Source organism: Vibrio sinaloensis, assembly GCF_023195835.1.
Taxonomy (GTDB): domain Bacteria; phylum Pseudomonadota; class Gammaproteobacteria; order Enterobacterales; family Vibrionaceae; genus Vibrio; species Vibrio sinaloensis_C.
In genome coordinates this window covers 1,556,831-1,672,173 of sequence record NZ_CP096199.1, presented here as the reverse complement: position 1 = coordinate 1,672,173, position 115,343 = coordinate 1,556,831, and the positions used below count along the sequence as shown (strand labels likewise).

Here is a 115,343-nt window from a genome sequence, read left to right as displayed (position 1 = left end):
TTGGGCTAGGCTACGCGCCGCGCAGCCAAACAAATTTAAACAAAGTAAAATTCTTTCAAGCACTGGGTAATTGCCTCTTTACTCTCGGTAAAGGCTACCCCTTGGTCGGCGAGTTTGCTTGTGTCTAAACGTACATCACGTGTTTTGGGTGCATCCGCGGCTTCTAACAGTTCATTTAAGCGCTCTTGTTGGCCTAGCTCTGTGAGAATGTGCTCTGCAATCTCATAACGGCTTGCTGGGTTATGTGCACCTGTGTGGTAGGTACCGTAAGGAATCGTGAAGATCTTCGGGAACTGCTCGATAAGCTCGTGTACGTAAGTTAGACCACGGAATTCATTGCGACGTTCTTGCATCACCTGCCCGTTAATTAGCGCTTGTAGTGTGTTCCAAACCACGTTCGGGTTGATGGTTGTGTTACGTTCAGGAAGGCCAAATAGCCAGGTAAAGCGCAGTACCCACATCTCGTCGAGAATACTTGCTAGCTCCTTCTCTGCCTCTAGTTTGTTCTGACCGTACACGGTATCTGGCACTGGTTGGTCTAATTCGCTGTATGGACCTTTCTCGGGGTTACCGTTAAACACTTGCTCTGTAGAGATAAACACCAGTTTGGCACCGTGCTCTTTACACGCTTTTGCTACGTTGATCGCGCCTTGAACATTGACCTTGTGTGCGACATCAGGATGTTTGTTACAGAAGTCTGTCACCGCAATCGCCGCAGCGTGGATTACGTAATCTGGTTGGAAGTCAGCAAAAGTAGCGACAACCGCTTGGTTGTCTGTGATATCGAGCTGTTCAACGTCTAGGCCAAGGATTTCAAACTCGCCTTGGTAGCGGTTAATAAAACGAGTGCCGAAGAAGCCGTTTGCGCCAGTAATGAGTATTTTCTTAGTCATATTTATCCTCCAATGATGACGTGGTAGCCTTGTGCCGCAACGTGTTGGCGTATGCTTTCCACCTCTGTTTTACTCGGAACCGGAACGTCTTCGAGTAGATACTCCATCCCCAAGGTTTGGTATTTGTTTGCGCCATATTGATGAAATGGCAGCAAATGAATTTCGTTAAGATTGAACGGGCGTAAGAAGTTGAGCACCCGGTCAGTGTTAATGAGGTCTAGGGTGTAACCTGGGATAAGGGGTAGGCGAGGGACGACGTTCGTCCCTTGTTCTACCAATTGGCGGAAGTTGTTTAAAACCAGTTCCAGATTAATCCCAATCACGGTTTTGGCCCGTTGTGGGTCCATGATTTTAAAGTCGAACAGCACTTCATCACACGACTGACCAATTTTAAGCAGTTGCTTCGTGTTACCGTGTCCCGAGGTTTCAATAGCGGTTCTAAATCCCATAGCCTTCAATTTGCTGAGTAACTCAATAGCAAACTTAGGCTGAGTTAACACTTCGCCACCTGACAAAGTAATGCCGCCATTTGAAGTGTTGAAGAAAACGTCATCTTTGGTCACCTCAGCAATCACTTCATCCAAGGTCATATTTGTCCCGACTTGCTCCCAAGCGCCACTTGGACACTCATCGACATCCATGGCACAGGTTTCACAATCAATACACTTGGATGTTCGGCGCAGGTAAGTGGTCCGGTGCGAACGCGATTCTGGGTTAGCACACCATGGGCAGCTTAATGGGCAGCCTTTAAAGAACACGACGGTACGGATACCAGTGCCGTCGTGTAGCGAGTAGCGCTGGATATTGAATATCCGGCCGCTGCTCGCTTGATCGTTTGGTTCTGAATTACAGCTCATGTGCGGTTCGGCGAATGATGTCATCTTGAATCTCTTTCGATAATTCAACAAAGAATGCGCTGTAGCCCGCGACACGAACCACCAGGCCCGCGTAATCTTCAGGTTTTTGCTGCGCTGCTTTTAGCGTTTCCGCATTGAGCACGTTGAACTGAACGTGTTGAAGTTTTAGCTTCATAAACGCGCGCAAGAAGTCAGACAGTTTGCTTAGTCCCGTTTGACCTTCTAGGGTGGCAGGCGTGAACTTAACGTTGAGTAGGCTGCCGTTCGAAAGTAGGTAATTGTCTAGTTTGCTTACTGATTTCAGTACTGCCGTAGGGCCAAGTTGATCCTTACCCAGCATAGGTGACAGGCCGCCATCTGCGAGTTGTTCTCCAGCTAAACGGCCATCTGCAGTCGCGCCAACAACAGCACCTAGCGGTACGTGCGCTGAAACGGTGTAAGAGCCCGGAGTAAACTGACCACCGCGCGGGTTGTCATACTTCTCTACCTCTTTACAGAAAAGGCGTAGAAGCTCAGCACCTAGGTTGTCAACCTCATCAATATCGTTGCCATACTTCTCGTACTTGTTCATTAGGCGAGTGCGAATCTTGTCACCTTCAGGAACATCGAAGTTGGCGTTTAGCACGTCGATAAATTGAGCAAAACTCAGACGTTGCTCTTCAAAAACAAAGCGTTTTAATGCTTGTAGTGAATCTGATAGGTTGGCAATACCAATACCTTGCACACCAGAGAAGTTATAGCGCGCGCCGCCGTAAGTGATGTCTTTGCCGTTCTCGATACAGTCGCGAATGAATGATGATAGTAGAGGCACTGGAGCCCAGTCACGGTGGCCAACATCACAGATGTTTGAGCCTTCGACCATGAGTTTTACGTAGTGTTTGATGTCAGTGCGAATCTGCTCAACCAAGTTATCAAAGCTGATATCTGGATTATCCTGATTGCGCTGCATGGTGAGTTCCATCACTTTGAGCAGGTTGAACATCGCGATGTCATGCAGGCCGTAAGTCTTACCTGGGATAGATAATTCAACGCAACCAACAACTGAGTAATCACGCGAGTCTTCCAGTGAAACACCACGGTTCAAGAAGGCAGGAACGACGACTTCATCGTTGAAGATTTGCGGGATACCGGTACCTAAACGAATGGTTTCAGCAGTTTTCATTAAGAAGCCACGGTCAATGAACTCATTAACACGTACACCAAGGTTTGGTTGTGGTAGCTGTACGCTTTGATATGCGTCTAAACATAGGCTAGATAGTGGGTTAACCGCACTTTTACCTGTGTCAGTTAGTCCGCCAAGTAAGATGGTGTAACCGGTAGGGAAACCTGCGAAGAACTTAGCACTGCCAGAAGAGCGTAGCAGAACGATATCGTTGGTTTTAATCCATAGACTTTCTAATAGCTCTTTTAGGAATGCCGGAGATTCTCCTGCATCAATAGATGCTTGATAGAACGGCATCATGTACTGGTCAAAGCGACCTAAAGATAGAGAACTTGCATTAGATTCGTATTGCAGAACAATGTTCATGTACCAAAATAGCTGACAGGCCTCGTAGAAACCTTGCGGCTTCCTGGTAGCGATTTTCTGAGAAATATTAGCGATCTTAACGAGTTCTGCTTTGCGCTCCACATCATCACACGCTTCTGCCATGTTCTGCGCAAGATCAGCGTATCGATAGATATGACGAATAGAGGCTTCCAGCAATAGCACCACAGATTGATAGAACTCATTGTCTGGGTTACTTAACGCTAGGCCTTGCATCTCATCCAGCAGTGAACCTAAGCCGTGTTCTAGCAAACGATCAAAGTCTATGATGATATGGCCTTGGCCTTTATCTGTTTGGTTGACGCTAAAGATTTTTTGCGCCACGGCATCTTTAACTTCAGATGGGATTTGCGAGTTGATGAAATCTTTCATTGAACGTTCTGACCAGTAAGCCAGTAGCTCGTCACGGTAAACGGCTTTATCTTGTTCTGAGATAAAAAACTTATCTTGAGGGCGAGTAGCGAAGATATCGAGCTCTTTCTCAATCCAGTATGGGTCCATCTCTGGAGAGGCAATACCTGCACGTGCTTTCACTGTTCGGTTACCGGCAATCAACTCATCTTCACGGATAGAAATTTCGACATTATCGAGAACATAAGCGGTGGCTTTTGCACGACGAATAAGCGTGTGTTCACCTTCGGTTGTTTTATGACTTTGTGTGTAAAGCAATGCGCGCTCAAGTGAGATTTCACGTTGTGATTCAAACAGTGCTGACTTGAGGCGTTCAATTCTTGGGGTGCTCATTTGCGTGGCTCCTTGCATTACCAGTAATACGGTTGTTGAGCGTTTTGGTGTTTTGAATATTTATAACGAAGTCACCGTGTGCGGATGTCTCAGCGTCGGTCACTTTGGTATCATTACTCGTTGGTGTTAGACCTCCCCTCCAAGGAGGAGGGGAGTGAGCCTTTAGAGGAAAGTGCTTAATGTCCTATTAAGCCGTTACATTTGCTAGATGAGCTTCAATCTTATCCATTACTGCTGCAGCTCGCTTAACTGCGTCGCTAACACCGATACTCACCACTGTCTTACCTTCAAAGCGTTCGCTATTTTTGATGTCTATGTCTTTAGTTAAGATAACCACGTCAGCGGCTTCAATGGCTGCAGCAGTCAATTCGTTTTCGATACCGATAGAGCCTTGAGTTTCCACTTCACATGTCCAGCCTTTTGCTTTTGCTGCTGCGTCGATCGCTTCTGCTGCCATGTACGTATGTGCTACACCTGATGGGCACGCTGTTACTGCTACGATACTAGTCATAATTAATTTCCTTAAATTTCAGTCTGGAGGGCAAGGCGCTAAGTAAAAGAGAGCGCGCCTTGCAAGTTTTGTTTTGAGTTTTGATAGGATTGGGTAATTAACCGATTTTGATATCTAGGTCTAAGTCGTTAGATTCTTCTTTTGACTCTTCAAGCACCGGGCGACGTGCCTTTAGGAAGTTAACCAATAGCGCAGTGACGATTGAACCGACGGCTAGCGCTGCAATAAATCCGACGCGACCTTCAACAACGGGTAGAACAATTAGGCCACCCCAAGCTGCGTAGCTCTCCACACCGATTACTGCTGCCGTTACTGCACCTGCTGCGGTACCGATCATGATTGATGGGATAACACGTAGTGGGTCGCCGGCGGCGAATGGGATTGCACCTTCAGTGATACCCATAGTACCCATTAGGATTGATGCGCGACCTGCTTCTTGCTCACTTGAGTCGTAGAGTTTCTTGTTGATGAAGGTTGCTAAGCCCATACCGATAGAAGGAACCGCTACGGCTACTGAAGAGATACCCGCGACGTTGTAGATGCCTTCGCCGACACACAAGATAACGAATGCATAAGCGACTTTGTTGACCGGCCCACCCATATCGAAAGCGATCATACAACCCATGATGATAGCAAGTACCACGATGCTTTCATTCTGCATGCTCTTTAGGAAGTCAGTTAGCGAAGCTGTTGCTGCACCAATTGGCTCACCAATACCCCATACAATAGCGCCTGCTGTAATAAAGGTACCTATGATTGGAATAACAAAGATAGGCATGATGGAGCGAGCAAAAGCGGGTACTTTTATCTTCTTCAAGTAGAAGACGACGATACCACCAAGTAGACCTGCGAAGATCGCACCGAAGAAGCCAGTGTTGTACATGTTAGCGCCAATAAAAGCGGCGATGGCAGAAGGAGCTAGCGCTGAACGGTCTGCGATGGAGTAGCCGATATAAGCAGCTAGGATTGGCACCATGAGTTGGAAACCCGCCACACCGATGAAGAATAGATCGTGTAACCATGTCCCTTCTTCTGGAACGGCACCTTCACCATACATCATAACTGACGCAGCAAGTAGGATACCGCCAGCTACCACAAATGGGATCATATGAGATACACCAGTCATCAGATGTCTTCTGGTGTCCTTCAAAATTGTGATTAAATCATTCATAGACCTCTCCTTGGGTCAAATTGCATATATAGAATCTGTTTCACGTTGGTTTAGCTGCCCGGGCTTTGAATCTAATATAGTGAGCATTTGTGCTGTCTAGTTAGAGGATTTTTATGCTATTTACTGGATAATTGTTAGAGTGCAGGCAAAATTTGATCTCCATCTACATTTTTGTCCAGATTAGCGTTAAATGGTCTTCTCGTGGGTTATATTCTTATAAAACAAAAGCTTAAGTGTTGTCTTTTTTGTTTCTCTAGTACTTAAAGTGTACTGGCTCACAAAAGAGATAGTAAATTTGATTTCGTTCACACTTAATCTTTGATATTACAAAAATCCAGTATTTAGTATTTTTGTCCAATGGCTGGAGTGTGATGATTTGTTATTGTTGTTACATCAACTCGGGCCTATCGCCTAGCAGTACAAGGACAATATGTAATGAAAACTTTTTCTTTCTCTTGCGAGCTACCAAATGGTGTTCATGCTCGTCCAGCGAGTCATGTCGAAGCGCTTTGCAATCAATTTTCTTCTGACATTACTTGGCAAAATAAACGCACAGGTATGAGTGGTAACGCCAAAAGCGTTCTTTCCCTTATCGGTACGGATACGCTGCTTGGTGATGAGTGTTTAATTACCATTGATGGCCAAGATGAAGAGTCTGCCATTAACCAGCTTAAACAGTTCATCGTTAACGAGTTCCCACACTGTGACGCTCCGCTACAAAACAATGAGAGTGCTGACGATGCTGAACTAGCACCGCTACCGCGTAACTTCTCTAATCTAGAAGTGGCAAATGAGCGTGGCCGTGCAGTGAGTGAAGGTATTGGTCGCGGTGCCCTTACTATTATGGGGGCGGTTAACTTCGACAATCTAGACAATCTTCCACCTGCGTTAGCGCTCAGTGAAGAACAACTGCAAATGCAAAATGGGTTGGAGTCAGTAATTAAATCGATTTCAATTCAACTCAAAGCCGCTGAGCATACCGAAGGGGAAGTGCTAAAAGCTCACCTTTCAATCGCTAAAGACGAAGAGTTTCAGCAAACCACCAAAGGTAACTTGATCGAAGGTCAAAGCTGTGCGGATGCCATCATCGCGACAGCAAAACACTTTGGTGAGATGATGAAGAACTCGTCTAGCAGCTACATGCGTGAGCGTGAGTTAGACATTCGCGATGTTTGCTATCAATTACTGCAAAGCATTTATGGTGACGAGCGATTTGCTAGCCAAACTCAGCTTAATGAGCCAACAGTATGTTTAGCTGACGACCTAACGCCAAGTCAGTTCCTCGAGCTAGACAAATCCCTGCTTAAAGGCTTGATTCTATCTCACGGCGGCAGCACTTCGCACACTGTTATCTTGGCGCGCTCTTTTGCTATCCCAACGATTGTCGGTTTAGATGCGGCTAAGTTAGGTGAGTTTATGGGTAAACAGGTGATTGTGGATGGTCACTTAGGTGCGGTAGTGACAGATATTACTGAAGCGGTAGAGCGTTATTATGCTCAAGAGCAAAAAGTAAAAGAGATTGTGGCGACACGCCAAGCCAAATACCGCGACTTAGCAGCAACAACGGCCGATGGCAAAGTGTTAGAAGTAGCAGCGAACATAGCTCACTCAGTAGAGGCGCCACAAGCCTTTGCTCACGGGGCGGAAGCGGTAGGTCTGTTCCGTACAGAGATGCTCTACATGGACAGAACATCTGCACCAGATGAGAACGAACTGTACAACATCTTCTGTCAGGCTTGTGAGGCGGCGAATGGCAAATCTATCATTATCCGTACCATTGATATTGGTGGCGATAAGCCAGTGGATTACCTCAATATCCCAGCTGAAAATAACCCATTCTTAGGTTACCGTGCGGTTCGTATCTACCCTGAGTTTATTGAAATGTTCAAGACTCAGCTGCGTGCCATCTTACGCGCTTCGGCTCACGGCAACTTGAAGATTATGATTCCAATGATCTCGTCAATGGAAGAGATACTTTGGGTGAAAGATGTCCTAGCAGAAGTGCGCCAAGAGCTGCGCAAAGAAGACGTTCCTTTTGCCGAGCGCGTGCCACTGGGCATAATGCTTGAAGTTCCTTCCGTCGCTTTCATTATTGACCAGTGCTGTGAAGAGATCGATTTCTTCTCGATTGGTTCAAACGACCTGACTCAATACCTAATGGCGGTTGACCGTGACAACGCTAAAGTTGCCAAAAACTACAACAGCTTGAACCCTGCATTCTTGCGCACCCTTGACCATGTAGTACGTGAAGTACATCGTCATGGTAAGTGGATTGGCCTTTGTGGCGAGCTAGGTGCGAAAGGTTCCGTTCTGCCGCTATTGGTTGGCTTAGGCTTGGATGAAATCAGTATGAGTGCGCCAAGTATAGCAGCAACTAAAGAGCGAATTTCTAAGCTTGATAGTCGTGAATGTCGCCAACTGCTTAACCGCGCTATGGAGTGTCGCACTGTTCAGGAAGTTGAGCATGTTCTCGCCCAGTTCCGCATGACTCAAACCGAGGCGCCTATGGTGTCGAAAGACTGCATCAGCCTTGATCGAGATTTGCGTAGTAAAGAAGAAGTGATTAAGACGCTCGCAGACAACTTGTTTATTACTGGCCGTTGTCGTTATCCGAATAAATTGGCTGACGACTTATGGGCTCGTGAGGATGTGTTCTCTACTGGGTTAGGGTTTGGTTTTGCGATTCCTCACACCAAGAGTGAGCACATTGAGCAGTCTGCAATTAGCGTGTGTCGTTTAGCGAAACCAATTGCTTGGGGCGATGAAGAAGCACAGTTCATCATCATGCTGACTCTGAACAAACACGCTGCTGGTGACCAACATATGAAGATTTTCTCTAAACTTGCGCGCAAAATCATGCATGCAGACTTTAGGGAGCAGTTAATGACTGCAAGCAGTGATACTCAAGTTGAAGCACTGTTGAAACAAGAGCTTGAGCTCGCATAAGTTACCCCCGTTTATGCTTTGGCTGTGGCGCTCTCCGGAGTCACAGCCTTTTTTATAAGGATCATTTGATGGAAACAATTAAAGTCGGTTTAGTTGGCTTCGGTATATCGGGGCAGTGTTTTCAAGCGCCAATTATCAGCGATTGTCCACAGTACGACCTTAAGGCGGTTGTCTCTAGCGACGAACAAAAAGTAAAAGCCCAACTTCCGAATGCAGAGGTTTATCCGAACCTCGAAACTATGCTTGAACGCGCCGACATTGAACTTGTCGTGGTCTCGACACCTAATCATTTGCATGTGCCGCAGGCTATGGCATCACTGCAGGCGGGCAAGCATGTAGTGGTAGAAAAGCCGTTTTCCGTGTCATACCAAGAGGGTAAAGCGCTTTTGGATATTCAGACTACCTCGGGCAAGGTACTGACGGTTTATCAAAGTCGTCGTTTTGATGGCGACTTTATCACTATCAAAAAACTGATTAGTGAAGGCAAGCTCGAAGGTATTCATACTTTTTATTCCAGTTACAACCGATATCGCCCAGAGGTGAAAGTTCGTTGGCGAGAACAAGACGTTCCTGGTGCCGGCATTCTTTATGATTTAGGCGCGCACTTAATCGATCAATCCATCGCGCTGTTTGGCACCCCAGATGAAGTGACAGGCATATTGCGTAATCAGAGGACGGGAGCAGAGGCTGTCGACCACTTTCATTTAGTGCTCCACTATCCAGAGTGCGAAGTGATTGTCCATGGCAACTGTTTGAGCACGACAGAAGGGCCAAGATTCCAGATTTTTGCCCACAATGGCAGCTTGATTAAATATGGTATGGATAGCCAAGAGGACTTCCTGCGCGAGAAGAAAGGCCCCAGAACTCCAGGTTGGGGTAGCGAAAGCGAAGATCTTTATGGCCAGTATACAGATGTAAATGGCGTCCAGAGTCGTGTTACGACTGAGCTTGGTTGCTATCAAAACTTCTATCATCAATTGGCTAAGTCTATTCGCCACGGTCATCCTGAGCCCGTTCCTGCGCAAGAAGCTTTGAGTGTTATTGCAGTGATTGAAGCAGCTTATTTAAGTGCTAAAGAGAAGCGTCGAGTGAAATTACAGGAGCTACTATGATTACCGATCTAAACCAACTATTGGCGCAAGAAGCTGAACTGCAGTTCGAAGCGTTTAACAACCAAACGGCCTGGGAACTGGGCAGCTTGATCAAAAGGCGTGCTGAGACGAAACAGGTTAATGTGGCTATCGAGATCGTCCGTAACAGCCATCGCTTGTTTAGTTTTGCCATGCCTGACACGGCTCGTGACAATCAATGTTGGATTGAGCGCAAGCGCAATGTGGTCGACCGTTACGGGCATAGCTCATGGTATATGGGCCAGTACTACAAGGCAAAAGGTAAAACCATTGAACAAGCGTCCTTAGTGGATGGCAAAGAGTTTGCTCCCTACGGTGGTAGTTTTCCCTTGATTATTCGAGGCGTAGGTGTAGTTGGTTCTATCTCCGTGTCTGGCCTTCCTCAGTATGAAGATCACAAGTTGGTGGTAGATACCATTACTGAGTATCTCGCAGGTGAAAGGGTGTAACCATGGACATATTACAAAGGGCACGTGATGTAATCGCTCAAGAAGCGGCCGCCATTGCGAGTATCGAAGTCGATGACAACTACGAGAAGGTGGCAAAGCTAATCCTAGAGTGTGACAGTAAAGTCATTACCACAGGGATAGGTAAGGCGGGGTTGATTGCGAAAAAGATGGCCGCGACGTTAAGTTCCACGGGTAGTCCGGCTGTGTTCCTTCACGCAGCGGAAGCCGCTCATGGTGATCTTGGTATCGTAAACAGTAACGATATCCTAGTCGCCTGTTCAACTAGTGGTAAATCGCGAGAGGTGATTGAGATCTTAGAGCTCGCTCGCCACCTTGGCGTCCGACATATCGTTGGTATTACTTCGCATCCAGATTCAGAACTTAGAGAGCATTGTGAGTATGTGCTAAACATGGGCCAGCACAAAGAGGCGTGTCACCTAAACTTAGCACCAACAACCACAATCGCGGTAATGCTGGCGATTTGCGATGCGATTTCAGTGTCTATTTCACAAGTAAAAGGGTTCACCAAACAAGAGTACGGCCTCAGGCACCACGGCGGTTATTTAGGAAGAGCCTCGCGAACCAATAATAGTTGATTGCGTGATATCTCAATATTAGCAAAGACGCACATTATTCTAGTTTATCGAACATCTAGCCTACATATCGCAGTTGGTTGATAACTTAATCTATTAAAAATCCATAACCGTTCATGCTTTAGGGCGCTTGCCCCTTGAGGTTGAGATTCCGAAACCAAGTATATTGCATAAAAGGAGGGCGATGTGAATCCGATAAAATGGGTTAGCGTGACTCTAAATCCCGCGATAGATCTGTCAGCTGAAGCGGAAGATTTTGCGGTGAATCAAGTGAATATCGTCAAAGAGCAGTACCGCTACGCCGCCGGCAAAGGGATAAATGTTGCAAAGGTGATGTCAGATCTTGGCGCATCAGTCACTTTGACAGGGTTCCTTGGTCACAACAATCAAGAGTTGTTCGATGAGATGTTTGACGCTAGTGACCTAGATGCGCAGTTTGTCAGCGTGGATGGCACCAATCGTACCAATATCAAAGTCCACGCCAGTAACGGCGAAACAACCGACATTAATTTTGGTGGTTTTTCCGTATTGCCAGATGATATCGATCGGCTTCATCGCAAGCTTTTAGAGCTGGAAAAAGACCATGATGGTTATATTTTCGCCGGTAGTCTGCCTGAAAACATGGATGAAAGCGTTGTAACTAGTTGGATGCAAGAACTAAAACAGCTCGGCAAGAAGGTCGTTCTTGATAGCAGCAAAGCCATGCTGAAACAGGGGGTTTTTGCCCTACCTTGGTTGATTAAGCCCAACGAGAACGAGGCATCTGAGCTTCTTGGACGTCCTGTAGAATCAATCGAAGATGGTGTTACGGCGGCCAAGGAGTTGGTAGAGCTTGGTATTGATAATGTTTTAATTTCGATGGGTGAGAAAGGGCTAATTTGGGCGACTGAAACCGAAGTTTTAGTTGCGACTCCTCCAAAAGTCGAACTCGTCAGTACTGTTGGGGCTGGTGATTCAGTGGTCGCTGGATTCTGTTGGGCGAGTCAGTTTGACAACCCACACCGGCAGATTGTTAGTGCGACCGCGATAGGAACTTTGGCGGTTTCTCAAGTAGGGGTTGGTGTTGTCTCGATGAGTTTATTTGATCAAATGATCAAGCAAATTCTTGTGCGACCCTAAGTGTTGTAAATGACAGATGGGGCTGAGTATGAGATTAAGTGACCTCGCTAAGTTAGCTGGTGTGTCCAAAACGACGGTGAGTTACATATTGAGCGGCAAAGGTGACCAATATCGAATTAGTTTATCCACCCAGAACAAAGTATTGGCACTAGCCGAGCAGCATGACTACTCACCACACATGGCTGCTAAAGCACTGCGTGAAGGGAGCAGTCGATTGATTGGCGTTGTGTTACCAAACCTTCAAGAGTCCAATACGGTGCAGTTTCTGACAAAAATTGAGAAGCTTTGTCGCGAGATAGACTTTCGTTTGTTAATCAGTTGCAGTGACTCGTCAAAGGGACGCGCCCAAGCGTTGTTTAGCGAGATGCTAAGTCAAGTTGACATCGCAATCATGTATGGCCAATGCCAGGAAACGCTTGACCAATTCGACGCTGTTCATGTGCAGTATGCAAAAGTGGATAAACAAATCATGGCAAAGGTAGAAGCCGCTATCTATGGCGTCGAACAAGGAGGATAAGTAGCGACGCTAGTTTTCCTGTCATTATCAACTACCATTTAATCGAACGATTCAAAACGTAAACAAAAGAGGCTTCTTATGGTTGCCTTTTCCTACAACAATAAGCGGAGTTGGGTGTGTCTTAGTTGCCTACGACTCCACATAAGGGGCTAACATTGAATTTAACTGTCATTAGTCGCACCATATTGGGTTTTAGTATTGTTGTTGTCTTGATGACACTACTCGCGGGCATGGGATTTTATGCTCAGAAACAGTCTTCAAGTGCCTACAAGGATACCGCGGAAACGCTGATTCCTATTATGGAGCGCAGCTTCCAACTAGCAATCATCGCGCAAAACGTGAATAAGGCGGTGAGTCAGCACGCCAGTGCACTCGATACGTCGCAGAGACGTGCACTAGAGCAAGAATTTGATGCGGCCGTTAAACAATACACTGAACTGCGCACAGAACTAAGCAAATCACTTTCTGGGCGAGCAGAGTTAACAGGTCTTTTGCAGCGAGCTGATCAAACCTTTTCTCAAGCTTTTTTATTAGGTCAGCAGCAGATTGCCGCGCAAAATGAGTTGGTGAGAACTAAAGACGTTTCACGTGCTGAGATACAAAACTACACCGCAAGATGGATTACTTTTGCTGACGAGCGAGATGCTGCGGTATTGCTCGCAACCAAACTTGGTTTAGTCGAAAACTTTGCGGTTTCCGTTATTGCAGACAGCCTTACTCTGGCGCAAACCACGCTTGGTGGTGTCAGTAACATCGAAAACTTGGCGCTTTTAAACAACATTAAGCAAAAGCTATCTCAAAGTGCGCTCAAGACCGTATCACGTATCGACAAACTGGCGGGTATGGCACCTGATTCAGCAGAAAAGCTTAAGCCCTTCGTCGATTTTCTTAACTATTCGGTCAATGATGAACGTGGCTACCTATCGCTTCAAATCAAGCTTGTGTCACTAGGTGAACAGATTAACCGCAACCTTGCTGACATGGGTTCACTGGTGAATAGCGGTGCAGATACACTTGATGAGCTATCTCAGTCTATCGATGCACTTGTGGCAACGACGAACCAACAAGTCGAGAGCGCTGCAGAGTCGAATATCCTGATGACATCGATATTGTTTATTGTTGCGATTGTGGTCAGCGTACTGATTGTACTGACCCAAATCCGCAGCATTAGAACGCCGCTAAAAAGTATCACCAATGCTCTGTCTGCGCTCAGTGATGGCCATCTAGACCAGCATATTGATCTAAAGAAAAAGGACGAGTTTGGCGAGATCGCTGGTGGCATCAACGAGCTGGCCGACAAACTGGGTGGTGTGCTCTCTCAACTGAAGGAGAGCTCAAGTACCCTCTCTCATTCAACTCAAGGTGCACTCGACGTTACGGTGAAATCTGAAGAAATGTTGGAAAATCAAAAATTTCAAACTAGTTCAGTGGCGACAGCGGTCACCGAGATGGAATCGGCGGTGTATGAAGTGGCGAGAAACGCAGAATCTTCGCTTGGTCAAGTGTTAGCGATTCGAGAGCTGGCTTCGACGGGTAAGTCCAAGATGGACATGTCGATTAACTCGATCAATGAACTCGATTCAGACATCAAATCTGCGGCTGAAACCATTGGTAAGATGAAGCAAGAGTCAGAAAACATTGAGGGAATATTGGAGGTGATTACTGGTATCGCCGAACAAACCAATCTACTCGCACTGAATGCGGCGATTGAAGCGGCTCGCGCAGGAGAACAAGGTCGAGGGTTTGCAGTGGTCGCGGATGAGGTAAGGAACCTCGCCAGTAAGACGCAAAACTCCACCGAAGAAATCTATCGTATGATTCAATCGTTACAGAAAATTTCTGTATCGTCGGTTGATATTATGCACAAAAACAGCGAAACCGCTAAGCAGGTGGTGGATAACTCACAGCAAGCCGCGAGTTCGTTATTTGAAATCTCAACGGCGATCGATTCTGTTGCCAATATGAGTGAACAAATCGCTTCAGCAGCGCAAGAGCAGTCGCATGTTTCCAAAGAGATCACAGAAAATGTGGTTTCGATTTCAGATGCAGCAGAGGAGATACACCAGCTATCGCGAGGTAATCGACAAACCTTTGCAGACTTAATGTCGCTTTCAGATCAGCAAGCGAAAATCACAGAACAGTTCAAGATGTAGGGGAAAGACAATGAAGAAACTCGCACTCACATTATGTCTATGTTCTGGATTTGCATACGCTAACTCTTCTGTTGAAGTACTGCATGGTTGGTCTTCTGGCGGTGAAGCTGCGGCAGTAGAAGTGTTGAAGGACAACCTGCTTGAACAGGGTATTGAATGGAATGACCTAAAAATTGCTGGGGCTGCTGGGGCCAACGCTCAGAACTATCTCAGGGTGAGAGCGGCATTTGGCAATCCACCAACCGCGGTGCAAATGGGCGGAACCAAGCTGACGGAGTGGGCCTCTGAAGGGGTTATGGCTAACATCAACAGAGTCGCGCAGCAGGGTAACTGGGATCAAATTGTGCCTCCGGCGCTGCAAAGATTCTCTAAGTATGAGGGACAATGGGTCGCATCCCCCGTTGGTGTGCACAGAACCAACTGGATTTGGGCCAACAAGCAGATATTTGATGAGCTAGATATTGAGGTTCCAAAAACCTTCGAAGAGTTGATGGCGGCCGCCAGACTAATTGATGCCTTTGGCTATGTTGCCTTCGCAGGTGGTGGTCAAACTTGGCAAGAGGTGACGATTTTCGACAGTGCGGTCGTCAGTGCTGGTGGCTTAAATTTCTATCGCAAAGCTTTTGGTGATCTTGATTACAACAGCTTAAATAGCGCCACAATGGCACGCGCTTTTGAACAACTGCGTGAATATCGAGCATACGTAGACGCTGATTACCCAGGGCGAGATTGGAATAAAGCCACTGCTATGGTGATGAATGGTGATGCCGCGATGCAAATCATGGGCGATTGGGCTAAAGGCGAGTTCATTAATAATGGCAAAGTGCCGAACCAAGATTTCTTGTGTTTCCAGTATCCAGGTACGGAAGGGACGTTCGTGTTCAACTCAGACCAATTTGGCATGTTTGACGTCTCTTCAGAAAAGAAAAGCGCTCAAGACAGTATGGCAAAAGCGGTGATGGACCCAGGGTTTCAAGCCAAGTTCAATCAAGTAAAAGGCTCTGTACCACCGAACTTAGAAGTGAGTGATGAAGGGTTTGACGCGTGTGCGAAAAAGTCGATGGCAGACTTAAAACAAGCGGTCAGACAAGACTCTATGGTAGGTAGCATCGCCCATGGTCACATGGTATCGAGTGAAGTTCAAAGTGCCATTTACTTGGTGGTCGGTGAGTTTATGGACTCTAATATGAGCGCTCAAGAGGCATCTAGGGTACTTGCGGACTCCATTGCTTTCTTAAAGTAACGTGTGAGTCATTACTCAATAAAAAAGGCATCCTCGGATGCCTTTTGGGTGAGTGTTAGACTTTTCTCGTTCAGAGAAGCTCTAAGCCTAGATCGCTAAGTCGTCAATAACTTGATCGTCAACCAGATTCGCTAGGGTGACTTTTAGCTTAGGTGTGCGCTCCATTTCTCGCTTGATGGCGAAGTTAGCCTCTTCATTGCGAGCCCAGCTACGTCTGGCGATGCCGTTGTTGACATCGAATAGCAGCATGGATTGAAGTTTGCGCTCGGCATCACTGCTGCCATCGAGCAGCATACCGAAGCCACCGTTGATGACTTCGCCCCAGCCTACGCCACCACCATTATGGATGGATACCCAAGTCGCACCGCGGAAGCTGTCACCAATCACATTGTGAATCGCCATGTCAGCAGTAAAGCGACTGCCGTCATAGATATTTGACGTCTCTCTAAATGGAGAGTCGGTGCCACTGACATCATGGTGATCGCGTCCTAACACAACAGGGCCAATTTCTCCGCGTTGAATCGCGTCGTTAAAGGCTTTGGCGATCTCCATTCTACCTTGTGCATCGGCGTACAGTATTCTTGCTTGAGAGCCTACGACCAACTTGTTGGCTTTCGCATCATTGATCCAAGTAATGTTGTCTTGCATCTGTTGCTGAATCTCAGCAGGGGAGCTTTGCATGATCTTGTTTAAGACTTGCGCAGCAATTTCATCTGTTTTGTCGAGGTCTTCCGGTTTACCCGAAGTACAAACCCAGCGGAATGGACCAAAACCATAGTCAAAGCACATCGGCCCCAAGATATCCTGCACGTATGAAGGGTATTTAAAATCAATGCCGTTTTCTGCCATAACATCCGCGCCTGCACGTGAGGCTTCTAATAGGAAGGCATTACCATAGTCAAAGAAGTAGGTTCCTTTCTCACTATGCTTGTTGACGGCAGCAGCATGGCGTCTTAATGTCGCTTGCACTTTTTCTTTGAATACGTCCGGCGCTTCTCGAATCAATCGATTAGACTCTTCGTAGCTGATATCGACAGGGTAGTAGCCGCCAGACCAAGGGTTATGCAGTGACGTTTGGTCTGAGCCTAAATGAACAAAAATCTCTTCTTCTAAGAACGACTCCCAAACCTCAACCACATTACCAATGTAGGCAATAGAGACCACCTCTTCATTGGCTTGTGCGACTTTCACGCGCTCAATCAGCTCCGGCATATTGTCTATCAGCTCATCCACCCAACCTTGCTGATGACGCTTAGTCGCGGCATTAGGGTTAACTTCGGCGCAGACGGTAATACAATTGGCAATGTTACCTGCTTTGGGTTGGGCGCCGCTCATGCCCCCTAAACCAGCGGTCAAGAAGATTTTGCCTTTGGCTTGTTCGCCCGGTTTAAGCACCTTACGGAAGGCGTTCATCACGGTGATCGTGGTGCCATGCACAATGCCTTGTGGGCCGATGTACATAAATGAACCTGCGGTCATTTGACCATATTGAGTCACGCCTAACGCATTGAATTTTTCCCAATCGTCTGGCTTAGAATAGTTCGGGATCATCATGCCATTGGTCACCACAACCCGAGGCGCTTCTGGCGAAGAAGGGAAAAGCCCCATCGGATGCCCTGAGTAGAGGTGCAAGGTTTGATCGCTCTCCATCTCACTGAGGTATTTCATTGCCAACAGGTATTGTGCCCAGTTTTGAAAAACCGCGCCATTGCCACCATAAGTGATCAGTTCTTCAGGGTGCTGGGCAACGGCTGGATCAAGGTTGTTGTCAATCATCAACATAATAGCGGCAGCTTGCTGGCACTTTGCTGGATAGTCGGTGATTGCGCGTGCTTTCATTAAGTAATTCGGCTTAAAGCGATACATGTATATGCGGCCAAAGTCATTAAGCTCTTGCGCAAATTCCTGTGCCAGCTCTTGATGCCAGGCTTTTGGAAAGTATCTAAGGGCATTGCGAATCGCGAGTTGCTTCTCTTCTTTACTGAGAATATCTTTACGCTTTGGCGCACGGTTAACGTTCACTGGGTAAGGTTTTGCCGGTGGCAGTTGATCAGGAATGCCCTGTCTAATTTGTTCTTGAAAGTTAAGTTCAACAGTCATCGTTTTCTCCAAAATTAAGCGTCAAAACTCACAGTGAAAGCTTGGGATTTCACTAGTTCCACCATCGCGTCGATATCTGGTTTTAGTAATCTATCTTCTTCGAGTTTGGCGACTTTAGAGCGGATCAATTCGAAGTTTTGCTCAATAAGATCAGAGCAACGGTTAGGTCTTCTAAATTCCAGTGCTTGTGCGGCGTACATAAGCTCAATGGCAAAAATTTTGTCCAAGTTGCCTAGGATTTGATTGAGTTTTCGACCTGAAATACTGCCCATCGACACATGATCTTCTTGGCCCATTGAGGTAGGCACGCTATCCGCCGAAGGTGGGAAGCAGAGTGATTTGTTTTCTGTGACGAGCGCTGCTGTGGCATATTGCGGGATCATCATGCCTGAATTGAGGCCGCCCGCGACAGTCAGTAGGCGTGGCAAGCCATGCAATCCTTCTAAGAGAAGGTAACAACGACGGTCCGCTATATTGCCTAGTTCGGCAGCCGCGATCGCCGCATAATCGAGAACCATAGCTAATGGTTGGCCATGGAAGCTACCGCCTGAAATCGCCTCTTCGCTACTGATAACAATCGGGTTATCGGTCACTGAGTTCATCTCGATTTCAACCATCTCTTTTAAGTGGTAGTAAGCATTACGAGACGCACCGTGAACTTGGGGAATACAACGCAGTGAATACGGGTCTTGCACACGACCACAGTTATTGTGAGATGCCATGTTCTGAGAGTCTTTGAGCAATCTTCTCATGCGCGCCGCAACTTCTAAGTTGCCAACAAAAGCACGCGTTTGGTGTAACTCGTCTCTGAACGGAGACTCACTACCTTGCATACCTTCAAGGCTCATCGCACCAGCAACATCGGCAAGATCAAGCAGGTAACGCATTTTAGTAAGTGCAGTAATGGCATGGGATAGAATAAACTGAGTCCCATTAATTAACGCCAAGCCTTCTTTTGCATGTAGCTCCAGTGGCTCTAACCCATGAGCCTCTAGTAAAGTCTTGGCTGGCACGGTTTGGTTATCCTGCCAGAATTCACCTTCGCCAATCAGTGGCAAAAACAGGTGTGATAGAGGGGCTAAATCGCCTGACGCGCCGACGGAGCCCTGCTCCGGTACCACTGGAATCAGGTCCAGTTTGAGGAACGTCAGCATTCGTTCGACCACTTCCAAACGGATACCTGAGAAACCTTGGCTAAGGGCGTGAACTTTGGTGATGAGCATCAACTTAGAAATCGCTTTGTCGATCGGGTTGCCGACACCAACCGCATGGGTAATAAGCAGATTCTTTTGTAATAAATGCGTTTCTTCGGGTGATATTTGCGTGTCGCACAGCGGCCCAAAACCGGTATTAATGCCATACACAGCTTTATCTGAGCTGGCCATCTTATCGACATTGGCACGGCTGACATTAATTATTGCTATGGCTTCAGAGCAAAGTTTTGCTTCAATGTGTCCATTCGCGATGCCGTTTACAATATCAAGATCTAAACGATCAACACCGTATCTAAACGTCATTTTGTTCTCCTAACTAGGTTATGACAGCAAACAGAGGGCTAGGGCGCGGTTGTGCGCCTATTAAGCCACTGTGTCTGTTTTGTTATTCTTGTGAGAAAGCGTTGGCGATATCCCAACACAACCTGGCTGCGAGGCGAGCCGTCTGGCTGTCGACATCGTAAGTCGGGTTGTATTCGGCGATATCAGCAATCACCAGCTTTTGTTTGTAATGCAGAATGCGTTGTAAAAACGGTGCGAGCATTTCCATGCTGACCCCACGAGCGGCGGGGGCGCTGACGCCAGGAGCGGTGGCCGCCGGAAATACATCTAAATCGATAGTGAGATAGATGTAGTCACAGTTATCAATAAAATGCTGTAGCTGAGTCAGGTGATAAATGTGATTGTGGTGGTTTAATTCGTGATCTTCCACGTACCAAACCCCCAGCTCATCTGCGCGTTTGAATAGAGCCTCAGTATTGCTCGCACGACTCACGCCCAAGCAAGCATAATGAAATGGCCAGTCACGTTTTGCACAGTAGTGTTGAATTTGGTTGAACGGGGTGCCAGAGCTGGGTTTGACGTCGGTGTGATGACTTTCAAAGGCACGTAAATCAAAATGGGCGTCAAAGTTGATAATCCCGATCTTAGGCGGATTGACTGGGTTGAGATACTCAAAGTATTGAGCGAGCCCTAAAAAAGAAGCCCATGCGACTTCGTGGCCACCACCAAGCGTGATCACTGGCGTAGAGCGCAGTGCGGCCGCGATAACGTTGGCGCACTGCGTTTGGCTCTGCTCGAGCAAATCGTCATCGCAAATGACATTGCCAAGATCAATTAAATGGCTGGTGTTGTGCCATGCCATATTAGCCAGAGCACGGCGAATCAAATCGGGCGCCCGTTTGGCGCCGATACGACCTTTGTTGCGAGCGACCCCTGCATCACTACAAAAACCCAACAAGCTGACCGCGTCATTGTGCGGCTGTAGCTCTTCTACCTGCATCTTTCTGACCACATGGTGCACCCGTTTGCCAAGCGCTCCGTCTTCTGCATCGTGGCGGCCTTGCCAATGAAAGTCTTGATTGGTAATCAGCGAATTAGACATGGTCGAACTCTCCTGCGACTAAGCGCGTTGCAAGTCTTGGCGCGCCTTGAAAATAGCTAAACTCGGCCGGGTGGGTTACATCCCAGATGGCTAAGTCAGCATCAAACCCTGCTTGTACTTGGCCTCTCGTGTTGCCATAGCCTAGGGCTTGCGCAGCATGACAGGTGACGCCGCGTAGCGACTCTTCCGGCGTGAGACCGAAAAGTGTACAAGCCATATTCATCATCATAGTCAAATCAGCGAAAGGTGAGGTGCCAGGGTTGAGATCGGTTGCAATCGCCATCGGGACTTTGTGCTGTCGTAGCAGCTCGATCGGCGGGCGTTGGGTCTCTTTTAAGAAGTAAAACGCGCCTGGAAGCAAAGTCGCCACTGTGTTTGCGCGGGCCATCGCCTTCACGCCAGCTTCGTCTAAGTATTCAATGTGGTCAGCGGACAACCCTGCATAGCGAGCCGTAAGGGCGCTGCCGCCCAAATTTGACAGTTGCTCAGTGTGACCTTTGATTTGCAATCCATGCTGCTTGGCTGCTTCGAACACTCGTTCTGTTTGCTCTAGGTTAAAGCCAATCGACTCACAAAAAACATCGACGCTGGTGGCTAAGTTTTCTTCGGCGACCATAGGAATGATGGTTTCACAAACGTGCGCGATATAGTCGTCGGCTCGCCCAGCAAACTCCGGAGGCAGTGCATGTGCGGCGAGCAAAGTGGTGGTGACGCGAATTTTTCGGTGCGCTTCTAGCGCTTTGGCGGCGCGTAGCATCTTAATCTCGTCGTTCAAGGTCAAACCATAGCCAGATTTCACCTCAACGGAGGTCACGCCTGTGCGGATTAAACCATCGAGCCTTGGCAAAGCTGACTCTGTTAGCTGCTGCTCACTGGCGAGACGAGTGGCACGCACTGTCGACAGAATGCCACCGCCTTGTTTGGCGATCTCTTGATAGGGCACCCCCTGTAAGCGCTTTTCAAACTCGTCGGCGCGACTACCGGCAAAAATTAGATGAGTGTGACAATCAATAAAGCCTGGGGTCACTAACTTGCCTTGACAGTCAAACTGCTGATGGGCCTCGATAGCCTTGGCGCTTATCTCAGTAATAACGCCTTCACGGATGCCGATATTGCACGGCTGTGAAACGGTATAACCAGCCTCGCCTGGTTGCATGGTGACCACTTTGGCGTTGGTCAAAACATGATCGCAAATCGCACTCATAACACTTGCTCAAAATTAAATGTATATACAATTATGAGTTCAGATAAACGATTTGTACAAGATTGATGTTGCTAAAATGTGATCAATGAAACTTTTGTCGGGCTATACGGGCACTAGAGGTACAATGTACCAGCCAGTGCACTTATGGCAGCCTGATTCAACTGTCCTAGTCGAGGAGTACTTTGGAGCTGAGCTTATAGCGAGTGCCAGGATGATAGAGCAGCGCGGTGCTGACCAGTTTATCTTCACTCCAAGTACGACGATTGAGTAGTAAGCAAGGCTCGTTGACGGCTAAGCGCAGTGCACTGCGCACTGCATCGCTAGCGACAATCGCCTCTACCGTATGTTCAATGGCGCTCAATGGGCAGTTTTCCGAAAGATATTGGTTAGGTGTGATTTCAGAGAAGTCTTGCTCCAGATAGTTGGGCGCATAGTTGGCGTTGACCCAGCGCATCTCAAGTTGAATTGGGGATTTGTCTTCAAAGTGTATGATTTCACTATAGAAAATTTGGCTGCCTAGCATGACGCCGAGTTTCATCGCTACCGAGTCATCTGCATTAAGGGCAATTTGCTTGATGACCTTACTGCTGTAGGTTTTACCGCGCTGAGCGACTTCACTGGCGATATTGCGAATGTCTAACAGCGGCGACTCTGCCTTGTCATCGGGCGCACAGACAAAGGTACCGAGGCGAGGACGACGCAACAGGCGACCCTCAGAGACCAGATCTCGTATCGCTTTATTAACTGTCATTCGGCTGACATTAAACTGTTCGGTTAACGCCAGTTCAGTGGTGATCCTGTGCCCAACGGGCCAGTGTCCACTGTCTATTTGGTCCACAATGTAGCGTTTTATCTGCAGATAAAGGGGAGAATCACTCATATTTCATATTTGTCTATAAATTGACTATACAAATGTTTAACTATTTCTGCTCATATTGCAACTGTTGACCTCTAAATTGCGATGTTTTTCTCCACCGGTAGGTGGAGGACAAAGCCGACAGCATTGAGCTATCGGCTTTTTTGTGGGTAATGAAATGAGTCGCTAAGCGGGCGCTAAGGTTACCTAAGCAGCGCTTAAGTGAGTGGTAATGTACGGTTGCCAAGCCTGTTGATAGAGCGATTTTGATTGAAGGCGCATGGTGCGCACTTGCGCTGTCTCGAACGCGTTCAATGGTCGATGTTCAAGCGCCGCTTGACGCTCAATCTTTTGCACTCTCTCGTAGATGTCATGTTCTGGACCACTTTTTACTTCAGCGATCGCTTGCAGATGAAGCTGCACTTCAGCAATAAGGCCTGTCTTTGGTAATTGCACCAACAGGTTTAAGTCACGGTAGCCGGATTCGGCAGGCTTTTTGAAGCGGTTCTTGACTTTGACTACCGTGGTTTCACGGTTGAGCACCTCGTAAGCCGCCATCAGACTTTCAATATCGTTAGCCACAAGCGTCGCGCGGGCAAGGTCAGTAATGCGTTCGACTTGACCGTCGAGTTCGAGAGCGATTTTTTCTTTGGCACGCTGGGAAGATTTGACTCCGGCAAAGTAGGCGTCGGTTGATGTGAGTAGCGCGGTACTAGAGCACAGGGTTTCTAGTTCCGCTTGGGCTTGGTGAGCCTTGCTGTAAAGGATGTCGAAGTCCGTGTAAGGTTGCAGCGGTCTGGTGTCGATGGACTGAATACCATACAACCCACTGAGGTTATGTTTGAAGGCTTTCGAGCAGACCTCGTTTTGATTGGTGGCGCGGTTTTCCTCATTCGCAGGCGGTGTGGGTATAGCGGCAAAAGCGGGTGCTCGGCTGAGCATCAGAAGCATTAATGCCGTAGTACGCAAGAACAAACTCATGCACTCTCCTTAGATGGTTAGGCTGGGCTAAACGGTGACGTAAAAGGTGTCCACTAGCGCTAATCATCTCTAATTATTAGGTGGGGGCAGAGTCAGCAATCCCAATCCTAATAACCCGATATAGTTGAAAAGTTTGAGCCATTTCTCGTTTTCATTGGTTAGAGTCATGAGACGAGATTTGGTTCCTTAGTTGTGAGTGATGGTTAATATAGCCGAAAAAAATGAACCTAATCTGAATGACGTTGGAGAGAGGGATACCAACACAAAATACTTTCCGCTAATCTATAGCGCTATCCGTCAGTTTTTAGAGAAGCGTAATGAAAGATCCAGAGTTTTGGCACGGTAAATGGGCCTCCAATCAAATTGGTTTTCACCTAGAAGACGTGAATCCACTGTTGATTGAGTTTTGGCCACACACGCAACCAAACTATGAAGATAAAGTGTTTGTTCCTTTATGTGGTAAGTCAGAAGACTTAGTCTGGCTGGCTAGTAAGCACGGTGATGTACAAGGTGTTGAACTAAGCAATATCGCGGTTAGAGCTTTCTTTGCTGAGCACTTTTATACCCCGATGGTGATACCGATAAATGGTCAACATGAGCTGTTTCAGTTTGACGAACTCTCTATTTATACGGGTGATTTCTTTACTGCGCCGATTAAACCTGTTGATGTTGTTTATGACCGAGCGTCAATGATAGCGCTCCCTGCAGAAATGCGGGTCGAGTATGTGCATAGAATTCAGTCGCTGCTTAACCCGGGTGGGCGAGTGCTACTGGTGTCACTCGACTATGATCAAAGTGAGATGGCAGGACCACCGTTTTCGGTACCAGAGCAAGAGATCCGCGAGTTGTACGCACAGTATAAGGTGACCAAGTTACATCGCGATGAGGCCGGTCCTGATCATCCTAAAATTGCGCAAAAGGGGTTATCACGCTTTGCTGAAGAAGTGTATCTGATAGAAAAATGAGCATTTCCTGACGAAACAGAAAGGCTTGGTTGTTGACCAAGCCTTTATTCATGGTGTTTGGCACAGATCAGTAGATCACTTTGACCGCTGCGGCGCTCGTCACTGCATCTTCTACGGCTTGCTCTACCGTGTCACGGCGTGTGATGGCAACGCCTAGGCGGCGACGTCCATCAATATCAGGCTTACCAAAAAGACGCAGTTGCGTGTTGGCTATAGAGAGTGCCTGACCGATGCCCTCAAACTGAATATTGTTGGAGCGGCCTTGGCCAAGGATAACAGCAGAGGCGCTTGGACCATGTTGAGCAATGTGATTAATCGGCAGTCCTGTAAAGGCGCGAACATGCAGTGCGAACTCTGAGTTGTCTTGAGACATTAAGGTGACTAGGCCGGTATCATGTGGACGAGGGGAGACCTCGTTAAAGATCACTTGATCGCCTTTCACAAACAGTTCTACGCCAAAGATGCCATAACCACCCAGCGCATTAACCACTTGCTGCGCTGCTTGCTGTGCGGCTTCGAGCGCGGCTTCTGACATCGCTTGAGGCTGCCAAGATTCGCGATAATCGCCGTCTTCTTGGCGATGGCCAATCGGCGCACAGAAATGCACCCCATCCACAGCGCGCACAGTCAGCAAAGTGATTTCGTAGTCGAAATCGATAAAGCCTTCAACGATCACCCGGCCTTCGCCTGTGCGTCCGCCTTGCTGTGCATATTGCCAAGCTTGCTCCACATCTTGTGCGGATTTGATGATGCTCTGACCTTTACCTGAGGAGCTCATCACTGGTTTACAAACACAAGGCAGACCCACCGCTTCCACAGCGGCACTGAACTCTTGATAGGTATCAGCAAAGCGGTACGGAGATGTGTTCAGTTCAAGTTGTTCTGCTGCTAGGCGACGAATACCTTCACGGTTCATGGTTAACTTGGTTGCTTTTGCACTCGGCACCACGTTTAAACCTTGCGCTTCCAACTCAACTAACTTATCCGTCGCGATCGCCTCAATCTCTGGGACGACGTAGTGCGGCTTCTCTTGTTCTATGATCGCCTGCAGCGCCTCTCCATCGAGCATATCTAAGGTGTAACTGCGATGAGCAACTTGCATCGCGGGTGCGTTTTCGTAGCGATCACAAGCGATGACCTCTAAACCCAGGCGCTGACATTCAATGGCGACCTCTTTGCCTAGCTCACCTGAACCCAATAATAAAACTCGTGTTGCACCTTGTGCTGTTGCTGTCCCGAACATAGTTAACCTTAGTAAGCGAAAGGAGATAAAACTGCGGTGAATAATACGGATTATGCAGAAAAAAGCAAACGTTTGCTTTTAATTGCGGCGAGAGGGAGATGTAGAAGGATTTAATGAGATTAGATGCGTATTCACTAGACCAAAAGCCCTTTTATAAGCTGAGGGAATAGGTTGTCTAGGTCTCATATTTAGGATCTTATCAGCAGTGGAGTGCAACACGAGGCGATGCAAATCACAATTTTGCTCCAGTTTGTCGCTATACTCATGGCAGTAGTTACATAGACAATTTTAAGACCGTCGTATCAATGCAGTTCGACCCAAATAACTCGATCAAAATTCCAATAGAAACTCTCGCCGTTGGCATGTTTGTCACCGCGATTGAAGATAGTCAACGCGTAAATTTAGCCAACGCAGGACGTGTCCCGTCCAAATCGGCGGTGCAGCAACTGATCAAAAATGGCATTAAGTACGCGTGGGTAGACAAGGATTTGTCGGTGAAAGGCGTGGTGTTCAAACCGGTGCCGCAAGTCAGTGAGCCCGTTGCAGATAGCGCTCCCACTGAGCCGCTGAAAAAGCAGAAAATTAGCCGTTACGCGCAGCAGAAGAAAGCCGAGAGTATTATCAAGCAGGCCAAGGGATTGGCACACAAGCTACTCAGTCAAACTTTTGATGGCAAGCCAATGGATATTGGTGAGCTTGATGCTGTCGCCGATGACCTAATTGAATCTGTGCTGCTCGACTCAGATGCGATGCAGTGCGTGTCGGCGCTGAGGAACAAGGATGAGTATCTGCTCGAACATTCCGTCAATGTTGCCACACTGTTGGTGACCTTTGGTAAACACCTTAATTTGCCCAAAGAGACACTCAAGCAGATGGCGATTGGCGGCATTATCCACGACGTGGGTAAAACCAAAGTAGATGACAAAGTGTTGCACAAACCTGCTCGATTAACCGCGGAAGAGTTTGAGCACATGAAGCTCCATCAAGTGTTCGCCAAAGAGATCATCAAGCCGATTCGAGGTTTGAGTGACGTCAGTCGGGATGTGTGCTTAATGCATCACGAAAAGCTGGATGGAACCGGCTATCCAAACGGTCTCAAAGCAGATCAAATTCCACTGCATGGCCGCATGAGCTGTATTGTCGATATCTATGATGCGCTAACGGCTGACCGCTGCTACAAGCAAGGAATGAGCTCTGCAGAAGCGTTTAAAATTTTACTCAGCTTAACTCCCAACCATCTCGACAAAGCATTGGTATACAAGTTTATTAACTGCATCGGCATTTTTCCGGTGGGTGCTCTGGTGGAGTTAAGCGATGGCAGGGTGGGCATTGTTTGGACATCGAACGGCAAGGATCCGCTTAAACCTCAAGTGAAGTGCTTCTACTCACGCAAGTTTCGTCGCTTTATTGATGTGGCGTTTGTCGACTTAAAAAATGCCGCTGTTAGTATCAGCAAAGGCATCGCTCCGACTCAGTTTGAAGTAGACGCCAAGCCGTTTTTTGCAGCATAGCCTCTAGAATATAAATTCTCGATAAAGAAAAAGGCGCATATTTGCGCCTTTTTGCTGGGTGTCGATTAGATCTCTAGGTAGGACATCGGAATGTCAGGGTTGATCGCTTCCAGGGTCGATTGTGTGTTGGCGAGGTGACTAATGGTACCCTCGCTAACCTCAACCAATGCTGCTGATTCGATGTCGCTGAGTTGCTGTCTATCGAGTAGCAACTGGATCAGAGCAACTTGTAATGGCGGTAAGCTTGGGTTGAAGGCGGCATTTTCAGCATACGCACCTTGATACACCTTGCCATTGGCCATTTTCAACGCCACACCACTGAGATTGTGGGTGTAAGGCGCATGGCTGCGGTTTAAGGCAGCAATCGCAAGTTGAACTAACGGGTCTTGGTCATCACTGGTTTTACCGTGATCCACATTAACCATGAGTCCTGACTTGATACCGAGATCCGCCGGACCAAACGATTCAGGAAGATACTCTTGCAACTGCTTGCTGTCACGCTGAGGTAATTGGATTTCCAACTTGTCTGCCGTTGACAGCTCATTCATAAATTGTCGGCAGTGACCGCAAGGACTGAAGTTAATAGTAATATCTGCCACACCTTGTTCGCCTTTCATCCAAGCGTGGCTGATCGCCGACTGCTCAGCGTGGACAGTTTGGCCCAACTGAACGCCCGAAAACTCCACATTGGCGCCAAAGTAAAGTCGTCCCGACAGTCCGCGCACAATGGCGCCAACATAGAAATTTGATAGAGGAGCGTAGGAGTATGCAGCAGCAAACGGCAACAATGCCACGCGCAGCTCGTCGTCTTTCAATCCTGAAATCGCAAGTAATTGCTCGAATTGCTCTGGAGATAGGGTCGCGTCAAAATCGTCAGCGAGTACGATAGGGGATAAAAAGTCAGCGACATTTTTCGGCACATCGGCTAGCGCCTGCTCAATTCGGCTTCTCATAGTGAATCCTTTAATCAATACGTTGATATCTTGAGTTTAATCGTTTTTGTCCGCTTTAAACTCCGATACTGGTATTTCATTTTATGTAAAGGAGAAATTAAAGAAGCGATCTATATCACATAGTTTGGTGTAACTAATATTAGTGTTACATAATTAGAGTGAGCTCACACATGATAACGATTGCAGTCGCAACTCTCGGTCGAGGCTCAATGAGAGAGCCAAACTGCAATGGCGAAGAAAGAGGGCGCTAAAATAGAAGTAATCACACCACATACTACCAGTGCTAGTGAGCTAAACGCCGCGTCTTGGGCATTCTTTTCCGCGCATGTTGCCGTGCCCAGTGCGTGAGATACGGTTCCCATCGTCAGCCCCCGAGCGATGGGGTGAGTAATATTCAACAGATTATAGATAGGGTAAGCCATAATCGCACCGAAAAGACCCACAATGAGTACCAAAATCGCTGCAATTGCGGGCTCACCGCCCAAATGACTTGAGACTTCCATCGCAATGGGGGTGGTCACCGACTTACCAAGTAAGCTGGCGATCAGCGCCATATCGGCCTGCATATAGACAGCGATTAAACTGGCGCTGAGCATCGACATGATGCTGCCGACACCACAGGCGAGCATAATGATTCGCCAGTTGGCACGGATTTGTGGCAGCTGTTCATAAAGAGGGTAAGCCAGCGCCACCACAGCAGGTTGCAGCAGATAGTTAAGCCAATCATTCTCGGCATAGTAGCGCTCGAACGGGACTTTCAAATAGGTGAGTAACGGTATAATTACCGCCAGACTAATTAGCAGAGGGTTCATGAACGGGCTTTTGAACTGTTGGCACAGCCAGCGTGCTGCGAAAAACACCGCGATAGTGACAAAAATCCACATTACTTTTGTCCCCCTTTCAACGTGCGATCCAACATTAGGCCAAGTAGAACCAGCACAATTAACGTCCCTCCCACCGCGCTCATGAGAATAGGCCAAGCATTGGCCAGCAGCATGTCAAAATGTTCCATTAATCCGACACTGATAGGAACAAACAGTAGCACCATATAGCGGATAAACAGGGACGCGCTCGGGCGCACCCAGTCTGAACGCACTAAGCCGCTAGCCATCAAGCTAAACAGAATCAGCATGCCGATAATGCTGCCAGGAATAGAGGTATTGATTAATTGTTGAATATTGATGCCAGCGATAAGGCATAACAGAATCAGTGCCATCGATACGAGGTACTGAAGCACGGTTTTTAGCATAATCTATCGTCGTCCAACTTCTCGCCCTTAAACGCGTCAAGGGCTTATGCCTCAACTCTTTATCGAGGCTTAATGGTATAACTCACTTCCAACCGCCGAGTTATTATTCGTTTGTGGCAGGGTGGACACTTTGTAGGGTGCAGGACTTAAGACAGTTTAGGATACTCGCTTTTGCACATATTGGTAGATGGATTTTAAAATAGCCATCTTTCCAGCGTCACTCTCATGTTCGTGAACTAAGTTTTCCAAATTTAACATGTACTCTTCAATACGACTTTCGAAGTAGTCACGGCAGTGGTTCGCCCAGCGTTGTTGCTCCGATTCATCCAGTGTCCACGGAAAGTTGCGCGCTCGGTATCTAAACAGGAGCGGTGCAATCCGCTCATCGTTGAAGGTGATATCCAGGGCGGCGAGATTGTTTGGATCAGTATCGCGAATGATGTTCATGGCCGCTTTGTCGGCGGGAGAGAAAAAGCCCTTGTATAGCTGACTATCGACATCATCGTCTTGTCCATAGTCGCGCTCAGTGCTAAACACACCGATCAGTTTTTCGCGTACCTGCGGGTGTTGGCGTAGGGTAGCTAGGTTGGCCAAGCACTGTTCTCTATCGATGCCGATCTTGGCGGCATTCTCTGCCGTTAGCGTTTTGGCTGGCGCGAGAATCGGGCACTTGTTAAGGTGTACCAGTTTCACCGGAACCGGCAGTTCATCGGCTCCGAGTTCGGTATGCTTGGTGTACAAACGCTCGGTGAGGGCGTCAACATCTAGGTCGAGCAGCGCTTGCGGATCTTTGGCTAAATCAACACAGATGACCGCATTTTGATTGGTTGGGTGCCACGCGACCGGCACTATCCAGCTAGTGTAGTGACACTCACGCCCGAGCATGCCGGAGACATGCATCAAGGGGGTCATGTTGACGATATCAATCAGCTCGTTGAGCTTTCGTTTGTGACGCATACTCAGAAAATAATCGAACAACTTAGGTTGCGCTGCCTTCACTTTTTTCGCCATCTCGATAGTGGCAATCACATCCGCCATCGCATCGTGGGCGTTTGCGTGTTCGATACCATTGGCAACCGACAGGTGTTCGAGCTTAAAACTGATGAAACCCTCGTCATTTTCTGGCCAGTTGATTCCTTCCGGGCGCAGGGCATAACAGGCGCGCATCACATCGAGCAAATCCCAGCGAGAGTTGCCGTTTTGCCAGCTCCACGCGTAGGGATCGATAAAATTGCGATAGCAGGTGTAACGGGTGACTTCATCATCAAAGCGGATGCTGTTGTAGCCCAAACTAATGGTATTGGGGGTGGCCAATTGCTCATGAATTTTGCCAATGAACTCAGGCTCAATCAGCCCTTTCGCTTCGGCAGTTTGTGGTGTGATACCCGTGATTAGCGCGGCCTCAGGTGACGGCAAATAGTCACTCGGTGGCTGGCAATAGATAACAAGAGGTTCGCCGATGATGTTGAAGTCCATGTCGGTGCGCACGCCTGCAAACTGGCAAGGACGATCTTTGGCGGGACTGATCCCCCACGTTTCGTAATCAAAGAAGAAAAACGTAGGTTGTTGCTCTTGTTGCATTATTTAGGTACCCGGGGTTGAGATTGACAGCGGTATTAGACCATTGCAGCCGAGCGATAGCAATCGATAGCGGCGAGCAAGTGATAGTAAGGGACCATTGAAATTAAGCTAATTTACATTCACATCGTGACAAACCCATACAATTTGCTGACAAACAAATGTCGATACGCCTTGTTACCATTGGTTGATTAAATAACAAAGTCGTCATTTATAGAAGGTGATGATAGCTATTGCAGAGGTAACAATGAACCGAACGATTAAGCTGGCGATCTTACCAGCACTGCTGCTGACACAGACTGCATGGGCGCAGGACTGGACACAGGGCTGGTACGCCGGGTTTGACTACACCAAGTCAACCATCAACTGGCATGGTAACCATGACCGCTTTACTGGCGTGACATTTACTAGTCAACTAGACGATAAAATGGACGGTGTGACGTTTAACCTTGGTAAGCGTTTCTACCCTTGGTTGTCTGTTGAGATCAACTATAGTCGCGTGTCATCAGATACGATGACAGCGAGTAAGTACACTGGTAGCACTGGTTTTGCTTTGGAATCCTACCTAGTACAGTTTGATCACGATACTTTTTCTATTGGCCCTAAGTTCGTTTATCAGTTGCCGCTGGATGTTGAACTCTATTTGAAGCCGTCGCTTGACTACACCAAGAGTCGCACTGACATCAACTATGACTTCACATCGGCACCTGTATCTGCCCGCGTTGATGATAATATAAAGAAAAACAAGACCACCTACGGGTTAGAGTTAGGCGGTGAATGGTTTTTCTACGATAACTATGCCTTGCACTTGGCCTATAAACGTCAGTATGACGGTTTTCAGGGCGAGGGATTCAAAAAAGAAGCACTTGAGTTTGATGTCGACACATTCAAGCTAGGGCTCAACTACTATTTTTAACTCCATTGCCAAACCAAGGACGGTTGGCAACCCAAGCTTAGCGGTATTGAGCGAGCAGCGCCCTCATCGCACGCGCGTTGAGTACGCAGTGAGATCTGTTTGAGGGACCGAACAACTGATACTGCATTGCTAACGCGACATCTGTGGCATCGATAGGGAGTAGATTCGCTAAAGGCCCTATCATTATTGGTCGAAACAGTGTGGCAATGGCTTGGACAACGCTCTCATCACGTCTTGGTTTTTCTCGCAGCCCTTTGAGTGGACCGGGGCGAGCAAACACGACGGTTTCGAAATCTAGACGTTCTATTGCCAATTCCATGCGTCCTTTACAGCGCAAGTAGTGCGACAGCGAACGTGTCGAAGCGCCATAACTAGAGACCACCGCCAATCGTTTCACCCCCAGCAGTTTCATCTCTTGGGCCACTTCACACACCAACTCAAAGTCTACTTTCTCAAGCGCTTGTTTTGATCCGGCCTGTTTTAGCGTGGTGCCTAAGCAGATAAACCCGTATTCGGGTCGAGGATCATCTTCTTGCCACTGCTGTACTCGCAATTGAGGGTGCTGGATGACATTGAGTTTAGAGTGGAAAAAAGGCAGCTCGCGTCGACTTAAGGCATAGATGCGGGTGACCGGGTCTTGATCAAGCAACTGTTTAATGAGTTCGTTTCCGATGAGGCCAGTACAACCAGCGGCAATAACGCAAAAATCTCTTGAAGTCGTCAAGGGCGTGTCCTTACGGGAAATCATCCAAAGTTAGCGCGCCGTTTAGTTAAACAAGGCGCACAGCAAACTCAATGTTTGCAATGTGACACGAGAATAGCAGAGGTGAGGATGTAGGACGTTGAGAAAGCTCAAATTAAGTACAATCTAGTGGCAGACTGCAGACCTCGCGTGGTGGCGAGGTCTGTTCCTCGACTAGGTTAATGAGAGCGGCACTTTTTTTTGCTCTCGTTGTTGTGGTTTATTCTGTTTTTGCTTTTGTGATTTTTGATTGGCAAACATACAACCTCCTTGCACGAATCAAATGGGAAGAAAACAGTCTTGCGATAAAAATGAATGCACGGTTTGTGCCGTTATATACGTTCTCCCTCAAGTAAATATACGAACAAATCGGCACATATTTCAATTCTGGACGCAATTTGATAGGTAAATTGAATCAAACGCTGAGAAAGTGAGTGGTGATAAGTCGCTGATTTCACGTTACACTCGAGCAAAAGGATGTCATAGACAGGAGGAATCATGAATATTGAGTTGAGTACACTGGCTCCGACCCAGATTTATCACTTGATGACGCAAACCATCATCCCGCGCCCGATTGCTTGGGTGCTCACTGACTCAGAGCAAGGAAATTATAATCTAGCGCCGTTTTCCTATTTTACTCCGATCGCCAGCAATCCTCCTTTATTGATGTTTTCGGTGGGGAAAAAGCCCTCTGGCGAGGTGAAAGACACGACGCGAAACGTGCTCGAAACCGGTCGTTTAGTGGTGCATATCGCTCAGCAATCGATGGCCGAGTCGGTGACCCAGACCGCGGCAACGCTTGACCATGGTGAATCGGAAGTTGAGGCCGCTGAACTTGAGCTTGTCGATTTTGAGGGTTTTGAACTGCCCCGCGTTAAAGACTGCCCCATTGCTTTTGGCTGCAAGCTGCACGAAGTAAAGGAGATTGGGGCGACGCCTCAAAGCCTCATCTTCGCCGAAATTGAAACTGTCTATCTTGACGATGCGGTGCTGGGCGATAGAAGCGACCGCTTGGTGGTTGAAGCCTTAAAAGTGAACCCACTCTCTCGTCTGGGGGGCAGTCAATACGCCACTTTAGACCAAGTTTTCTCAGTCGCACGGCCAGAATAAATGATGCTACCACAACACTTCTCCGATGCCATTTGGCATCAAATCAACAATAAAACCAAACCAGCAGGTGCGCTGGGTCAACTTGAACATGTGGCACACCAACTTGCTTTGATTCAAAGCATTAATCAAAGTGACGCTGTCACTAAGATTGAGCTAAACCATCCCACTGCCATTGTGTTTGCAGGGGATCATGGTATCGCTGAGCAAGGGATAAGTATTGCACCGAGTGCGGTGACTCAACAAATGGTGTTGAACTTTCTTGCCGGAGGTGCGGCGATTAACTGCTTTTGTCGCGCTAATCAGGTCCAGCTAAAAGTGGTCGATTGCGGTATTTTGCTCCCTGTCGAACAGGCACACCCGGATTTGATTGTTCAGCGCTTGGGTGATAGAACCGCAGATCTCTCCCTATCGGCTGCGATGAGCGACCAGCAGGTTGAACAGGGCATTGAACTCGGTCGTGAACTGGTGAAACGCATCATTGCTGAGGGTTCAAATCTGGTGATGTTTGGTGAAATGGGCATTGGCAATACCAGTAGCGCCTCTGCCTTGCTTGCTGCGCTATCGAATAGAACCGTGAGCGAATGCGTTGGCCGAGGAACGGGCATCAGCGACGAGCAGTTGGCACTCAAAACTGAGCTGATTGCCAAAGCGGTGGCTCGTTGCCAAGAGCTGTCTGCTAAGCAAGTGTTAGCGCAAGTCGGCGGGTTCGAAATCGTGCAGATGGTGGGCGGTTTTCTTGCCGCCGGTGAGACCAATACACCTGTAATCGTCGATGGCTTTATTGCCACTGCGGCGGCGTATGTGGCCACGCTGATTGAGCCAAGCTGTCGAGATGTGATGTTATTTGCTCATCAATCTCACGAAGCTGGGCATAAATACTTACTCGAAGCTTTGCAAGCAGAGCCGTTACTCGATCTTTCGCTGCGTTTAGGCGAGGGAACTGGCGCGGTATTAGCCGTGCCGCTGATTCGCTGCGCCGCAGAGTTCTACAACAATATGGCTAGCTTTGAACAAGCTGGTGTCACCGTTGATTGACGCGCGACATGAAATATCAGATTGAATTATTTCTGCTGGCATTGAGTTTTTTCTCTCGCATTCCCGTTCCAGCATCGACCCCTTACAGCGCAGAGCGTATGAATCAAGCGGGACGTTACTTTGCGTTGGTGGGAATGTTGCTTGGTCTGCTATGCGCACTGGTCTTTTACGTCGCATCGCTGCTGTTACCGCTCAATATTGCTCTGTTTGTGATGATGGCTTGGAGCTTGTTGCTCACAGGGGCATTTCATGAAGATGGCTTGACCGATATGGCAGACGGTATCGGCGGTGGAATGAGCGTAGAGAAGCGACTGAGTATCATGAAAGACAGTCGCATCGGCACCTACGGAGCCAGCGCACTGATCATGGCCCTGCTAGGTAAGTTTCTATTACTCAATGAAATGGCGGCTGAGCCACAATTTTGGCTGTTGATCGTGATTGGCTATACCTTAAGCCGTGCTGTGGCCGCATCACTCATTTATGATATGCCCTATGTTAGCGATAGCGATGCCAGTAAAAGCAAACCGCTGGCCGAGCGTCAGTCGACGCAGGAACTGGCCATTTTACTGTTGAGCGGGTTATTGCCGTGCTTGCTGCTGCCATTGTCGACAACTTTACTCATCGTCGGGGTGTTAGTGCTGTTTCGCTATGGCTTTAAGCACTGGCTGTTGAAGCGTATTGGCGGCTTTACCGGGGACTGCCTCGGCGCAGCGCAGCAACTGGCTGAGCTGCTTATCTATTTGCTACTGATTGCCCTTGGGGCCCATTCACTATGAGTATTCATCTGATTTTAGGTGGTGCCCGCTCGGGTAAATCAAGCCGCGCAGAAGCCGAGGTGCAGCAACTGAGTCCGGGGCGTAGCAAACACTATGTTGCGACCGCAATGGCCTTTGATAGTGAAATGGAAAAACGAATCGAGCGCCATCAGCAATCCCGAGACACCGAGTGGATTGAACACGAATGTCCGAGAAATCTGGTCGAAACCATTGCCCAATTTGGCTCGCAGGATGTGGTCTTAGTTGACTGCCTGACTCTATGGCTCAACAACATCATCTACTTTCAAGGCGAGTCACTTGATGCCACTGAAATTGAGGTAGAAGTGAACAAGCTAGTCGAGGCTTTGCAAACGAGCTCTGCGCGTATTGTATTGGTATCGAACGAAGTCGGCATGGGCGTCGTGCCGCTGGGCGAAGTGTCTCGTGTTTTTGTCGACCATGCAGGTTGGATGAATCAAGCGGTGGCCAGAGTTGCAAATAAGGTCACTTTGGTCAGTGCAGGCCTACCTCTGATACTCAAAGGGGGCTAAGGTGAAAACGTGGAACATCTATTTGCTGCGTCACGGTAAAACCGTTGGTGAACCGGCTTTGTATGGTCGCAGCGATGTCGAGGTAGCTGCTGCGACTCAAGCTAAAATCGCTCAAGCGCTCCAGGCGCAGGCTCTCCACTACCAGCGAATTCAAACCTCACCATTGAGTCGCTGCCATCAATTGGCGCAGACGTTACATCACGCTCAGCCGCACATTCCGCTTGATGTTGTGTCCAATTGGCAAGAGATGGCGTTTGGCAAGTTTGATGGGGTGCCTTTTGCCCAGTTGCAGCAAGAGTGGCCCCAGTTGGAGGCGTTTTGGCAAGCGCCTGCCAGCAATACCTTACCTCAAGCAGATAGCCTTGAGAGTTTCTATCAGCGAGTCAGTAAGCAATGGCAAGCCTTGATAGAGCAAAATGAACAAGATACCTTGATCGTCTGCCACGGCGGGACGATCAGAATGATACTGGCCCACGTATTGAAGTTAGACTGGCAAAATCCGTTGCTGTATTCATCGTTAGCTATCGGCCATCAAAGTATCACCCATATTCAAATCAGTTTGGCTGATCAGCACTACTTTCGGGTGTGCTGTATAGGCAAACCACTCGCTATATAGCAAAGGACAAATTATGACCGCACCGAGTTGGGACTTATCCATCGCTTACTTAGATGTTAGCGATGAGAGGATTGAGCAAGATATCGATTTGATTAAACAGTGCATCCAAGCACTGGGTGTTCACGTGGACAATCGTGATACGCCGTCTGTCACCCAAAATGCGATTCAAACCCGCGAGGCGGCGGGTAAATTGCTCGCTACCATTAACACCTTTGCCCAGTGTCATGCATCAATTAATGCCGCTGATGGTCAAGCGAAAGCGCTAATTGGGCGAGTGGCAAAACTGCAATCTGAGCTATCTCAAGCGTTTGCTCCTTATGAAAACACACTGTCGGTGGCGCCAGAGAGCTTTATTCAAGATGTGCTTAACCATCCAAGTGGCGATGTATCGGGCCAAGCGTTTCAGATTGAGTGTCTGCGTCAATTAGCACCAACCAAACTGTCCGTTGCAGAAGAGCAGCTGCTCACGGCAATGAAAGTGGACGGGCGCGATGCATGGAGCCGTTTATACGACAACATTACCGGCTCGCTTAAGGTGGAACTCGGTGATGACAAGCAAACCAAGCTGGGCCTTTCGCAAGCCGCGAGTCTGCTTTATGGCACTGAGTTTGATAAGCAAGAGGGCGTTTGGCGCGGTATTCAGCAAGCGATGCACACCCATCAAGAGTCGTTTGCCGCGATCCTTAACGCTCTGGCCGGTTGGCGTTTGACGGAGTATCAAAAACGCTCCAAGTTGAGCGATGTCCATTTTCTAGATCCAAGCTTGCATCAGAGCAGGATTGAAAGCGCCACCTTAGAGACCATGATGCTAGTGGCAAAGTCCAATCGCGCCATTGGCCAAAAAGCGGGTCAGTTGATGGCACGGGTGCATGGCCTGGATACAATGAAGCCCTGGAACCATCTGGCTGGTATGCCTAGCTTGAATGATAGTGAGCCGAAGGTGTACTCATTTGATGAAGCGATCGACATCATCAAAGCAGCATTTGCACAAGTCGACCCAGAGATGGCGCAGTTTGTCGAACTCATGGTAGAAAATGGTTGGATTGATGCCAATCCGAGCGAAAACAGGCGACTAGGTGCCTACTGCACCAAATTTGCTGCGACGCGTACACCATTAGTGTTTATGACTTGGGGTGGCAGCCGCTCTAACTTACTGACATTGGCGCACGAATTAGGCCATGCATTCCACAACTGGATTATGCGTGATATGCCCTTGTGTCAAACCCGTTACCCAATGACCTTAGCCGAAACAGCGTCGATATTTGCAGAAAATGTGGTTCGCGATTACCTACTGGAACACGCCGCCAGTCGCGAAGAAAAACTGGAGATGCTATGGGAAGAGCTCTCTAGCTGTTATGCGCTGATGATCAATATTCCAGTGCGCTTTGAATTTGAGCAGCGTTTCTATCGCCAGCGAAACGAGGGAGAACTGGCACCTAAGCAGCTGTGTCAGCTCATGACGGAGACTTGGCAAGAGTGGTATGGTGAGTCCATGCCTGAGGCCGATCCCTATTTTTGGGCCAGCAAACTGCACTTTTCAATCTCAGAAGTCAGCTTTTATAACTACCCATACTTGTTTGGCTATTTGTTCAGTATTGGTGTCTATGCTCAGCGTGAAAGCAAAGGGGAGCAGTTTTACTCAGACTACGTTCAACTATTGCGCGATACAGGCACTATGATGGCCGAAGAGGTAGTGAACAAGCATTTGGAAATGGATCTGACTCAGCCAGAGTTTTGGCAGCAAAGTATTCAGCATGTAAAAGCGAAAATTGATCAGTTTGAAATGTTGCTAGATCAAGAATAATTAACGCGAAATCATGATATTATCCTTTAGCCGAGCATTTGCTCGGCTAATTTGTACAGTGAGCTTCGCCACAGTCTTGGTGGCACATTGATAAATTACGATGAGGCACACATTTCGTGTTAATAAGTGAGATCCCCTCTACATAATTTGTCTGAACAATTCATTAACATACCCGCTGTGCAATAAAGGAGTAGCGCATGACGAAAACCCTCTTTCGCCAATCTTTTCTTTTTGACAGCCTAGATTTAGAACAAGAAATGACGCCCGGTCAAATGACGGTTGCTGGCGGAGCTGTCTTTACTCTACACCAACGTGGTGTACTTGAAGTGGTCCCAGAGCATCTCTCAGAAGAGAGTAAACACATTATCATTTCTTGCGGTATTCATGGCGACGAGACCGCCCCGATGGAGATCGTCGATAAAATCATCAATGACATCCAATCGGGTTTTCAACCGGTCAAGCACCGTTTGCTGTTTATTAACGCTCACCCAGAAGCGACCAATGCACACACTCGCTTTATCGAGACTAACCTTAACCGCCTGTTCGATGATAAAGCGTATCCAGAGACGAAAGAGCTGGCGATTGCTCAAAACCTTAAGCAGATCGTCAGTGACTTTTATCAAGGCACTCCCCAGCATCTGCGTTGGCATCTCGATTTGCACTGTGCGATTCGTCTCTCTAAACATTATTCGTTTGTTGTCAGCCCGAAAGTAAGGCATCCAGTCCGCAGTCAAGAGCTAATGGAGTTTGTGGCCAGCGCCCATTTAGAAGCGGTGATGTTTTCCAATGCGCCATCCAGTACCTTTAGCTGGTTCAGTGCTGAGAATTTTGCCGCACAGGCTTTGACGATTGAATTGGGTCGAGTGGCGAAAATCGGTGAAAACGACCTCGATAAGCTCGTCGCGTTTGATCTCGCACTGCGCGATCTTGTCGCTGATAGTCAAGCCGAGCATTTACCGAAGAAGCCGACCATGTACCGCGTTAGCCGCACCATAGTGCGTATCCACGATGACTTTGACTTCTTGTTTGATGATGATGTGCAAAACTTCACCGCCTTCAAACACGGCGAAGTATTTGGTCACGATGGCGACAAGCCGTTAATGGCCAAGAACGAGGGTGAAGCGATTGTTTTCCCCAACCGTCATGTTGAAGTGGGGCAGCGTGCTGCGTTGATGGTTTGCCCTGTGAAAACACGTTATGAAGACGGACAAGTGGTTTACGATTAAGATTCTCACCGAATGACTTTCTATTTTAGTGGCTTAACGGTATCGTTAAGCCACTTTTCTATTGTACAGACTCCCTTATTCGATGGCCTTTACCCAATTACTGCACCGTAGACATCAACGCTGGACGCGCGTTGCACTGTTTTTCAGTTTGCTGTTGCTGGTGACGAGTAGTGTGTACTTGATGGTGGGCGAGATATTTATCTCTCCGTTTCAAGCGCTCAGTGGGTTACAAGAGCAATTGATCGTGCAGCTACGTTTACCTCGCTTGTTGGCCGCGATGGCGGTTGGAGCGGCACTCGCCGTATCCGGGGCGGTGCTGCAAGTGCTGCTTGGCAATGTTCTGGCAGAGCCTGGGGTTATCGGCATTTCCGGCGGCGCCAGCGTGATGATGGTATTGGTGCTGTTCTTTATTCCTGCCTTTGCGACTCCGGTCGGTTTTATGCTCGCCGCTGTGCTCGGCTCATTACTGTTTACTCTGCTGTTGGTATCGATCGCCAAAAACATGCGTCTAACGACCACCAAGTTACTCTTGGTTGGGGTAGCGCTGGGCATTCTTTCTGGCGCTGTAGTCACTTGGGCATTTTATTTCAGCGATGACCTGAGTCTGCGTCAGCTGATGTACTGGCTGATGGGCAGTATCGGCGCGGCGAGTTGGTATCATCATCTACTTACTCTGGCGCTTATTCCGGTATTGCTGTGGTTATGTGGTCGCGGTGCTCTGTTGGATAGATTGATGATGGGCGAGTTGCATGCCAAGCAATTGGGTATTGATGTTGACAAGGTTCGTTGGCAATTGATTTTGTCGGTCTCTATTTTAGTTGGTGGAGCGGTAGCGCTTGGCGGTGTGATTGGCTTTGTTGGGCTGGTGGTTCCTCATTTGTTGCGACTTGCCTTTGGGGCGGAGAATCGCTACTTATTGCCGATGTCGGCGTTGGCAGGCGCAACTTTAGTGGTAATGGCTGATTTAGTCGCGCGCACCGCCCTAAACTCTGCCGAACTGCCGCTGGGTGTGGTGACCACCTCCATTGGAGCGCCGGTATTTATCTGGATGTTGGTGAGCAATCATGATTCGCGTTAACAGTATCAGCGTCGGATCGCGTTTGCTGCCGCTCTCGTTTGAGATGGCAGCGGGAGAGATCATTCATGTGATAGGTCCAAACGGCAGTGGCAAAAGTACATTGTTGTCGGCACTGTCTGGCTTGATTCCTTTTGCAGGCGAAGCATCGATCGGCACGTTGGATGTAGCATCGAGTTCGGTCGAATCGCTGGCTCAATATCGCGCTTTTCTCAGTCAGAATGATAGACCCGCGTTTAATCTCGATGTGGTGCACTACCTTTCTTTGTCGTTACCTTCATGGCTAAGGGTACAACGCGTCGAGATAGAGAAGGTGGTAGCGGAGCTGGCGGAGCTGCTAGATATCGCGGACAAGTTGCATCGCTCCATTCATCATCTTTCAGGCGGTGAGTGGCAACGCGTTAGGCTGTGCGCTATCTGTTTGCAAGTTTGGCCAACCCTTAACCCACAAGCACAGTTATTGGTTCTGGATGAACCTGCTGCCCCGCTTGATATCGGCCAAGAGAGCTTGCTCTATCAACTCATCGACCGCGTCGCGAGCATGGGCATCGCGGTATTGATGTCAAATCATGATCTCAATCGCACCCTAAAACACGCTGACAAAGTGTTATTGCTTGATAAAGGCGTGTTGCAGCATTACGGTTCAACGGAACATGTCCTTAATCCTGAATACCTCTCTGCGGTTTTCAACACTCAAGTGTCTAAAGTACGTGTTAATCAATCTTCAGTGTTGCTGTTTGATTAGAGCGGCGACAGCCAGCAAGTTCCCTTACCAAGAGTAATCATGGTGCGTGATGCACTTAAATTGATCAGCTTAGTCTGCGCTTGCGAAAGCTTAATTTTTCAACTCTATATAAATCAATAAGTTATAAAATTTTCAAGTTTGGCACGCTATTGGCAAAGGTATAAGGGATACATTCTCGTTCTTGTTAGGCGGATTTGGTCTTGGTAAGTATCTATTAGGTGGGTCGCTTGCCAATGATTGATGAAACCATGTTTATGTTTTGACTATGGCAGCTTACGCCACCTAAGGGTAACCGAAGGTGGCGTCTTTTTATCTAAAAATCAGAATAAATGGTCGGGTAACGCTTATTGCGTGAGTGATGCTAAGTCAGCTGGACGATAATAGACTGACTTCAGCACTTTACCTTGACGAATGGTTTTGCCTTGCGCGACAAAATCTTCTGCGCACTTAGCAATAATGTAATCGCCTTTTTGTACCGCCATTAGCTTAATGCCTTGCTCGGCATAATGCGCTTCTGTGTCTGCGTACTCTTGCTCGTTGCGGCACACTTTACTCATATTGCTGGAATGCACCTCATCCCAACACGGAACAAAGTCGATACCGCGGTTGACGGCCACGTTGAGTAGCAAGTCAATCAAATAGTTGATTGCTAAGTTATCTTCGATTTTGTCGTGGCCCAAATGGACTAGACGGCCCATTAACACATAAACACTGTCGACGATGGCATCAGCTTGCTCGGTTTTGCTGTCGGCTTCTGCCAGCTCAGTGAGCTCTTCAATGGCGAGGGATGTGTGCAATGTATCGGCTTTGTCATCCAAGCTCTCAGGTGAGGCGACAGGCAGGTCGAAAGTACTGCGAAACTCGGTAATATCGCGATAAAGGTGATCAAAAAGGTCAGTGGTGAGTTTAGATAAATGCATGTCTGTAAACCTGGAAAAACACAATAAGCGCTAAGTCTATCAAAGCGAATGCTCAGCGGCTATCGGCACGATTAAGAAAAGAGGTAGGGGAACAATTGACGACGTTGTTGCTCCGTTAATGACTCAACACGAGCGATATTGGTGTCGGGTATCGCCTCTGGGTTGGGATAGTGTTTGAGTACCTTTTCCATGCTCGCTTCTCGGATAAGATGAAAAACCGGATAGGGCGAGCGGTTGGTCAGGTTTTCGGCATCGTCTGGATGTGCACCGCCAAAACAGTACTCAGGGTGGAAGGTGGCCAGTTGGAATACGCCTTCCCATTCTTGTTGACGGATCAAGGCTTCAACCCAGTCAATGAATAGATTGTAGTCGTAGAAATCACTTAGCATATTTGGCACAGCGACTAAGGTGGTTTCCAACTGCTCAGCAGGCGTCGCTTCGAGTTCAAACAACTCGGTCAAAATGTCTTCCAGCAGTGTCTCTTCAGTCGTGGCTTGGCTGACAGCGATCTTAATTTGTCTGTTGCGTTGTGGCTTGGCCGCAAAAGGGCACAGGTTAAGGCCAATCACAACATCGTTAAGCCACTGGGTAACGGCGGTTTCAACCTGAGCAACAGAAGGCTGAGTGGAGCTTGATTCGGTCATTTTGCTTCCAAATTAGAATTTGGCGCAAGAATAGCAGAATCTGAGCTGGGGTGTGATCCTCTCTCCCAACTTTTTAATCGGTGACAAAGCAAGAACATCCCGATGTAAAGCAGACTGCCGCCAAAGATCACGTAGTCCCAGCCACCGTGTTGCCAACAATAGATCAAGAAAAACCCGCCCAGGCTTCCACCCACATAGTAGTGCACCAAATACAGCGCGGTAGCCGTTGCTTTAGCGTGTGTGGCTTTTTGACTGACCCATGCGTACGCCAACGTATGGGTAAAGAAAGCGCCAAAGCTAATCAGCAGCAGACCCAACATCATAAAGGCCAAGGTGTCGATATAGGCAACCAGCATGCCCGCTAAGCTGATGATACTGCCGGTGATCATGCCAGCAACACTGGTTCGACTTTTGCGCCACACGGAGGTGAGCTTAGAGCTCAATGTGCCAGCGAGATAACATAAGAAGATCAGTGATGCTAAGCCAATCGGCAGGTTATGTGGCGCTGCCACCAATCTAAACCCCATGACCGAGTAAAGATTGACGAAAAGCGCGAAGTTGATGCCGCCGAGTAACATGGCAAGCCAAATCGCACGATTGTTGAGGTGCTTAACCAACGCGCGATTATGGTATCTCAGCATGCCACGCTGGGGCGTAAAGTGTTGCTGTTTGGGTAGACTGACGATGACGACCAACGCGGCAACAAACGAGAACAGCGCCATCGCAATGACTGCTTGCTGCCAGCCCAGAGCATCGGTCAGTGAACCTCCGACGATTCGCCCGGTAATGCCTCCCAACGAGTTGGCGGCGATATAACCGCCTATGGCATGGCTAAATGCCCGTTCCGACAACTCTTCAACCATGTAGGCAACGGCCACCGAGGCAAACGCCGCGAGGGCAACACCCATCAAGGCTCTGAGTAGCACTATCGCTAACATCGAGTCGCTGGCCAGCATCGCCAATCCAATGAAAGGCATGGCTGTTAACCCGACTAGCATCACATTACGCCGCCCAATCGATTCAGAGGCGACCGCCCAAGGGACCAAACAGACTGAAAGCGCCAGCGTCGACGCGGCAAATATCCAGTTAACTTGGGTCTCTGAAACAGAAAAGTGCTCAGCCATATAGGGCAGCATGGGCTGGAATAGGTACAGATTGCAAAACACAATGAAAGAGCCTAGAGCAAGGCTAAAAGTCACACGGCGATAGTCGGGGCTGGCGAGTTCAATCATAGCGAGTACCATTTAGGATCAAAAAACTGAGCACTTGTTTACCTCAAACGAGGAAACTAAGTCTCAATAGAGATTATGTGAGCAAACTACCAGCCATTTCGTGATATATAAAATATATTAAAAATATGATCTTAATATATTTATGTTATCAAGTTTATGGACTCAAAACAGTTAAGGCATTTTGTTGCGGTTGCTGAGCATCAACACTTTACTCAAGCTGCCAAAGCGTTACACATCGCTCAGCCTGCGCTTAGTATTTCAATTAAAAAGCTTGAGCATAATTTGGGGGTGGCGCTATTTCGCCGTGAAGAGCGGACGGTGCAATTAACCGATGAAGGTTTGGTATTATTTGAGCACGCGAAAAGGGTGTTGCAACAACTCGAAGACGCCCAACTGGCCATTGATGAACTCAAGGGGTTGGAGAAGGGAGAGGTAAGGTTAGGCGCACCGAGTATGATGGGGTCCTACTTCTTTCCCGAGGTATTAATGGCGTTTAAAAGCCGTTATCCCAACTTAAAACTCACTTTGGTCGACGCAGGGACCCGCGATATCCGTCAAATGTTATTGAATGGCGAGTTAGATATCGGGGTGATTGATGATGAAAATGTCCCTGAAGATCTCGAAACCGATCATTTGTTACAGGCTGAAATGGTCGCAGTGGTGGCACCAGAGCACCCGTTTGCCGGTTGCGATAGCGTCAGCTTTCCCAACTTCTTCGACAATGAATTGGTGATGTTCAAGCCAGGCTACTTCCACCGTAACTTTATCGAACGCCAAGCAAAATTGTGTGGCAAAGAAATGAACTTTTCATTTGAAACCAATCTGTTGCCAATGATTCTTAGCATCGTCAAGCATGAGTTTGCCATTACTGCACTACTCAGTTTGGTGACTGAACATGAGAAAGAGGTGGTTGGCGTGCCATTTTCCCCCCCGGTCAAAATCGATTTGGCGCTGGCTTGGCGCCGTGATGGGTATTTATCGATTGCCGACAAATCCTTCATTGATTTCGTTAAACGATACGCTTAGCCATTGAGCGATCAGGTTCACCTGAGACGTATTTATCAGTGTCATCGTTGCTTAGGTGAAAATTGTCGAACGAATAGGGCTGGTTTGTAGCACTTTGGCACCCAAAGCTAATTTATGCCATTGACTGCGTATTGTGTGGGCAATGAAGCTCAAATTGGCAAAACCGCCACACTCACCTAAGCTAATGATAACTCTATTATTCAATGGTTAGGGAATACTATGCTTCGATATGTCGTTTGGTTAGCGCTTTCAGTTATGATGAGCGGCGGTGCGTTGGCTGCACCGAGTGTGTTCAAGATTTACCTCGACGCAGACCGAACTGGGCATCTCGAGTCTGCGCGCTCGATAGAGCAGGGGGTTAAAGTCGCTTTTGCTGAGGTCGACAACCAAATCAACGGGGTGCCGGTCGAATTTGTTGTCACCGATCACAGGGGCAACGTGAAGCGCAGCAAAAAGAACATGGATCGCTTTCTAAACGACCCAGATGCGCTGGTGTTTATCGCTGGGATGCATTCACCTCCGTTGATTAAATACCGCGACTTCATCAACCAATCCGGATTGCTCACTCTGGTTCCATGGGCAGCTGGCACGCCGATTACCCGTTATCCAGACTCCAGCAATAATTATGTGTTCCGTCTGTCTGTCGACGATTCAAAGGTAGGCAAAATTCTGGTCGATTACGCTGCCGCCCAGCAATGTCGCCAACCTCACTTGGTGCTAGAGAATACGGGATGGGGGAAATCTAACTTTAAGGCAATGATGAAAGCGCTGCCCGATGATAGCTCGGAACAGGTGCAGACCGCTTGGTTCGATTGGGGAATAAAGGCCTCGGATGTGCGCATTATTGTTCGTCAGGCCCAGCAACAAGGCGCTGAATGCTTATTGATGGTCTCAAATGCTCGCGAGGGTAAAGTCATTATCGAAGCGGTATCCGAAGTCGGGGAGACAATGACGGTATATAGCCATTGGGGGATCACTGGTGGTCAGTTTGCAGACAATGTTCCTTACCAGGTGCGTGAAAAAGCCAGTTTGCGTTTTGTCCAGTCTTGCTTCAACTTCTATAGCTCAGAGATGAACGACTTTCGTCAGCAAGTGTTTGGCAACGCGCAAAAACTGTTTCCGGATACCTTCAGTCAGCCCAATATCGACGCGCCGGCGGGGTTTGTTCATGGTTACGACTTGTCAAAAGTGTTTATTCAAGCGGCGTCGAGTGTCGAGTTGGGCAGAGACATGGTATTAAACCGCAAGATGCTCAAACAGGCACTCGAAACTCTGCAGCAGCCAGTTCAGGGGTTAGTGAAAGAGTATCGCCGACCTTTTTCAGCTTATAGCCAAGACAATATCGATGCTCATGAAGCCTTGGGGAGTCAAGACTACTGCATGGCTTACTATGACGAGAAAAACGCCGTCAAGCTGCTCAGTCACACCACGGCTGGCGCCAACTAAGGGGTAGTAATGCTCAAGTTTGACAAAAAAAATGGGATGCATCTTTTCGCGCTGTTCATCATTGTTGGCGCGTGTGTCTTTTTGATTACCAGCCTAGTCTTTGTTCAGCATCAAGCTCAGCAAACGGCCCAAGTGGTGATCAACGAGAGTGTAAAAAGCAAAATTACAACCGTAGAACGTTATGTCAAAGAGTATATGGATGCGCGACGAGACCGTTTAGCTAACATCGTCGAGCATCCCCTGCTGCTGGGGGCGGTATTAGAGGGGGTTGAAAACCCGAGCGCATTTTACGATCAACTTTCTCGCTTCAAACCCGTAACCAGTGAGGCCTATGTCAATGTGTACGACTTTGCAGGTGAACGAGTTTACTCAGAGTTGGCGCTACCCGCTCAGGTGATTGATTTTATTGAAAGCGGGGTAGAGAGTGAACGTCTACTCGAACGCCACTCATATTCGATCTTTGCCCAGCAGCAAAGCAGTTACTTGATGGTCACCTTGCCGGTCAAGTACAACGGCCTTTCTGAAGGGCTCGCCACTTACATCACGCCATTAAGTGAGCGAGACTTTTTCTCTGGCTTAGGCAGTGATCAATATTACTGGTTTGGTTTAGCGCAGCCTAACATGGACTGGCGCATGTCTTCCCCCCACTCTTGGCCTATCATGGAACAACCGATAGAGGGCACCACCTTCTCGATGTTGTACGCCTACTCACCAAGTTTGGTAGAACAGGCAAAACACAATTTCGTGCAAAGTCTTTTGAAGGGGATGTTATTTGCGACTTTCGTTGCGCTAGTGGTGTTGGTCGCTTTGGGCCGCAAGGTACTGGTCTCGCCATTTCAGGCGCTATCTCTATCAGAGCAACAACTTAAAGAGCAATCTAGAGAGCTTCAACGCCGCGAGGCCGAATCGGCTAGGCTTGCGCGAGTGGTAAAATACATGCGAGATGCGGTGGTGTTCACTGACATAGAGGCTAAGATCGTCTGGGTCAACAATGCCTTCGAAAAGTTAACGGGCTATAGCGAACAAGAAGTGCTCGGGCGAAGACCAGGCGATTTTCTTCAAGGTGAGCAAACAGATAAACAAACCACGGCAGCGATTCGCGAGGCGATTGATGATCGTCGCTACGGTTTTTTTGAGTTGGTTAACTACAACAAATCAGGAGCGCTTTACTGGATTGAAATAGCCTTAACCCCGCTTTACGACAAAGAGGGTGAGCTTGAGGGCTTTATGGCGGTCGAACGCGACATCACTCAGCGGGTAGAGCTGCAAGAGAGCCTAGAGCAGAAAGCCGTCGAAGCGAATGCCGCTAACATCGCGAAGTCGCAGTTCCTCGCGGCCATGAGCCATGAACTACGAACACCAATGAACGGTATCCTCGGGGTTGGCGAGTTGCTGCAGCACACACCACTCAATCAAGAACAGCAAGAGTATATCGAGACGTTCTTAAGCTCGGGACGCCATATGTTGGAGGTGCTTAACGACATCTTAGATTTCTCGAAAATTGAATCGGGTAAATTGCATCTAGAGCCGCGGGACTTCTCGTTGAAAATGGTGGCCGACAAGCTATCACGCATGTACCAACCTTTGTGTGAAGAAAAAGGCTTGGATTTCCATTGCCACTGTCATTTCAGAGATGATGTTCACATTTTGGCTGACGAAACAAGAGTCATGCAAATCTTACAAAATCTACTCAACAATGCTTGGAAGTTCACCATTAAAGGGAGTGTGACGCTCGATCTGGCCGTTAACGATTACAGTAACGGCGCTTGGCTAGAAATCCAAGTGAAAGACACCGGCATTGGCATCAGTCGCGATAAACAAGCGTTGATCTTTGACCCATTTAGTCAAGCTGAAACCGATACGACGCGCCGTTTTGGTGGAACAGGGCTAGGGCTAGCGATCATTTCGGAGTTGGTTAAAGCAATGAAGGGCAAAGTAGAGGTGGACAGTATGCCCACACTCGGCAGTACCTTCATAGTGAAAATCCCCATCTCAATCACCCAAGCTGAGCATTCAGAGCCCGCTTTTAGTCAACAAGTGTTTGATGGTACTGGGATGTCGGTACTGATTGTCGAAGACACTCGGGTCAATGCCATTGTGCTTGGTCGATTCTTGAGCAAAAAAGGCTTTAGCCATCAGCTCGCGGTAAACGGTTTAGAAGCGTTAGAGATGGTCAAACAGCAGCATTTCGACTTTGTGTTGATGGATAACCATATGCCGATTATGGATGGAATTAAAGCGACACAAGCTATCGTGAAGCTAGCGCTTGAACCCAATCCCGTCATCATAGGCTGTACTGCCGATGCATTTGAAGAGACGAGGCAAAAAATGCTGGCAGTAGGTTGTGCAGAAGTGATCACTAAACCAATCAGCTCAGCAAAATTGGATGAAGTTTTCTATCTAACCCAGCGCAGTTCCGCCTCGAGTCGTGAACAGGGTGTGGTGGGCTAGTCGATCACTTGCTGTTGTACATCTTCTCAAAGTTGTTGACGTTCCAGCCAATCATATAGCGGTCACCAATCTTAAGTACCGGTAGCGAGCGTGCGCCGATGGCGTCGAGCTCTTTGCGACCACGCTGCATTTTGGCGTTGGTCAATCGGTATTTATACCCTTTCGAATCAAGATAGCGCTGCGCATCTTTGCAGTGCGGGCATTTATCTTTCACATAGAGGACGAGTCTTTTCATTGTGGATGCCTAGGTCAACAGACCCTGAATAAATCGTTGTCGCTGAGTTTAATGAAAAGGTCATGAATGGCAAGTCGGATTGAGGTAAACTAGCGCCCCTTTGGATTGAGCTAGGTTTTTGACAGCATGCATCCCTGCCTAAGATACATTCAAGGTTATCCAGAACATATAGTGACTCCAGTAACTCAGTTGGTTGAGTCGGGCAAACTGGTCGCTTGGTTTGAGCAACGCTATCCGCACAACCACGACATAAAAAGTGAGAAGGCGCTGTTCGACTATACGATGACGATAAAAAATCGCTACATGAAGAAGACCTCGCCGCTAAGCAAAGTGGTGTACGACAACAAGATTCATTTGATTAACCACGCGCTCGGGTTGCACACATACGTATCTAAGGTTCATGGTGGCAAGATCAAAACCAAAAACGAGATTCGGATTGCCAATGTGTTTAAGAATGCGCCAGAGCCACTATTGAGAATGCTGGTCGTGCATGAACTGGCGCATCTCAAAGAGAAGCAGCACAACAAAGCGTTTTATCAGCTCTGCTGTCATATGGAGCCTGATTACCACCAGCTAGAGCTTGATGCTCGACTATTTATGATTTACCTCGAAACCAGCAAGCAGAAATCACTATGAACCCTAAGGCCAACACCAATTCGAATCAGCCTAAATCAACGTCGAGCCGCGCTTCATTGCCGCAAATGAAAATCGTCAATCATAAAAGTAAGCCGGGGCTACACAAAGATAATCGTCATCAAGGTCGGTACGACTTTAAGGCCTTGGTCGCAGCCGTGCCGCAGTTAAAAACGCATGTAATTCGCAACCCAAAAGGGGAGCAGAGCATCAACTTCTCTGATCCGCAGGCTGTGAAAATGTTGAATAAAGCGCTGCTTGCCCATCATTATCAAGTGACTGTTTGGGACATTCCGCAAGGCTTTCTCTGTCCACCCATTCCAGGTCGAGCTGACTACATTCATCGCCTTAATGAGCTGGTTTTACGCGACTTACCTCAATTGCAGCAGCAACAATTGCATGCCTTAGATATTGGTGTCGGGGCCAACTGTATTTACCCAATCATAGGTGCGCGTGTTTATGGCTGGCGCTGTGTTGGCAGTGATATTGATGCGCGCTCAATTGAGAATGCCAATATGATTGCTAGCCAAAACCCTTCACTCAAAGACATGGTAGAAGCGCGATTGCAAAAGCAATCTCGCTACCTGTTTAAAGGCATTATTCAACCCGGTGAATTTTACCATGTGACAACCTGCAATCCGCCTTTTCACAAATCACTGCAAGAAGCGCAGCAAGGCAGTGCGCGTAAAGTGCAAAACTTGGCGCGTAATAAAACCAAGCGCGGTCAAGCTAAGTCGCAATCGGCTGGCCACTCTTCACCTATACTTAACTTTGGCGGACAAAAAGCCGAGCTTTGGTGTCCTGGCGGCGAGGCGGCCTTTATCAAGAACATGGCCTTTGAGAGTCGAGATTTTGCGCAGCAGGTGCTTTGGTTCAGTAGTCTGATTTCTAAAAAAGAGAACGTCCGCTGGATGCGAAAAAATCTAGAGAAAGCGGGCGCCAAAGAAGTGCATATTGTTGAGATGAGTCAGGGGCAAAAAGTGAGTCGTTTTATTGCTTGGACCTTCCATAGCTCAGAGCAGCGAGCTCAGTGGATTAGAGAGAAAGTGTAATTCATATCGAAATCAATCGGTTTTAAGGGGGATGCGATGGAGTTTGAGATCTATATGCCCTGTGAACCCGAGTGGATTTGTCATAGCTTTCTCTGGCTGTTCGCTGTTCTACTGCTGCTTGGCCTTGGCGGATTTATCTATATCCTTTATCGGGAGTATCAACGTATTCAACGTGTCTCTCGAGTGAAACGCCGCAGAAACACTCACCACTCGAAGCGGCGCTAGCGGTCTGCTCTTTCCAGCGAATGGATTTCTTGCCATAAGGCTTGTGTCGCCTGACTTGCACCATGGTGCGACTCTACTATGGTCAACTGCGCTGCAGCTTGCTCTGTGTCTCCGGTGTTAATCGCGACTTGAGCCAAATGAAGGCGAAGGTCGAGTCGATTGGGTTGATACTCGAGTGCGTGGACGAGATAAGTGCCTGCCTGCTGGTGATTCTCTGCCTTGATGGCGCATAAGGCGGCGTTTTGATAATTGGCAACGCGCTGCGATGCTAGGGCATGACGAAGCGATTTTTCAAACCAAGCGTGTGCTTGCTGAAACTGTTGCTGCTGACACAGAAACGTTGCATAGCTGAGCAGCACTTCAGGTTGCCTACTATGTTGCTCGAGCAGTGTTTGATAGCGTTGCCCGGCAAGATCGGCGAGCCCAGCGTGTTGCAAATAGATGGCTTGGGCCAGTTGTGCGCGATAGTAGTTTGGAGCATGAGCGAGCGCGGCTTCAAAGTTTTGACCGGCTCTATCGAGTTGGCCAAGTTGCAGATACTCCATTCCGAGTGTAATTCGAGCGTCAGCTTGAGACTGCTTATCTGTTCTATTGGTGGGGTGTTGTGAGAGTGGGGCACAGGCTGTGACAAGCAGTAACAGAAAAAGTCGAACAATAGCCATATTTATCAACGAGTAGCGAAAACCGTTAAATTACGCCGGTTTGCAGTCCGAACCCCAGCTTAGCAGCGGCGAAATACGCGATGTGATCTGAACGCTACCACTAAGACAACAAACTTTTCACGTCAACCTGTCTCTTTGTTCACGAAACAGTAAAAACAAAAAAAGCAGCGATGTCGCTGCTTTTTTTGTTGCTTAGTCATCTTTGGTGAAGTTGGCTTCACTGAAGTGGTCAAGATCGTATGGGGTTTGCTGGTAAACACAATAGTTGAGCCAATTGGCGAACAGCAAATGGCCATGACTGCGCCAACTGGCCACCGGTTTGTTGTCTGGGTTGTTATTCGGGTAGTAGTTCACCGGAATTGCTGGCTCCATGCCTTCACCCAAGTCGCGAATATATTCGTTATGCAGAGTGTGCGAGTCGTATTCAGGATGACCGGTCACGAAGACATTGCGCTTATCTTTGGTCGATGCCAAATACACACCGGCCACATCCGAGGTCGCGAGAATATCCAAATCGGTATGTTCCGCAAGATATTCTGGAGAGAAGTCTGCATAGCGTGAGTGTGGTGCCAAGAAGGTATCGTCAAACCCGCGCAAAATCGGGTGGAAAGGCTGGTGGATTTGATGATTATATACGCCAGAGAGCTTTTCTTTACGCGTACGTTTGGGTAGGTCGTACAGTAACTTCAGCCCCGCTTGAGCGGCCCAACATACATAGAGGGTCGATGTCACGTGATCTTTGGCCCAACTCATAATGGTTTGTAGATGCTCCCAATAGATCACATCTTCAAATTGTACCAGGCCCAGCGGCGCTCCGGTAATGATCAAACCATCGAAATTGCGACCTTTGACCATTTCAAATTGGCGATAGAAATTGTCGAGGTGTTCGGTCGGAGTGTTCTTGCTTGGGCGGTCATCAATGCGCAACAACTCAATGTCAACTTGAAGCGGGCTGTTGGACAGCAGGCGCAAAAACTGTGTTTCCGTTTCAATTTTCTTGGGCATGAGGTTGAGAATCAGCACTTTGAGCGGACGAATTTCCTGTGTCGAAGCGCGAGACTCAGACATGACAAAAATATTCTCAGTGCGTAGCACATCAGATGCAGGTAATTGATCGGGGATCTTGATCGGCACAGCTTACTCCCTAAGCGTAATTATGGACGTCTATACTTCTAAACTTAACCCAAGCTTATCGATATGTCGATAGCATTTTATCCTCAACTTGTAATAACATTCTCGCTCTAGTGAGCATGATGACTGTTTATGAGATTAAAACTGACAATAATCCGTGGCTTGCCTGGATCAGGTAAAAGCACATTGGCTAAGACTCTTGACGCGGTACACCTCGAAGCCGATATGTTTTTCGTTAATCAAGCGGGAGAGTACTACTTTGAGCCCAGCAAACTGACACAGGCGCACCAATGGTGCCAAGATCAAACTCGACGCTGCTTACAACAGGGAAAAGATGTTGTGGTCTCGAACACCTTTGTACGTCGCTGGGAAATTGCGCCTTACTTTAAGATGGCGAAACGCTACCAGGCCGAGTTTGAAGTCATAGAGTGTCATGACGATTTTGGTACGATTCACGATGTCGAGCCCGAAACCATCGACAAAATGAAACGTCGATGGCAAACATGGGAGAGTGATTAAATTTCTGGACAAGATCGGGTTATCGCGCAACTCTGCACTATTGATACATCTAAAATTAGGATCAATATCAACGTATATTGTGATTTGCTGTTATAGTATTCACTAATCTAATCATACTGTTCCGCTTTGAATGAATCCGTTTCGACTGTTCAACCCAACCCTGCAAACCAAGACCGCGCTCTATTTTATCCTTGGATTAATGGGGGTCACCCTAAGCTGCCTCCTGATCACCCGTTATTTCTTTATCCTCGCAATTGATGATCTAGAAAATAGCGAGCTCCAACAAGCCAGTAACCAAGCTCACAGCGTGATTGTTGGGCTTAGCAGCGATATTGAGGGGCGCTCCTATGACTGGGCTTACTGGGATGAAACACATCAACTGCTTCTCGGGGCCGATATCAACGGCTTTATTGAACGCAATTTGTCTCAAGACGGACTCGATGCCCTTGGCCTCGACCTGATGGTGATCAGTGATTTGAAAGGGCAAATGGTGGCCAGTGTCGCAGACGACAATCATACCCATTTTGAACACTTGGCACAGTGGGTCGCAACCCACCCTCAAGTAATGCGCCACATCAACTTAATGAATGGTGTATTAGATGCGGCGCGCGCTGCTAAAAGTGGGCTTATATTGGTGGAAGACGAGATCTGGAATATCAGCTTAACGCCGGTGCGAGACAGCGAAGGTGAGTCTGGCTCATCGGGTTGGTTGATCTGGGGACAAAATCTATCGCAACGTTTTCCCGGTGATTTTCAATCGATTCTGATCGCAGAGAATGAGATCGCTCCTGTTGTAGAACACACACACCAGACACCAACTCTTCCCCATCGTGAGATAAAAAAACAGCGCGATACGATGACGGAATGGGTCAATGTTGTGGGATTGTCAGGCTCTCCCGTGGCGACCATCAAAACCACGATCAGCCGAGCCTATTTTAATAAAGGCAATGTCATTTTCTACTATCTGCTGGCGGCCCTCGCCGTCGTGACTGTCGCTATTTCTCTGATCACCTTTTTAACCTTCCGCCGTCGTGTTGCGCACCGATTCTCCGATTTACAGCGCGACCTCAGTGCCTTGTTTGAGGCATACAAGCTCGATGGCTTTGATAAACCGAGTAAAGATGAGTTAGAGCGCTTATCAAACTTAGTACAAGCGCTGGCTACCAACACCACGCAGGCTCACGCGCGTTTGCAAGATGCGCAGCACAAGTTTGACGCCCTGTACCAAAGTAAGAGCATTGCTATGATTCTGATTCGCGAGCGGGCGATTATCGATATCAACCAAACTGCGCTTTCTCTGCTCGAATATCAACGGGAGCAGTTGCTGCATCAACCGCTGGATTTGCTTTGCGCAGAGACAGACCAACCAGAGTGCCAAATTGATGTGATGTATCGCCAGTTTGCCAAGGGTGAGACGCAATTTGAAGCGCAGATGCTGACCAGCCAAGGGGTGGAAGTTGACTGTCATATTGAAGTGAGCCGCATCACCTATCAGGGAGAAGATGCGGTGATGCTCTCCATCAGTGATGTGCGCGAGAAGAAGCAGCAGGCCAAACTGATTGAAGATTTGGTTGAGCGAGACGCGTTGTCTGGCCTATGGAATCGAAAGGCGATTATTGAGCAATTTCGAGAGCTGGAAGCGAAAGAGCTGTCATTTATCTATTTCTCGATTCCCAACCTTAATGTGATTGCCGATGTTTATGGTCATGAGAAGTATGACGAAGCGGTAAAGTATGTCGCAGCACTAATCAAGAGCAAACTGGCCCGTTTTCGTGTTGGTCGCCTCAGTGCCGATGAGTTTGTCGCCTTGGTAGCGACTCACCGTCAGTTTGATGAGGCGCTGTGGGGAGCGATGAGGTTGCATGAAGAGCTGTCAGAGAAGCAGCAGGTGAATGGGGTGGAAGTGGATCTGCGCTGTCATGTGAGTGTTGTGCCACCTGAGCTGAGCGATTACGACTTTAACCATTTGTTGCAGGCGGCCAGTTACGCGGTGCAAAATCACAAGGGTGAGAAGGGCTCGGTGTCGATTCAGCGTGTGACTCAAGATATGTTTGAGCGCTCTCAGACTGCTGCCGCGATTAAGCGCGATATTGCGGGTGCCATTCATAGTGGTGAAATCTATCCTTACTATCAACCGATAGTCGACAGCAAGAGTGGCCAAATCACCGGTTTTGAGGCTCTCGCTCGCTGGCAACATCCTAAGTTGGGTTTTGTATCTCCCGCTATTTTTGTTCCTTTGGCCGAACAGGCCGATTTAGTGATTGAGTTAGGCGAGCAAATCCTTCGCCAAGCTTGTGAGTTTATTCAACAGGTTAATCAAATTCAGGCGCAAAACGGCGGGAAACCGTTCTCGGTGCATGTCAATTTGAGCGCCCCGCATTTCTACCACTCTTTGCTTAGTGCTTATCTGGAAGATTTGATCGATCGATACCAGATTGGTGCTGGCCAGCTTGTTATCGAGCTGACTGAAAGTATCTTAATGGGGCCAGAGAGCGAAGTTGTGGCATTAATGGATGAGATCAAAGCGCAAGGCGTGTTGTTTGCGCTTGATGATTTTGGTACCGGCTATTCATCGTTTACCACCTTGTGTAGCTACCCGTTAGATATCGTTAAACTGGATAAATCCTACATTGATCAGTTAGATACTAATGATCGGGCGAAAAGTTTGGTGCGTCATATCGCCAATATGGCACAAGAGCTTGGGTTAACTACCGTCGCTGAAGGCGTGGAAAGCGCGTCGCAACTACGTAAATTGCGCAATTGGAACATTGAGGAGATCCAGGGTTACTACTTTTATAAACCCATGCCAGCCGGTGATATATTGGCGATAGTGCAAAAATAAACCAATGGCCCAGAAGAAGCTGGGCCATTTATTGGGCGTTGCTAGGTTTTATGCTCCAGCGCTTGGCGATACGCCCAGTAGGCTAAGATGCTCCAGATAACACATTGCCCCCACAATTGGGCATACTCATGTGCCACGCTCTGCCAGCTGCCGCCCATCTGATTAAGCCTCAAAAAGCCTTGGATCGCAGGGGTACTCGGAAACAACTGCGACAGCCAAACGATAGGTGCGGGAATCATCTCCACCGGCCAAATAAATCCGGCACTGAAAATCAGTGGCATCGAGCTAATCAACACCACCAGCGTCACCAACTCTCTTCTCGGCGTAATCGAGCCCAACCAAATACCGATAGAGAAGGTGGCGATCAAAAAAGGCAAAGCAAACGTCAACAGTTCGGCTTTTTGCGCCAGTTGACTCACACCTTGTAGGCTAAAACTCGCACCAAAATAGTACAGGGTTAACAGATAATAGATGCTCACTAACACGATGCCACGGGCAAATAACAGTTTTGCCGCTGAGACTTTAACCCAGTAACCACGCCCTTGCTTTTGTGTCCCGACCACAAGCCCTGCCGCCATGGCCAGAGTCTGTTGCAAAATCAACACGAATACCGCTGGCACCACATAATCGACATAGCCCATTCTGGGGTTAAAGGTTGGTTTCATATTGATTTTGGTGGCCGCATATTGCTCGCTGGCTTGGGAGAGTGGGGTGCCATCCAACATCAGCTTAGCAACGGTCGTTTGCGCCGCAAGTGTGCCACCGGCCTGTGCGAGCCCCTCAACTATGGTGCCATAGACCAGAAAGTAAGAGGCATCGCCAGCATAAGCTAACGTTGGGCTTTTACCGAGCATTAGGTCTTTGTAGAAATGCTCGGGAATCACCAAGATCCCACTGATCTTTCCATTAAGGAAAGCGAGTCTCGCCGCTTCAATGCTTGAGTCACGCTGCACCATTTTTACTTGTGGTGTCGCATCAACCATACGCTCTAGCCGATAACTGGTTTGGCTTTTATCGAGGTTCACCACGCTAATGAGTTGCTCGCGAGGGGTTTGCTGACTGTATGGCAAGGGGTAGAGAAACGAGTAAAACACGACTCCACCAAACACGGTGAGTACCACCACAGGGTTGGTCAAAATCGCTTTCAGCTCGGCTTTCAGCAGCAGTAATAACTTCATCAATGACTCCCGCCAGGTTGATAGTGGGCAGCGTTATCGAGATGTTTGTCGATGAGTTTAGCCACCAAAACAAGTGGGATAACGTAGCCCAGCATCGGTATCAGGTGCAGTGCTGATTCGGCCCACGTCAGTCCATAACTCACCTGGCTGACCTGAACTTCGATATAGTGACTTATGGGCAATAAACTGCGCCAACCTTGGGCCAAACTGTTCATATCGGATACAGGAAAGGTGATCCCCATAAAGGCAAAGCTTGGCGCGGTAAACGCGCCAGCGAAGCTCATCGCCCGCGCCGCGTCCAGGGTTAAAAAGAAGAACAGGCACCCCATGATCATGCAAGCCACAATCGTCACGCTTTGTGCAAGAAGTAACAAGATAAAGCTGCCGTTCATTGGCCACTTAAAGCCTAAGTAGAACCACCACAAAAAGGCCATGCCTTGCGCCGCAAATACCCAAGTATAGGGCAGTAAGGTATTAAACAGGCGAGACATGGGTTGTTGTCCCAGCCACGCCGTTAACCCGTGGTCGCGCAAATTGGCGGAGAGGATCAGTATCGTTGACACTACAATCACGATTTGCCACAACGCCGGGACGACCGCCGACACCAAAAACTGTGCATAGTTGGAGTTTTTGTTGAATAGCGGGGTGATTTGGCTGCGAATCGGCACCGCTTTACCCATCGCAGAGCTTAATGTTGCGTTACCTTGGCTTAGAGTGCCAAGCGTGGCGAGTTCGGCATTGAGGGTTGATTGTGCCTGGACAAACGCTGAGTTCAATACTTTACCAATCAGTATCATTTGACTGTTGTAAAACACGCTGACTTGGGGCGCGAGCTGCTTATAGGTGTCACGTTCGAACTGGCTTGGGATCACGGCGTACGCATAAATTTCTCCAGCCACCAGAGCCTTTTTTGCCTCCATGCTACTGCTGTAGTGCGATTGCACCGCCATGCTTGAGGTGGCGTCATAATAACGAGTCAGTTGCTCAGACAGCGGACTGTGGTCCAGATCGACCACCCCAATGGGTAGATCACGGGCAATGCCGCGTGAAAATATCGCCCATATCAGCAGGACCAATAAAATAGGCACCCAGGTTAAACAAGAGAGCAACCATTTATCGCGTTGGATGATCGGAATTTGCGCTAGATTTGTTTCGTGCATGACGCGTTCAGTCTCAGTCTAATTCAACCACCAAGCTCATTCCCATCCGCAGTTGCTGCTCGGGTTGAGTGGGTCTGGCTTCAACTTCAAATGTACGTAGATCAAACCCTTGAGAGGCGTCAGTCGAGCGCCATGTAGCAAAGTCACCCATTACCGCAATATGGGTCACTTTAAGTTCAATGCTTTTCTCTAATGCGGGTACATAGGCGTTGATCAGTTCGCCTTTAGCAAAATGTTTGAGCCAGTCTTCACGCACATTGAATACCGCCCAGGAATCTTCGGTATCGATCACCGTCACGACAGGAAATCCTTGCGGAGCCAGCTCGCCACTTTGCAGGAGTACCTGAGACACTTCACCTTTAAACCAGCTTTCGATGCGAGTATCTTGGGCGTACGCTTCTACCTCTGCAACGGCGCCTGCTGCCATACGAGCTTTCTCCGCAGCTGCTAGCTTAGTCTCGCTACGCGCGCCCTCCCGGGCAAGTTGATACATCTGAAACGCCGCGCTTTCGGTGTATTTGGCCGCATCCCATTGGGTACGCGCTTCGTCGCGTTTTTGCTCGGCGACTACGCCCTCGTTATATAGGTTATTGACTCTAAGGTAGGTTTTTTCCATCAGAGCAGACGCGGCTTTGGCTTTTAGCCACTGATCTTTCGCCGCTTGAATCTGTTGGGTACGTGCGCCTTTCTCCGCTTCCAGAGCGATAGCATCGGCCGCTTTCTCGCCCGCTTTGGCTTGCTCGAGTTTGGCTTCAATTTCTGGACTGTGCAGAGTAAAGATCAGTTGGCCTTGCTCAATTTTGTCGCCCTTACGCACCAAAATTTGGTCGATTCGACCCGGCACCTTAGACGAAATACTGTACTGCTGAGATTCGATTTGCCCTTGAAGACGAACTGGCTGTGGTTGATATGCTTGATAAAAGCTGTAGCCGACCCAAGACGCCACACTCAGTGCAGCCGCAGAAAGAAGGAGTGATTTGGCTTTTTTCATTGTGGACCCTTATAAACCTGAAGTCGTTAGCGCATTGCGTTGATATTGATTGAATGCATCCATCTCACTGGAGAGGGCAAGTAGCTTCGACAGTGAAATGAGATAGTTGAAACTGGCTGCGGCTTTTTGGGTTTGTACTTTGGCAACGTACAGCTGAGCATCGACCACATCCGTCGAAGTGGAAAGCCCTTGTGAGAAGGCTTTTTGGCGTAACTTTAAGTTTTCCTGAGCTAGTTCGATGCTCGATTCAAGGCCGAGAACTTCCTCTTGTGCCTGTTGCGCCTCGAGGTAGGTCTTTTTCACCAGCACAGATAAGTCTTGTTTCGCTTGAGATTTGAGATAGCGAACTTGGTTGACGGCGCTGTTGGCCGCTTTAACCTGCTCGCTGCGTCCGGTTTTCTCGATAAGTGGGATATTAACCCCAACGCCAACCAGCCAATCGGGCTTCATCTGGCTTGCGAGCGAATCATCGCTGTGTAAGCTGTAGTCACCGTATAGATAGACTTCTGGGTAGTACTTGCCTTGCTCAGCTTTGATCAAGCTGGTGGCTTGCTTCTCTTTGGCATCGAGCAGCGAAAGACCTGGATAGGTTGCCAGAGTCTGGTCAACGAACAGTTGCTGATCCGGTAAGTTGGTATTGATGAAAAGGCTATCCGATGGTTCAACAGCGCTCTGTTGATTGAGGATTTGAGTCAGCGCAGTTTGCGCGATTTCGAGACTCTTCTCGGCTTTTTTGCGTTCAATGATCGCGTTGTCTAGTGCCGATTGCGCCTGGAGACGTTCGACGCGTGCGATTTGACCTTGCTGCTCGAGTTTCAGCGCATTGTCCCTGTGTTGGCGAAGTCCTTGTTCAACCAGCTGTCGGGTTGCCACCACATCTTGTGCCAGCAGCACCGAAAAGTAGTATTTACTCAGATCTTCAAAGCGCGCTTGAGTTTCCATCGCCAGCTCACTTTGCGCTTGCTGTTTTTTTCCTTCTGCGGCTGACTGCGCCGCATTGATGCGCCCGCCGGTAAAAATGGGCCAGACAGCGCGTATTGAAGAGCTAAAAATGTCGCGTTCGCTGATAGTAGAGGTGACATCGCCCAAGTTGGCGATCAAGGCATTGAATGTTGGGCCCAAATTGGGCAGTGTTTGCCCTGTGCTTTCGAACAGTTGTTTGCCTGTCACGGTTACATCGCGATCAAGTCGGGTGTAATTAGCGCCAAGAGTGACGCTGGGAAGGTTTAGATTGTCGGTGGCATTTTCCAGATGTTGGTATCGCTCGACATTCGAACGCTGAGCCGCCAGAGAATGGTTTTCTTGTTGCAGCAACTGCCAGGCTTGTTCAAAGCTGATGGCAGCAGAATGCGAAACGGGCGCATAGATACTTAGGCATGCGAGCAGCGTTGTGATTCGACGCGATGACATAGTGGCACTCTAATTGATTACAATAGCAAAGTTAGAGTATATACTCTAAATCTGTTGTGGGCAATTCAACCAACACCATGTTACGCGATCAAAAAAGGGGAACATAACGTTCCCCTTGTCGATGTTATCGCAGATTACTGCACCGCTTTATTCGGTGACGGTTTTAGCTTTTGAAACAGTTTGACCAACACAGGGCTAAACAGTACTAGCGCAGCCAAAATAGTAAATGTCATGGTAATCGGGCGCTCCCACAAGAAGCTCAACTCGCCATCACTGATCATTAGGGCGCGGCGTAAGTTTTCTTCCATTAAACCACCAAGAATAAAGCCGAGTAAAAGCGGGGCAAGAGGGAAGTTTGCTAGTCTGAGCGCAATCGCTGCCATCGCGATCAACAACATGATAAACACATCCATGGTGTTGAAGGAAACTAAGTACACCCCGGTAATCGAGAAGAACAGAATCATCGGCAGCAACACAGTTCTCGGTACCGCCAGAAGTTTTGAGATGTAAGGGATCAGTGGCAAGTTAAGGATAACCAGTACGATGTTGCCAAAGTACATAGAGATAATCACCGACCAGAATACATCTGGGTGCTCAACGAACAGGCGCGGGCCTGGTTGAATGCCATACGCGATCAATGCACCGAGCATGATGGCTGTGGTACCTGAACCTGGGATACCCAGCGTAAGCAGTGGTACAAAAGACCCACTTGACGCTGCGTTGTTAGCAGACTCAGGCGCCACCAAGCCGCGGATGCTGCCTTTACCGAATTGTTCTTTTTTATCCTTAGGCGCGATATTGCGCTCCATGCCGTAGCTTAGGAAAGCCGCGATCGTTGCACCTGCACCCGGAAGAACACCGGTAAAGAAGCCAAGAATGGATGAACGAATTGACACTGGTGCCACTTCTTTGATCTCTTCTTTGGTCACCTTCATACTGCCGATATTGCTCATTTTGTCTTGCTCTTCGGCGCTGGTGTCTTTCTCTGGCTTGAGAATGCCCATCAGCGTTTCGCCAAGGGCAAACGTCGCCATGGCCAGCAATAGGAAGCTAAAGCCATCCATCAAATCGGTCAGACCGAAAGTGAAGCGCTCAACACCGACGCCTTTATCGATGCCGACGGTTGAAAGCATCAAGCCAAGAATGGTCATCATCCATGCTTTGATTACTTGCCCTTTACCAGCAAAGGCGGCGACGGCAGACAGACCCAATAGCATCAGCGCGAAATAGTCAGAAGACTGGAAGCTTAGTGAGACACTGGCTAGTGCAGGCGCTGCAACAAGTAACATGATGGCCGACAATGTACCACCAGTGAACGACGAGTAGGCCGCCAAAGCCAGTGCTTTACCCGCTTGGCCTTTTTGCGCCATTGGGTAGCCGTCAAACGCAGTGACGACTGTCGAAGAACAGCCCGGCGCATTGATAAGAATGGACGATGTAGAACCGCCAAATACCGCGCCGTAGTAAACGCCAGCCATCAAGATTAGGCCCGATGAAGGGTCGAGTCCGTAGGTGATAGGGATCATCAGCGCGATCGCTGAGATAGGGCCCAAACCCGGCAACATGCCAATAAATGTACCGACAAAACAACCAACGATCACCATCATGATGTTCATCGGCATGACTGCGGTGGATAGGCCTTGTAAGATTCCATCTAACATAATGTCATTTCCTTAATTTACGACCACAGGGTGAAAATAACACCAGGCTCTAAGTAGATATCTAGGCCTTGGGTAAGTAGCAGGTAGAAAGCGAGCACGAACGGAAAAGAAGCGCCAAGCAGCACTTTTTTACGTCGTTCACCCAACAGATAAAAGCCGGCCAATAAGAATAAACTGGTGGCAAGCACGAACCCAATGTAGGTCAGTCCAACACCGTATAGCGCCATCAGTGATAAAAAACCAATCAGTAACTTCCAGTTGAAGCCCATCACGGCGCCACTTTTTACATCAGGTTGACCCATCACAAGAAGAAGTAAGGAGAGTCCTATCCCGATAAAAGTTAATATGGTGGGCAGGGTGCGAGCCGTAAACGGTTCGTATTCATCACCCGGGAACAGGGGGATTTGAGTCGTTTGATAGCCGTAGCAGAGGCAAACGATCAAAAATATCATCGCACCAACACGATCGCGGCACAGGAGGTTCTCTTTGCTGAGAAAGCTCCCTTTGTTGAAAGAGTTCGTTGGCAAGTCCGACATATCCAACTCCATTTAGGTAACAGGCAGGAAAAGAAAAAGCCGTACAAGAGCGTTAATGAGCATGTTTCACCAACAAATAGGCCATTTGCTGCTAGTCAAAAAGCCTAACTGCTTACGAATAAACAGAGGAGATTGTATGGAACTCATGTACGGCGAAAAGGGGATGAGGGTGTACTCGCCACCCTCTAAGTAGTTCAGCTTTTTATTTTAGGAAACCCAGCTCGCGCATCAGATCGCCCATCTGCTTCTCTTGATCTTCAAGGAATGCATAGAAATCTTTATCCGCTTTGTAGTTATCGATCCAACCATTGCGGTCACGAACTACTTGCCACTCGTCAGTGTTGTACATCTTAGTGAGCGCAGCGTTCCACTCGTCGATTTTTGCTTGGCTTGCGCCAGGGGCTGCGAAGAAACCACGCCAGTTAGCAAATACGGTTTCGTTACCGTATTCAGTCAGAGTTGGAATGTCTGGCGCTGCATCGAGGCGTTTAGGTGCTGTTACAGCAAGGATCTTAACTTGACCAGATTTCGACATCTCTAGCACTTCGCCCAAACCTGTCGAAAGAAGCTGGGTTTCACCAGAGAGCAGCGCTGCCATGGCTTTGCCGCCTGCATCGTAAGCGATGTAACGAACTTTCTTCGCATCAAAACCTTCGCCTTTAAATGCTGCCGCAACGACTAGGTGGTCCATGCTGCCGCGAGCAGAGCCGCCAGCGATTTTTACTTTACGTGGGTTAGATTCGAACTCTTTAACGACGTCTTCCCAAGTATTGTAACCCGAGTCTACCGAGGTCACGATAGCGCCGTAGTCTGCGATAGTCGCGGCAACAGGCGTCAGGTCACGGAATGATTGCGGGAAAATACCTGTCAGTGAACGAACCACGATAGGGGTCGAGTTAACCATCAGAGTATCTTCTTGACGCTCAGCGGTTTCGATGAGGTGGGCAATCGCTTTACCGCCGCCGCCGCCAGATAGGTTTTGGAATGAGACATTTTCTACGATATCAGATTTGACCAGCACATCACCGGTGCCACGTGCCGTCATATCCCAACCACCGCCAGCGCCGCCAGGGATTAAAAAGTGGATTTTCTCTACATCTGCTGCAAAAGCGTTGAATGAAAAAGACGCAGCGATGATGGATGCCGCCAGTGTGGGTTTGAATACCTTAAACATGATTCACGTTCCTTATGTTTATACCTACTCTTCATTGAGAGCGGGCTTATCGTTATCGATGATCTAGTCGCAAGGAAGGGTGTCTTGCGGATAGATGTGCTTAAGGTTAATGACGTGTTAAATCTTTGTCTGTAATGCGTTGATAAAAACAATATTGAGTATTTTGGTGGTTTTGTTCATAAAGTTCACAGGGGGAGTTGGGGCAAGAAAATAAACAAGCCGCACTAAGTACGGCTTGAAAAAAGCATCAAATCATCGCTATTAGTGACGATCTTGGTCAAAGTCACCGTGGAAGTGATCGTGATCAGACACGCTGTCTGCGGCTTTAAGCTTTTCACCAATTCGCAGTTTGGAGGTTGGTTCAATGCTGAAGCTGCGCAGTGTTGCAGCTTGAGGCTGCTCTGGTGGGAATACTGGCTGGCTAAACGCGTAGAAGGTGGTGACGTAAGCCAGTGACTGAGTATTTACATACAGCGCCTTTTGGCTGATGTTGTTCAGGTCATCACACGCTTGGTGGTAGCACTTGTCGTAGGCCACATCGATGTCGCCGCCAAACTGCTCAACTTCTTGGGCGGTTTTGGTTTTTTCCGCACCTGTGAATAGGCCACCGAATGCGACGCCCCAATCAGCAAATCCAGCATAGTCAGAGCGTTTCGATAGCGCTTGTGGGACCGTCGATTCCGACTTGCTAGCAAAGAACTGATTGAAGACGGATTCGATATGAGAGGTGCCGTATGGCGGGGTAAAATCACCCGTGTAGGCGTTGTCTGGGCTGTCTTTGGTATCAGACAAATCACCATCCATAACGCCGAAGATGTAGTTAGGCGAGCCAATCATGTCGAAATTGAGGTAAAGCTTCACTTTGTTAAGCTGGTAGTAGCGAGCCTCGACCAAATCGAGTTGTTCCGCTGTCAACTGACTCGGGTCTTCAATACCAAGCTCTTGCATGATCTCTTGCTGCGCTTGAGCGCGAAGTGAGCCAAACAAATCGTTGGTGTAGTACTCAGAGCCGACCAAGCCTGCCTCTTCGGCTGCCCACCAGGCAAAACGAACCTTGTTTTTTACCGGAGCATTGAGGTTAGCGAGGGTAACCGCATACTCGAGCAATCCAGCAGTGCCAGAACCATTGTCGTTAATGCCGGGGCCTTCGGGTACCGAATCCAAATGGGCACCAAGCATAACAACTTGGTCTGGGTTGCCTCCTTTGGTTTCCGCGATAACATTCTGTGTGACCACGTTTTCATCTTCAACATTGATATTGAGTACCACCGGTACTTCGCTATTCTGGCTCAGTTCAAACCACTGTTTACCCAGTTCAAAACGCGCGCCAAACGCAGGAATGGTGGCTTGGCTATCGCTGCCTAATGTACCGTTAACGACCGAGGTACGTCCCTCAGCATTACCTTGGTTGAAGACAATTACCCCTTTCGCTCCAGCGTTTTGAGCGTTCACTACCTTGTCGTTAAAACTACAGCCTCCGCGTTGAATAACCGCGATTTTGCCGCTGACTGCCTTGCCGTCAAAGTCAGTGGCTTCACAGCCATCCGTGCTGTCGTAATCCGGGGCATCAAAACGAAAATCAGGGGTTACGAATACCGCTGGAGCGGCGAGTGTGCCGTTTGAGCTGCCCGAATAGGACATAGCGGCAAAATCCGCTTCTTGCCCTTCTTTTGCACTGCGCACCCCGACCAATTCGTTGCCATTGACGTTAAGTGTGGTGCCTGCCAGTTCTTCCCAAGCGCGGAAATCAAACTCTTGTGTCGACACTTGATAACCGTGTTCACGCATGGTGTCGATGATGTAGTCGACCGAGTATTGATAGCCATCACTACCAGCGGCTCGAGTGACTGAGCTGCCATCGGTTGTTTTTGATGCGCGAGCTTCTAGCTCAACTAGGTGGCTCACTAGTTCTTCGCGATCAATATGTTTACTGACGTGTTTTGCTGCTTTTTCCGCATCATCCCAATAACACCCAGAGAGCAGGGTGGTGCTGATAACGGTGGCGAGCATTGTTTTAGTTGTTGTGATGCTTACTTGCATTTGTGACTCCTTGTTTTCATAAGCGGTCACATATTTGCTGAAAAATGCAGTTAATAAAATGTTAAATTGAGTGGCGCTGGTTGAATATGAATCCAGATCAAGCTCAAACCATTTGTTTTATTTATCAATTACATATCGTTAGACAGATCATCACGAAATCAACAGAAATCGCCATTTGTCTGTGGCGGGCATAACGATTGTCTCAAAGCACCCACTGATACAACTCACAGAATAACAGTAAAGCGTTATACCTTAGTCTTAATTGTCGACAATTATCTTGATTGTCGACAATGATATGGTCTATTTTAACTTTAACAGTAAAGATTGTAGACAGTCCGCTTGGCGGCAACGAGTAAATTAGAATGAACACAGAACTAAAAACTCAGCATAGAGAGGTTCAGCCAGAGCGAGAACACACTAAGTCGGCCACCTTAACCGAGTCGCTAGTGGAGGCCATTGTTAGCGGAGAAATTGCACCCGGTAGCAAGATCTCTGAACCAGAGCTGGCGAAGCGCTATCAGGTAAGCCGCGGGCCTTTGCGTGAAGCAATCATGCGAGTGGAAGGGCTTGGATTGATTGAGCGTATTCCCCACGTTGGCGCACGAGTGATCACCTTCTCTCCAGAAAAACTGGTTGAGCTGTATGCGGTGCGCGAGGCACTAGAGGGGATGGCGGCGCGGTTAGCTGCAAGACATATCACCCCAGAAGAGCTGGTTGGTTTAGAAGCGGTATTGTCGACACATTCCCACCATATCGATGAAGTGGAAGGCGCATCCTATTTTCACCAGCACGGCGATTTTGATTTCCACTACCGCATTATTCTGGCGAGTCGCAACAGTAAGCTAATTGCTTTGCTGTGCGATGAGCTCTATCACCTGCTACGCATGTACCGCTATCAATCGCCAAGAGCGCAGTCTCGCCCGGTTGAAGCACTCGAAGAACATAAATTTATCTTACAAGCGATCCGAAATCGCGACGAAGAGTTAGCTGAAATGCTGATGCGTCGCCATATCTCGGGCAGTCGCGCACTGATTGCACAACAGATCCTAAAGGACTAGAGGAAAGAGTCATGAGCTTATCTCAAGGGGCAAAATTTAGACTTGCTGTCGAACAAAACCACCCGCTGCAAATTGTTGGCACGGTTAATCCATACTGCGCCATGATGGCCAAAAATGTCGGCCATCAAGCGATTTATCTATCTGGAGGCGGAATTGCCAATGCGTCATACGGTTTACCCGATTTGGGCATCACCACATTGAACGATGTGTTAGTCGATGTCGAGCGCATCACCAACGCCTGTGACTTACCACTGCTGGTTGACATCGACACCGGTTTTGGCGGTGCTTTCAACATTGCGCGCACCATTAAAGCAATGGAAAAAGCCGGCGCTGGAGCGGTGCATATGGAAGACCAGGTGGCGCAAAAACGTTGTGGTCATCGCCCCAACAAAGCGATTGTCAGTCAACAAGAGATGGTTGATCGGGTCAAAGCCGCCGTCGATGCCCGCAATGATGAAAGTTTCGTCATTATGGCTCGTACCGACGCTTTGGCAGTGGAAGGCATCGATAGCGCGATTGAACGTGCCATTGCCTGTGTCGAGGCCGGCGCAGATATGATCTTCCCAGAAGCCATGACCCAGCTCGAGCAATACGTTCAGTTCTCTGAGTCATTGCAGCAAGCCACAGGAAAACACGTGCCTATCTTGGCCAATATTACCGAATTTGGTCAAACGCCACTGTATGGTTGCGATGAGCTTGCCAAGTCGAAAGTCGACATGGTGCTCTACCCACTGAGTGCATTCCGAGCGATGAACAAAGCGGCGGAGAATGTGTACCAGCATCTACTCGAGGTGGGTAATCAGGAAGCGCTGATCGACAAGATGCAAACTCGCAAAGACCTATACGCGCATCTGAAATATCACGACTACGAAGACAAGCTTGATCAGCTGTTCTCGGAAGGAAAATAGACACAAAAAGCCCAAGAAAACCTATCTTAACTAATTCAATAACGTGAAAACGTTCGATTAACAAACGCTCCATTAAGAGAGCAATATCGAACAGAAAAGGAGTTCAAAATGTCTCTAGCATCAAACAAGAGTGGAGAATTAGGTGGCGCAGGTTTGCGTGGCCAGAGTGCTGGTAGCACCGCGCTGTGTACTGTCGGAAAAACCGGGACTGGATTAACGTACCGCGGCTACGACATTACCGATTTAGCCAATAACGCTCAATTCGAAGAAGTCGCGCATCTGCTGCTGCGTGGTCATCTACCTAATCAGCAAGAGTTAGACGAGTACAAAACGCGTTTAATCAGTCTGCGCGGTCTTCCCGCAGAGCTTAAGCAGGCGTTAGAGCTTATCCCAGCCTCGGCTCACCCAATGGATGTGATGCGTACGGGATGTTCAGTACTAGGTAATTTAGAGCAAGAGCAAGACTTTTCTCAGCAGTTAGACGCCACCGAGCGCATGCTGGCACTATTTCCCGCGATCATTTGCTACTGGTATCGCTATAGCCATGATGGTGTGCGCATCGATACCGAAGATCAATCGCAAACTTGCATTGGCGGTTACTTCCTTAAAATGCTCACCGACAAAGATCCAACCGAGATGCACAAACAAGTGATGCACTGCTCGTTGATTCTTTACGCTGAGCATGAGTTTAACGCTTCTACTTTTGCGGCGCGCGTGTGTGCATCGACCTTGTCTGATCTGCACTCGTGTATTACTGCTGCGATTGGCACGCTGCGCGGTCCGCTGCATGGTGGTGCTAACGAAGCCGCGATGGAAATGATCGAGAACTGGCAAACCCCGGATGAAGCAGAAGCGAATATCATGCAGATGCTGGCCAACAAAGACAAAATCATGGGCTTTGGGCATGCGATTTACCGCGAAAGCGACCCGCGCAATGCCTTGATTAAGCAGTGGTCGCAGCAGTTATCACAAGCGGTGGGTGATACCCATCTTTACGCTGTTTCTGAGCGTGTTGAAGCGGTCATGAAACGTGAAAAAGGCTTGTTCTGTAATGCCGATTTCTTCCATGCCTCGGCGTATCATTTTATGGATATTCCAACCAAATTGTTCACGCCTATTTTTGTGATGAGCCGTTTGACGGGCTGGGCTGCGCATGTCTTTGAGCAGCGTGCCAATAACCGCATCATTCGTCCAAGCGCCGACTACACTGGCCCAGATCACCAACAATGGGTACCAATTGAAGACAGGTAACACCCAATAACGCTCCCCCGAGATAACTGGGGGAGCCAATTACCAAGCTATTACCTGAATGGAAGCTGCTATGACTGTGAATACCCTATACCGAAAATCGCTTCCGGGAACGCATCTTGACTATTTTGATGCCCGAGAAGCGGTCAATACCTTATCACCAGGCGCGTATGAGAAGCTGCCGTACACCTCACGCGTGCTGGCGGAGCAACTGGTGCGCCGCTGCGAACCAGAGATGCTTACTCAAAGTTTGTTGCAAATCATCGAACGCAAACGAGATCATGATTTTCCTTGGTACCCTGCACGCGTGGTGTGTCATGACATTCTTGGCCAAACCGCTTTGGTTGATCTGGCCGGATTGCGCGATGCGATTGCTGAGCAAGGCGGAGACCCTGCTAAAGTGAACCCTGTGGTCGAAACTCAGTTGATCGTCGATCACTCTCTCGCTGTTGAGCATGCGGGATTTGAGCCCGATGCGTTTGAAAAAAACCGCGCGATTGAAGACCGTCGCAATGAAGACCGTTTTCACTTTATCGAATGGTGTAAAACTGCGTTTGAAAACGTCAATGTGATTCCAGCGGGCAATGGCATCATGCATCAAATCAATCTAGAAAAAATGTCGCCCGTGATCCAAGCCAAGCAGGGCATTGCTTACCCAGACACCTGTGTCGGCACAGATAGCCACACGCCCCATGTGGATGCGCTCGGTGTGATTGCTATTGGTGTAGGCGGTTTGGAAGCTGAGACAGTCATGCTTGGCAGGCCATCGATGATGCGCTTGCCTGATATCGTTGGCGTTAAACTTACTGGTAAGCGCCAGCCGGGGATTACAGCCACAGACATCGTTTTGGCGATCACTGAGTTTCTGCGCAGCGAGCGAGTGGTCTCTGCTTATCTGGAATTTTTTGGCGACGGAGCTAAAGATCTGACCATCGGCGATCGAGCCACTATCTCCAATATGACCCCAGAATACGGGGCGACGGCAGGGATGTTTTATATTGATGAGCAGACCATCAATTACCTCAAGCTTACCGGGCGTGACGATGAACAGGTGGCGCTTGTCGAGCAATATGCCAAGCACACTGGTCTGTGGGCCGACGACTTGGCTGAGGCTGAGTATGAGCGTGTCCTTGAGTTTGACCTTTCCACCGTCACGCGCAATATGGCCGGACCATCCAATCCACATCGCCGCTTACCGACATCTGAGTTAGCGCAGCGCGGCATCGCGACACACGGTGGCGCCCAGCAGCAAGGCGGTTTGCCGGATGGCGCGGTGATCATTGCGGCCATCACCTCTTGTACCAATACCAGTAACCCTCGCAATGTGGTGGCTGCGGGATTGCTAGCCAAGAAGGCGAACGAGTTGGGCTTAATTCGTAAACCTTGGGTGAAGTCCTCGTTCGCACCTGGCTCAAAAGTGGCCAAACTCTATCTACAAGAGTCGGGATTGCTGCCTGAGCTTGAAAAACTCGGCTTTGGTATTGTTGCTTATGCCTGCACCACCTGTAACGGAATGAGCGGCGCGTTAGACCCAGTGATTCAGCAAGAAATCATTGAACGCGACTTGTATACAACCGCAGTGTTATCCGGCAACCGAAACTTTGATGGTCGGATTCATCCATACGCGAAGCAAGCCTTTCTCGCATCACCGCCTTTGGTGGTGGCTTACGCCTTGGCAGGCACGATCCGCTTTGATATTGAGCGCGACGCGCTAGGCACTGACAACAATGGTAATCCTATTTACCTCAATGATTTATGGCCAAGCGACGAAGAAATCGATGCTGTCGTAGGCAAGCACGTGAAACCTGAGCAGTTTAACCAGGTTTATATCCAAATGTTCAAACTGGATGAAGGCGCACGCAATAGCAACCCTCTTTACGATTGGCGACCTAAGAGTACCTATATTCGCCGTCCACCATACTGGGAAGGCGCATTAGCCGGTGAGCGAAGCTTGGCTGGAATGAGGCCGCTGGCAATACTTGGTGACAATATCACCACCGATCACCTCTCTCCCTCAAATGCGATTTTAGCCAGCAGTGCCGCTGGGGAATACTTGGCGTCGATGGATGTGCCAGAGGAGGACTTTAACTCCTATGCCACTCACCGAGGCGATCACTTAACCGCGCAGCGCGCCACATTCGCCAACCCCAAACTGTTCAATGAGATGGTGAAAGAAAATGGTCAAGTGGTGCAAGGCTCTTTGGCCCGCATCGAGCCAGAAGGCAAAGTGACACGGATGTGGGAAGCGATTGAAACCTATATGAATCGTAAACAGCCTTTGATCATCGTCGCAGGTGCAGACTACGGACAAGGGTCATCGCGTGACTGGGCAGCGAAAGGTGTTCGTCTTGCCGGGGTTGAGGCGATTGTTGCCGAGGGATTTGAGCGTATTCATCGCACCAACTTGGTGGGGATGGGGGTATTGCCGTTGCAATTCAAATCCGGCACCACACGCAACACCCTCGAGCTCGATGGAAGCGAACTTTACGATGTGGTGGGCGATGTGACGCCGGGAGCAGATCTTGCTTTAGTGGTGACTCGTGCCAGTGGTGAGAAGTTCGATGTGCCTGTGACTTGTCGTCTGGATACAGAGGACGAAGTTAACGTCTATAACGCAGGCGGTGTTTTGCAGCGCTTTGCACAAGACTTTTTGGCGCAGTAGGAGGCAGTATGACAGCAAGTCAACTCAAGATTCCTGCCACCTATATGCGTGGTGGCACCAGTAAAGGGGTGTTTTTTAACCTCGCAGATTTACCAGAGCCTGCCCAGCAGCCTGGAGAAGCGCGCGACCAGTTACTGATGCGAGTCATTGGCAGTCCTGATGCCTACGGCAAGCAAATTGACGGCATGGGCGGGGCAACATCGAGTACCAGTAAAACCGTGATTGTCTCGAAAAGCTCGCAAGCAGACCATGATGTCGACTACCTGTTTGGTCAAGTGTCGATAGATAAGCCGTTTGTTGATTGGAGCGGAAACTGCGGCAACTTGTCGGCTGCCGTTGGACCATTTGCGATACATGCAGGCTTAATTGATGCTGAGCGGCTTCCGCAAAATGGCGTGGTTTCGGTTCGTGTTTGGCAAGCCAATATCCGCAAAACGATTGTCGTTCACGTCCCGATTCGTAACGGGCAAGTGCAAGAAACTGGCGACTTAGAACTCGATGGGGTGACGTTTCCCGCCGCCGAGATCCAAGTCGACTTTATGCAGCCCAGTGATGGCGTGATGTTCCCAACTGGCCATCTCATCGACCAGTTGCAGGTAGAGGGTGTGGGCAGTTTTGAAGCCACTATGATTAATGCAGGGATCCCCACCATCTTTATTGATGCTGAATCGCTAAGATACCAAGGCACTGAGCTGCAAGAAGCGATCAACAACGATGAGCAGGCGCTTGAAACGTTCGAGAAAATTCGTGCCTACGGCGCTATGAAAATGGGGCTCATCGATAGTCTAGATCAAGCGCAAAGTCGCCAACATACGCCAAAAGTGGCGTTTGTCGCTGGGGCTAAATCTTATCTCGCTTCAAGTGGTAAAGCGGTTGACGCGACAGAGGTCGATCTGTTGGTCCGAGCCTTGTCGATGGGTAAGCTTCACCACGCGATGATGGGCACTGCTGCGGTGGCAATCGCGGCTGCTGCTTGCGTTCCTGGAACGTTAGTCAATCGAGCTGCGGGTGGCGGCGAGCGAAAATCGGTCACCTTTGGCCATCCATCTGGCACACTAAAAGTGGGCGCCGCAGCAAGCTGTGATGAGCAGGGCTGGCAAGTAGAAAAAGCCGTTATGAGCCGCAGTGCTCGTATCTTAATGGAGGGATTTGTGCGTGTACCCTCTGATGTCTTTGTGAATTAGAAACTGACTCTAATTGCAAGTTCAAGACATACTGGAGGAAGCAATATGTCTGCATACGAAAAAGAATACCAATGGGCAACCAATGATCCACAAGGCTTTTGGGCCGCTCAAGCAACAAAGATTGATTGGTTCAAAGCACCTGAAACCATTCTCGCAAAAGACAGCCAGGGTATTGAACGTTGGTTTCCCGATGGTTTGCTCAATACCTCTTGGCTCGCTCTCGATTATCACTGCGAACAAGGACGTGGTGAACAAACCGCGCTGATTTACGACTCACCGGTGACCGGCTCTGAACAAAGCTACACCTATTTTGAGTTACGTGACCAAGTCGCTAAAATCGCTGGCATGCTGGCCGAGCAAGGGGTAGAAAAGGGGGATCGTGTGGTTATTTATATGCCGATGATCCCCGAAGCGGCGATGGCGATGCTAGCTTGTGCCCGTTTAGGCGCTATCCACTCAGTGGTGTTTGGCGGTTTTGCAGCCAACGAGCTGGCGGTGCGATTGGAAGATGCGGAGCCTAAGTTAGTGATGACGGCTTCGTGCGGCATTGAAGTCAATAAAGTGATTCCCTACAAGCCTCTGGTAGATAAGGCGATTATGGACAGCCGCTGGAAGCCAGAGCGAGTGATGGTTCTGCAGCGCCCACAATGTGAGGCAGAGTTGCAACAGCCCCGCGACTTAGATTGGGCGAGCGCTTATGAGCGTGCTTTACCTCATGCCTGCGTTCCTGTTTTAGCGACTGATCCGTTGTATATTCTGTACACTTCGGGTACCACTGGTAAACCTAAAGGGGTTGTGCGCGACAATGGTGGCCACGCGGTCGCGATGAAATACTCAATGACCTCAATCTATAACATTCCACAAGATGGCGTATTTTGGGCTGCCTCGGATGTGGGCTGGGTAGTGGGGCACTCCTACATTGTTTATGCGCCGCTCATCCATGGCTGCACCACGATCTTGTTTGAAGGCAAGCCGGTGCGTACTCCAGATCCCGGCGCATTTTGGCGTGTATGCGAACAGCACCAAGTTGATGTGCTCTTCTCGGCACCGACCGCGTTTCGAGCGATCAAAAAGGAAGACCCAAACGGTGAACACTTACAGCGATATGACCTGTCGAAGCTGAAAACGATCTTTATGGCCGGTGAGCGTCTCGATCCTCCCACGCTTGAATGGGTCAAAGAAAAAGCGCAAAAACCTGTCATAGACCACTGGTGGCAAACCGAGACCGGCTGGGCGATTGCAGGCAATCCAACTGGGATTGAGTTAATGCCTGTCAAAGCCGGTTCGGCGACTAAGCCGATACCAGGCTATCAAGTTGAGATACTTAACGAGCTCGGTGAGCCCGTCGCCGCCAACCAGCAAGGCTTTGTGGCGCTGAAACGTCCGCTTCCGCCAAGCTGCTTGCCGACGGTGTGGCGTAACCATGATCGTTTTGAGTCGGGTTACTTGAGTCAATTCCCTGGATACTATGTCTCCGGTGATGGTGGTTACCTTGATGAAGAGGGCTACCTGTTTATCATGGGCCGGATTGATGATGTGATCAACGTCGCGGGTCATCGTCTCTCCACCGGTGAAATGGAAGAAATTGTCGGTGGACACCCAGCGATTGCCGAATGTGCGGTGGTTGGCGTTCACGATGAGCTGAAAGGCCAGTTGCCGCTCGGTTTTGTGGTGCTCAAAGATGGGGTAAAAGTGGATGATGCCGCGTTAGAGGGTGAGCTAGTGGGTAAAGTTCGTGATCAAATTGGCGCTGTAGCTTGCTTCAAGCACGCTTTGGTTGTTGAGCGATTACCTAAGACTCGCTCCGGTAAAATCTTGCGTCGCACCATTCGCCAGATTGCCGACGGTGAGCAATACACGGTTCCGTCCACGATTGATGACCCAACCAGTCTTGAAGAAATTGAAAAAGCGCTCAACTCGTGATTTTCAATCGTACTTTGAGCAAAGCCCCGAATGTTCGGGGCTTTTTTATTGCCAAATAGAGCCGAAAACGCCACACTGGTACTTTATTTGTAACGCAAAAATATTCATGCCAGCACTATCCATCCGCTCAGCAACAGCCAATGACCTCGAGCAGCTCAATCAGATGATGTTTGAGCTGCACCAAGAGCATCATCAGCGCTGTCCGGAGCATTTCAAAAGCGCAGAAGAGATTGAACAAGAGAAGAGCATTGCTCGCTACCTCGACAACCCAGACTGCTTGGTCTTAGTCGCAACTAAGGGTCAGATGGTTCTTGGTTTCGTTACTGGGCATTTTTGTGAGCTGGTCTCGTCGGTCAGTCAGCCTGTTCAGATGGGCAGTATCGACGAGCTCTATGTTTTGGTCAGTGAACGTCAAAACGGTATTGCATCCAAGCTCATCCGTGAATTAGAACAACGTTTTAACGATTACGGAGTAAAACAGATGTTTGTTGAGGTCTGGCACTTCAATCAGCAGGCTGTGCAGTTTTATCATCAGGCAGGGTTTGAGCACCACATTCATTGGCTGCGAAAAGCAATAACGAGCAACGAGATTGAATAGAATGAAATTAGCAAGTCAGTGGGTTAGAGCATGGCTAACGCTGGTCGCTCTGTTGATGTCGAGTCTCGTCAACGCAGAGCCGAGCGAGCCAGTGAAAGGTGCCGTTTGTGTGATTCGCTCAGGCGAACAAGTGGTGATGGTCAACGAGATCATCACCAAAAAACTTTCCCTGCCCGGTGGTGGCGTTGCCAAGGGCGAAGACCCTAAGCTTGCTGCGCAGCGAGAAGCGTGGGAAGAAACAGGTTTGGTGGTCAGTATCAAACAAGAGCTGGCTCGAATAGATAACGCAATCATTTACGATTGTGTCAGCGATTCTGACATCGTGGCGTATCAGTTTGATAACGATTTAGGCGGTAACGAGCTACCAATTTGGTTTGCGCCCCATTATGGCGTGGAGGTGGCTTCGGCGATGTTAGTCGACCCGAGCAACGTGCCTGCGTTTATGTACCGATTCCCGGATCAGTTAGCTTGGCTGGTCAGCATCATCGACACTGCCAGCGATCAACCGACCTTGTATGTCGACAATATGGTGGCCGCAGCACCCAAATGGCAACAATTTGAATTGCAGTGGTTGGTCGAGCTTCAACATGGTGTTATCAGGTTACCGGAACCAATCAGAGCTGGGGTGGAGTCTTTGTTTGGCATGGGTTTATTGCTGGCGCATCCTTTACTTGGCTTGGTGTTGTTTCCGATACTGTTTTGGCGATTAGGAGCGAAGTTTAGTTATCAAGTGGTTCTAGCAATCACTATCACTTCATTGTTAACTCTCATTGCCCAACAGGGATTTGCGCTGCCAAGACCACAGGCCTACCTGCCAGAAATAGCCCTGAGCAGTAGTTATGGATTTGGCCTGCCTAGCTTGCCTATCGCATTGTGGGCGTGTGTCGGAATTTTGCTACTCAACGCCTATCAGCGTTTAGCGCCAAATCGCTGGAGTGCAGCGTTTATCGGCGTTTTGCTATGGTTGATGGTTGCCCAGTTTTATGCGGGTGCTAGCTTTATCGTCGATGGGCTCAGTGGTGCGTTACTGGGTAGCTTGTGCGCTTGGCATTTGCTTCGCTTGCAGCTCAAACCTGATGTGGATATGGACAGCTTGATGCTCTCTAAATCGGTGTGGCTAATGTTATTGGCAGTGAGTGTCACGACAACACTGTTTTGGCCGATCCCCGTCTTTACTTATTGGTTGGCGGTGATTGTGACGATTTTAGGCGTTGTGGGTTGGTGGCGACAGCACACCACTATTACCACCAATACCATGCTACTTGGGGTAATAGCCTTGTTGGCTGCGTATCAAGTAATGTCTCTGCTGGCTGAGGGGCTGTCGAGTAGCGGAATCGTCAATCTAACCATCGAGACGTTACGTTATCCGTTGCTGATATTACTGTTTACCTTGTTGGTACAAAAAAGCGCCAAGACCAGTTAGCCTTGGCGCAGAGTTATTAGCTAGCGTTAAGAATAAACTGCTCAATGACCTTGGCGACGCCATCGTCGTTATTGCTCGCCGTAATGTGATCCGCAATCTGCTTGGTTTGCGGCATCGCGTTATCCATCGCCACGCCAAGGCCGGCATATTGCAGCATGTGATGATCGTTTTCTGCATCGCCAACACAAATAACCTCATCGGCGCGAATCCCCAAATATTCGGCAATTGCACCCACACCCACACCTTTATTGCTGTCTAGGTTAAGAAATTCAAGAAAGAACGGTGCACTTTGCACTATGGTGAAGGCCTGGTGGAACTCGTCTGGAATTTGGCCAATGCCAGCGGTGAGCTTTTCAGGCTCGCCCACAATCATTGCCTTGATGATAGGGTGATCGTCCGCCAATTGGTCAAACGCCATTTCTGTTACTGGAATCTGGTTTATGTTGGCTTCAACATCGGTGTGCGGGTTCATCTTGGGAGTAATCAATCCATGCTCTGTACTGAAAGCATGACAGTCTAATCCAAGTTCCTTAGCCAAATTTGCCACTTTTTTAGCCTTTGCACCATCAATAATGGCGGTGTGGATCAGTTTGTCGCTGCCTAACTCTTTAACCATAGAGCCATTAAAGTAGACAACGAACTCGTTATCGCCATCAATATTCAGCTCATCTAGTTTGGCTTGCATCCCATCGAGAGGGCGGCCTGAGGCAAGCACCACTTTCACCCCTTGTTGTCTCGCCGCATCTATTGCGCGTTTGGTGTTGTCGCTAATGGTTTTGTCACTGGTGAGCAGCGTACCATCCATATCAAGGGCAATGAGTTTATACATAACTTACCTAAAATAATTTGAATTGAAAATCAGCAAAAGAACCCAGAATAATGGCTGCGGATACAATGATCAATTTATGAATTAGTTGATCTTCTCAGACGACTCCTTTAAGGTCTCGTTCCTGCAAAAATTTGATGATGATTTAGGCTGAGACAAAGTTGTACAAGATTAACGAAATGTTTGAGACGATTCAGGGCGAGGGCGTGTTTACCGGCGTTCCTGCTGTGTTTGTGCGTCTGCAAGAATGCCCGGTTGGATGTGCTTGGTGCGATACCAAACAAACCTGGGAGGCATTGCCTGAAGATGAACGTTCCATCGGCGACATCTTAGTCAAAACCGCAGACTCGCCAACGTGGTGCAGCGTGTCGGCTCAGGATATCGTTAATCAATATCACCAGCAGAGTTACCGTGCCAAACACATTGTCATTACTGGCGGTGAACCTTGCATTTATGATTTGCGGCCGTTGACTGAAGCTTTTGAGTCGATTGGTTGTCAGTGTCAAATTGAAACCAGTGGTACGTCACCAGTATTAGCCACAGAAAATACGTGGGTGACAGTGTCACCAAAGGTGGCAATGAAAGGTAAGTTGCCTGTACTTGATAGTGCACTGTTGCGAGCCAACGAAATCAAACACCCTGTTGCGACTGAAAAAGACATTGATCAATTGGATGCATTAATTGAACGTGCCAAAGTGCCTGCAACCACCGTGATCGCTCTTCAGCCTATCAGCCAAAAAGCACGTGCCACTCAGTTATGTATTGATGTGTGTGTGGCGCGCAACTGGCGCTTGTCGGTTCAGACGCACAAATATCTCAGCATTGCTTAAAGGAAACAGACATGAAAACTGCGGTAGTGGTATTTAGTGGCGGCCAAGACTCAACCACTTGCCTGGTACAGGCACTCAAAGAGTATGACGAAGTCCACGCAATCACCTTTGATTATGGCCAACGCCACAAGCTAGAGATTGAGGTGGCGCAAAACTTGGCGAAAGAACTGGGTGTGACAGCGCACAAAGTGATGGACGTTAGCTTACTCAACGAGCTAGCCATCAGCTCACTCACTCGAGACGACATTCCCGTCTCACATCAGTTACAAGAAAATGGATTGCCCAACTCGTTTGTGCCAGGCCGTAACATCTTGTTTCTGACTTTGGCCGGCATTTATGCTTACCAGATTGGCGCACAATCCATCATTACTGGTGTGTGTGAAACCGACTTCTCTGGCTATCCAGATTGTCGTGATGAGTTCGTTAAAGCGATGAACAGTGCCTTAGTGAAAGGGATGGATCGCGAGCTGGCAATCGAAACCCCACTGATGTGGCTAAATAAAGCAGAAACTTGGGCGTTAGCCGACCAGTATCAGGCGCTTGATCTGGTTCGAGAGAAAACCCTGACTTGTTACAACGGTGTCGTCGGGGATGGCTGCGGAGATTGCCCGTCGTGCGATTTACGTCGCGCAGGCTTACAAGAGTATCTTGATAACAAAGACGCGATTATGGCTCAATTGGTCAGCAAACAAAGTGCTGACAAGCCTTCAAAATAGATCAAAAAAGCGTCCAAATTTGGACGCTTTTTACTCTCGAACTTAAGCTTACGCGAGGTACATCTTAGCAAGATCGGAAGGCTCCATCTCTTTGCCTTCAAGTTGGTCATTCCAGTTTGTTCCAACTAGTACGCCATCTTCAGCCAGTGTTAACAACCAATCTTCAACAAAGATATCTAACGGAATTTCCAATACTTCAAAGTCAGCCCACTCTTCAACGTTGTGCGCCTTGGCATCTGCTTCGGATGACCAAAACGGCATCACTTCGCTGTTTTCAAATTCAGTCGAATCACACGATAGCCAGCCTTCTTCATTACGCATACCCCAAACCAATTTGTTTTGCTGGGTCTCTGCAACGAAGAGTTCAAGGTTTGCTTGAATATCAGACGTTAATTTGCTCATTAGGTTGCTCTCTCAGATAGAATTGCCGCTAGGGTAGCATCCATCAGTATCAATCAACAATAAAAAAGGGAGCATTTGCTCCCTTTTAATCAGTTGTGTGTTTACTTTTCGATCTTAGTAAAGATGGTCCACTCTTCTTTAACATTGCCTTTGTGGCCAACGACACTGGCAACCACTTTACGGTTGCGCGCATGGCTGACTTCGTCGTCACCGTAGGCTTCCAATTGCGTGTCGCCAAAGCCAACAATGCGTACTCGGTCTGAGGCTACACCGTTTGCCAGCAGTGATGCTTCAACTGCTTTAGCACGTCTTTCGGACAGTGCTAAATTGTAATCAGCGCTACCGACTTTACTTGCATAACCTTGGAGTTCAATCGATGTTGATGGGTAACTTTCAAGGAAGCTTGCCATCTCACGAATTTGTGCCAAGAACGCCGGCTGAATCTCTGACGAGTCATTGGCGAACAAAATGTGCAGTTTTAACTCTTCTTCGGTCTTGATATAGGTACCACAACCGTCGTTATCGATTTCTGCTTTTAATGGCGTTTGAGGACAAAGGTCACGAGCATTGATTACGCCATCTCTATCTTCATCCAGTAAATCGTCGATTTGATTGGGTGTCGGTGTCTCGATGTACTCATACTCATCTTCTGCCAATGCCGGCGTTGCGATCAAGGTTGTTGTGATAAGTAGTGATAAAAGTGTCTTGTTCATATTAGTACTCTACTTCCTCATTCCACTCGGCAGGTGTGTCGACGCGCAGTGCAGCGAGTAAATTACCGGTCGCATTCATTACACGATACTTGGCGTATTGTTCGTCATACTTAGCATCAAGGTAGCCCTTACGTGCTTCAAAGAGTTCGTTCTCTGTGTTGAGTACATCGAGTAGGGTACGTTGACCAATGCGATATTGCTTTTCATACGCAATCACCGTCTCTGATGCCGAGTCTACGTGGTCAGCTAAGAACTCTTTTTGCTGTACTGTTAGGTCCAGCGCACTCCAAGACAATCTCAACCCTTCTTCAACACTGCGGAAGGTGCGATCACGGAAGTCTTTTGCTTTATTCAGTTGGTATGCTGCACTCTCAGTTCTGTCAGAATCTGAGCCACCATTGTAGAGGTTGTAACGCATCCGCAGCATAGCTGAGAACTCATCACTTTTACCTCTGATGCCACCGGCATCATCACGCCAAGTTTGATTTGCTTCAATTGAAAGCGTCGGATAATTTACCCCTTTACTCTGATCGTATTGGAAGCGTGCAGAGTCAACGTCTGCTTGAGCGACTTTAACAACGGGGTGTTCATCGAACGCTTGCTCTAGCGCGTCGTCAACGGTGAAAGGTATGGCGGTTTGGTCGGCGCGTGGGAAGGTGAGACCTTGAGGTGCCTGACCAACAATACGCTTAAATTGAGTGTGTACATCAAACAAGTTGTTTTGTGCTGCGAGCAAGTTGCCGTGGGCTTTTGCTAGACGCGCTTCTACCTGAGTCAAATCTGCGGTAGAGCCGATACCCGAATCGACACGCTTTTTGATGTCTCGATAGATGTCTTTGTGTACCGCCAAGTTACTCTCGGAGAGTGCCAGAACTTCATAAGCTTTGGTTGCATCAAGATAAATTTTGGTAACTTCTAAAGCGATGTCTTGAGCGTCAGACAATAGTTGATAACGAACTGACTCAGCATCAGCTGATGTGCGATCCATATCGTTTAGTGTCGCAGAGCCATCCCAAAGCAACTGTGTTAGAGACAGGGTCGCTTCCTTTCGAGTTAGCTCGTTTTTAGTTCCTGATGCAAGGTCGACATTTTCGTATCCGATACCAGCATCCAAATCAAGCTTGGGCATATAAGCACCAGACGATGCCTCGGCATCAAAAAACTTACTTTTAAACTCGTTGTAAGACGCTTTAATTTCTGGGTTAGTGGTGATCGTGTGAGCAACAGCTTGCTCTAATGTTTGACTGTGTGCTGGAAAGCTAAGTGCAACCGCGCAACTTAGTACTTTCAACTTATTCCAATTCACTCTGACTCTCCTCGAAGTGCTCGTAATTGAGGATATTACTCAACATAACTGTCTCATTTGTGAGATAAATCCATCATTGGCGCCAATAAAATAGCATTCATGGAACAGGATAACTAATTAAAATCAACAATATTAGGTTGCGGATATGTAAAAAATAGACTGGTAACACAGTTGTTAACTGCTTGTGGCCAAAAATACGCCATTGGGTAAAAGTGGCCAAAAAATTGAGATCTTTATTCAAGTTCTCATTGTTGAGAAATGCAACTTGTATCGCGTTTTTAGCGGCATTAATTCAAAAAACTAGTTTGGTAGAATTGTTAATAGTGCTAATTTATAGGGTATATGAATCTATAGGTTGCCAAATATTTGTCGGTAACCATTCAAATTAGAAAAGCAGTCAAGGATAAAGGGCTTACATTATGGGTTTTGGTACTTACGTAGCAGTTGGAAATTTAGCCGCGAACCAGGTTATTGTAATCGACTTAAACGGTAACGTTCGTGTGCTCGCTGAGGGGGAGTCCCCGAAGCCGGGTGAACTTATTGTTCAACGCAATGATCAGTTGTCATCAGACGCGCTGCCTTTACAAGTTGAACAAGTCAACGAACAAGGCGAAAACCAAGATATTACCGCTGAATTAGAAGACATCTTTGCTGCGTTAGAAGATGGCCAAGACCCAACTCAGTTAGGTGAAGACTTTGCCACTGCCGCTGGAGGGCAAACGGGTTCTAGTCTAACGGCTTCTGGCTCAATCAGCCGTGATGCTGCCGAGACCATTGCCAATACCAATTTTGTCACCGAAGGTTTTCAATCCTTAGGCCTTTCCCAAACCCAAAGCCTTACCCTAGAAGAAGGATTTCAGTTATTTGCCCCTGTATTTGTTGGCTTAAACAACGATCCTCTCGGCGAAAACCTTGCTGTTGTTACAGATGAAGACACGCCAATCAGTGGCACCCTAGTCGCCACCGATCAAAATGCCCAAGATATCCTGACTTTTTCCCAATCTTCTGCTCCTGCTAACGGCACGGTTGAACTTGACCCTACAACCGGTGAGTGGACTTACACGCCAAACGAAAACTACAACGGACCAGACAGCTTTACCGTTATCGTTGACGATGGTAACGGTGGTACAGATACCCTTGTCGTCAATATCGATGTGACGCCTGTGAATGATACCGCTACGGTTAGTGACGACGATGGCTTAGTAGTAGAGGATGTAGAAGACCAATCTATTGCGACTGGAAACTTGGATATATCAGACGTCGACGCTGGAGAAGCGTTTGTGCAGCCATTCGAGGTTTCTAACGAATATGGTACGTTCAATGTCGAGTCTGATGGGAGCTGGACTTTTACCATCAATAACGACAGTGCGACTGTTCAAGCTCTACCTGATGGTAAAGAAGTTCCACTGACTTTTGATGTTACTTCAGTAGATGGCACGGGCACGGGTACAGTGACGGTTATTGTCAAAGGGACAAATGACAAGGCCGTTATCACCACGTCAGAGGAGGAAGACACCTCAGTCGTGGAAGTGGGTATTGATGGCAATGGCGACCCGATTGGTGATGCAAAGGCAGGCGGTCAATTAACCCTGAAAGACGTCGACGACGGTGAGCAAGTGTACCAGCAGCCAACGAGCTTGGAAGGCGACTTTGGTACCTTTACGTTCAACATCAACACTGGTGCATGGACATACACGCTCGATCCTACTAAGTCGGACCCGCTTAACGCGGGTGACAAAGAAACCGATACTTTAACGGTCAAGTCATTCGACGGCACAGCGTCAGAAACCATTACAGTCAATATCTTGGGCAGTAATGATAAAGCGACGATTTCAGTTAAAGACGCTCAGAGCGAAGATGTGATTGAAGCTGGTATTGACGGACAAGGCAGCACGGTCGGTAATAACTTTGCCAAAGGCCAACTCGAAGTCGCAGATGCCGACAGAGGCCAAGATACGTTCGCAGCTGTTGATGGTGCGAAGCTTGCTGGCAGATACGGTGACTTTACCTTCGATGCGTCAACGGGCGCGTGGACATATACCCTTAATGACACAAAAGCGAACAAACTGGATCAAGGTGACACTTACGAAGAGAAGTTGACAGTCAAGTCGCTTGATGGCAGTGCAAGTCATACCATCACCGTTGAAGTTCAAGGAAGCAACGATGCGCCAACAGTGGCAGGCGCACTGAGCAAATCAACGCATGAAGATGCAGCTATAACGACACTGAATCTATTGAAAGGTGCAGACGATGTGGATGCGGATGCAACGTTATCCATTAAAGACATCACTGGTCTAGTCGATGGTTTATCAGTGGATGCAGACGGCCACACACTGAACATTGATCCATCATTCTTTACCTACCTTGCTAAAGGGGAGAAGGAAGTCATCAAATTGACTTACAAAGTGGTCGATGGTCTAGGTGGTGAGGTTGAGCAAACAGCTGAAGTTACGATTAATGGTCGCAATGATAAAGCGACGATTTCAGTTAAAGACGCTCAGAGCGAAGATGTGATTGAAGCTGGTATTGACGGACAAGGCAGCACGGTCGGTAATAACTTTGCCAAAGGACAACTCGAAGTCGCAGATGCCGACAGAGGCCAAGATACGTTCGCAGCTGTTGATGGTGCGAAGCTTGCTGGCAGATACGGTGACTTTACCTTCGATGCGTCAACGGGCGCGTGGACATATACCCTTAATGACACAAAAGCGAACAAACTGGATCAAGGTGACACTTACGAAGAGAAGTTGACAGTCAAGTCGCTTGATGGCAGTGCAAGTCATACCATCACCGTTGAAGTTCAAGGAAGCAACGATGCGCCAACAGTGGCAGGCGCACTGAGCAAATCAACGCATGAAGATGCAGCTATAACGACACTGAATCTATTGAAAGGTGCAGACGATGTGGATGCGGATGCAACGTTATCCATTAAAGACATCACTGGTCTAGTCGATGGTTTATCAGTGGATGCAGACGGCCACACACTGAACATTGATCCATCATTCTTTACCTACCTTGCTAAAGGGGAGAAGGAAGTCATCAAATTGACTTACAAAGTGGTCGATGGTTTAGGTGGTGAGGTTGAGCAAACAGCCGAAGTTACGATTAATGGTCGCAATGATAAAGCGACGATTTCAGTTAAAGACGCTCAGAGCGAAGATGTGATTGAAGCTGGTATTGACGGACAAGGCAGCACGGTCGGTAATAACTTTGCCAAAGGCCAACTCGAAGTCGCAGATGCCGACAGAGGCCAAGATACGTTCGCAGCTGTTGATGGTGCGAAGCTTGCTGGCAGATACGGTGACTTTACCTTCGATGCGTCAACGGGCGCGTGGACATATACCCTTAATGACACAAAAGCGAACAAACTGGATCAAGGTGACACTTACGAAGAGAAGTTGACAGTCAAGTCGCTTGATGGCAGTGCAAGTCATACCATCACCGTTGAAGTTCAAGGAAGCAACGATGCGCCAACAGTGGCAGGCGCACTGAGCAAATCAACGCATGAAGATGCAGCTATAACGACACTGAATCTATTGAAAGGTGCAGACGATGTGGATGCGGATGCAACGTTATCCATTAAAGACATCACTGGTCTAGTCGATGGTTTATCAGTGGATGCAGACGGCCACACACTGAACATTGATCCATCATTCTTTACCTACCTTGCTAAAGGGGAGAAGGAAGTCATCAAATTGACTTACAAAGTGGTCGATGGTTTAGGTGGTGAGGTTGAGCAAACAGCCGAAGTTACGATTAATGGTCGCAATGATAAAGCGACGATTTCAGTTAAAGACGCTCAGAGCGAAGATGTGATTGAAGCTGGTATTGACGGACAAGGCAGCACGGTCGGTAATAACTTTGCCAAAGGCCAACTCGAAGTCGCAGATGCCGACAGAGGCCAAGATACGTTCGCAGCTGTTGATGGTGCGAAGCTTGCTGGCAGATACGGTGACTTTACCTTCGATGCGTCAACGGGCGCGTGGACATATACCCTTAATGACACAAAAGCGAACAAACTGGATCAAGGTGACACTTACGAAGAGAAGTTGACAGTCAAGTCGCTTGATGGCAGTGCAAGTCATACCATCACCGTTGAAGTTCAAGGAAGCAACGATGCGCCAACAGTGGCAGGCGCACTGAGCAAATCAACGCATGAAGATGCAGCTATAACGACACTGAATCTATTGAAAGGTGCAGACGATGTGGATGCGGATGCAACGTTATCCATTAAAGACATCACTGGTCTAGTCGATGGTTTATCAGTGGATGCAGACGGCCACACACTGAACATTGATCCATCATTCTTTACCTACCTTGCTAAAGGGGAGAAGGAAGTCATCAAATTGACTTACAAAGTGGTCGATGGTTTAGGTGGTGAGGTTGAGCAAACAGCTGAAGTTACGATTAATGGTCGCAATGATAAAGCGACGATTTCAGTTAAAGACGCTCAGAGCGAAGATGTGATTGAAGCTGGTATTGACGGACAAGGCAGCACGGTCGGTAATAACTTTGCCAAAGGACAACTCGAAGTCGCAGATGCCGACATAGGCCAAGATACGTTCGCAGCTGTTGATGGTGCGAAGCTTACTGGCAGATACGGTGACTTTACCTTCGATGCGTCAACGGGCGCGTGGACATATACCCTTAATGACACAAAAGCGAACAAACTGGATCAAGGTGACACTTACGAAGAGAAGTTGACAGTCAAGTCGCTTGATGGCAGTGCAAGTCATACCATCACCGTTGAAGTTCAAGGAAGCAACGATGCGCCAACAGTGGCAGGCGCACTGAGCAAATCAACGCATGAAGATGCAGCTATAACGACACTGAATCTATTGAAAGGTGCAGACGATGTGGATGCGGATGCAACGTTATCCATTAAAGACATCACTGGTCTAGTCGATGGTTTATCAGTGGATGCAGACGGCCACACACTGAACATTGATCCATCATTCTTTACCTACCTTGCTAAAGGGGAGAAGGAAGTCATCAAATTGACTTACAAAGTGGTCGATGGTTTAGGTGGTGAGGTTGAGCAAACAGCCGAAGTTACGATTAATGGTCGCAATGATAAAGCGACGATTTCAGTTAAAGACGCTCAGAGCGAAGATGTGATTGAAGCTGGTATTGACGGACAAGGCAGCACGGTCGGTAATAACTTTGCCAAAGGACAACTCGAAGTCGCAGATGCCGACAGAGGCCAAGATACGTTCGCAGCTGTTGATGGTGCGAAGCTTGCTGGCAGATACGGTGACTTTACCTTCGATGCGTCAACGGGCGCGTGGACATATACCCTTAATGACACAAAAGCGAACAAACTGGATCAAGGTGACACTTACGAAGAGAAGTTGACAGTCAAGTCGCTTGATGGCAGTGCAAGTCATACCATCACCGTTGAAGTTCAAGGAAGCAACGATGCGCCAACAGTGGCAGGCGCACTGAGCAAATCAACGCATGAAGATGCAGCTATAACGACACTGAATCTATTGAAAGGTGCAGACGATGTGGATGCGGATGCAACGTTATCCATTAAAGACATCACTGGTCTAGTCGATGGTTTATCAGTGGATGCAGACGGCCACACACTGAACATTGATCCATCATTCTTTACCTACCTTGCTAAAGGGGAGAAGGAAGTCATCAAATTGACTTACAAAGTGGTCGATGGTCTAGGTGGTGAGGTTGAGCAAACAGCTGAAGTTACGATTAATGGCCGCAACGATGCACCTACCGCTGTTAATGACTACGGCAAAGGCCTCATATTCCAAGAATCGTTTGAAGAAAGCGGATTAGCAAATGGTAAGTGGGACACGTTTGCTGACTACAACGGATGGACAATTACTAACTCAGATGGAGAGAAAGCAGAGTTAGAGATCCAAACAGGCAACGTTGGCGTGTCATCCGCGTCGGATGGCAATGCACATGCGGAGCTAGATGGCCATGAGCTAGTGAGTATTTCAAGAGATTTAGATACTAAAGAAGGCTCTACACATACGGTCACATTTGATTATAAACCGCGACCAAACCATGAAGGCGACAGCGGCCTTACAGTGACGTTTGGTGATACCACTGTCGTTATTTTCTCAGCTCCAAACGGAAACATTTTTGTTACCTCTGGAAATGGCGCTCAAGTCGAGGGTCTCACTGTTACACAAGACCCAAGTAATGGTTGGTACACCATCGCCTTTGATGAAACTGTGTCAGATTCTTCTACCACTCTGACTTTTACTGGCAACGGCAATGACAATACCTTCGGTGCATATATTGACAATATCTCGGTAGAAAATGCCTCTGGTTACCAAACTCAAGAAGAGGAAGAAATTCGCTTTACACCCGAAGAACTTCTGGCTAACGATACTGACCCTGATGGCGATGATTTGGCTATTATTTCTGTTAAGAACGGGGTTAACGGTGAAGTTGCGATGGTTAATGGCGAGATAATTTTCACGCCAGCTAAAGACTTCAATGGTGTCGCCAGTTATGAATATGTTATCGCGGATCCTAGTGGCGAAACATCAACAGCAACCGTATTTATCAATGTCACTCCAGTGAACGATCCACCAGTAGCGAATGACGACGGTCATACTCTCGGTGACAACCTGATTGTCAATGGTAGTTTCGAAGATTTCACCAGCAGTAACAGCGCACCTGGTTGGGGCGATAGAGCAAGTAACCTAGACGGTTGGGTATTTGATGCTAACTCAGGTAACTTAGACTTGGTTGAAGATGGTTATAATCGAGTAGAAACCGATCTTGACCATTTCATTGATATGGAAGGTGAAGGCGGTAGAGGTGACAATGTAACTCTAACGCAAACAGTAAATGGTGTTGAAGAAGGCAAGCCATACCAAATTTCACTTGATGTAGCAGCTCGGGGTGAGAACCATACGGCTATGCTGAACGTTGTTTGGAACGGTACTGTGATTGCCACTGTTACTCCAGATAGCAACACAATGAAAACGCATGTTTTCGAGGTGGTTGGGTCAGCTGGTGACAACACGATCAGCTTTGTTGAAGTAGGTTCCAAAGGTGATAACAGTGGTACCTACCTAGATAACATTAAAGTGCAAGAAATCATTGTCGACCTAACTACAGATGAAGACGTTTATATCGACATCCCAGTAACAGATCTGTTGTCAAATGACACTGATGTAGATGGTGATAGACTATCTATCTCATATGATCTAATCACTAAAGATAACACTCATGGCGAGCTTATCTTTATTAAGAAAGTGCTCGAACCGGGTGTGGTTGCAGATTTCATTCGTTTTACACCAGAAGCCAACTACAACGGTATTGCTCAATTTGACTACACAGTTCGTGATGGCAACGGTGGCGAAGATACTGCAACAGTGACGATTAACGTAAACCCTGTTAACGACGCTCCAGAGTTCACTAACGAAAATAGCCAAAATGGTGGTTACGAGTTTAGTTATGACGAGGGCATCACTGAGTCTGATGTCATCGGCACAGTAACAGCTAAAGACATCGACAACACTCAGGATGAACTAACGTTTAGCTTTAAGTCTGGTAATGAAAACGGATGGTTCGCCATTGATGATCAGGGCCGCATTACTTTAACCGAAGAAGGCGTTCAATCTTTGGCTAATAACTTTGAGGTTGAGGATAACATCCATAACCTTGTAGTTACCGTTAGTGATGGTCAAGCGACTGATGATGTTGAGGTTAAGCTAACAGAGCTTAACTTAAACGACAGTGCCACTGAGTTTGCTGAAGACGCTTATACATTTAGTTATGAAGAGAACTCTAAAGCGGCCGGAGAAACTATTGGTACCGTCTCTGCCTCTGACTTAGATGGCGATAACATCGTTTACTCAATCGAGCCTGGTGATAACGTCTACGCAGCCGATGACACTGACCAGTCTGAACCTTATTTTGATGTTGACCAAGATGGTAACGTAAGCTTGACTGAAGCTGGCGTAAAAGCTTACACCAACGACTTTGAAACCTTGGGTAATGCGCACTCGATTACCGTTACCGCTAAGGGCCTAGATGGCAAAGGCGTTCCAACGGTGAGCACTGTTGTCGTCAATCTCAACGAAACGGACGATAAAACCGACAACCCACCAGAGTCGGAAGACTTCTCTATTAACGTAGGTGAGTCTGGGACGGCTAAAGTTATTTTCAATGACGGCAATGGCAGCATTGAAGGTGATGGCTCGGATCATATCTCCGACAATGAAGACGACAATGACAACAATGCGGATACAAACGTGGGTGTTGTCATTACTGAGCTACCGGATCACGGTGTATTGAAATACGGTGATGATGTCATTACCAAGGATGACCTTGCTGTCTTTGACGGAAATGGCAACTTAGTTAAAGAAGGTAAGGTGTTTGAAGATCCTAACTTGATTGAATACATCCGCAGCGAGAATAGTGAAGGGTTCCTACTTGGCGTTAAAGACGAGCAAGATGTCGATAGTCATTCGCCTTCGAAAAACAACTTCCACAATTGGGGTGAAGCAACAGATGATCCGTCTGTTCGTAAACTCACGCTTGCCGATGGTGATGTGGTAACCATTACCGCAAGTAAAAAAGGACAAGGTGACGATGACCTTGTTCAATACAACGAAAACGCAAATCATGTCGGTTACGGTATCGGTGTTGGTCAAGGTAATGGCATTCAGCAAGGTGAGACTATCACAATTAACTTTGATAGCCGCCCTGCCGACAGCATTACTCTTGGCTTAGATGGCCTTGGTAGCTACTTCGACAAGAACCTAAATAACGGCAATGAATCGAAAGTAACAATTATGGTGACTTGGGTGGATGCCAATAACAACGTCCATAATTCCCCATTCGAGTACCAAAAAGACACCAGTGGTAATAAAGATTTGTTCCACGAAGTGACTATACCTTCAGATTCTTTCGCGCTGCCAGATGGCGCTATGATCCAATCTGTTGATTTGTCTACCGAGGGCAAAGGCAACTGGGAGCTTCGTTACATCGATACTCGCTCTGATGATTCGTTTGATTACCGAGCGATAGACTCCGATAAAAACTACAGTGACGAGTCAACTGTTACGATCAACAATGCCCCTGATGCGAATGATGATCCGCAAACATATACAGTTCAATTAGGGACATTCGCAGAAGATCGTACCAACTGGGATGCTGAAGGAGTCACCGTTTCTGGTTATGTTGGTAAGTCTGGTGACTTCAGCCAGAATGCAAACACAGCTAAAGAACTGACCGTAACCGATGGCTATGAGTTGGGCGTAGAAGGCAACATTAACGGTGGTCCAGCTGCTCAGTTGCAGTACAACCGTGAAACTGGCGAGTCTGAGAAGATTGCTATCAGTCTGCCTAAACCAGCGACAAGCTTCTCCTTTGCAGTTTCGCACCTTGTTTCAGGTGAAGGTGCAGCGGGAGAGCAAGGTATGTGGACTGCTTACCTAGACGGTAAGCCAGTGCAAAGTGGTGTGTTTAGCCTTGATTCAGGCCATGAAGGTTCATTTAGTTATGACCTTGATGTTGCGTTCGATACCGTGGTTTTTGAAGCGACTGATTTTGTCGAGGGCGAAGCGAAAAATACCGATTCATCAGATTACTTCCTAGTTGGTTTCGAAGCGACTGGCACAGGTGCTTATGCGGTGAATCAAAGCGAGGGTGAAATTCGTATCCCAATTTCAGAGATTTTATCTAATGATTTCGACCTAGATGGTGACGAAATCACAATCACTGGATTTGGCGATACAAAAGCCTCTATCGATGGTGATTATGTTGTCTTTGACTTTGACAACAATTTCAGTGGTGAAGAGACATTTGAGTACACTATTTCTGATGGCAATGGCGGCACAGATACGGCGAACATTACGATTATCGTTAATCCAGATGTACCAGCAGTGAGTGTTGAGTCTATCGCTGTGAATACTAACCAAGTCAGCGAAGGCGAATCACTAAGCTTCACCGTTAATTTGTCTGGTAGCTCTGCGCTTTCTCAATTGCTTGCGGTTGAGTTTGGTATCAATCCTAATCAAGATGACAACACAGCTGACAATCAAGATGTTGATTTAAGCAATGCCACCTTTACCAATGGAGTGACTTACAACGCCTACACAGGCGAATTGTTTGTACCGCCGAATGTTGCCTCTTTCGACATTGTTATACCAACTGTATTAGACGGAGAAGTCGAGCCTACAGAAGCATACAATATTGAGATTGATGGTGTATCTGCATCTGGGGATATCTTGAACAACGATCGACCAGAAGTTGACCTAAACGGTACGCAATATCAGATCGATATGGTTTCGGAAAGTGCTAGCCATAGCAACGTGTTCGGCTACTATATCTGGGACAGCAACACAGGCACAGCTGAGCTTAACGTTCTTATTGGCAATACCAACAGTGTTGCCGATAAAACAGCACTGGCGCTACTTAATTCTCTAGATAATGTTGAGTTTTTCCTATTGTCCGACGGAGCTAACACCGTTGAAGCAAATGATGTATTGACGGTTAATGCAGAAGGCAAGCTGTTTATCAATGGCAGTGAAAGCGGCCAAACGGCGTACTTTAGCCATGTTGATGCACATAAATCACAGTTCCAAATTTCTGACGATAAGTCGGAAATTAAGATTGAAGATCTGCCGGTCAATAATGGTGATAGAGACTACAACGACTTAGTTATTGCTATCCGTCCAATTGATGATGGTATTAACTACTCAACCACTTACATTGAAGGAAAAGGCGCGGTCACCATTGCCGATGTCGATGCTGATATCTTTGATGATAACGATCTTATTTCGTCTCTATCTCTCAAGTTGAAAGATGGACAGATTGGTGACATCTTAGATTACTCGGCTGTAGACAATAACAAGTTCACAATCTCAACGGATTTCAAAACAGGTACTGTAGTTATAGCTGTACTTGGTGGGGGGGCATTGAGCGCTGCTGAGTTCGAAAATGCTCTGAAATCTATTACATTCAGCAATACCAGTGATGACCCAGACAACACAGATCGTGTTATTGAAGTGACGGTAACCGATGATAAAGGTCAGGTTTCGGCCGTTGCAGAAACGGTAATTAGTGTCTCCGATGCAAGCGATGGTGGCAGTAATGATGATTTACCACTAGCCAAAAACTTTGACTTAGATTCTGATCACAGTGTTGTTAGAGTGAACTTCGCGCCAAATGCAACTGATGTACAAGACGATGAGTTTGCTGACGATAATAAAGTCACTAGCGTCAGACTTGAAAGTCTGCCAACCAATGGCGATCTCTATTACAAAGACGCACAAAGTGGCAGCTTCGTTAAGATAACTCAAGAGATGTTAAATACAGGCGATGTTGAGTTCAGAGATGACATTGAAGTTTATTACGTAGTAGATCGTGCGAATGCGACCGCTAGCAGTAATATTTCTAAAGCAGATGCTTCTGACATTGGTGATGATGGCGTCAAAGACTTCAGTGCCAATGGTCTTACGTTGTCGGGCGGGACAGTATCCGACGGTGAGTTTATCAACGATGGCGTAATCAAACTCGACGTGGGTGAGCAGGGCGGATACTTCGTTGCGACTACTGATAGTGGAAAAGGTAAGGAAACGCAGGTTGGAGAGTACATTTCAATCAAGTCAGAACAAGGCAATATGTCTTCGATAACCATTAGTTTTGATAGCTTGAATCCAAAGCCAGAAGACGTGAAGATGACTGCATATCTATTTGATAATGGACAGGTCGTTGGACAGGTCGCCCTTGATATTGACCAGATTGTAGGGGGGCATAATATGGAAGGCTCAGCTGAAATATTGCCTTCAGATATACCTCCAGCAGTGACATTCGATGAAGTTAAGTTAGCTGTGAGCTCTCCAAAAAATGGAGGGTTTAATATCACCAACGTAGAAGTTGAATCTTTTGGTAATATAGCCATTAATGATAGCTTCGATTATTGGGCTGTTGACTCTGACAATCAAGTTAGCTCAACTACAGGAACTGTTACTATTGATGCGTCTACAATAACTCCATCGTCTGGTGCTAATGGCGGAATTGACAGTGTAACGGCTCAAGGTACGTCTGGTGCGAATAAAATGGATTGGGCGACTTCTGCAGCAACGCGCTTCCAAGAAGAAAGCCAAGTGTTCCATGATTATGATGCAGTCAACGGTGAGTCTATAGATGTAGGTATTGGCGGTGATGATGTTCTAATGGGAAGTGGCTCAGATACAATATACATGGGAGATAGTCATTCCCCTGGATATGATTTCGATGTTGATGCTCAAGAATCGCCAAGAAGCTTGTTTACATCTGGTGGTACATCAAGCATAACTTATGATGCTAATAATGAAGACGCTGCATTGAGGTTTAGTGGTTATTCAAACGCAGGTTTAGATGTTGCTCATGGTGCAGGTGGAAACGACGAAATTTATGGCCAGGGAGGTGCCGATTTGCTATTTGGTGGCTCCGGCCATGACATTATTGACGGTGGTGAAGGTAACGACGCTGTTCGAGGTGGTTCAGGTAATGACACACTAATTGGGGGGACGGGTAACGATATCCTTGTTGGTGACAGCGGCAGTGATATTCTTATTGGCGGAGAAGGCGAAGACATCTTCAAGTTCGTCGACCAAGGCACTGGTATCCGTAATGGCGAAGTCGATACCATCAAAGACTTTACCAAAGGTGAAGATAAGATTGATATTTCCGAATTACTGCAGGCAGACGATAATGATTCTATTAGCACACTGCTTGAAGTAGATGGTGAAAACTTGAAACTTACTATTTCAGATACTGATACCAACAGCAGCCAGCAAGTTATTCTTGAAGGGGCTACAGCTCAATATACAGAGGCAGGTTCTGTGATGGATACCAACGCAATCCTAAACGACCTACTGAAGGTATACGACACAAATAACCACTAAAAACAAAAGGGCCGCAAGGCCCTTTTAGTGCTCGCTAGATGAACTATTAGAGTTCTGCAAAATAAACAAAGGGTTGACACTAAGTGCCAACCCTCCAAAATTTGCTCGTTGCTCGTTGCTCGTTGCTCGTTGCTCGTTGCTCGTTGCTCGTTGCTCGTTGCTCGTTGCTCGTTGCTCGTTGCTCGTTGCTCTACAACACCTTACAAGCAAACCCTTTAAGATAAAAACCCTCCGGATAAGCACTGTCGGTAGGGTGGTCAGCCGCTTGTTCAAAGCGTTCAACGAACTTGACCTGGCGACCAGAGTCTACCGCGGCATCAGCAATCACTTTCTGGAATAGCTCGCCACTCATTAAGCCAGAGCAAGAGTAGGTCAGTAGTGTGCCGCCTGGTTTAAGAATTTGCATCGCTAGCATGTTGATGTCTTTATAGCCGTTGGCCCCAGAGGTGAGGTTGTTCTTGCTAGAAACAAACTTCGGCGGGTCCATGATAACCACATCAAACTTGGTTCCTTGGTCACGGTATTCACGAAGCAGTTTGAATACGTCAGCATTGAGAAACACAGCGCGTTTCTTCGAAATATCAAACTCGTTAAGCTCGGCATTAAACTTGGCGGTATCGAGTGCTGGCTGAGAAACATCGGCGTTGATCACACGCTTGGCGCCGCCTTTAAGGGCGTACAAGCCAAAACCGCCGGTGTAAGAGAAGCAGTTCAGCACTTCTTTGTCTTTCACATATTTCATTGCTTGTTGGCGACTATCACGTTGGTCAAGATAGAAGCCAGTTTTGTGGCCCGAAACGATATCCACGCTGATTTTGACGCCGTTTTCTTCAATCACTACGGATTTTGGTGGCTCTACACCGTGGAGAACGCCAACCGTCTCTTTCAGACCTTCTTTTTTGCGCACCGCTACGTCTGAACGCTCGTAAACGTTACATGAAGGGAAACATTCAGCTAGTGCGTCAACCAAGGTTGGTTTGTGGAACTCTGCACCAGCACTCAGTAGTTGGCACACTAGGAAATCTTGATACTTGTCGATTGTGATGCCCGGCAAGCCATCAGATTCCGCTGCAATGAGTCGGTAACCGGTTAGGCCATCCCGTTCAATAATATCTTCACGCAGCAGTTGAGCATCTTGAATACGTTTGACAAAGAAAGCTTTGTCGATCGACTCTTTTTCGAAACTCCATACACGAGCTCGGATCTGTGAGTTCGGTGAGTAGGCGGCTTTGGCAAGCCACTGACCGTCGTGAGTAAACACGTCTACTGTCTCACCGAGTTGAGGTTCGCCTTCAACCTTGTGGATACCACGCGAGAATACCCAAGGGTGTTTGCGACGAAGAGATTTATCACGGCCTTTAACAAGGTAGATAGCTGGAGTCATTGCACTGCTCAATAGTCTGTTTCGAAAGGAGGGGTATTTTGGAAGAACTAGTGGGGAAAAGCAAATAAAAGAGCCGCTAGTTAGCGGCTCGATAGAGTTAGGCTTTTAGCCCCGTCAATAACGCTTCCATTTGGTCGCTTTGACTTCGTAACTGAGTGATGTTGGCGTTAGTCGCGCTAATCATGTTGTGGACATTGTCTGCCTGGACCCGAATCTCCTCTACGCTGGCGGCGATGCTATCGGCTACCACGCCTTGCTCTTCTGCTGCAGTCGCAATTTGCATGCTACTGTCTGAGATAGACTGGTTTTTTACCGCCAATGAACCGATTTCAACATCAACTTCCGACATCAACTCATGGCCTTCTGCTGCGTTGACCACTGTGGTTTCCATTAACTGGGTGAGGGATTGACTGTTGCGTTGGAGGGCTTCGATCATCGTTTGAATCTCGACGGTGGCCTGTTGAGTGCGCCCCGCAAGAGCACGAACTTCGTCTGCAACCACAGCAAACCCTCGACCTTGTTCGCCGGCGCGCGCGGCTTCAATCGCAGCATTGAGCGCTAGCAAATTGGTTTGCTCAGAAATGGCATTAATCGTTGTGATCACTTCATCGATTTGTGCCGCGTTTGCATCTAGTTCAGCGACCGCTTCAGATGCAGACTGAATCTCTTGTGACAGCTTAGAGATCGACCCAAGAGTGTGGCCCACTTTTTGTTGCCCTTGTTTGGCAACGCTACGGGCATCTTCTGTTTGGGTGCTGGAATCGTGAGCAAGGTTGGCGACTTCTCGAATGGTCGATGCCATTTGTTCAGTGGCACTGGCCAGTGAGTTCAAGTGTTCTTGCTGAGTGCCAGACACCTCGGCGCTTTGCTGATTCGACTGATTGAGGTCGGAGCTGATTTGTTGCATTAGCGCGATCGACTCTTGAATTGAAATCACCATGTTTTGCTCACGCTCGGCAACCTTATCAATCGTGATCGCGATTTCGCTAAACTCATCACGTACCTTGAAAAAGTTCATACGGCTGGTTAAATCACCGGATGCCAGTGTATTAAGCGCCTTGTTCATGGTGAACATAGCGCCACCAATGAAGGTCATGATGTAGTAGACACCAAGCGCGATCAACGTCAGGGTAACCAGGACGATAACAATGTGTGTGGTCGACATAGCAGACCAAAGGTCTTGATCATGGTTTGCCACCAAACTGAAGGCACCATTACTGACACTCATTGCGCCGGCACCTGAGCCAAATGACACGGAGTCTGAACTATTGATGATTGCAGCCACTTGATCTTTAGACAGGTTTCCTGCTTCGATCAGATCTCGCATCAAACCCAGCTCTTCTTGGTAAAGTAACGCCAGCATTTGATCAGCAGTGTTATCTAGAACAAGAGTCAAAACGATAAGAGCAATAACGGGGAGCAGGAAAAGTAAGTAGAATTTCTCTTGAATTTTTAGATGAATGAGATATTTGTCAATCCAGCGGAAGGGTATTTCTTTCATAATTATTATATCCAGTTAGGCGTCCCATCCTTTCATTATGGGACAGTGTCGAACTTCATCAATATATCATCGGCAGATTAATTGAGGTAAGTCTAATGGAACAAAGTTGTGAAAAGTTCACAGTATCAGGCGTCGTTCAAGGGGTAGGCTTTCGCTATCATACCGCTCACCAAGCTATGCAGCTCGGATTGGAAGGGTACGCAATGAATCTTGCTAACGGAGATGTCGAGGTTGTCGCTTGCGGTCAGCAATCAAAAATTGACCGGCTTTCTACCTGGCTGGAGCAGGGGTCACGAACCTCGCACGTTGATTCCGTAGTTCGTGAGCCCATTAGCTATAAACCTTATAAAGGCTTCAAGATACTTTAGATTGTATTACAGACACTTAGCTGGTTTTGGTAATCCTGCAAGCTTTGTGGCTTGCTTAGCTGGGCCTTGCTTGAACAGCTTAAATAGATACTTGCTGTTTCCCTTCTCTGGGCCATGAGCTTTCTCCATCGCTTTAACCAACATCCGAACGGCCGGTGATGTATTGAACTCCTCATAAAAGTCTCTCACAAAGTGCACAACCTCGAGGTGCGCATCGGTCAACTCGATACCTTCTTGCTCTGCGAGTATCGAAATCATCCCTTCTTCCCAGTCTGTGTGGTTAAGTAGATAACCTTGAGCGTCAGTTTCGATTTGTTTGCCGTTGTATTCAAACATTTTACGATCCTAAATATTGTGAAGTTCGATAGGGTAACGCAGCATACCTTGATTGAATAAGATAGCAAGAAAAAGCCCGAAAGGGTTAGCTTTCGGGCTTAGGAATAGCGAGATGTCTATGACAAATTAGTCGTCGTTCATAATGCCTAGAATACTCAGTAGGCTGATGAAGATGTTGTAGATAGACACATACAGCGTAATGGTCGCTGAAATGTAGTTCGTTTCGCCACCGCGAATGATGCCTTGTGTGGTCATCAGAATCGCCATGGTTGAGAAGACAATAAACAGGCTGCTCAGTGCTAGATGTAGGATGGTTGACTGAATGAAGAAGCTCGCAATCATACCGACAACAAGAACAACGAACAGCGACAGCATTAGGCCGCCCATCATAGATAGGTCACGCTTAGTCGTTAGTGCGTATGCTGATGCCGCCATAAAGGACAGTGCTGTACCGCCTAGAGCCATCAGTACAACATCACCCATACCAGCGCCGATGTAGGCATTGAGCACAGGGCCTATGGTGTAGCCTAGGAAACCAGTAAATAGGAATGTAAACACAAGACCCATACTGTTGTTGCGGTTCTTTTCTGTTAAGAAAAGCAAACCATAGAAACCGACTAACATGATGATGAGACCAGGACGAGGTAGGTTCATCGCCATAGATACGCCAGCAACAACCGCAGACCATAGCAGTGTCATAGAGAGTAGAGCGTAGGTATTACGCAATACTTTGTTTGTTTGTAGAGCACTTTCTTGCGTAGAAGTGCGGGTAAACATAGGACTGTTCATAATCTTCCTCGTGAAGTTTTATGTTTATACCGACATATATGAGGCTTATCAGCAAAAAGATCAAGCCCCAACGAGTCTAGTCGTTAGTAAAATAATAATAGAAATAGAAACTTAAGTATTTTGAAAGATGTAACACAATATAACAATCAAAAAGGGCGACCGAAGTCGCCCTTTGCTTACCCATCAATTAATGATGAAGAATTTGTGCCAGGAAGTTTTGGGTGCGATCAGACTGAGGATTTTCGAAGAAGTCTACCGGGTTGTTTTCTTCGATGATCTCGCCTGCGTCCATGAAAATAACGCGGTCAGCCACCTCTTTGGCAAAGCCCATTTCGTGAGTGACACACAGCATGGTCATGCCTTCTTCCGCGAGTTCAACCATAACATCGAGTACTTCACGAACCATTTCAGGATCGAGTGCAGATGTAGGTTCATCAAACAGCATCACTTGTGGGTTCATACATAGAGAACGGGCGATAGCAACACGTTGTTGCTGACCACCAGAGAGCTGGCCAGGGTATTTGTCTGCTTGCTCTGGGATTTTTACACGTTCTAAGTATTTCATGGCGATGGCTTCAGCTTCGTCTTTTGGCATCTTCTTGACCCAAATCGGAGCCAGAGTACAGTTCTCAAGCACCGTTAGGTGAGGGAAGAGGTTGAAGTGCTGGAAACACATGCCGACTTCACGTCGTACCGCTTCGATGTTTTTCAGGTCATCCGTCAACTCGTTGCCAGAGACAATGATTTGACCTCTCTGATGCTCTTCTAAGCGGTTAATACAGCGAATCATGGTTGATTTACCTGAGCCTGATGGCCCACAGATAACAATCTTTTCGCCTTTTTGCACGTTTAGGTTGATGTTCTTCAGTACGTGAAACTCCCCGTACCACTTGTTCATATCCTTTAGTTGGATCATGTAATCTTGTTGCTGCGTCATAATACGTCCTTGAGCTTTTTGATTATCGTTTGTGACCGGTATGGAGTTTGTTTTCTAGCCATATCGAATATCTCGACATGCCGAAACAAAATACCCAGAACACTAACGCGACAAATACATAACTTTCAGTTGCAAAACCAAGCCACTCTGGGTCGGTATTTGCAGCCTGACCAATACCGAGTACGTCAAACATACCGATGATAAGCACCAGACTGGTGTCTTTGAACAAGCCGATGAAGGTGTTCACGATAGAAGGAATGGTGATTTTCAGTGCCTGCGGCAAGATAATCAATCCCATCTTTTTCCAGTAGGTTAGGCCTAGAGCGTCAGCCGCTTCGTACTGACCTTTAGGAATCGCTTGCAAGCCACCACGAACCACTTCGGCCATGTATGCCGAACTGAACATCACAACACCGATGAGTGCGCGAATAAGCTTGTCGGTTTCTGAGCCCTCAGAGAGGAACAGTGGAAGCATAACTGATGCCATAAACAGGACTGTAATCAGTGGTACGCCACGCCAGACCTCGATGTAAATGGTACACATGCTGCGAATAATCGGCATGTCCGAGCGTCGACCTAGCGCCAATGCGACCCCGATAGGCAGAGAGACAACGATACCGACCAATGCGATGATCAATGTAACCAGTAGGCCGCCCCATTTATGGGTTTCTACTACCTCTAGGCCAAATACACCACCATACAATAAACCGGCAATGATGAATGGGTATACGTTGACGAAGAATAGCCAAATCCACATCCGCTTTGGTGTTTTTTCATACGCGAGTAATACGGTGAAAATTGCCAAAGTGATGTAGAACAGGCGAGGGCGCCAAAGCTCTTCTTGTGGGTAGAAGCCATACATAAATTGCTCCCAACGCACACTAATGAACACCCAACATGCGCCGTCACGGCTACATGCATCGCGAGTGGTGCCCACCCAATCTGCGTTTAAAAACGCCCAATCGAAAACGTTCCACAGCAATGTAAATGATAGGTAAGCCAAGATCACAGTAACAATAGAGTTTACCGGACCATTAAATAAATTGGTTCGCAGCCAACCCACAACCCCAACCGTATTTGCTGGAGGTGGAAGATCTGGCTGAAATTGATGTACTTTCATATTATCTCTCCACCAAGGCCACTTTACGGTTGTAAATGTTCATTAATGCGGAGGTCAACAAGCTCAAGGTTAAGTAGACGCCCATTGTCATCGCGATGATCTCAATCGCTTGACCGGTCTGGTTGAGTGTTGTTCCCGCGAACACTGAAACCAAATCTGGATAACCAATTGCCATCGCAAGCGATGAGTTTTTGGTTAAGTTTAGATATTGGCTAGTGAGTGGAGGAATAATGATACGCAGAGCTTGGGGAATCACGACCAATTTCAATGTGCGTGAACGGGGCAGTCCAAGTGACATTGCTGCTTCAGTCTGACCATGGCTTACCGCGTTAATACCCGAACGAACAATCTCTGCAATGAAAGATGCCGTGTAGATACTTAGCGCTAACAGTAATGCCGCTAGCTCAGGAATGATGCTGATACCGCCACGGAAGTTAAAGCCTTTAAGCTCAGGATACTCTGCGCTGATTGGCGACCCCATTATGAAGTAGACAACAACCGGTAGACCGACACACAGACCCAAAGCAATGCGTCCCATTGGTGTAATTTGCCCGGTCAATTTCTGGCGGTTTTTTGCCCAAATATTGATAAAGATAGTTGCAACAATACCGAGAACTAGAGCCCCGATCACGACAGAGGATCCCGCCTCAAAGATAGGGGCAGGGAAGTAAAGGCCGCGAACATTAAGGAATATCGCCTCACCAAGACTCATACTCTGCCTTGCCGACGGCAACGCTTGTAGTACTGCAAAGTACCAAAAGAAAATTTGTAGCAGTAGTGGTACGTTACGGAAAATTTCAATGTAGACCGCTGCAAATCGGCTAACCAGCCAGTTTGAAGACAGTCGAGCGACACCCATAATGAAGCCGAGGATGGTCGCCAAAATGATACCGAAAAACGACACCAAAGCGGTGTTGAGTAAGCCAACTACGAAAGTTCGCCCATAAGAGAAGGTTTCATCATATTCAATAAGCGTTAGGCCAATCCCGAACCCTGCTTCTTGACTGAGAAAGTCGAAACCCGTTGCAATGCCACGAGATTCCAAATTTGTTAGAGCATTATTGACAATGGTGTAAAAGAAAAAAACAAGCGCTGCAATCGCAATGACCTGGAAAACAACAGCTCGAAAGGTGGGATTGTAAAGAAGGTTAGCGTTTGAACTCGGCCCGTTATCCGACTTCGCCGCAACATTAGTAGGTTTCATACAGCTATAACCTCAAATCCATTTTTATAAAAAGGGCGGCCTAAACCGCCCATTTTCTTTAGTTACTAATAACTTATCGATTAACGGATTGGTGGAGCGTACATAAAGCCGCCAGCGTTCCATAGTGCGTTCACACCACGAGAGATCTGTAGTGGAGAACCTTCACCAACAGTACGCTCGAAGCTTTCACCGTAGTTACCCACTTGCTTGATAACTTGGTAGCCCCAGTCGTCACGAATGCCTAGGCCTTTACCTTTAGGACCGTCTACACCAAGGATACGCTTGATGTTTGGATCGGTTGACTTAAGCATTTCGTCTGCGTTAGCTGAAGTGATGCCGTACTCTTCTGCGTTAACCATTGCAGATAGAGTCCACTTAGCGATGTTAAACCACTGGTCGTCGCCTTGACGCACTACAGGGCCTAGAGGCTCTTTAGAGATAATCTCAGGCAGTACTTGCGCAGACGCTGGATCTGCCAAGTTTAGGCGAAGTGCGTACAGACCCGATTGGTCAGTGGTTAGCACGTCACAACGACCTGCGTCGAAGCCTTTAGATGTTTGTGCTGCAGTATCAAATACTACTGGCTTGTATGACATGCCGCTATTACGGAAGTAGTCTGCTAGGTTAAGCTCTGTTGTTGTACCAGACTGAACACACACTGATGCACCGTCTAGCTCTTTAGCGCTCTTAAGACCAAGGTCTTTCTTAACCATGAAGCCTTGACCGTCGTAGTAGTTTACGCCAACAAAGTTTAGACCCAGCGCTGTATCGCGGTGCAGTGTCCATGTTGTGTTACGAGAAAGAACGTCGATCTCACCAGATTGAAGTGCAGTGAAACGCTCTTTTGCTGTTAGTGGAACATATTTAACTTTCGTTTTGTCACCTAGAACAGCTGCGGCTAGTGCTTGACAGTACTCTACGTCGATACCTTCCCATTCACCTTTTGAGTTAGGGTTAGAAAAGCCTGGCAAGCCAGTACTTACACCACAAGTAATAAATCCTTGTTTAGTTACTTTATCCAGCGTGCTATCAGCTGCAAAAGCGCTTGTAGACATCAGTGCAGTAGAAGCAGCTACCACTGAAGCAAGAAGTGTTAGTTTATGTGCCATTTGTATCCTTCCTGTATGATCCATGATTGTTCAGGGGAGCCCTGATACAACGTTCGAAAATGTTGTGTTTCCATTAATTATTAGGCTGGTTTTGCTCTTATCGAGTCTTAACTAAATCAACCAGTTATAAGCGTAGGAAAGGATTTGTAATTTCTCAAATATATAATTTAAAAAGATTTTTGAGAGAACTCACAATTCCTGACAGACATTAGAATGGCTAAATGTTGCCTAAATGTAAATAGTGCAACACCTCACAAAACTGGTGCGACAGGATGGTGTAACAAATTTATCAATACATCTAGATTTAGAGAGTTGAATGAATATATCAAACTGGTCGATATCACCAAACATTGTGTGAAATTTGGTCATTAATTATGGCTATGATCGAAATCACATGAATCTCATGCCCCATTTTTGTTAGTATCGTGCGCAAAGACGTTTTTACAATTCAAGGAATGAAATGCAGTATTTTCCACTGTTTCTAGATTTAAAAGGTAAGCCAGTGTTGGTGGTCGGGGGCGGTGAGGTAGCCAGTCGCAAAGTCGATAGCCTTATTCGAGCAGGGGCTGCTGTCACCATTGTTTCGCCTAAGGTCGAGCCTTATCTTGAAGGTTTAATAGAGCAAAACTTATGTCAATGGGTTCAAGGCTTTTACTCGCAAGAGTTGCTTAAGCCTGATTACGTCCAAGTGTGGGCGACCACCGACAATCCAAGCCTCAACCACCAGGTTCACCATGATGCCAAGCGTCAAGGTATTCTGGTTAACGTGGTTGACGATCAGCCTTACTGTGACTTTATTACCCCCTCGATCATCAATAGAGGTCGTATTCAGTTGGCGATCTCAAGTGGGGGAGCTGCGCCAGTATTGATTCGCAATGTCAGGGAAAAACTGGAAAGCGTGCTGCCACAGAACCTTGCTCTTCAAGCGGACTTTGCAGCATCAAAGCGAAGCGATATTAAGCAGAAGCTTCCTTCCGTCGACACTCGACGCAAGTTCTGGGAGCGCTTTTTTGCTAGAACGGATGTAGCAAGTGCGCTGAGCCACAGCGAACTGGAACGTGCGTATCAACAAACACTAGAGAGCGATGTCGTAGACAAAGGAAGCGTGACTTGGGTTGAGTATGGAAGTGATGTGGAGCTGCTGACGCTAAAAGCGCTTCGCTTGATGCAAGAGGCGGAATTGGTATTGTTTGACCACAAGTGCCCATTTGCTTTTATTGACTTAGTGCGTCGAGATGCTGAGAGGATTGAAATAGCCAATGAGGCGGAGCTGGCGACGCATTTAGAGAATGGAAAGTCGCAGCAGCTGCGAGTCGTGGTCTTTGTGGCTCCAGAAGCCAATGTTGTCAGTTTTATGCAAACCAATGACACAGTGTTGCGTCTTGGCACAGAATGACAAAAAGGCTGAACTCTCAGCCTTTTTATTGCGTTATTTAGTCTAGTCGCGGAAGTTTTCGAACTGGAAAGGTTGCCCTAACTCCGCTTCGCGAATAACGGCGATCACAGCCTGTAAATCATCACGCTTTTTGCCTGTTACGCGTACCTTCTCACCTTGGATTGAAGCTTGAACTTTCATCTTCTTATCTTTGATAAGCTTGACGATTTTCTTCGCCATAGGTGTTTCGATACCTTGCTTAAATACAACGATTTGGTGCCAGTTTTTGCCCGTTGCTTCTTCAGGTTTGGCCTCCATTGCGTTGGCGTCAACACCGCGCTTCGCTAAGTGGCCGCGTAAGATATCACGCATCTGTTTGAGCTGGAAATCGCCCTCAGCGTTCATTCTTACAGACTCATCTTTCTGCATTTCAAAAGAGGCGGCAACACCTCTAAAGTCAAAACGCGTAGACAGCTCGCGCGTGGCGTTATCCACGGCATTGCGCAGTTCAACGGTGTCAATTTCTGAAACAATATCGAATGATGGCATTTTAGTGTCCTTAATATTAACTGCGTGACTTAACGGCGTTCGCTAACATTTCAAGCATGGCAGCGGTATCATCCCAACCTAAACAAGGGTCTGTGATCGACTGGCCATAAGTGAGATTGTTGAGGTCATCCATCGGTTGATTGCCTTCAAGGATAAAGCTTTCTGCCATGATGCCTGCGACTTGGTTTTTACCCGATTTAATTTGCTCACAAATATCTTTTGCGACATCAAGTTGCTTGCGGTGTTGTTTTTGGCAGTTGGCGTGACTGAAATCGACCACTAGTCGTTCAGGCAAACCAAACTCTGCTAACTGCTTGCATGCTGCGTCGACTGACTGAGCATCGAAGTTTGGCCCTTTGTCACCGCCACGCAAGATGACATGACCATAAGGGTTACCACTAGTACGGTAGACGGTCATTCGGCCGTGCTTATCTGGCGAGTAGAAATAGTGAGAAGCATGAGAAGCTCGAATCGCATCGATGGCGATTTTGATATTGCCATTGGTGCCGTTCTTAAAACCAACTGGGCACGAGAGGGCAGAAGCCATTTCGCGATGTATTTGTGACTCAGTGGTGCGTGCGCCGATGGCACCCCAAGTGATCAAATCCGCGATGTATTGACCGGTAATCATATCGAGGAACTCAGTCGCCGTCGCCAAGCCGAGCTTGTTAATATCAAGCAACAGTTTACGGGCTTTGTTTAATCCCGCCTCAAGTGCATATGAACCATCGAGGTTCGGGTCGGTGATAAGCCCTTTCCAGCCAACCACGGTGCGCGGCTTTTCAAAGTAAGTGCGCATAACAATGAACAATTGATCTTTATATTGCTCTTGAATGGAAGCGAGACGTGTTGCGTAGTCGATAGCTGCGTCTGTGTCGTGAACTGAGCAAGGACCAACAATAACGAGAAGGCGTTGGTCTTCGCCAGTTAGAATGCGTTCAATTTGACGACGAGATTGTGCGATACGCTCAGCGACTTCATCGGTAATAGGGTGCGCTTGACCTAGTTCTGCCGGAGTTGGCATGGGCCCCAAAGGTTGGGTTCTTAATTCATCGGTTTTCAGTGGCATACCACAGCCTGTTCTTTTTATTGCGAAGCGGTAAAGATAGCGGAAACCTGGTGAGGAATAAACCACTTATCAAGATTCTTATCGCTACTTAGGTGTAAAAGTGAAAATTTATGCATTTTAGTAGGTTAATAATGTTGTTTAGGCTTGTTTTCGCTATAAGTGAGCGTTATGTTGAACACATAAGATCAATAAGCACTAATGCACGGAGCAGTAATGAGTTTAAACAGTTCGAGCAGTTTGCATCCAGCACTCAACTTAGGGCAGTCCTTGCCATATTTCGATGGCCCATCTGGTGACAACCATCTATACGTTTCTCTTTCTGAGTTGATTCTTGAACAGATTTTCTATCACCCTTTATATCAACAAGAGAGTAATGTGCTCGAAGAGCACGAGCTGTCTGCCATTGCAGCGATTGTCGGCGATCAAAGCATCGAAGCGCATTTCGTACAAACATTGGCTGAGCATATCGACGCTGCGATTTTACCTCAACACAAGGCTATTCGTATCAGTTTAAGCTGTGCCGATAGTGATAGTTTTCGTTCGCTACTTGGGGGCAAGTGCGAACAAAAGGAGGCCAACCCTGCGCTGGGAGTGCGTGGCGTTTCTCGTTATGCCCAGCCACAGTTCGGTCCGCAGTTTGCCTTAGAGTGTCAGGTGATTAAGGCGTTGCAACAGCGCGGTCATAATGTCGATGTCGTTGTGCCTTTCGTACGAGGCTTATCCGATGCAGCGAAAATCATTGACTTGCTGGCAGAGCAAGGCTTGCCTAGAGGGTTAAATGGGCTAAAAGTCCTATATCGAGTCGATGTGCCGTCAGGTGCATTATTGTCAGAACGCTTGCTGCACTATTTCGATGGGGCGGTGATTAACTTAGAGAACTTAACTCAGTTTACGTTGGGGGTTGATCGATTCAATGAGGTGCTTGACTATTTGTTTGATCCTCAAAGCGAAGCGGTATTGCAATTGATTGAACAGACCGTCGCTGCCGCCTCTGCCACTAACAAGCCTGTGCTTGTGACCAGTAGCGGACTTATTGATTGCCCTCGTTTGCAGGAATACTTTGCAGAGCAAGTTGACGTTGAATTGGTTGTGACGCTGTAACCTGACTGGCCTGATTAGATCACTATTTGAACGCCCAATGTTAATGAAATGTTGACATTGGGCGTTGTTCGTTATGAACTGGACTTAATTTTACTGGTCGGACGAGTATCATGTTATCAGCGCTGTCTAAAGCAAACCTGTACCTTAATCTATTTGGCTTTTTCAAGGTCCCATTTATCTGGCTCGCAAGGCCAAAACTGCTGCAGTTAGATGCTCAGCGAGTTGAAGTAAAAATTCCGCTCAAACGTCGAACAAAGAACCACCTTAACAGTATGTATTTTGGTGTATTGGCTGTTGGGGCCGATGTGGCAGGGGGCTTTATGGCGATGAGTAAAGCGCAAGAGTGTGGCGAAAAAGTGTCGCTAGCTTTTAAGGCCGTTGAGGGGCAGTTTCTCAAGCGGCCTGAAGCAGATGTGCATTTTATTTGTGAAGATGGACATCTGATCGATGAGATGTTGGCACAAACATTTGCTACTGGCGAGCGAGTGAATCAAGCGGTAAAAATCACGGCGATTTGTCCGTCGCTTCATGGCGATGAGCCGATGGCTGAGTTTCTTCTGACTCTGTCACTAAAGAAAACGGATGCTTGACCTCTTCAACGTCGATTTGCTCAACGGCGACAATCTTGCTGCGGTTGAGCACGATCTTCCAGCGGTAATACTTAGGTTGTCCATCATGATTGTCTTCCCGAGCGATCAAGTTCACCAAGTGGCGCTTTTCAACGGACTCACGGCTAACTTGCCCGTTGTTATTGATGTAGATCTTGTTTGAGCCCTTGTCCATTAGGCGGGTGATAGCGCGCATACTGATCAGCATCGATTCTCGAGTCTCTTCGTAACCACTCATAAATTTGGAGGTCGACATCTCTGTTTTTGCGCTGTAATGCAACACTTGTTCTTCGCGTTGAACGACCCGTTTTTTGCGAATCTGCTTAATCCGATCGGGCAGTTTATCCAGCACTTTGTAATCTAGCCATTCCAGCTTTTGACCAACGGCTTTCTTAGTGGTTGGGTCGAGATACATCTTGCGCCACTTAGGCCGCCCTTTACGAATCCAGCGCCACATAACATCACGAAGGTCGTCTTTAAAAATTTCGCGTAACGCATAGACAAACGACATCAAAATGATGAAAGAAACGGTGATTTCGCCCCAGTAGTCACGCGCTAGTATCGCGGTAATCGTGACAAACACCATCACAAATCCAGTCGCGCCACCTTTGACGACCCGTTTCATGTTGTTGCCCAGAGATTGAGTTTTCTCTTGTAGCACCACAGGGTGTTCAATCAAGCGACGCAACAGACGCATTTTATTGCTCAATCGCGTTACGTCGTCACGAACTCGTTTTGAGTTGTAGTTGTTGAGTTTTCGGTGGGCCGCTTCTTTTTCAACAATGGCAAGCAAGCTCTCTTTCAAGCTTTTATATTCACTGTCGCGGGGCATATGCGCCACCAGCGACATCAGACGTTGACCCGTATACCAAGATAGGTAGTTGTCGATGTTGGCGTAGTAACGTTTTAAGCTCTCTTCGAACGGGATACTTCGGCGCAGCTTCTTAAGGATATCTAGAGACAGTTCAATCACTTCATCGACTTCATCAATGGTGACCGACTCTTTGTTGTGCTTGTTAAGTTCGTTGACGGCTTTATCGAGCGCGATAACGTATTGGTAAGCGAATAGACTTAGACTGACCCGGTATTGGGTAGAGGACAAGCGCCCTCGTTTCGCGAGTCGACTGTGTACCAAAGGGAGTAGGATTTTGTCACTGTAATAAGCGCGTTTTTGAACAATGGACTCGTAGTAGAACTCACTCTCTTTGACAACATCAGAGCTTAAGCCCAGTTCGCCAGGGATGAAGAAGTAGAGATCAAGGTCCGACTTCTTGGTCGACTCCATCGCATGCGAAATCTTTAGAGTGATGCCGTCTTGCTTATCAACGGTTAACAAAAAAAGCTCCTGATAGTGCGAAATATCTTGCGCAAGCATATCAGAGATTCGCTATAATCACCGCAAATTTAGCAAGAGACAGTTGAAATGATTAAAGTTGGTCAGATAAACCACTTAGAAGTTGTGAAAAAGGCCGGTTTCGGCGTATTTCTTGATGCAGGTGACTATGGCACAGCCCTATTACCCAATCGTTATGTTCCGGAAGGAACCGATGTTGGTGCTCACCTAGATGCATTTTTATACTTCGACTCTGACAGTCAGCTCGTCGCCACAACTGAAACCCCGATCGCGCAAGTAGGCGAATGGGGCCTGATGAAAATTCAGGGTATCAACTCAACAGGCGCCTTCGCCGACTGGGGTATCAAAGAGAAAGACCTACTTATCCCGTTTAGTGAACAGCGCAGCCGCTTCTCTGAAGGGCAATCGGTTCTCGTCTATGTGTATATCGACAAAGCCTCTGGGCGCATTGTCGGTACGACGAAGTTCAACAAGCTACTGGACAAGACTCCGGCGAACTACACTAAAAATCAACAAGTTGACCTGATTATTGCTGAGCGAAGCGAGCTAGGCTACAAGGCCATTGTTGAAGGTGAGCACTGGGGCATGATCTTTAAGTCCGACGTGTTTGGTAAGCTGTTTGTCGGCAAGCGACTGAAAGGCTACATTAAAAACATTCGTGATGACGGCAAGATAGATCTTTCATTGCAAAAAATCGGTGTCGGTAAGATGGACGATTTAAGTCAAAAAGTCATGGATTTGCTGGAAAAGAAAGGGGGCTTTCTGCCTCTGAATGATAAATCGAGTCCAGAAGCCATCTTCGCTGCATTTAGAACCAGCAAAGGTACCTTTAAGAAGACGATTGGTGGTTTGTACAAACAAGGTAAGATCGTGATTGATGGGGAAGGTATCCGCCTAAGTTAGTACCCATAATACCTATGATTTGAGGCCGTACTTATCCAGTGGGCTATTAAAGCAACAGGTATAAAATCCAAAAAAAAAGGCCCAATGCTGATCCTGCTTTGGGCCTAGGGGAAGGGCTCTCATAGAGCCTGCGCTAATTACTTGATATTCAATGCCTGTCTACTATTACATTGTAGTGCATTTGCCAGTTATTGCGCGGCTTCGCTAGAATTTCATACCAATGATTGACGATTCAAAACAAGTTTTTGTCTCTAACCAGCTCTCTAGGCAGACCATTTTTCACTCGGTTTCCGACCCACTTTCCTAATCCAATCACATCGTTATCAAAGGTCACTATCACCTCTCCACTGCCGCTAAGGCCATCTGGTCTGACGTCTCTTCCCATAAACCACTCGCGTGCGTCGTCAACACAAAGTGCTACCGTGTTTTGCTCACTACCGTTGGCTAGTGCCGTGGCGACTTGATGTTGCCAGCGATACCCTTTCTTATGGGTTTCAGCGATTTTTATCCCCATACGAGAGAACCTTAGTTCGCCGAGCATTGGCTCCAACGCGTTTGGAAACAACCATACATCTTTGTCTCTTATCCAAAGTGATGAATTCTCGGGAAGTTCAATATCGAGCGTCTTTTTCAGTTGCTCTGTCACGTCTTGAGCGAGCTTTGCACTTGCTTTTTCAAATGGAAACTTACCTAGGCGCTTTTTAACTTTAGGGGCAGGTGCTGACGCAGTTTTGCGAATTCGTGCAACAAAAAAGCCCTCACAGTCATAGACTTGCGGGAAAATATGTAAAAAACCTTCTTCTGTCAGCGCGTCCTTAGCGTTGGGGAAAAGGTCGTGTAAACTTTCAAACTCAACGCAATCAGAAAAAGTCTCTTTTAGGTGGTGGCACACCTGCTGGTTCTCCTCAACACTCAATGTACATGTGGAGTAAACCATCACGCCACCTGGCTTTAGCGCGTGGAACGCACTTTCAATCAGGTCTTTTTGTGTATTTGCGATCTCAATGACGGACTCTTTACTCCAGTTTTTCATCGCATCTGCGTCTTTTCGAACGGTCCCTTCTCCTGAGCAAGGAGCGTCAATCAACACGGCATCAAACTGCTCTGGAAGCCATCCGCCAAAGACTCGGCCATCGAAGTTACTCAGTGCCGTGTTCCGTACACCACAACGCTCGATATTGGCATGCAGTACTTTGACTCGACTCGCAGCAAACTCATTAGCAACCAAAATGCCATGGTTACCCATCTTTGCGGCAATTTGAGTAGATTTTGAACCTGGCGCTGCGGCCATATCTAAAACCGACGTCGCTTCGTGGTCTTGCGCTTGAAATAGCGCAGACACTGGCATCATTGAACTGGCTTCTTGAATATAAAACAGCCCCGACATGTGTTCTGCGGTATTACCGAGAGGAACGAGAGATTCATCGGCTTCTATCCAAAAGCCTTCGTCACACCAAGGCACAGGTTCAAGAACCCAGCCTTTGACCGCCGCTCGTTGCATGAACTCCGACACTGAAATCTTTAACGTATTGACGCGAATACTCTTGCGCAATGGGCGTTGGCAGGCTGCAACAAAATCCCCCATATTGAGGTGGTCTGGCAGAATCTGCTCGATTTGCTCTAAAAAGGCCGGGGGGAGATAAACATTTTGGTGCACGACGGTTTCTCGGCTTGGATGAAAAGGCCAAGATTATACCGAGCTTGAAGCAAAAACGCAGCGATTTCGCTGCGTTTTGTACTTTCTACGGCTTAGGTATGGCGGTTCGCCAACTCGCCCAACTCTCTTCAGCTTGGCTGTACAGGAAGAAAGAGGTCTCTGGCGGCGCCGCAGGTTGTAATTGCTTTTGCTCTGGGGTGGCGAAGGTAATACCACCGCGCACCAAACTATCTAAGGTGCCTGACTTAATATTGGCTCCGCTGAGACCAATCGACACATCAACACCTGAGGTATTCCAAAAAACGGTATTACGTCTAACTAAGTAGGCGTAGTCGGGCTGAATGGCGATAGTCGATACGACTCGGTCAGCAAACTCGCCAAGCTCAACTTTGATGACTTCACCCACTTGCATGTCACGATAGAGGATCGGCGTCCCTTTTTTGATAGAGCCGCGAGTTTCGCTTTGTAGGGTAAACCTTACCCCTTGCTCTGTCTGTTTATTGGCGTGAAGTACAAACGCGTTGTGTTTTTTGCCTTTACCGGGCAGAACGTTAATTGATTGCGATAGTAGATTATGAGCATTCTTGATGCCATCGATGCCGAACTCTGCTTTCGGAAGCCAAAAGAAAGAGCCGTCGACAGCGATTTTCTCAGTATATTCAGGCAGCACGCGCGCCTTTATTTCAACACGCTGACGACGAAAGTCAGGAACGATTAACGTCACTTCACCAACTTTGACGCCGTTATAATTAATCGCTGAGCCTGCCGATAAACGGTTCTCACCTTGGTAGGTGAGGGTGATCACTTGACCAAATTTGCGTGCTGTTTTGTAGTCTTGATACAGCAGCCATTTGTCATTTTGCTTGTTGTCTACGCCTGGGAGGGAATCAAAAGCAATTCCCCCTTTGATCAATGACGTCAGTGGAGCAGCAGAAATACTGATGCCTGCAAGGCTGGCGTCAACTTCAACGCCAGAGCGATTCCAAAATACGGTTTGCTCGGTGATCAGATGTTTGTATTGGTTTTCAATACTGGCTGTGATCAACACACCACCGTCGACTAAGTAGAAATCGGCAATACTGCCCACTTGTAGGTTACGGTATAGCAATGGGCTACCAATGCTCACAGGGGGCAGCTCGGAAGCAAATAGTGTTAACTGGGTTGAGCCAGACATATTGTACTTGGCCAACTCAGCGAGTGATTTACTCGGGTAAAGTTGGTATTCGATTCGCGCTTTATTTTGTCCTTCGCTGACAAAACTAATCGAACCTGCCAGCAGCTGTTTTGCTGGTGGAACAGAGATGTTGAGGCCAGACTCGGTCAACTCTGCGCTGGCACTGCCGGTTACATAAAAGCGGTTTTGTGATTTGATTAAGTGCGCGTAATCACTGTCGACCAACGCATCAAACTGAACACTGTCTTTGACCAGTTTGACTTCCGTTACCGAGCCAACACTGATCCCACGATACATAATCTCAGCGCCTCGTTCGAGGCCGAATGAGTTGTCCGAGACTAACTTCAATGCCACGGTTCGCGCTTGTTTGCGCTTGAAGTCCTCGGTGCGAATGGCGGTAAAGTGACGAGCACGCTCTCCTTCTCCAGGCACGATAGTCAGAAAGTTACCCTTGATGATATTACTGAGGTTTTCTACACCACTTAATGAAACGCGCGCTTCTTGCAAAATGAACTGGCTACCACTGGTGAGCATGTCACTAAATGCAGGTTGTATCGCTGCTTGAGCGACAACTTGCTCGCGGCCCTCTGTTAATTCCAGGTGGGTGACCTGTCCGACTTCAACGCCTCGGTAGATAATAGGCGCGCCGGATGCACTGATTTTGTTGTCATCAGGGAGCGTGATTTTTATCGCGATACCACGACCTGCGGTTTTAAGGTCAGGGTAGAGTCTAAATTGGGTGTTTTCGGCCACTGGCTCACCGCCATCGGGTGAGTCGACCGCAATTGAACCACCAATTAATGCGCTGAGACTTTCTAAGCGAACATCGACACCGCCGAAACCGATGTTGGCGCCAACTCCGCTGACATTCCAAAATCGGCTATCGTGAGTGATGATATGGCGATACTCTTCATCGATCGTGGCATTAATAATAACGCTTTTGTCATCATCATCCAGTTGGTAGCTGTAAACCTCCCCAATTGGGATTTTACGATAGACGATTTGTGAACCAATTGAAATTCCGCCCAAATCGCGCGACTTCAGGGAAATCGACAATCCCTCTTTGTTGAGTAAGTCTGACGGCGCACGCTCCAAAGCGGCAAAGGTTGTTTCTGGCTCTGAGGGATTGTCCGCGGGCGCAATCGCGATATAGTTGCCAGAGACAAGTGCGTCGAGGCCAGAAATGCCCGACAGACTCGCGGTGGGTTTGACCATCCAAAAGCGAGCACCTTTGGTCAGCAGTTTGGCGGCTTCTGGATAGATGTCAGCTTCTA

92 protein-coding genes (1 of these 92 cut by a window edge) are annotated in these 115,343 nt (G+C 47.8%); 44 read left to right on the top strand and 48 right to left on the bottom strand.

The features are described from left to right. Positions 1–35: 35 nt before the first annotated feature. The 5 genes from MTO69_RS07545 to MTO69_RS07525 form a co-directional block, all read right to left on the bottom strand. Entirely contained in the window at positions 36–893 is an 858-nt protein-coding gene (locus MTO69_RS07545; protein WP_248327987.1) for an SDR family oxidoreductase, read from the bottom strand. A 2-nt stretch (positions 894–895) separates the two neighbouring features. Then, complete coding sequence (locus MTO69_RS07540; RefSeq protein ID WP_248327985.1) at positions 896–1,774, bottom strand: [formate-C-acetyltransferase]-activating enzyme; 879 nt, start codon at positions 1,772–1,774, stop codon at positions 896–898. Next, the gene (locus MTO69_RS07535; RefSeq protein ID WP_248327983.1) at positions 1,740–4,040 is read right to left on the bottom strand and encodes a formate C-acetyltransferase; all 2,301 of its coding nucleotides are present in this window, start codon (positions 4,038–4,040) and stop codon (positions 1,740–1,742) included. Before MTO69_RS07535 ends, MTO69_RS07540 begins: the two co-directional genes overlap by 35 nt. Positions 4,041–4,227: 187 nt before the next feature. After that, on the bottom strand, positions 4,228–4,551 hold the full coding sequence (locus MTO69_RS07530; RefSeq protein WP_014232156.1) for a PTS fructose-like transporter subunit IIB: 324 nt from the start codon (positions 4,549–4,551) through the stop codon (positions 4,228–4,230). A 97-nt stretch (positions 4,552–4,648) separates the two neighbouring features. After that, complete coding sequence (locus MTO69_RS07525) at positions 4,649–5,722, bottom strand: PTS fructose transporter subunit EIIC (RefSeq protein WP_248327981.1); 1,074 nt, start codon at positions 5,720–5,722, stop codon at positions 4,649–4,651. A 435-nt stretch (positions 5,723–6,157) separates the two neighbouring features. Between MTO69_RS07525 and ptsP the strand changes: the two genes are divergently transcribed. From ptsP to MTO69_RS07485, 8 genes are all read left to right on the top strand, one after another. Then, positions 6,158–8,668 carry a phosphoenolpyruvate--protein phosphotransferase gene (gene ptsP / locus MTO69_RS07520; RefSeq protein ID WP_248327979.1) on the top strand — a complete coding sequence of 837 codons (2,511 nt, stop codon included), beginning with the start codon at positions 6,158–6,160 and terminating at the stop codon, positions 8,666–8,668. A gap of 68 nt (positions 8,669–8,736) precedes the next feature. Then, positions 8,737–9,780, top strand: coding sequence for a Gfo/Idh/MocA family oxidoreductase (locus MTO69_RS07515; protein WP_248327977.1), 1,044 nt, complete (start codon positions 8,737–8,739; stop codon positions 9,778–9,780). Then, positions 9,777–10,247 carry a heme-degrading domain-containing protein gene (locus MTO69_RS07510; protein ID WP_248327975.1) on the top strand — a complete coding sequence of 157 codons (471 nt, stop codon included), beginning with the start codon at positions 9,777–9,779 and terminating at the stop codon, positions 10,245–10,247. Before MTO69_RS07515 ends, MTO69_RS07510 begins: the two co-directional genes overlap by 4 nt. 2 nt (positions 10,248–10,249) lie before the next feature. Beyond that, a complete protein-coding gene (locus tag MTO69_RS07505; protein ID WP_248327973.1) occupies positions 10,250–10,843 on the top strand; it encodes a KpsF/GutQ family sugar-phosphate isomerase in 594 nt (197 codons plus the stop codon). 183 nt (positions 10,844–11,026) lie between these two features. Beyond that, complete coding sequence (gene pfkB, locus MTO69_RS07500; RefSeq protein ID WP_248327971.1) at positions 11,027–11,959, top strand: 1-phosphofructokinase; 933 nt, start codon at positions 11,027–11,029, stop codon at positions 11,957–11,959. A 28-nt stretch (positions 11,960–11,987) separates the two neighbouring features. Beyond that, positions 11,988–12,476, top strand: coding sequence for a LacI family DNA-binding transcriptional regulator (locus MTO69_RS07495; RefSeq protein WP_248327969.1), 489 nt, complete (start codon positions 11,988–11,990; stop codon positions 12,474–12,476). Positions 12,477–12,631: 155 nt separating this feature from the next. Next, positions 12,632–14,629 carry a methyl-accepting chemotaxis protein gene (locus tag MTO69_RS07490; RefSeq protein WP_248327967.1) on the top strand — a complete coding sequence of 666 codons (1,998 nt, stop codon included), beginning with the start codon at positions 12,632–12,634 and terminating at the stop codon, positions 14,627–14,629. 10 nt (positions 14,630–14,639) lie between these two features. After that, entirely contained in the window at positions 14,640–15,872 is a 1,233-nt protein-coding gene (locus MTO69_RS07485; RefSeq protein ID WP_248327965.1) for an ABC transporter substrate-binding protein, read from the top strand. Between the two features lie 87 nt (positions 15,873–15,959). Here the strand turns inward: MTO69_RS07485 and MTO69_RS07480 are convergent, their stop codons facing one another. The 6 genes from MTO69_RS07480 to MTO69_RS07455 all read right to left on the bottom strand — a co-directional run bounded on the left by MTO69_RS07480 (position 15,960) and on the right by MTO69_RS07455 (position 23,611). Next, complete coding sequence (locus tag MTO69_RS07480) at positions 15,960–17,972, bottom strand: urocanate hydratase (RefSeq protein ID WP_248327963.1); 2,013 nt, start codon at positions 17,970–17,972, stop codon at positions 15,960–15,962. 14 nt (positions 17,973–17,986) lie between these two features. Continuing rightward, the gene (gene hutH, locus MTO69_RS07475; protein WP_248327961.1) at positions 17,987–19,489 is read right to left on the bottom strand and encodes a histidine ammonia-lyase; all 1,503 of its coding nucleotides are present in this window, start codon (positions 19,487–19,489) and stop codon (positions 17,987–17,989) included. Between the two features lie 82 nt (positions 19,490–19,571). Next, the gene (gene hutG / locus MTO69_RS07470) at positions 19,572–20,570 is read right to left on the bottom strand and encodes a formimidoylglutamase (RefSeq protein WP_248327959.1); all 999 of its coding nucleotides are present in this window, start codon (positions 20,568–20,570) and stop codon (positions 19,572–19,574) included. Then, positions 20,563–21,726 (bottom strand): imidazolonepropionase, encoded by a 1,164-nt coding sequence (hutI, locus tag MTO69_RS07465; RefSeq protein WP_432715656.1) that lies wholly within the window; start codon positions 21,724–21,726, stop codon positions 20,563–20,565. The genes hutG and hutI overlap by 8 nt, the downstream gene beginning before the upstream one ends. Positions 21,727–21,940: 214 nt before the next feature. Further along, entirely contained in the window at positions 21,941–22,654 is a 714-nt protein-coding gene (gene hutC / locus MTO69_RS07460) for a histidine utilization repressor (protein WP_248327955.1), read from the bottom strand. 183 nt (positions 22,655–22,837) lie between these two features. Further along, complete coding sequence (locus MTO69_RS07455) at positions 22,838–23,611, bottom strand: RelA/SpoT domain-containing protein (protein ID WP_248327953.1); 774 nt, start codon at positions 23,609–23,611, stop codon at positions 22,838–22,840. Between the two features lie 317 nt (positions 23,612–23,928). Here MTO69_RS07455 and MTO69_RS07450 point away from each other — a divergent pair, with 317 nt between their 5' ends. Beyond that, a complete protein-coding gene (locus MTO69_RS07450) occupies positions 23,929–24,576 on the top strand; it encodes a thiopurine S-methyltransferase (RefSeq protein ID WP_248327951.1) in 648 nt (215 codons plus the stop codon). A 67-nt stretch (positions 24,577–24,643) separates the two neighbouring features. Here the strand turns inward: MTO69_RS07450 and purT are convergent, their stop codons facing one another. Further along, positions 24,644–25,819: a formate-dependent phosphoribosylglycinamide formyltransferase gene (gene purT / locus MTO69_RS07445; protein ID WP_248327949.1), complete on the bottom strand. Its 1,176-nt coding sequence runs from the start codon at positions 25,817–25,819 to the stop codon at positions 24,644–24,646. Between the two features lie 305 nt (positions 25,820–26,124). Here purT and MTO69_RS07440 point away from each other — a divergent pair, with 305 nt between their 5' ends. Further along, positions 26,125–27,330: an HD-GYP domain-containing protein gene (locus tag MTO69_RS07440; protein WP_248327947.1), complete on the top strand. Its 1,206-nt coding sequence runs from the start codon at positions 26,125–26,127 to the stop codon at positions 27,328–27,330. A gap of 65 nt (positions 27,331–27,395) precedes the next feature. Here the strand turns inward: MTO69_RS07440 and cdd are convergent, their stop codons facing one another. The 4 genes from cdd to sbcB all read right to left on the bottom strand — a co-directional run bounded on the left by cdd (position 27,396) and on the right by sbcB (position 31,113). Continuing rightward, entirely contained in the window at positions 27,396–28,283 is an 888-nt protein-coding gene (gene cdd / locus MTO69_RS07435) for a cytidine deaminase (RefSeq protein WP_248327945.1), read from the bottom strand. A gap of 206 nt (positions 28,284–28,489) precedes the next feature. Continuing rightward, entirely contained in the window at positions 28,490–29,167 is a 678-nt protein-coding gene (locus MTO69_RS07430) for a CidB/LrgB family autolysis modulator (RefSeq protein ID WP_248327943.1), read from the bottom strand. Next, complete coding sequence (locus MTO69_RS07425; RefSeq protein ID WP_248327941.1) at positions 29,167–29,532, bottom strand: CidA/LrgA family protein; 366 nt, start codon at positions 29,530–29,532, stop codon at positions 29,167–29,169. Before MTO69_RS07425 ends, MTO69_RS07430 begins: the two co-directional genes overlap by 1 nt. 156 nt (positions 29,533–29,688) lie before the next feature. Continuing rightward, positions 29,689–31,113, bottom strand: coding sequence for an exodeoxyribonuclease I (gene sbcB, locus MTO69_RS07420; RefSeq protein WP_248327939.1), 1,425 nt, complete (start codon positions 31,111–31,113; stop codon positions 29,689–29,691). Positions 31,114–31,357: 244 nt separating this feature from the next. Between sbcB and MTO69_RS07415 the strand changes: the two genes are divergently transcribed. Beyond that, a complete protein-coding gene (locus MTO69_RS07415; protein ID WP_248327937.1) occupies positions 31,358–32,026 on the top strand; it encodes an outer membrane beta-barrel protein in 669 nt (222 codons plus the stop codon). 37 nt (positions 32,027–32,063) lie between these two features. On the opposite strand, the gene MTO69_RS07410 is transcribed toward MTO69_RS07415, so the two are convergent. Then, positions 32,064–32,750 (bottom strand): oxidoreductase, encoded by a 687-nt coding sequence (locus tag MTO69_RS07410; RefSeq protein WP_432715632.1) that lies wholly within the window; start codon positions 32,748–32,750, stop codon positions 32,064–32,066. A gap of 516 nt (positions 32,751–33,266) precedes the next feature. Between MTO69_RS07410 and MTO69_RS07405 the strand changes: the two genes are divergently transcribed. The 9 genes from MTO69_RS07405 to btuD all read left to right on the top strand — a co-directional run bounded on the left by MTO69_RS07405 (position 33,267) and on the right by btuD (position 41,685). After that, a complete protein-coding gene (locus tag MTO69_RS07405; RefSeq protein ID WP_248327933.1) occupies positions 33,267–33,878 on the top strand; it encodes a flavin reductase family protein in 612 nt (203 codons plus the stop codon). A 3-nt stretch (positions 33,879–33,881) separates the two neighbouring features. Continuing rightward, a complete protein-coding gene (cobT, locus tag MTO69_RS07400) occupies positions 33,882–34,913 on the top strand; it encodes a nicotinate-nucleotide--dimethylbenzimidazole phosphoribosyltransferase (RefSeq protein ID WP_248334435.1) in 1,032 nt (343 codons plus the stop codon). An 8-nt stretch (positions 34,914–34,921) separates the two neighbouring features. Beyond that, positions 34,922–35,689, top strand: a complete 768-nt coding sequence (locus tag MTO69_RS07395) for an adenosylcobinamide-GDP ribazoletransferase (protein WP_248327931.1) — start codon at positions 34,922–34,924, stop codon at positions 35,687–35,689. Next, positions 35,686–36,219, top strand: a complete 534-nt coding sequence (gene cobU / locus MTO69_RS07390; protein WP_248327929.1) for a bifunctional adenosylcobinamide kinase/adenosylcobinamide-phosphate guanylyltransferase — start codon at positions 35,686–35,688, stop codon at positions 36,217–36,219. The genes MTO69_RS07395 and cobU overlap by 4 nt, the downstream gene beginning before the upstream one ends. Position 36,220: 1 nt before the next feature. Further along, positions 36,221–36,835: a histidine phosphatase family protein gene (locus MTO69_RS07385; RefSeq protein ID WP_248327928.1), complete on the top strand. Its 615-nt coding sequence runs from the start codon at positions 36,221–36,223 to the stop codon at positions 36,833–36,835. A 13-nt stretch (positions 36,836–36,848) separates the two neighbouring features. After that, on the top strand, positions 36,849–38,639 hold the full coding sequence (locus MTO69_RS07380; protein ID WP_248327926.1) for a M3 family oligoendopeptidase: 1,791 nt from the start codon (positions 36,849–36,851) through the stop codon (positions 38,637–38,639). Between the two features lie 197 nt (positions 38,640–38,836). Next, on the top strand, positions 38,837–39,865 hold the full coding sequence (locus MTO69_RS07375; protein ID WP_248327924.1) for a succinylglutamate desuccinylase: 1,029 nt from the start codon (positions 38,837–38,839) through the stop codon (positions 39,863–39,865). Positions 39,866–39,947: 82 nt separating this feature from the next. After that, a complete protein-coding gene (btuC, locus tag MTO69_RS07370; protein WP_248327922.1) occupies positions 39,948–40,943 on the top strand; it encodes a vitamin B12 ABC transporter permease BtuC in 996 nt (331 codons plus the stop codon). Further along, positions 40,930–41,685, top strand: a complete 756-nt coding sequence (btuD, locus tag MTO69_RS07365; RefSeq protein WP_248327920.1) for a vitamin B12 ABC transporter ATP-binding protein BtuD — start codon at positions 40,930–40,932, stop codon at positions 41,683–41,685. The genes btuC and btuD overlap by 14 nt, the downstream gene beginning before the upstream one ends. A 344-nt stretch (positions 41,686–42,029) precedes the next feature. Here btuD and MTO69_RS07360 read toward each other — a convergent pair whose 3' ends face one another. The 3 genes from MTO69_RS07360 to MTO69_RS07350 form a co-directional block, all read right to left on the bottom strand. Further along, positions 42,030–42,605: a nucleoside triphosphate pyrophosphohydrolase family protein gene (locus MTO69_RS07360; RefSeq protein WP_248327918.1), complete on the bottom strand. Its 576-nt coding sequence runs from the start codon at positions 42,603–42,605 to the stop codon at positions 42,030–42,032. Positions 42,606–42,676: 71 nt separating this feature from the next. Beyond that, positions 42,677–43,249, bottom strand: coding sequence for a DUF1415 domain-containing protein (locus MTO69_RS07355; protein WP_248327916.1), 573 nt, complete (start codon positions 43,247–43,249; stop codon positions 42,677–42,679). Next, on the bottom strand, positions 43,246–44,481 hold the full coding sequence (locus tag MTO69_RS07350; RefSeq protein ID WP_248327914.1) for an MFS transporter: 1,236 nt from the start codon (positions 44,479–44,481) through the stop codon (positions 43,246–43,248). The genes MTO69_RS07355 and MTO69_RS07350 overlap by 4 nt, the downstream gene beginning before the upstream one ends. A gap of 156 nt (positions 44,482–44,637) precedes the next feature. Between MTO69_RS07350 and MTO69_RS07345 the strand changes: the two genes are divergently transcribed. The 3 genes from MTO69_RS07345 (at position 44,638) to MTO69_RS07335 (ending at position 49,404) form a co-directional block, all read left to right on the top strand. Further along, positions 44,638–45,507 (top strand): LysR family transcriptional regulator, encoded by an 870-nt coding sequence (locus tag MTO69_RS07345; RefSeq protein WP_248327912.1) that lies wholly within the window; start codon positions 44,638–44,640, stop codon positions 45,505–45,507. A 219-nt stretch (positions 45,508–45,726) separates the two neighbouring features. Further along, positions 45,727–46,953: an ABC transporter substrate-binding protein gene (locus MTO69_RS07340; protein ID WP_248327910.1), complete on the top strand. Its 1,227-nt coding sequence runs from the start codon at positions 45,727–45,729 to the stop codon at positions 46,951–46,953. A gap of 9 nt (positions 46,954–46,962) precedes the next feature. Beyond that, entirely contained in the window at positions 46,963–49,404 is a 2,442-nt protein-coding gene (locus MTO69_RS07335) for a PAS domain-containing hybrid sensor histidine kinase/response regulator (protein WP_248327908.1), read from the top strand. 4 nt (positions 49,405–49,408) lie between these two features. On the opposite strand, the gene MTO69_RS07330 is transcribed toward MTO69_RS07335, so the two are convergent. Then, the gene (locus tag MTO69_RS07330; RefSeq protein ID WP_248327906.1) at positions 49,409–49,639 is read right to left on the bottom strand and encodes a glutaredoxin family protein; all 231 of its coding nucleotides are present in this window, start codon (positions 49,637–49,639) and stop codon (positions 49,409–49,411) included. Between the two features lie 126 nt (positions 49,640–49,765). Here MTO69_RS07330 and MTO69_RS07325 point away from each other — a divergent pair, with 126 nt between their 5' ends. The 3 genes from MTO69_RS07325 to MTO69_RS07315 are packed head-to-tail and all read left to right on the top strand — an operon-like array spanning position 49,766 to position 51,549. Next, positions 49,766–50,275, top strand: coding sequence for a M48 metallopeptidase family protein (locus tag MTO69_RS07325; protein WP_248327904.1), 510 nt, complete (start codon positions 49,766–49,768; stop codon positions 50,273–50,275). Further along, positions 50,272–51,324, top strand: coding sequence for a 23S rRNA (adenine(1618)-N(6))-methyltransferase RlmF (gene rlmF / locus MTO69_RS07320; protein ID WP_248327902.1), 1,053 nt, complete (start codon positions 50,272–50,274; stop codon positions 51,322–51,324). The genes MTO69_RS07325 and rlmF overlap by 4 nt, the downstream gene beginning before the upstream one ends. A 36-nt stretch (positions 51,325–51,360) precedes the next feature. Next, entirely contained in the window at positions 51,361–51,549 is a 189-nt protein-coding gene (locus tag MTO69_RS07315) for a hypothetical protein (protein ID WP_248327900.1), read from the top strand. Here MTO69_RS07315 and MTO69_RS07310 read toward each other — a convergent pair. Together MTO69_RS07310 and metA are read right to left on the bottom strand one after the other, a co-directional pair. Continuing rightward, on the bottom strand, positions 51,546–52,211 hold the full coding sequence (locus MTO69_RS07310) for a tetratricopeptide repeat protein (RefSeq protein ID WP_248327898.1): 666 nt from the start codon (positions 52,209–52,211) through the stop codon (positions 51,546–51,548). The genes MTO69_RS07315 and MTO69_RS07310 overlap by 4 nt on opposite strands. A 192-nt stretch (positions 52,212–52,403) precedes the next feature. Then, positions 52,404–53,345, bottom strand: coding sequence for a homoserine O-acetyltransferase MetA (metA, locus tag MTO69_RS07305; protein WP_248327896.1), 942 nt, complete (start codon positions 53,343–53,345; stop codon positions 52,404–52,406). Positions 53,346–53,474: 129 nt separating this feature from the next. Here metA and MTO69_RS07300 point away from each other — a divergent pair, with 129 nt between their 5' ends. Next, a complete protein-coding gene (locus tag MTO69_RS07300; RefSeq protein WP_248327894.1) occupies positions 53,475–53,861 on the top strand; it encodes an ATP-binding protein in 387 nt (128 codons plus the stop codon). A 130-nt stretch (positions 53,862–53,991) separates the two neighbouring features. Further along, entirely contained in the window at positions 53,992–56,703 is a 2,712-nt protein-coding gene (locus MTO69_RS07295) for an EAL domain-containing protein (protein WP_248327892.1), read from the top strand. Between the two features lie 41 nt (positions 56,704–56,744). Here the strand turns inward: MTO69_RS07295 and MTO69_RS07290 are convergent, their stop codons facing one another. The 8 genes from MTO69_RS07290 to MTO69_RS07255 all read right to left on the bottom strand — a co-directional run bounded on the left by MTO69_RS07290 (position 56,745) and on the right by MTO69_RS07255 (position 66,853). Further along, on the bottom strand, positions 56,745–57,881 hold the full coding sequence (locus tag MTO69_RS07290) for an ABC transporter permease (protein WP_248327890.1): 1,137 nt from the start codon (positions 57,879–57,881) through the stop codon (positions 56,745–56,747). Next, positions 57,881–59,041, bottom strand: coding sequence for an ABC transporter permease (locus tag MTO69_RS07285; protein WP_248327888.1), 1,161 nt, complete (start codon positions 59,039–59,041; stop codon positions 57,881–57,883). Before MTO69_RS07285 ends, MTO69_RS07290 begins: the two co-directional genes overlap by 1 nt. A 13-nt stretch (positions 59,042–59,054) precedes the next feature. Next, the gene (locus MTO69_RS07280; RefSeq protein ID WP_248327886.1) at positions 59,055–60,032 is read right to left on the bottom strand and encodes an HlyD family secretion protein; all 978 of its coding nucleotides are present in this window, start codon (positions 60,030–60,032) and stop codon (positions 59,055–59,057) included. Between the two features lie 9 nt (positions 60,033–60,041). Continuing rightward, positions 60,042–61,442: a TolC family protein gene (locus tag MTO69_RS07275; RefSeq protein WP_248327884.1), complete on the bottom strand. Its 1,401-nt coding sequence runs from the start codon at positions 61,440–61,442 to the stop codon at positions 60,042–60,044. A gap of 134 nt (positions 61,443–61,576) precedes the next feature. After that, entirely contained in the window at positions 61,577–63,103 is a 1,527-nt protein-coding gene (locus MTO69_RS07270) for a tripartite tricarboxylate transporter permease (protein ID WP_248327882.1), read from the bottom strand. 17 nt (positions 63,104–63,120) lie between these two features. Then, positions 63,121–63,639, bottom strand: a complete 519-nt coding sequence (locus MTO69_RS07265; RefSeq protein ID WP_248327881.1) for a tripartite tricarboxylate transporter TctB family protein — start codon at positions 63,637–63,639, stop codon at positions 63,121–63,123. Positions 63,640–63,841: 202 nt separating this feature from the next. Further along, entirely contained in the window at positions 63,842–64,813 is a 972-nt protein-coding gene (locus MTO69_RS07260) for a tripartite tricarboxylate transporter substrate binding protein (RefSeq protein ID WP_248327879.1), read from the bottom strand. Positions 64,814–65,074: 261 nt separating this feature from the next. Next, on the bottom strand, positions 65,075–66,853 hold the full coding sequence (locus MTO69_RS07255; RefSeq protein ID WP_248327877.1) for a M28 family metallopeptidase: 1,779 nt from the start codon (positions 66,851–66,853) through the stop codon (positions 65,075–65,077). Positions 66,854–67,215: 362 nt separating this feature from the next. On the opposite strand from MTO69_RS07255, the gene MTO69_RS07250 reads away from it, so the two are divergent. The 8 genes from MTO69_RS07250 (at position 67,216) to MTO69_RS07215 (ending at position 77,857) form a co-directional block, all read left to right on the top strand. Further along, positions 67,216–67,911: a GntR family transcriptional regulator gene (locus MTO69_RS07250; RefSeq protein ID WP_248327875.1), complete on the top strand. Its 696-nt coding sequence runs from the start codon at positions 67,216–67,218 to the stop codon at positions 67,909–67,911. Positions 67,912–67,922: 11 nt separating this feature from the next. Then, positions 67,923–68,819 carry a methylisocitrate lyase gene (gene prpB / locus MTO69_RS07245; protein ID WP_248327873.1) on the top strand — a complete coding sequence of 299 codons (897 nt, stop codon included), beginning with the start codon at positions 67,923–67,925 and terminating at the stop codon, positions 68,817–68,819. Between the two features lie 108 nt (positions 68,820–68,927). Next, positions 68,928–70,070, top strand: coding sequence for a bifunctional 2-methylcitrate synthase/citrate synthase (gene prpC / locus MTO69_RS07240; protein WP_248327871.1), 1,143 nt, complete (start codon positions 68,928–68,930; stop codon positions 70,068–70,070). A gap of 70 nt (positions 70,071–70,140) precedes the next feature. Further along, entirely contained in the window at positions 70,141–72,729 is a 2,589-nt protein-coding gene (acnD, locus tag MTO69_RS07235) for a Fe/S-dependent 2-methylisocitrate dehydratase AcnD (protein ID WP_248327869.1), read from the top strand. Between the two features lie 8 nt (positions 72,730–72,737). Further along, complete coding sequence (gene prpF, locus MTO69_RS07230) at positions 72,738–73,913, top strand: 2-methylaconitate cis-trans isomerase PrpF (protein ID WP_248327867.1); 1,176 nt, start codon at positions 72,738–72,740, stop codon at positions 73,911–73,913. A gap of 45 nt (positions 73,914–73,958) precedes the next feature. Further along, complete coding sequence (locus MTO69_RS07225) at positions 73,959–75,836, top strand: propionyl-CoA synthetase (RefSeq protein ID WP_248327865.1); 1,878 nt, start codon at positions 73,959–73,961, stop codon at positions 75,834–75,836. A gap of 106 nt (positions 75,837–75,942) precedes the next feature. Beyond that, complete coding sequence (locus tag MTO69_RS07220) at positions 75,943–76,434, top strand: GNAT family N-acetyltransferase (protein ID WP_248327863.1); 492 nt, start codon at positions 75,943–75,945, stop codon at positions 76,432–76,434. 1 nt (position 76,435) lies between these two features. After that, a complete protein-coding gene (locus MTO69_RS07215) occupies positions 76,436–77,857 on the top strand; it encodes a bifunctional NUDIX hydrolase/phosphatase PAP2 family protein (protein WP_248327861.1) in 1,422 nt (473 codons plus the stop codon). Between the two features lie 16 nt (positions 77,858–77,873). On the opposite strand, the gene MTO69_RS07210 is transcribed toward MTO69_RS07215, so the two are convergent. After that, entirely contained in the window at positions 77,874–78,686 is an 813-nt protein-coding gene (locus tag MTO69_RS07210) for a Cof-type HAD-IIB family hydrolase (protein ID WP_248327859.1), read from the bottom strand. A gap of 158 nt (positions 78,687–78,844) precedes the next feature. Between MTO69_RS07210 and queE the strand changes: the two genes are divergently transcribed. Both queE and queC read left to right on the top strand, forming a co-directional pair. Beyond that, positions 78,845–79,513 (top strand): 7-carboxy-7-deazaguanine synthase QueE, encoded by a 669-nt coding sequence (gene queE / locus MTO69_RS07205; protein ID WP_248327857.1) that lies wholly within the window; start codon positions 78,845–78,847, stop codon positions 79,511–79,513. Positions 79,514–79,524: 11 nt separating this feature from the next. Next, the gene (gene queC, locus MTO69_RS07200; RefSeq protein ID WP_248327855.1) at positions 79,525–80,229 is read left to right on the top strand and encodes a 7-cyano-7-deazaguanine synthase QueC; all 705 of its coding nucleotides are present in this window, start codon (positions 79,525–79,527) and stop codon (positions 80,227–80,229) included. Positions 80,230–80,277: 48 nt separating this feature from the next. Here the strand turns inward: queC and MTO69_RS07195 are convergent, their stop codons facing one another. The 3 genes from MTO69_RS07195 to MTO69_RS07185 all read right to left on the bottom strand — a co-directional run bounded on the left by MTO69_RS07195 (position 80,278) and on the right by MTO69_RS07185 (position 82,650). Continuing rightward, positions 80,278–80,631: a DUF2750 domain-containing protein gene (locus MTO69_RS07195; protein ID WP_248327853.1), complete on the bottom strand. Its 354-nt coding sequence runs from the start codon at positions 80,629–80,631 to the stop codon at positions 80,278–80,280. Positions 80,632–80,732: 101 nt separating this feature from the next. Beyond that, positions 80,733–81,344, bottom strand: coding sequence for an OmpA family protein (locus MTO69_RS07190; protein ID WP_248327851.1), 612 nt, complete (start codon positions 81,342–81,344; stop codon positions 80,733–80,735). A 1-nt stretch (position 81,345) separates the two neighbouring features. Then, positions 81,346–82,650, bottom strand: a complete 1,305-nt coding sequence (locus MTO69_RS07185) for a TolC family outer membrane protein (RefSeq protein WP_248327849.1) — start codon at positions 82,648–82,650, stop codon at positions 81,346–81,348. Between the two features lie 419 nt (positions 82,651–83,069). Here MTO69_RS07185 and MTO69_RS07180 point away from each other — a divergent pair, with 419 nt between their 5' ends. Further along, entirely contained in the window at positions 83,070–95,531 is a 12,462-nt protein-coding gene (locus MTO69_RS07180) for a VCBS domain-containing protein (RefSeq protein ID WP_248327848.1), read from the top strand. 190 nt (positions 95,532–95,721) lie between these two features. Here MTO69_RS07180 and MTO69_RS07175 read toward each other — a convergent pair whose 3' ends face one another. After that, on the bottom strand, positions 95,722–96,915 hold the full coding sequence (locus MTO69_RS07175; protein ID WP_248327846.1) for a class I SAM-dependent methyltransferase: 1,194 nt from the start codon (positions 96,913–96,915) through the stop codon (positions 95,722–95,724). 97 nt (positions 96,916–97,012) lie between these two features. Beyond that, a complete protein-coding gene (locus MTO69_RS07170) occupies positions 97,013–98,416 on the bottom strand; it encodes a methyl-accepting chemotaxis protein (protein WP_248327844.1) in 1,404 nt (467 codons plus the stop codon). Positions 98,417–98,511: 95 nt separating this feature from the next. Here MTO69_RS07170 and yccX point away from each other — a divergent pair, with 95 nt between their 5' ends. Then, entirely contained in the window at positions 98,512–98,784 is a 273-nt protein-coding gene (yccX, locus tag MTO69_RS07165; RefSeq protein ID WP_248327842.1) for an acylphosphatase, read from the top strand. 6 nt (positions 98,785–98,790) lie between these two features. Here yccX and MTO69_RS07160 read toward each other — a convergent pair whose 3' ends face one another. The 6 genes from MTO69_RS07160 to MTO69_RS07135 form a co-directional block, all read right to left on the bottom strand. Beyond that, the gene (locus tag MTO69_RS07160) at positions 98,791–99,120 is read right to left on the bottom strand and encodes a TusE/DsrC/DsvC family sulfur relay protein (RefSeq protein ID WP_176287783.1); all 330 of its coding nucleotides are present in this window, start codon (positions 99,118–99,120) and stop codon (positions 98,791–98,793) included. Positions 99,121–99,246: 126 nt separating this feature from the next. Continuing rightward, positions 99,247–99,909 carry a Bax inhibitor-1/YccA family protein gene (locus tag MTO69_RS07155; RefSeq protein ID WP_248327840.1) on the bottom strand — a complete coding sequence of 221 codons (663 nt, stop codon included), beginning with the start codon at positions 99,907–99,909 and terminating at the stop codon, positions 99,247–99,249. A 187-nt stretch (positions 99,910–100,096) separates the two neighbouring features. Then, positions 100,097–100,846, bottom strand: a complete 750-nt coding sequence (locus MTO69_RS07150) for an amino acid ABC transporter ATP-binding protein (protein ID WP_248327838.1) — start codon at positions 100,844–100,846, stop codon at positions 100,097–100,099. Positions 100,847–100,868: 22 nt separating this feature from the next. Then, positions 100,869–101,966, bottom strand: a complete 1,098-nt coding sequence (locus MTO69_RS07145; RefSeq protein ID WP_248327835.1) for an amino acid ABC transporter permease — start codon at positions 101,964–101,966, stop codon at positions 100,869–100,871. Position 101,967: 1 nt separating this feature from the next. After that, positions 101,968–103,170 carry an amino acid ABC transporter permease gene (locus tag MTO69_RS07140; protein WP_248327833.1) on the bottom strand — a complete coding sequence of 401 codons (1,203 nt, stop codon included), beginning with the start codon at positions 103,168–103,170 and terminating at the stop codon, positions 101,968–101,970. Between the two features lie 80 nt (positions 103,171–103,250). Continuing rightward, the gene (locus MTO69_RS07135; protein ID WP_248327831.1) at positions 103,251–104,279 is read right to left on the bottom strand and encodes an amino acid ABC transporter substrate-binding protein; all 1,029 of its coding nucleotides are present in this window, start codon (positions 104,277–104,279) and stop codon (positions 103,251–103,253) included. A 460-nt stretch (positions 104,280–104,739) separates the two neighbouring features. Here MTO69_RS07135 and MTO69_RS07130 point away from each other — a divergent pair, with 460 nt between their 5' ends. After that, entirely contained in the window at positions 104,740–105,675 is a 936-nt protein-coding gene (locus tag MTO69_RS07130) for a precorrin-2 dehydrogenase/sirohydrochlorin ferrochelatase family protein (RefSeq protein WP_248327829.1), read from the top strand. A gap of 42 nt (positions 105,676–105,717) precedes the next feature. Here MTO69_RS07130 and MTO69_RS07125 read toward each other — a convergent pair whose 3' ends face one another. Together MTO69_RS07125 and MTO69_RS07120 are read right to left on the bottom strand one after the other, a co-directional pair. After that, entirely contained in the window at positions 105,718–106,203 is a 486-nt protein-coding gene (locus MTO69_RS07125; RefSeq protein ID WP_248327827.1) for a YajQ family cyclic di-GMP-binding protein, read from the bottom strand. Between the two features lie 16 nt (positions 106,204–106,219). Further along, complete coding sequence (locus MTO69_RS07120) at positions 106,220–107,272, bottom strand: 3-deoxy-7-phosphoheptulonate synthase (protein WP_248327825.1); 1,053 nt, start codon at positions 107,270–107,272, stop codon at positions 106,220–106,222. 213 nt (positions 107,273–107,485) lie between these two features. Between MTO69_RS07120 and MTO69_RS07115 the strand changes: the two genes are divergently transcribed. Then, positions 107,486–108,373 carry a putative PEP-binding protein gene (locus MTO69_RS07115; RefSeq protein WP_248327823.1) on the top strand — a complete coding sequence of 296 codons (888 nt, stop codon included), beginning with the start codon at positions 107,486–107,488 and terminating at the stop codon, positions 108,371–108,373. 110 nt (positions 108,374–108,483) lie between these two features. Then, entirely contained in the window at positions 108,484–108,963 is a 480-nt protein-coding gene (locus tag MTO69_RS07110; RefSeq protein ID WP_248327821.1) for a DUF4442 domain-containing protein, read from the top strand. On the opposite strand, the gene MTO69_RS07105 is transcribed toward MTO69_RS07110, so the two are convergent. Then, positions 108,878–110,317 (bottom strand): hypothetical protein, encoded by a 1,440-nt coding sequence (locus tag MTO69_RS07105; protein ID WP_248327819.1) that lies wholly within the window; start codon positions 110,315–110,317, stop codon positions 108,878–108,880. The genes MTO69_RS07110 and MTO69_RS07105 overlap by 86 nt on opposite strands. An 87-nt stretch (positions 110,318–110,404) precedes the next feature. On the opposite strand from MTO69_RS07105, the gene MTO69_RS07100 reads away from it, so the two are divergent. Beyond that, entirely contained in the window at positions 110,405–111,238 is an 834-nt protein-coding gene (locus MTO69_RS07100; RefSeq protein ID WP_248327817.1) for a CvfB family protein, read from the top strand. Between the two features lie 232 nt (positions 111,239–111,470). On the opposite strand, the gene rsmF is transcribed toward MTO69_RS07100, so the two are convergent. After that, positions 111,471–112,895 carry a 16S rRNA (cytosine(1407)-C(5))-methyltransferase RsmF gene (gene rsmF / locus MTO69_RS07095; RefSeq protein ID WP_248327815.1) on the bottom strand — a complete coding sequence of 475 codons (1,425 nt, stop codon included), beginning with the start codon at positions 112,893–112,895 and terminating at the stop codon, positions 111,471–111,473. A gap of 85 nt (positions 112,896–112,980) precedes the next feature. After that, positions 112,981–115,343: the 3' portion of a PqiB family protein gene (locus MTO69_RS07090; RefSeq protein ID WP_248327813.1), read on the bottom strand. It continues 271 nt past the right edge of the window; the window shows 2,363 of its 2,634 coding nt (coding positions 272–2,634); its start codon lies off the right edge, out of view; the stop codon is at positions 112,981–112,983.

What these genes read in the sequence shown, in the direction of transcription:
- prpF (WP_248327867.1), top strand. Translation starts at nt 72,738, where the DNA reads ATGACAGCAAGTCAACTCAAGATTCCTGCCACCTATATGCGTGGTGGC.
- MTO69_RS07250 (WP_248327875.1), top strand. Translation starts at nt 67,216, where the DNA reads ATGAACACAGAACTAAAAACTCAGCATAGAGAGGTTCAGCCAGAGCGA.
- MTO69_RS07170 (WP_248327844.1), bottom strand. Translation starts at nt 98,416, where the DNA reads ATGAAAGAAATACCCTTCCGCTGGATTGACAAATATCTCATTCATCTA.
- MTO69_RS07440 (WP_248327947.1), top strand. Translation starts at nt 26,125, where the DNA reads ATGCAGTTCGACCCAAATAACTCGATCAAAATTCCAATAGAAACTCTC.
- MTO69_RS07285 (WP_248327888.1), bottom strand. Translation starts at nt 59,041, where the DNA reads ATGCACGAAACAAATCTAGCGCAAATTCCGATCATCCAACGCGATAAA.
- MTO69_RS07330 (WP_248327906.1), bottom strand. Translation starts at nt 49,639, where the DNA reads ATGAAAAGACTCGTCCTCTATGTGAAAGATAAATGCCCGCACTGCAAA.
- btuC (WP_248327922.1), top strand. Translation starts at nt 39,948, where the DNA reads ATGGCCTTTACCCAATTACTGCACCGTAGACATCAACGCTGGACGCGC.
- MTO69_RS07405 (WP_248327933.1), top strand. Translation starts at nt 33,267, where the DNA reads ATGAATATTGAGTTGAGTACACTGGCTCCGACCCAGATTTATCACTTG.
- yccX (WP_248327842.1), top strand. Translation starts at nt 98,512, where the DNA reads ATGGAACAAAGTTGTGAAAAGTTCACAGTATCAGGCGTCGTTCAAGGG.
- rlmF (WP_248327902.1), top strand. Translation starts at nt 50,272, where the DNA reads ATGAACCCTAAGGCCAACACCAATTCGAATCAGCCTAAATCAACGTCG.
- MTO69_RS07140 (WP_248327833.1), bottom strand. Translation starts at nt 103,170, where the DNA reads ATGAAACCTACTAATGTTGCGGCGAAGTCGGATAACGGGCCGAGTTCA.
- MTO69_RS07430 (WP_248327943.1), bottom strand. Translation starts at nt 29,167, where the DNA reads ATGTGGATTTTTGTCACTATCGCGGTGTTTTTCGCAGCACGCTGGCTG.
- MTO69_RS07225 (WP_248327865.1), top strand. Translation starts at nt 73,959, where the DNA reads ATGTCTGCATACGAAAAAGAATACCAATGGGCAACCAATGATCCACAA.
- MTO69_RS07480 (WP_248327963.1), bottom strand. Translation starts at nt 17,972, where the DNA reads ATGACTGTTGAACTTAACTTTCAAGAACAAATTAGACAGGGCATTCCT.
- MTO69_RS07195 (WP_248327853.1), bottom strand. Translation starts at nt 80,631, where the DNA reads ATGAGCAAATTAACGTCTGATATTCAAGCAAACCTTGAACTCTTCGTT.
- MTO69_RS07450 (WP_248327951.1), top strand. Translation starts at nt 23,929, where the DNA reads ATGAAAGATCCAGAGTTTTGGCACGGTAAATGGGCCTCCAATCAAATT.
- MTO69_RS07310 (WP_248327898.1), bottom strand. Translation starts at nt 52,211, where the DNA reads ATGGCTATTGTTCGACTTTTTCTGTTACTGCTTGTCACAGCCTGTGCC.
- ptsP (WP_248327979.1), top strand. Translation starts at nt 6,158, where the DNA reads ATGAAAACTTTTTCTTTCTCTTGCGAGCTACCAAATGGTGTTCATGCT.
- MTO69_RS07545 (WP_248327987.1), bottom strand. Translation starts at nt 893, where the DNA reads ATGACTAAGAAAATACTCATTACTGGCGCAAACGGCTTCTTCGGCACT.
- MTO69_RS07535 (WP_248327983.1), bottom strand. Translation starts at nt 4,040, where the DNA reads ATGAGCACCCCAAGAATTGAACGCCTCAAGTCAGCACTGTTTGAATCA.
- MTO69_RS07145 (WP_248327835.1), bottom strand. Translation starts at nt 101,966, where the DNA reads ATGAAAGTACATCAATTTCAGCCAGATCTTCCACCTCCAGCAAATACG.
- hutC (WP_248327955.1), bottom strand. Translation starts at nt 22,654, where the DNA reads ATGAGTGATTCTCCCCTTTATCTGCAGATAAAACGCTACATTGTGGAC.
- MTO69_RS07380 (WP_248327926.1), top strand. Translation starts at nt 36,849, where the DNA reads ATGACCGCACCGAGTTGGGACTTATCCATCGCTTACTTAGATGTTAGC.
- MTO69_RS07350 (WP_248327914.1), bottom strand. Translation starts at nt 44,481, where the DNA reads ATGATTGAACTCGCCAGCCCCGACTATCGCCGTGTGACTTTTAGCCTT.
- MTO69_RS07485 (WP_248327965.1), top strand. Translation starts at nt 14,640, where the DNA reads ATGAAGAAACTCGCACTCACATTATGTCTATGTTCTGGATTTGCATAC.
- hutI (WP_432715656.1), bottom strand. Translation starts at nt 21,726, where the DNA reads ATGCAACCAGGCGAGGCTGGTTATACCGTTTCACAGCCGTGCAATATC.
- MTO69_RS07100 (WP_248327817.1), top strand. Translation starts at nt 110,405, where the DNA reads ATGATTAAAGTTGGTCAGATAAACCACTTAGAAGTTGTGAAAAAGGCC.
- MTO69_RS07315 (WP_248327900.1), top strand. Translation starts at nt 51,361, where the DNA reads ATGGAGTTTGAGATCTATATGCCCTGTGAACCCGAGTGGATTTGTCAT.
- MTO69_RS07220 (WP_248327863.1), top strand. Translation starts at nt 75,943, where the DNA reads ATGCCAGCACTATCCATCCGCTCAGCAACAGCCAATGACCTCGAGCAG.
- prpC (WP_248327871.1), top strand. Translation starts at nt 68,928, where the DNA reads ATGTCTCTAGCATCAAACAAGAGTGGAGAATTAGGTGGCGCAGGTTTG.
- MTO69_RS07110 (WP_248327821.1), top strand. Translation starts at nt 108,484, where the DNA reads ATGTTATCAGCGCTGTCTAAAGCAAACCTGTACCTTAATCTATTTGGC.
- MTO69_RS07355 (WP_248327916.1), bottom strand. Translation starts at nt 43,249, where the DNA reads ATGACCGAATCAAGCTCCACTCAGCCTTCTGTTGCTCAGGTTGAAACC.
- MTO69_RS07525 (WP_248327981.1), bottom strand. Translation starts at nt 5,722, where the DNA reads ATGAATGATTTAATCACAATTTTGAAGGACACCAGAAGACATCTGATG.
- MTO69_RS07215 (WP_248327861.1), top strand. Translation starts at nt 76,436, where the DNA reads ATGAAATTAGCAAGTCAGTGGGTTAGAGCATGGCTAACGCTGGTCGCT.
- cdd (WP_248327945.1), bottom strand. Translation starts at nt 28,283, where the DNA reads ATGAGAAGCCGAATTGAGCAGGCGCTAGCCGATGTGCCGAAAAATGTC.
- MTO69_RS07135 (WP_248327831.1), bottom strand. Translation starts at nt 104,279, where the DNA reads ATGGCACATAAACTAACACTTCTTGCTTCAGTGGTAGCTGCTTCTACT.
- prpB (WP_248327873.1), top strand. Translation starts at nt 67,923, where the DNA reads ATGAGCTTATCTCAAGGGGCAAAATTTAGACTTGCTGTCGAACAAAAC.
- MTO69_RS07125 (WP_248327827.1), bottom strand. Translation starts at nt 106,203, where the DNA reads ATGCCATCATTCGATATTGTTTCAGAAATTGACACCGTTGAACTGCGC.
- MTO69_RS07190 (WP_248327851.1), bottom strand. Translation starts at nt 81,344, where the DNA reads ATGAACAAGACACTTTTATCACTACTTATCACAACAACCTTGATCGCA.
- MTO69_RS07360 (WP_248327918.1), bottom strand. Translation starts at nt 42,605, where the DNA reads ATGCATTTATCTAAACTCACCACTGACCTTTTTGATCACCTTTATCGC.
- MTO69_RS07180 (WP_248327848.1), top strand. Translation starts at nt 83,070, where the DNA reads ATGGGTTTTGGTACTTACGTAGCAGTTGGAAATTTAGCCGCGAACCAG.
- sbcB (WP_248327939.1), bottom strand. Translation starts at nt 31,113, where the DNA reads ATGCAACAAGAGCAACAACCTACGTTTTTCTTCTTTGATTACGAAACG.
- MTO69_RS07150 (WP_248327838.1), bottom strand. Translation starts at nt 100,846, where the DNA reads ATGACGCAGCAACAAGATTACATGATCCAACTAAAGGATATGAACAAG.
- MTO69_RS07375 (WP_248327924.1), top strand. Translation starts at nt 38,837, where the DNA reads ATGACGAAAACCCTCTTTCGCCAATCTTTTCTTTTTGACAGCCTAGAT.
- MTO69_RS07290 (WP_248327890.1), bottom strand. Translation starts at nt 57,881, where the DNA reads ATGAAGTTATTACTGCTGCTGAAAGCCGAGCTGAAAGCGATTTTGACC.
- MTO69_RS07530 (WP_014232156.1), bottom strand. Translation starts at nt 4,551, where the DNA reads ATGACTAGTATCGTAGCAGTAACAGCGTGCCCATCAGGTGTAGCACAT.
- MTO69_RS07120 (WP_248327825.1), bottom strand. Translation starts at nt 107,272, where the DNA reads ATGCCACTGAAAACCGATGAATTAAGAACCCAACCTTTGGGGCCCATG.
- MTO69_RS07345 (WP_248327912.1), top strand. Translation starts at nt 44,638, where the DNA reads ATGGACTCAAAACAGTTAAGGCATTTTGTTGCGGTTGCTGAGCATCAA.
- MTO69_RS07395 (WP_248327931.1), top strand. Translation starts at nt 34,922, where the DNA reads ATGAAATATCAGATTGAATTATTTCTGCTGGCATTGAGTTTTTTCTCT.
- MTO69_RS07505 (WP_248327973.1), top strand. Translation starts at nt 10,250, where the DNA reads ATGGACATATTACAAAGGGCACGTGATGTAATCGCTCAAGAAGCGGCC.
- MTO69_RS07275 (WP_248327884.1), bottom strand. Translation starts at nt 61,442, where the DNA reads ATGTCATCGCGTCGAATCACAACGCTGCTCGCATGCCTAAGTATCTAT.
- MTO69_RS07280 (WP_248327886.1), bottom strand. Translation starts at nt 60,032, where the DNA reads ATGAAAAAAGCCAAATCACTCCTTCTTTCTGCGGCTGCACTGAGTGTG.
- MTO69_RS07255 (WP_248327877.1), bottom strand. Translation starts at nt 66,853, where the DNA reads ATGCAAGTAAGCATCACAACAACTAAAACAATGCTCGCCACCGTTATC.
- MTO69_RS07540 (WP_248327985.1), bottom strand. Translation starts at nt 1,774, where the DNA reads ATGACATCATTCGCCGAACCGCACATGAGCTGTAATTCAGAACCAAAC.
- queC (WP_248327855.1), top strand. Translation starts at nt 79,525, where the DNA reads ATGAAAACTGCGGTAGTGGTATTTAGTGGCGGCCAAGACTCAACCACT.
- MTO69_RS07455 (WP_248327953.1), bottom strand. Translation starts at nt 23,611, where the DNA reads ATGAGTTTGTTCTTGCGTACTACGGCATTAATGCTTCTGATGCTCAGC.
- MTO69_RS07340 (WP_248327910.1), top strand. Translation starts at nt 45,727, where the DNA reads ATGCTTCGATATGTCGTTTGGTTAGCGCTTTCAGTTATGATGAGCGGC.
- MTO69_RS07265 (WP_248327881.1), bottom strand. Translation starts at nt 63,639, where the DNA reads ATGTCGGACTTGCCAACGAACTCTTTCAACAAAGGGAGCTTTCTCAGC.
- MTO69_RS07210 (WP_248327859.1), bottom strand. Translation starts at nt 78,686, where the DNA reads ATGTATAAACTCATTGCCCTTGATATGGATGGTACGCTGCTCACCAGT.
- MTO69_RS07155 (WP_248327840.1), bottom strand. Translation starts at nt 99,909, where the DNA reads ATGAACAGTCCTATGTTTACCCGCACTTCTACGCAAGAAAGTGCTCTA.
- cobU (WP_248327929.1), top strand. Translation starts at nt 35,686, where the DNA reads ATGAGTATTCATCTGATTTTAGGTGGTGCCCGCTCGGGTAAATCAAGC.
- MTO69_RS07515 (WP_248327977.1), top strand. Translation starts at nt 8,737, where the DNA reads ATGGAAACAATTAAAGTCGGTTTAGTTGGCTTCGGTATATCGGGGCAG.
- MTO69_RS07325 (WP_248327904.1), top strand. Translation starts at nt 49,766, where the DNA reads ATGCATCCCTGCCTAAGATACATTCAAGGTTATCCAGAACATATAGTG.
- MTO69_RS07300 (WP_248327894.1), top strand. Translation starts at nt 53,475, where the DNA reads ATGAGATTAAAACTGACAATAATCCGTGGCTTGCCTGGATCAGGTAAA.
- hutH (WP_248327961.1), bottom strand. Translation starts at nt 19,489, where the DNA reads ATGACGTTTAGATACGGTGTTGATCGTTTAGATCTTGATATTGTAAAC.
- MTO69_RS07425 (WP_248327941.1), bottom strand. Translation starts at nt 29,532, where the DNA reads ATGCTAAAAACCGTGCTTCAGTACCTCGTATCGATGGCACTGATTCTG.
- btuD (WP_248327920.1), top strand. Translation starts at nt 40,930, where the DNA reads ATGATTCGCGTTAACAGTATCAGCGTCGGATCGCGTTTGCTGCCGCTC.
- MTO69_RS07295 (WP_248327892.1), top strand. Translation starts at nt 53,992, where the DNA reads ATGAATCCGTTTCGACTGTTCAACCCAACCCTGCAAACCAAGACCGCG.
- MTO69_RS07270 (WP_248327882.1), bottom strand. Translation starts at nt 63,103, where the DNA reads ATGTTAGATGGAATCTTACAAGGCCTATCCACCGCAGTCATGCCGATG.
- MTO69_RS07130 (WP_248327829.1), top strand. Translation starts at nt 104,740, where the DNA reads ATGCAGTATTTTCCACTGTTTCTAGATTTAAAAGGTAAGCCAGTGTTG.
- MTO69_RS07510 (WP_248327975.1), top strand. Translation starts at nt 9,777, where the DNA reads ATGATTACCGATCTAAACCAACTATTGGCGCAAGAAGCTGAACTGCAG.
- MTO69_RS07415 (WP_248327937.1), top strand. Translation starts at nt 31,358, where the DNA reads ATGAACCGAACGATTAAGCTGGCGATCTTACCAGCACTGCTGCTGACA.
- MTO69_RS07260 (WP_248327879.1), bottom strand. Translation starts at nt 64,813, where the DNA reads ATGTTTAAGGTATTCAAACCCACACTGGCGGCATCCATCATCGCTGCG.
- MTO69_RS07175 (WP_248327846.1), bottom strand. Translation starts at nt 96,915, where the DNA reads ATGACTCCAGCTATCTACCTTGTTAAAGGCCGTGATAAATCTCTTCGT.
- cobT (WP_248334435.1), top strand. Translation starts at nt 33,882, where the DNA reads ATGCTACCACAACACTTCTCCGATGCCATTTGGCATCAAATCAACAAT.
- hutG (WP_248327959.1), bottom strand. Translation starts at nt 20,570, where the DNA reads ATGTCTAATTCGCTGATTACCAATCAAGACTTTCATTGGCAAGGCCGC.
- MTO69_RS07160 (WP_176287783.1), bottom strand. Translation starts at nt 99,120, where the DNA reads ATGTTTGAATACAACGGCAAACAAATCGAAACTGACGCTCAAGGTTAT.
- MTO69_RS07495 (WP_248327969.1), top strand. Translation starts at nt 11,988, where the DNA reads ATGAGATTAAGTGACCTCGCTAAGTTAGCTGGTGTGTCCAAAACGACG.
- acnD (WP_248327869.1), top strand. Translation starts at nt 70,141, where the DNA reads ATGACTGTGAATACCCTATACCGAAAATCGCTTCCGGGAACGCATCTT.
- MTO69_RS07335 (WP_248327908.1), top strand. Translation starts at nt 46,963, where the DNA reads ATGCTCAAGTTTGACAAAAAAAATGGGATGCATCTTTTCGCGCTGTTC.
- MTO69_RS07115 (WP_248327823.1), top strand. Translation starts at nt 107,486, where the DNA reads ATGAGTTTAAACAGTTCGAGCAGTTTGCATCCAGCACTCAACTTAGGG.
- purT (WP_248327949.1), bottom strand. Translation starts at nt 25,819, where the DNA reads ATGTTCGGGACAGCAACAGCACAAGGTGCAACACGAGTTTTATTATTG.